Source organism: Eggerthella timonensis, assembly GCF_900184265.1.
Lineage (GTDB): Bacteria > Actinomycetota > Coriobacteriia > Coriobacteriales > Eggerthellaceae > Eggerthella > Eggerthella timonensis.
In genome coordinates this window covers 1896477-2011819 of the sequence record NZ_FXXA01000002.1, presented here as the reverse complement: position 1 = coordinate 2011819, position 115343 = coordinate 1896477, and the positions used below count along the sequence as shown (strand labels likewise).

The window sequence follows — 115343 nt, the reverse complement described above, 5'->3', positions numbered from 1 at the left end:
GAGATCGACGGCACGGCCTACGTGCTCGACCACGACAAGAGCGGCGCGCAGCTGCTGTACCTGCAAAACGACGACAGCAACAAGGCGTTCTCCATCGCGTTCAAGACGCCGCCCGCCGACGACACGGGCGTGTTCCACATCCTCGAGCACTCGGTGCTGTGCGGCTCGGACAAGTTCCCCGTCAAGGAGCCGTTCGTCGATCTGCTGAAAAGCTCGATGCAGACGTTCCTGAACGCCATGACGTTCCCCGACAAGACCATGTACCCCGTTGCCAGCACGAACGACCAGGACCTGCTCAACCTCACCGACGTGTACCTCGACGCGGTGCTGCATCCGGCCATCTACAAGAAGCGCGCCATCTTCGAGCAGGAGGGCTGGCACTACGAGCTTGCCGGCGACGTGGAGGCCGAAGCGGGCGACTCCGTGGTCGGCGACGCCGTGGCCGCAACCGAGGCGGCGGACGGATCGGCGCGCCTCGTGCTGAACGGCGTGGTGTACAACGAGATGAAGGGCGCGCTGTCCGACCCGAACTCGGTGCTGTACGACGAGCTGCAGGCGGCGCTCTTCCCCGACACGGCCTACCGCTTCGAGTCGGGCGGCACCCCGCGCGCCATCCCCGACCTCACCTACGAGCAGTTCCTCGAAGAGCACCGCCGCCACTACCGCCTGGACAACAGCTACCTCACGCTGTACGGCGACCTCGACCTGGACGCCATGCTGGCCTTCCTCGACGATCGCTACCTGTCCCCCGTCGCCGACGAGCAGGCGGCCGCGGCAGGCATCGGCGCGGAGGGCGCGCCGATCGGCCCCCACGAGCTGCGCGAGCAGGCGCCCGTGCGCGCGCTCGGCGTGAAGAGGAACATGGCGACCGCGCCCGAGAACGCGTGCGCGGGGCTGGGCTACGTCATCGGCAACGCCCGCGAGCGCACGCGCATGGTGGCCGTGGACATCCTCATCGACGCCATCGCGGGCTCGAACGAGGCGCCGCTCAAGCGCGCCCTGCTCGATGCGGGGCTGGCGGCCGACGCGCTGGCGTTCTTCGCCGACTCGTTGCTGCAGCCCTTCGCCGTCATCCAGCTGCGCGGGCTCGAGGAAGGCGGCGCCGAGCGCTTCCGCGCGCAGGTGGAGGAAACGCTGCGCGGCTTGGCCGACGGCGGGCTCGACCGCACGCTCGTGGAGGCCTCGCTGTCGCGCGCCGAGTTCGTCATGCGCGAGCGCGACTTCGGTATGGCCGACGGGGTGGCGCTGTCCATGAGCGCGCTTGCCGGCTGGCTCTACGATGACGGAGAGGCCACATCCTACCTCAAGTACGAGGACGACTTCGCGTTTCTGCGCAAGGCGCTCGACGAGGGCTACTTCGAGCAGCTCATCCGCGAGGTTTTCCTGGACAACGACCATATGGCCGAAGTCGAGATCGTCCCGGTGGACGGCGACGAGGACGCCTACGAGGAAGCGCGCCTCGCCGCCGCCGAGGCCGCCATGGAACCGGAGGACTTCGTGCGCGTGGCCGACGAGGAGGCGGCGCTGCGCCGCCTGCAGGAGGAGCCCGACGCGCCCGAGGCGCTGGCCACGCTGCCGCGCCTGTCGGTGTCCGACATCGGGGAAGCTCCCGTGGAGCCCGCGTACGGCCTCGTGGACGGCGCGGACGTCCCTACGCTGCGCCACGACGTTCCCACGCGCGGCATCGCCTACGCCTACCGCTACTTCGACCTCGACAGCGTGGCGTTCGACGAGCTGCCCTACGTGGCCGTGCTGGGGCTCGTGCTGGGCAAACTGGGAACCGCGCGCCACACGGCCTCCGAGCTGGACACCCTCATCAACGGCAAGCTGGGCAACCTCTCGTTCTTCGCCGAGATCTACGAGGACGAGACCGACCCCTCCGCGCTCGCGCCGAAGTTCGTCGTGAGCTCGAGCGCGCTGACCGAGAACGTGCAGGAGCTGGCGGAGCTGCCGCGCGAGATCATGCTGGAGACGGACTTCTCCGACACGGGCAAGATCAAAGACGTGCTGCAGCAGCGCCGCATCGGCATGGAGCAGGGCTTCGCGAACGCGGGCCATGCCAGCGCCATGGCGCATCTGGCCTCGTACTACCTGCCCGCCGGCGTGGTGCGCGAGCAGCTGGGCGGCGTCGGGTTCTACCGCTTCCTCAAAGAGCTGCTGGCCTCGTTCGACGAGCGCGCCGAAGACGTTTCCGCGCGCCTCGCCGACCTCGCCTCGCGCCTGTTCGCAGACAACGCCATGGTGCTGAGCTTCACCGGCTCCGACGACGACTACGCGCGCTTCGCGGCCGCGGGCGCGACGCTCGGCCGCAACCGCGAGGGCGGCGCGCGCCTCATCGCGCCCGACCCCGTCGTGCTCAACGAGGCGTTCATCGTGCCCACCGACGTGTGCTACGCAGCGCAGGGCTTCGACCGCCGCGCCTTCGACGCGGGCTACACGGGCGCCTGGCAGGTGGCGGCGCGCGCGCTGTCCTACGACTACCTGTGGAACGAGGTGCGCGTGAAGGGCGGCGCGTACGGCGCGGGCTTCCAGGCGGCGCGCACCGGCAACCTGCGCTTCTACTCCTACCGCGACCCGCACCTCGACGACACGCTGGCCCGCTTCGCCGGGGCGTCGGCGTGGCTCGCCGCGTTCGACCCCGCCGCCGACGCGATGGAGGGCTACGTGGTGAGCACCGTGGCCGGATTCGACACGCCGCTCAAGGCGCGCGCCCTGGTGCGGCGCCAGGACGGCGACTTCTTCGGGGGGCGCACGCCCGAGAGCCGCCTGCAGACGCGCGCCCAGATGATCGACGCGGACGCGCCTGCGCTGCGCGCGCTCGCCGAGCCCATCGCCAAAGCCGTCGCGCTGAACGCCGTGTGCGTGTTCGGCAACCGCGACATCATCGAATCCTCCGACGCCGGCCTCACCGTGGTGGACCTGCTGAACGAATAAGCCCGACGCTTCCCGTCGATGCCGCGGCCCCGAGCGCTCCTGCGCCGGGGCCGCGGCGCGTTCGGGGCCGTGCATGCGCTCGCCCTCCCCTCCAGACGGATCGCGCTGTTTCACGTGAAACATTCGTTCGCCCCCTTTTCGCCGCGGATCGGGGCGGGATCGGGACGAAAGCGCACTTTCGGGACGCATCCGCGCACGGTTGAGCTAGAATAAGCGGTTGGAACCGAGTGCGTGCTCGGAGGGTGGAACCGGGGGACGCCCCAGCCGTTGACGGCCGAGGCGGACGCGCCTCCCGCCGAGCGCGCGGCCGCGCTTGACTGAGCGCCGCACTAATGATAGTTATATAGTATCAATTAGACGAGAAGAGACGGAGAAGGCGCATCATGCTGGAACTGAAGAACCTCACCTTCGAGGTGCCGCTCGCGGACGGATCGAAGGACACGAAGCGCATCATCGACGATTTGTCCCTCACCATCCCCGACGGACGCTTCACGGTCATCACGGGCCCCAACGGCGGCGGCAAGTCGACCCTGGCCAAGCTCATCATGGGCGTCGAGCGCGCGACGAGCGGCCAGATCCTGTTCGACGGCGAGGACATCACCGGCCTTTCCATTTCCGAGCGCGCCAAGAAGGGCATCGGCTACGGCTTCCAGCAGCCCGCGCGCTTCAAAGGCATGAAGGTGAAGAAGCTGCTCGACATCGCGGCCGGCAAGAAGCTGCCGATGCTCGCCTGCAACGAGTACCTGGCCAAGGTGGGCCTGTGCTCGGCGAGCTACCTCACGCGCGAGGTGGACAAGAACCTGTCCGGCGGCGAGGTGAAGCGCATCGAGATCGCCACGATCCTCGCGCGCGACCCGAAGCTGGCCATCTACGACGAGCCCGAGGCCGGCATCGACCTGTGGAGCTTCGACCGCCTCACCGAGACGTTCCGCGACATCCACGAGGCGCGCGACGGCCGCTCCATCGTGATCATCTCGCACCAGGAGCGCATCATCCAGCTGGCCGACGAGATCGTGCTTTTGCGCGACGGCAAGGTTGCCGAGACGGGCACGCCCGACGAGCTCATGCCGAAGCTGGGCTTCGTGGCGAAGGGCATCCCCGGCTGCCAGCTGAGCACCCCCACCGAGCTGCACATCACCGAGATCCCCACCACCTGCTAACCCCGAGGCCGCACCGCGCCCGCCGCGCCGGATGTTTCACGTGAAACATCCGTTCGCATGCAACCGAGGAGCGCGATGCGACGACGACCCCATGAAGGAGATTGACCATGGCAGTTGATTTGTCCCCCATCGACGAGAGCCTGCTCGCCGAGATCGCGAACATACACGGCATGCCGAAAGGCGCGTTCAACATCCGCAAGGACGGGCAGCTCGTCGAGCGCCATTCGTCGGCGAACATCGAGATCGCCACGAAGACGGACAACCCCGGCATCGACATCCGCATCAAGGCCGGCACGAAGGGCGAGACGGTGTACATCCCCGTCATCGTGACGCAAGCGGGCCTCAAGGACGTCGTGTACAACACGTTCTACATCGAAGACGACTGCGACGTGACCATCATCGCCGGCTGCGGCATCCACAACGAGAGCCACCAGGCCTCCGAGCACGACGGCATCCACACGTTCTACTGCGGCAAGAACAGCCACGTGAAGTACGTGGAGAAGCACTACGGCGAGGGCACGGGCACCGGCGAGCGCATCCTCAACCCCGTGACGAACGTGGTGATGGAGGAGAACGCGAGCTGCGAGATGGAGCTCACGCAGCTGCGCGGCGTGTCGTCCACCGTGCGCGACACGAACGCCGAGCTGGGCGCGGGCGCGAAGCTCGTGCTGACCGAGAAGCTGCTGACGCACGACGACCAGGTGGCCACCTCGAACATGAAGGTGGAGCTCAAGGGCGACGACTCCAGCGTGCAGGTGATCTCGCGCTCGGTGGCGCAGGACAACTCCAAGCAGATCTTCAACCCGCTGGTAATCGGCGAGGCGCAGTGCCGCGGGCACGTGCAGTGCGACGCCATCATCATGGGCAAGGCGAAGGTGACCGCCATCCCCGGCATCGAGGCGGCCAGCGAAGACGCGCTTCTGGTGCACGAGGCCGCCATCGGCAAGATCGCCGGCGACCAGATCACGAAGCTCATGACGCTGGGACTGACCGAGGAGGAAGCCGAGCAGGAGATCCTCGAGGACTTCCTGAACTAGCGCCGGTTCGGTACGAGCGAGATGAGAGAAAGGGCCGCGAGGCCCTTTCTCTTTGGGCGGGCGCCGGGCATGCGACGGCCGTTTCGCGTCCCGTACGGGCTCGCCGGGCAGCAATCTCCCCTATTGGAAAGCGCTCGGCCGATGGGCTTGCGAACGGCTTACGGCCACCTGGGCTTTCTTCCGGCAGCCGAAGCCGTGGACGTCGCTGCGGGGCGCCAGGGCTTCCAACAAGGGAAATTCCTGCCGGAAACGGGCGACGGGGACGGCATTCGCGATCAGGCGTTACCCCTCGAAGCGCTCCACGAAGTGCAGGATGACCGCGGCGCTCGTCGGAGTGCAGCGCTCGCCCTCCAAAAGGCGCTCGCAGGTGGGGATGCCGCGGGCGATGATGGCGGCGGTTGCCGGCGCGGGGATGGGCAGCTCGCCATGCGCGCACACGACGGTGCCGCGGCCCGTCTGCACGGGAGTGGCGACGATCTCGTCGGGATCGAGGGCCTCCACGGCCAGGCAGATGGCAGCCACGTTGCGCAGCGCCTCGCCGTTGCCCACCTCGTGGAAGTGCGTCTCCTCAACCGTGCAGCCGTGCGCCGTCGCCTCGGCCTCGGCCAGGATGCGGTAGATCGCGCGCATGTCGCCCTTCGCGCGCTCGCTCATGTCGAGCGCGTCGATAGTGGCGTTCACCGCGCCCAGGTCGTGGTGATGCCCCTCGGGCACGCCGGCGTTCGCCGCAGCCGTGCGCACCTGCGCCCGTCGATCCTCGGGCAGCTGCAGCAGCGCCTCCGCCAGCAGGTGGCGCCGGGTGGCGTTCTCCTCCAGGTTCCAAACCAACGTCGTCATGCCGTCCTCGCTTTCACGTGGTTGATCATATGGGCCTGGTAGCCCGCGCCGAAGCCGTTGTCGATGTTCACGACGGACACGCCCGACGCGCACGAGTTCAGCATGGCCAGCAGCGCCGCCACGCCGCCGAAGCTGGCGCCGTAGCCCACGCTCGTGGGCACCGCGATCACCGGGCACGACGCGAGGCCGCCCACCACGCTGGCCAGCGCGCCCTCCATGCCCGCCACCGCCACCACGACGCTCGCCCGTGCGATGTCGTCGGCGTGCGCGAGCAGACGGTGGATGCCGGCCACGCCCACGTCGTAGAGCCGCGCCACGTCGTTTCCCAGCATCTCGGCCGTCACGGCGGCTTCCTCGGCAACGGGCAGGTCACTCGTGCCCGCGGCGGCGACCACGATGGGGCCGTTGCCGTCGGGCGCAGGGGGCTCGCCCACGATGCCGAGGCGCGGCATCTCGCGGTACGCGAACGGCAGCGTACATGCGCCCTCCAAGCCGCGTTCGACCGCAGCGGCCTTGTCGGCGTCGAGCCGCGTGACCAGCACGCGCTCCTGCCCGTTCTCCACAAGCGCCCGGCACACGCCCGCGATCTGCTCGGCCGTCTTGCCCGCGCCGTACACCACTTCCGACACGCCCTGGCGCATGCCGCGATGGTTGTCCACCGTCGCGTAGCCCAGCTCCGTGAACGGGGCGATGCGCAGCATCCGCTCGGCCTCGTCGATGGCGGTCTCCCCCGCCGCGACGCGCTCGAGCAGCGCGCGCAGGTCTCGTTGCTCCATGTCCAGCCTTTCCGTCGTCTCGTCGCTCGCCGACCATTGAACCACTTGGAGCGCACTCCAAGTCAAGCGTTTCATCGACCCCTCATGAAGAAAGCCCCGGATGCGGGTTCCGCGATCCAGGGCTTTCGCACGTTCGACGCAACGCCGTCGCTAGGCGGCGATGTCCTCGGGCTGCACGGCGTTGCCGCCGGCGTCGACCTCGTCGCCGGTGCCCGCGCCCTCGTCGGCGGGAGCGGCGTTGCCCTCGTCGGCGGGCGCGGCGTTGTCGTCGGCGTTCTCGCCTTCGCCTTCCTCAACCTGGGGCTCGTCCGTCTTGTCCGCAGTGCTCGCGTCCGTCGACTTCGTGGCCCCTTCCGTAAGCGGCGTGGAAGACAGGTCGAGCGCGGTGCCCAGCCACTTCGTCTCGATGACGCCGATGGTGCCGTTGCTGGTCAGCGTGGCGAGCGCCTCGGAAACGGCCTGCTTGAGATCGGTGTTCGCGTCGGACACGCCCACGCCGTAGCCGCCCGCCTGCTGCATGAGCGCCACGATGTGCACGTCGATGTCCGCGCTGTGCGCCGCGTACGTCCCGATGATGGCGTCGGCCGCCACGTACTGCACCTGGCCCGAAGACAGCTCGGAGAAGGCGCTCTTGAGGTCGTCGGTCGTGGAGAAGGTGGCCTTGTCGAACTCGTTCGTCACCGCCCACGCGCTCTTCGACGACACCTGCGCGGCGATCTTCGTCTCGACGGCGTTCGTGGGAACCTGCGAGTTGGACGGCGTGGAGAACAGCGCCACGGCCGTGGGCAGGTAGGCGTCCGACTTCCAGAACGAGGTGCTGGTGTCGGACTTGTCGATGCCCATCACGATGTCGACGGTACCTTCCTTGAGCGCCGATTCGGCATCGGAGCCCACGTCGACGACCTCGAGCTTCAGCCCGAAGCTGTCGGCCAGGGCCGCCGCCACGTCCACGTCGATGCCGACGATCTTGGACGAGGGGGAAGGCTGTCCCGCCAAGGGCTGGTTGTTGGTGTTCACGCCCACGCGCAACGTGCCGTCCTTGCCGATGGTCGGCGACGACAGGGTGGGCGTTTTCTCGGGGGGAGTGTAGCTCTGCTGCGATGAGCAGCCCGTCAAAACAGCGAGCAGGGCCGCCATGCACGCGACCGCCATGCAGCAGGACGCGAGCGTTTTATAACGCTTCATAACCGGTGAGCCTCCATCTAGCTTGATCTTCATGCTGCCTCTTCCGACTGACCTAGTCTTTGCCCCCACACTCGCGCACTGGAGCTCAGCTTGCGCCTTGCCCTCTCGCCCGTCGCGACCGGATGTCGCGATACGCGGGCGGTGCGGCTTACCTCTAGGATACGCCATGATCGTCGCGCGGAAACCGCGCGGCTTACGTGGGTCCTTTCGACCGCATCTGCCGTGGACTGAGGTTGAAAAACCCGCAACTACAGACTCGAAAGAAGCATCGCTAGTGTATCAGATGATGAATTGGGTCGGAAGCGCACCGGCAGAATCTGCGGAATAGCGCAACGCCGCCATCGCGGCGGACCGTCGTCGCGCCGACCGCGCGACGACGGTGCCGGGGCGTGGGATGCTCGCGGGATGCTCGCGAGATGCGCGCGGAAGCGGCGCAAGATGCGCGTGGGAACCGGCGGCAGGGAACGTGGAATCCGCGTAGGATGCGCGTGGAATCCGCGCTGGATCGGCGGGTGCGAAACGCAAGAGCGCGGTGTGCGGCGCGTGGAACGCCCCGTGCTATCCTCGAAGGATGAAGAACGCAGACGCAGCAACCGCCCTCGCATCCGCGCCACGCTCCCGCGGCGGCGGCGCCGCGCGCCCGCCCGCCCCGCGCCGAAGCCGCATGGCCCAGGCCACGCGCCGATACGGGAGGGGCGCAGCCGAGGCCATCGCCGAGACGCTGTGGCCCACCCGCTGCGCCGCGTGCGACACGCCCGGCGAGGTGCTGTGCGCGCCGTGCAGCCTCAACCTCCAGCATATCGACTGGTGGCGCGCCTGCCCGCGCTGCGGCGCTCCTTTCGGTCGTGTGCAGTGCAGCGAGTGCAACGACGTGATGCTGGCCTCCTCCGGGCGCGAAGAGCCGCCCTTCGACGCCTGCGCGAGCGCGGTCGCCTTCGACGACGCCGCTGCGCGCATCGTGCGCACCTGGAAGGATGCCGGGGAAAGGCGGCTCGCCGGGGCCATGGCCGCGCTCATGGCCCCGATGGTGCTGCCGTCGTGGCGGGCCGAGCAACCCGTCGTCGTGCCCGTGCCCGCCACCGCCGCCGCCGTGCGGCGGCGCGGCTTCGACCACGGGGCGGAGCTGGCGGCCGCCGTGGCCTCCTGCCTCGGCCTCGATGCGGCGCCCCTGCTGGCCCCGCCGCGCGCCCGCGACCAGCGCGCCCTCGCCCGTCGCGGCCGCTTGGCGAACATGGAGGGCCGCTTCATCCCCCTGCCGGGCGCGAGCGCGCCGCCTTCGGCGATCGTGATCGACGACGTGTACACTACCGGCGCCACCCTGTTCGCCGCTGCCGACGCCGTCCGCGCGGCCGGAGCCCGAACCGTCCGCTGCCTCACCTTCGCCCGCGTCTGGTAAGGGGCCCGACGCTCCGAGGGGAGCGTCGCGCATCCTACGGGTCGTGCGCCGCCGTCCATCGCCGCACGACGACTGCACGGCCGCTGCCTCTTCCCGCCTCCCCCGATCGCGCGTTCGAGCCGCAGGATACGCACGTCGGACTTCTTCGGCAAGGCGCTTCTGGCAAGCGAGCAGCACCCACGGCGCCGAAACCAAACGATCTTCGCTCCCAAAACACGCCTCACGCGCTGTAGCGTGTTTTGGGAGCGAAGATGCAACAAAAAAGCGGCGAGCCGAGGCCCGCCGCTTTCGCATGCCGATCGCAGGTCGGAGGCGCTAGATGATGCGCTCGCGCTGCTTCTGGGGGGCGGCGCTGGCGGCGTCGGAGAGCTCGGCCACGTCCACCGAGATGCTGTGCTTGATGGGCTTCCAGTTGCACTTCTTCACGAGGGCGACGAGCGCGATGGGGATGTAGGTCATCATGAACACGGGGAACGTGAACATGTACAGCACCTTTTTGCCCGTGGTGGAACGGATGGAATCCCATTCCACGAACGTGGTGAGCACGCCGAACATGAACATGAAGATGAAGTAGTTCATCAGGCAGAACAGGATGGACGACAGCGACGAGGCCACCATGATGCCCGTGGACATGGCGCCGGTGAGGCTGAGGAACACGATGATGGCGTTGAACAGCACCGACACGATGGTCAGCAGCATGCCCGGCGCGATGGTCATGAGCATGTCGTAGCAGGCGAAGCGCGCGCCCTTCGGGTTCACGGCGATGCCCTTCGCCAGGCGGGCGCCGTAGTGCCAGAACACCTGGTAGAAGCCCTTGGCCCAGCGGAAGCGCTGGTTCCACGAGTCGCGGAACGTGATGGGCTGCTCGTCGTAGAGGATGGCCGTGGGCGTGTAGCTGATGCGCGTGCCCTCGAGGATGCTGTTCGCCGAGAACTCGATGTCCTCGGTGAGCAGATGCCACTTCCAGCCGCCGTTCCTCTCGATGATGTCGGCGGCGATGAAGAAGCCCGTGCCCGATACGGCGCAGCTCGTGTTGAGCGTGAGGCGCGCCTGGTTCAGGAACTTGGCCTCGCGCAGAAACCACACGGCGTATCCGGCGGAGATCCAGTTGGAGTCGTAGTTCTTGGAGTTGCGGTAGCTGGTGGAGGCCTTCGCGCCGTTGTCGAAGGTCTTGTTCATCTCGCGGAAGTAGTTCACGTCGAGCACGTTGTCGGCGTCGAACACGAAGAACGCCTCGTAGCCCTTGTCGGCGTAGCGCTCGCGGATGCACTGGAAGCCGTAATCGAGCGCGTAGCCCTTGCCCACTTCCTTGTCGTTCGTGCGGGGGAACACGATGGCGCCGGCCTCGCGGGCCACTTCGGCGGTGTCGTCCGTGCAGTTGTCGGCGATGACGAACACGTCGATGAGCTCGGAGGGGTAGTTCTGCACCTTGATGGAATGGATGAGGTCGCCGATGACGGCGCTCTCGTTTCGCGCGGAGATGACCGCGGCGAACTTGTGGTTCTTCTTCGCCGTGAGAACCTTGGGCTTGCGCGTCAGCACCACGAACACGTAGTACAGCTGATACGTGTAGCAGATCGTGAACGTGAGAAACACGCAGAAGTTGAATATATCAACGAACGAGATCTGCGAAAAAAACTGGTCCAGCACCTTTGCTCCTTTGTCGGGCCGCGAACCTTCCTGCGACCGTGCCATCGCGCACCCGTCTTGCACGGGTCGCGCTCCGCCCCCTTGGTGTTGTTCGGTTTCGTCTGAGGGTTGTGCGGAACGCCGACGAGCCCGGCCGATGACGCGCAGGCTGCTTATGCGTTCCAAGCTGGACAGATTATAGCGGGTGGGCGGCCGTTCGGGGCAACAACGAGTCCGTTCGTTACCGTTTCTTCCGAATTTGAGGCGATAAAACACCGGTATTCACAAAGGTTCTGCATACGAACTTCATAAATGGGTCGGCTCGGCTATGATAATCTGAGAGATCGAGAATCCCACGTCCCCTTATGTCAACGGAGGCAAACCCTTGAACTACGACATCAAAGACATCGCGCTGGCCGACGAGGGCCTCGCCCGCATCGAGTGGGCCGACCGCGACATGCCCGTGCTCGCGTCCATCCGCGAGCGCTTCGAGCGCGAGAAGCCCCTCGAGGGCGTGCGCATCGGCGCCTGCATGCACGTGACCACCGAGACGGCGAACCTCATGCGCGCGCTCACGGCCTCCGGCGCGCACGTCACGCTGTGCGCTTCGAACCCGCTGTCCACCCAGGACGACACCGCCGCCTCGCTCGTGCGCGACTTCGGCATCGACGTGTTCGCCGTCGCCGGCGAGGACGCCGACACCTACAACCGCCACATCGAGGCCGTCATCGCCACCGACCCGCAGATCATCATGGACGACGGCGCCGACCTCGACACGGCGCTGCACACGAAGTTCACCGACAAGCTGGCGCACGTGGTGGGCGGCACCGAGGAGACCACGACGGGCGTCGTGCGCCTCATGTCCATGGCGGCCGAGGGGACGCTCGCCTACCCCGTATTCAACATCAACGATGCCAACACGAAGCACTGCTTCGACAACCACTACGGCACCGGCCAGTCCACCCTCGACGGCATCGTGCGCGCCACGAACCGCCTGCTGTGCGGCCGCACCATCGTGATCTCGGGCTACGGCTACTGCGGCAGCGGATTGGCCCTGCGCGCGAAGGGCATGGGCATGCGCGTCGTCGTGTGCGAGGTCGACCCGCTCAAGGCGCTCGAGGCGCACATGGAGGGCTACGAGGTGATGCCCGCGGCCGAGGCGGCGCGTCTCGCCGACGTGTGGGTGACCGTGACGGGCAACTGCAAGGTGGTGGACGGCCCGGCCTTCGAGAACATGAAGGACGGCGCGATCATCTGCAACTCGGGGCACTTCGACTCCGAGATCAACCTCGAGTGGCTCGAGGCCAACGCCGTGAAGAAAGAGGAGATCAAGCCGCTCGTCGAGGAGTACACGCTCGCCGACGGCCGCACGGTCATCGTGCTGGCGCAAGGACGCCTCGTGAACCTGTCGTGCGCCGAGGGGCACCCCGCATCCGTCATGGACATGAGCTTCGCGAACCAGGCGCTGGCCGCCGAGTACCTGTTCCAGCACGCGAGCGAGTTGGAGAACAAGGTGTACGACGTGCCGTCCGCCATCGACGACGGCGTGGCCCGCGTGAAGCTCGCGACCCTCGGCATCGAGATCGACGAGCTCACCGAGGAGCAGATCGCGTACATGAACTCCTGGAACTTCGAGACGCTGTAGGCTTTTCGCCTCGAACTCGTTCCGCTCGATCCCAAGCCCGGCCGCTCGCAGCGCCGGGCTTTTTTCGCGCCGAAGAACTTTCCCCTTGACTTGGAGCGCGCTCCAGGGTTCATGATAGGCGTCGAAGCAACGACGAACGATCGTGATTCGCGATAGGAGATGCACATGTTAGGAACGTTCAGTTATGCGAACCCCACCAAGCTGTACTTCGGCGAGGACGCGCTCGACTCCCTGCCCGGGGAGCTGGCCCGCTACGGCGACCGCGTGCTGCTGGCGTACGGCGGCGGCTCCATCAAGAAGACCGGCCTCTACGACGAGGTGCGCGGCATCCTCGAAGCCGCCGGCAAGGAGGTGTTCGAGGTGCCGGGCGTCATGCCGAACCCCACCGTGGAGAAGCTCTACGAGGGCTGCGCGGTCGCGCGCGACAACGACGTCGACCTGATCCTGGCCGTGGGCGGCGGCTCGGTGGTGGACTACGCGAAGGCCGTGAGCGTGTCGGCCTGGTGCGACGAGGACCCGTGGGAGAAGTACTTCGCGCGCCTCGAGGAGCCGGACAACCGCATCATCCCCGTAGGCAGCGTGCTGACTATGGTGGGGACCGGTTCCGAGATGAACGGCGGCTCGGTGATCACGAACCGCGCGACGAAGCAGAAAATCGGCCACGTGTTCGGCGAGGAGGTGTTCCCGAAGTTCGCCATCCTGAACCCGCGCCTCACGTTCACCGTGCCGCGCTACCAGATGGTCGCCGGCATCTTCGACGTGATGTCGCACATCCTGGAGCAGTACTTCTCAGGCGACGACGACAACACGTCGGATTACCTTGCCGAGGGCCTCATGCGCTCGCTCGTGCACTCGTCGCGCATCGCCGCGGTCGACCCGCAGGACTACGAGGCGCGCAGCAACATCATGTGGACGTCCGCCTGGGCGCTGAACACGCTCATCGCGAAGGGCAAGTCCACCGACTGGATGGTGCACATGATCGGCCAGTCCATCGGCGCGTACACCGACGCCACGCACGGCATGACGCTGTCGGCGATCTCGCCGGCGTACTACCGACTCGTCATGCCCTACGGCCTGCCGAAGTTCGCCCGGTTCGCCACCGCGGTGTGGGACGTGGACGCCTCCGGCAAGACCGACGAAGAGACGGCCGCCGAGGGCCTCGAGCGCATGGAGGACTGGATGCGCGAGCTGGGGCTCGTGATGAGCATCTCCGAGCTGGGCGTGACCGACGATATGATCGACGGCATCGCCGACGGCTCCTTCGTCATGGACGGCGGCTACCACGTGCTCGACCGCGACGAGATCGTGGCCGTGCTCGAAGCCAGCAAGTAACAGGGGCAACGTGCGCGAACGGGCGCCGCAAGCATTCGCGCCGCCCGTTCGCCTATCGAGGCTCGAAAGGGTTCTCCATCTCGATGCCGAGGTAATCGAAATCATGTACGTTGCGCGTTGCGAGGATCGCCTCGTTGCGTTGGCATATCGCAGCGATCATCAAGTCTTCGATGGTGGGCACACGACCGCTCGAAAGGGCACGGTCGTGCAGGCGCGCGCAGAGAAACGCACTGAACGCGTCGAATGGGAACGTCTTGTCGGAACAATCCATAACGATTGCCGAGATCGCCTCCTCCAAGAGCCGACGGCGCTTTCCTTCAGGCAGGCGCAGCATGCCGAAGTACAGCTCCTTGACGGTTACCGAAGTCAGGTACACCTCTCCCTCATGATCGAAGAACCAGTCGATGACGTCGGGCGAAGGGAGGGGTTTCATCAGCTCCGAAACCACGTTCGTGTCGACAACGTATCTCATAGCCAGCCCGCCCCGTCGAACGGGCGAGCGGGATGGCGCTCGGGAGCTTCGATCTCGATGCCGTCCGCCGACGCAGCGGCCCTCCGGAGCATCAACACCCAGTCGCGCGGTTCGGACTGCAGAGCGGATTCGAGGATCGCCCGCGCTTCAGCTTGCTGGGAGCGACCGTTCTTCGCCGCGCGCGCGACAAGCGCATCTTTGGCGCGACGATCGAGATTTCGAATGAGCAGGTCCGTCATGACGATCCTTCCTCTTGAGGAGCAACCAGATGATATCATCGATATCATCTGGTTGCAAACGAGGAGGGGAACAGCTGGGCGGCGGCGCTGCCCGCACGTCAGCGCTTCGCGGGCAGGCGCCTCACGGCCTTCGATATGTCCTTGTACCTGCGTTCCTTTTGGGCGAGGTAGCCGGCCTTGTCCTCGGCGAACGCGGCCTCGGCCTTCAGCTTGCGGTACGCCTGCCAGCGGCGCTCGGACAGCTCGCCGTCCGCGATGGCCTCGTAGACGGCGCACCCCGGCTCGGAGGTGTGGGTGCAGTTCGAGAACCGGCACGAGGCGAACAGGCGCTCCACGTCGGCGAACCCCTGCTCGAGGCCCTCGGCAACGTCCCTCAGCCCCAGCTCCCGCATGCCGGGCGTGTCCATCACGAGGCCGCCTCCCGGTAGCAGCACGAGCTGGCGGCGCGTGGTGGCATGACGGCCGCGGCCGTCGGCGCGCACGTCGCGCGTTTCGAGGACGTCCTCCCCCAGCAAGCGGTTGACCAGCGTCGACTTGCCCACGCCCGACGAACCCAGAAGCGCGACGGTCCTGCCGGGCTGCAGGTAGGGGCGCACGGCCTCGAAGCCGCCCTCCTCCATCGACGACACGGCCAGCACGTCGACGCCGAAGGCCACCGACTGCACGGCGCGCAGCCGTCGCTCCAGGCTGTCGCACGCATCGGCCTTCGTCAGCACCACGACGGGCACCGCCCCGCCCTCCCACGCGAGCGCGAGGTAGCGCTCGAGCCGCCGCAGGTTGAAGTCCCCGACGAGCGACATGCACAGAAACGCGGTGTCGATATTGGCCGCCACCACCTGCTGCTCGAACGACGCGCCGGCCGCCTTGCGCATGAAGGCGCTCGTGCGCGGAAGCACCTGCGAGACGATGGCGCGCCCGCCCGCGTCGTCCGCACGGTCCAACAGGACGAAATCGCCAACCGCCGGAAAGTCGGCGGCCGAACGGGCGGCATGGCGCAGCTTGCCCGCCGTTTCGGCGAAGAGCTCGCCCTGCTCGCCGACGACGCGGTACAGCTCGTGGGCCTGGGACAGGACGCGCCCCACGACGGGGTCCTCCAAGCCGGACGCCTCGCGCGCCCGCTGCATGATCGCGTCGGTCACGCCGTAGGCGCGCAGGTCGACGGCCGCCATCACGCCTCGCCTCCCTCGCGCGCCTGCGCGCCGGGCGCGTCCGCCCGCAGGCTCTCGAGGGGAAACGGCGGCTCTGCCAGCGGCTTCACGGCGATGGACATGAGCTTGACGGGGTTGTCGTCGGCGGCGATGCGGTTCGAGCTCAGGTGACCGCAGCGCTTGCAGCGGTGCACGATGGCCCATTCCCCGCCTTTGCGCACCCACACGCTGATGGGCTCCATGATGCTTTCGCACACGGACGCCCGGTCGCCGGGCCGCTCGTCAACGTGCAGGCTGTGCAGGCATTGAGGACAGTGGTTGCGATGGCGGCTCCCCGCCTCGTCGGGCGTGACGAGCTGGCCGCACTGTTTGCAGATGAAGCTGTCCATGCAGGCATGCGCCTGGTAGAAGGCGGTGCCTCTCTTGATTTTTTCCACGGTGGTTCTCCCAAAACGTTGATGGTCGTTGCCCTGTTTGGGAGGTTCCAGCGGAGACTAGCGCTCGCAAACCTCCCGGCTTGCGACAATCTCCACGCTACATCCTTGTGACAAAAGTCATGCTCCTCAAGTAGTGTTGACGCCGTCGTTTATACCACAGGAGCGTCGGGTTTTGCAAACAGCCGACCTCTTTGCGGCAGCTTCTCACCGCTTCTCACTCTTTGATCGACGAGGAAGGCCTGACTTCGCACATTCCGCCTTTCTCGAACGTATTGCGTACCCACTTGTTCATTCCATTAAGAAGAAATGCCATGAGCACAATCGAACCGCATAACCCTGCAATGAGCACCATCGATACCTCGACTCGGGCTTGTATCAAAATCATGCTTGCCGGAAATGGCGCCACTCCGATACCCGCATAGACAACTGCTGTAAAAGCGATATAGCAAACAGGGAAAACGATGCTGGTAAGCAGGAGTTTCCGGTTCGCGATCTCCCTGCAATCGCAAAACAGAAGAAAATGCACCGTCACCAAGACTGGGTTTATCACATGAAGAAACCAGTATGCGCCGTCAAGGTTAAGTTGCATCGCTATCGTGGCGATCAATATCAAGTCGAGCGCCAGGGTGCTGTCCAAAAAGACAACCGGATGCATCCCTTTCCCGTTCAGCCGTCGATGGAAATACGAAAAAATGTAGAGAACCCCTCCAACGACTCCGGAAACACAGCACCATTCACTCAAATGCACATATTCCTCATTCGGGATAGCAGAATAATATCCCCAGGCGGTTGTCGCGATATACAGCACGCCGATCAGCAAGGCGCTTGCGTTTCCCAATGACTTGTTATCGATAATCCCCATGCTCGTTCCCCTTGCTTATCATGTTTGCGCGTCTTCGGCTCTGCGTCTTCATGCTGGCTCGCGGAATCGCTCGTTGCCTTTCTCTCGAAACGCCGCCGAAGGGCGCTCTCCCGCCCTCAGCCCTCGTAGCGCTTCAACATGCGCAGCCACGTGGCCATGACGAGGCGCTGCGGCACCGCCTTCGCGGCTACGTGCAGGTACTTCGCGTACAGCGGGAACACCGAGAGCTCCCGTCCCCGCCGTGCGTCGCGCAGCGCGCGGGCGACCACCTTGCCGGGAGGCACGAGCCCGGGAAAGGCGACGCGCCGCCCGTTGACCTCGCGCAGGAGCAGATCGGTGTCCACCCAGCTCGGGCATACCGCGCATGCCGTTATTCCGGTGCCCGCCAGCTCGGCGTTGAGCGCTCGCGAATAGCTGAGCTCGAACGCCTTCGTCGCCGCGTACAGGCCGAGGTAGGGCGTGGGCTGGAACGCCGACGCGGACGACACGTTCAGGATGCGGCTTCCCCGTTGCATGCTGGGCAGGCAGATCCGGCAGAGCGCGGCGAGGGCAGAGCAGTTCAGGGCGATCGTGCGCTCGATCTCGCCGACGGAGAAGTCGTCCCAGGCGCCCATCTTGGCCGTCCCCGCGTTGTTCACCAGGTAGGCCACCGAGGGATGCGCCTCTTCGAGCGCGCGCTCGACGACCCGCAGCCCCGATGCATCCGCCAAATCGGCCGCCAACGGCACCACGCGCGCGCCCAGCTCGTCGCGCAAGCGCTCGAGCTTCCGCTCGGTGCGAGCCACCGCCCACAGCTCGTCGAGATCCCCTTCCTCGAGCAGCTGCTCCGCGAACGCGCGCCCGAGGCCGCCGGTCGCGCCCGTCACCAACGCGATGCGCGCGCCCATGCTAGCGCCCGCCCTTCAGCAGCGTGCGCTCCATGTCGGCCGCGTCGATCATGTCGAAGCCCGTGGCGAACAGCCGCTTCAACGCGTACAGGTACGCGACGCCCCAGAAGAAGTCGGCCAGCTTGAGCGGGTCGCCCGCCGCAACGCTGCCCTCGCGCTGGCCCTGCTCGACGATGCGCGCCGTGTGCGCGTACAGCTCGGAGCGGTACGGTGCCGGAAGTCCGTCCCGCAGGCCCTCCTCGAGCATGAGCTGCGTGTTCAGCACCACGGAGGCCGCGAACAGCTCGTCGTCGGCGAGACGGTCGAGGACGGAGGCGGCGAGGCGGCGGATCTTCGCCTTAGCCGTCAACGGCAGCCGCGCGAGCAGCTTGAGCTCGCGGACGTCCTCGTCGTTCGCCACCAGCGTGCGCAGCGCGCTGAACAGGTCCTCCTTCGAGTCGAAGTAACGGTAGATCGTCCCCTGCGCGATGCCGATGCCGCGCGCCAAATCGGCGATCTTCGTTCCCGCGAAGCCGTTGCGCGCGAAGTAGCGCAGCGACTCCCGCAGTATCCGCTCCCGCATCTCGTCGCGCATGGCCGCGCATTGCTCCGCCGATTTCGGCATAGGTTTCCCGTTCTTTTGGATGAATATTTTCTCATTCATAAAATACGCCCCCTATGGCGCGATGTCAAGGAAGGGCTGATATGAAGCGCCTGCTCGAAGGAACGACGCATCGAGGAGGGTTGCGCTGCGGCCGCTATGCGGAGGTACACGAAAGCGTTCGGGCGCAAAACGGGAGCCATGGCAATCGAAAGGCCGTTCTTCTCCCCCATAAGGAAATTCCCACAAAAGAAATCCCAGGTGGCGAGAATTCTCCTCTTCGGGGAACCGGTCGAATCCGCATGCAAAAATGTCACGGGTGCCGTTTTGCGCCCAGGCGAGGCATGCCGCACCGGCGTTTTCCCGATCATGCGCTTGACTTAGAGCGGACTCCAAGGGCTACGATGTCCGGCAGACCAGCAATCGACGAAAGGCAGAGCATGGCCATGGAATACCGCACCTTCCCGCGCGGGGGCGAGCGCGCGAGCGTCATCGGCTTCGGGATGGGATCGATCCACGAGGCCGCCGACGACCGCGAGATCGAATCCGCGCTCGCGTTGGCGCTCGACGCAGGCGTGAACTTCTTCGATCTGGCGCCCTCCGAAGCGTCGCCCTACGCGTCGTACGGGCGCGCGCTGGCTCCACGGCGTGCGGACGTCCTGACGCAGATGCACCTGGGCGCGGTGTACGGCGCGAACGGCCAGTACGGATGGAGCCGCGACCTCGACGTCATCAAGCGTCAGTTCGCACGCGTGCTGGACACGCTGCAAACCGGTTACACCGACTTCGGCATCATCCACTGCATGGACGAGGACGAGGACTTCGACGCCATGCGAGAAAACGGCAACTGGGACTTTGCGCTGTCATTGAAGGAGCAGGGCGTGATCCGCCATCTGGGCTTCTCGTCGCACAACCCCGCCATCGCGCGGCGCTTCCTGGACACGGGCCTCGTGGACGAATGCATGTTCAGCATCAACCCGGCCTACGACTACTCGAAAGGCTCTTACGGTTTGGGCAGGGCCAACGAGCGCATGGACCTGTACCGTGCCTGCGAGCGCGACGGCGTGGGGATCGCCGTCATGAAGGCGTTCGCCGGCGGCCAGCTGCTCGATGCGAAGGCGTCGCCGTTCGGCCGCGCGCTCACGAAGGCGCAGTGCATCGCTTACGCGCTGGACAAGCCGGGCGTGATCTGCGTGCTGCCGGGCTTCCGCACGCCCGACGACGTGGCCGCGGTGCTCGCATTCTGCGATGCATCCGAGGAGGAGCGCGATTACAGCGCGATCGGCACGTTCGCGCCGCAGGAGGCCGAAGGGCGCTGCGTGTACTGCCACCACTGCCAGCCCTGCCCCGTCGGCATCGACATCGGCATGGTGAACAAGTACTACGACCTGGCGCGCGTCGGCGACGAGATGGCCGCCGGCCACTACCGCAAGCTCGCGCTAAGCGCCGGCGACTGCATAGCGTGCGGCCGCTGCGACGACCGCTGCCCCTTCGGTGTGGCGCAACGCGACCGCATGCAGGAGATCGCGACGTACTTCGGGAAGTAGCGGCGGCGCGCCTCCGACGCGGCACGTCGCGAACGGGAGCATTGTCGCCCGAAAAGTACGGAATCGCAGCCAAAACCGTACTTTTCGGGCGACAATGCGCTTGCCGACGGGCTGAACGCGAAGCGTGCGCGGCGTGCGGGAATCCGGTAGGATGGCACCAGGTTGTTTTCCTCGAGAGAATCGACGCCGCCATGCATGCAGAAAAGACCTCCTCGCCCCGCCCCGGCCTGACGAGGAGAACATGGACGCTCATCATCCTGCTGTCGTTCTTCGGGCAGGTGGCCTGGGCGCTCGAGAACAACTTCTTCAACCTGTTCATCCAGGACGTGTTCAATGCGTCGCTCGCCGACGTGGCGCTCATGGTGTCGGCCTCGGCGCTGACCGCGGCGGCCACCACGCTGTTCGTGGGCGCGTGGTCGGACCGCGTGGGCAGGCGCAAGGCGTTCATCGGCGCAGGCACCATCCTCTGGGGCGCGTCCATCATCGTGTTCGCGTATCTGCAGACCATCTCGCTCGCGCTGGCCGGCACCGCGGCGGCGGCCATGGCGTTCGGCGTGACGCTGACCATCGTGTTCGACTGCGTCATGACGTTCTTCGGCAGCCTGGCGAACGACTCGTGCTTCAACGCATGGGTCACCGACATCACCACCGAGAAGAACCGCGGCAAGGTGGAGGGCGTGAACTCGGCCATGCCGCTGCTGGCGATGCTGGCCGTGTTCGGCGGCGCGATGTTCCTCATGATCGTGCGGCCCGACGGCACGGTGACCTACGACTACCCGCTGTTCTTCACCATCGTGGGCGTCGCCGTGGTGGCGCTCGGCATCGTGGTGGTACTGCTCATGCAGGACTCCCGGCCCGAGCGCGCGCAGGCGGGCGGCTACCTGGACAACGTGCGCTACGGCTTCCGCCCGCGCGCGGTGTCCGAGCACCGGATGCTCTACCTCGTGCTGCTGGCCTACCTCGTGTTCGCCACCGCGCTGCAGGTGTTCATGCCCTACTACGTGCTGTACCTGCGGCTTCCCTACATCCTGGGCGAGAACTACGTGTTCGTGATGGCCCCGGGCATCGTCATCGCAGCCGTGTTCACCATCCTGTACGGCAAGCGGGTCGATCGCCGCGGCTTCCTGCGCGCGGTCGTCGTTCCGCTCGCGCTGTTCGTGGCGGGATGCCTCGTGCTCACCCTGCTCACGAGCGCGGCGGGCGTGTTCGTCGGCTCGGCGCTCATGCTGTGCGGGTACCTGGGCGCGGTGGCGTGCTTCGGCGCCGAGGTGCGCAACAACACGCCCGCCGGCTACGTGGGGGCCTTCCAGGGCGTCCGCATCTTCATGGCGGTGCTCATCCCCATGCTCGTGGGGCCGTGGATCGGCTCGACCCTGAGCGCCACGTCGGGCGCCATCGGGTTCGGCGTGGTGGGAGACGGGTTCACGCCGTCGTCGCTGATCTTTTTAGGAGGCGCCGTCGTGGCGCTGTTAACGTTCGCCGTGCTGCCGTTCATCCGCGCGCAGCGGCGACGCAACGACTAGGGACGAGAATGTCCCCATTGGGGCCTGTCCCCAATGGGGACATTCTAACGAAAAGGAGCCAGCCATGCTCGACCTCAAGCGCGTCATCGCGAGCGCGCCGCGCAAGCCGGAGCACGCCGCGCTGCGACCGCTAACCACGCCGTGGAGCGACCTCGCCGCAGCGGGCGGCGACCGCGCGGCGCACCACCCGCGACCGCAGTTCGCGCGGGCGGCCTTCGAGGTGCTCGACGGGCGCTGGGATTATGCGATCGCGCCCGTCGCCGACGCGGCGAGCGCGTGGCGCGACGCCGAGCCGCCCGCCGCATGGGAGGGGGACATCCTCGTGCCGTTCTCGCCGGAAGCGCCCCTGTCGGGCGTCGGGCGACAGCTGCAGCCGGGCGAGCTCCTGTGGTACCGGCGGCGCTTCGGCGCGCCGGAAGGGTTCGACGCATCCCGCCAGCGCTGCATCCTGCACTTCGAGGCCGTGGACTACGCGTGCTCGTGCTCCGTGAACGGCGCGCGCGTGGGCGCGCATGCGGGCGGGTACCTGCCGTTCGCCTTCGACGTCACCGACGCGCTGACGGGCGACGACAACGAGCTGGTCGTATGCGTGCACGACCCGAGCGACGCCGGCGTGCAGCTGCGCGGCAAGCAGCGGCTTGCGCGCGGGGGCATCTGGTACACCGCGCAGAGCGGCATCTGGCAGAGCGTATGGCTGGAGGCGGTGCCGAACGCGCACCTGGAGTCGCTCGCCATCGACGCGCGAGCCGACGAGGGGAAGCTCGTGCTGCGGGCGAACGTGCGCGCGGACGGCGGCGCGGATGCGGCGGCCGGGACGGCGCCGGCGGTGAGCGTGCGGCTGCTGGACGGCGGCGCGGAGGTCGGGCGCGCGTCCGCGGCGCCGGAGGACGGCGCCTGCACGATCGCCATCGACGTCGCCGACCCGCACCGGTGGAGTCCCGACGACCCGCACCTCTACGACCTCGAAGTATCGTACGGCAGCGACCGGGTGGACAGCTACTGCGCGTTTCGCACCGTGACCGTGGAGCCCGACGAGCACGGCATCCCCCGCTTCTGCCTCAACCACGAGCCCGTCTTCCTGCGCGGCGTGCTCGACCAGGGGTATTGGCCCGACGGCCTCATGACCGCGCCGTCGGACGAGGCGCTGGCCTTCGACGCGCGCGCGATGCGCGAGGCCGGCTTCAACCTGCTGCGCAAGCACATCAAGGTGGAGAGCGACCGCTGGTACTACCACTGCGACAAGCTGGGGATGCTGGTGTGGCAGGACATGGTGAGCGGCGGCGCGGCGCCCGATCCGTGGCACTCCAGCTACAAGCCCACGTTCTTCCGCGGGTCGTGGGGCCGTTACGCCGACGACGATCCGCGCCACTACCCCGGGCTCGCGTCCGACAGCGCGGCGTTCCGCGCCGAGTGGACCGACGCGTGCGCCGCCACGGTGCGCCATCTGGGGAACCACCCGTCCATCGTGACCTGGGTGCTGTTCAACGAGGCCTGGGGGCAGTTCGACGCGCGCGCGGCGGTGGAGCTGGTGCGCGGGCTCGACCCGACGCGTCCCATCGACGCCGTCAGCGGCTGGTACGACCAGGCTTGCGGGGACTTCCTGAGCGTGCACAACTACTTCCGCCCGCTCGAGGTGTACAACGATGCGGCGCGGCCGCGGCGCGCGTTCGTGATCTCGGAGTTCGGCGGGCTGTCGTGCCACCTGGCCGCGCACAGCTCGCTGGCCTCGTCCTACGGCTACGCGGCCTGCCCCGACCTCGCGTCGTTGCGCTCGGAGGTGCGCGAGGCGCTCGCGCAGGCCGACGCGCTGGAGAAGGAGGGCCTCGCGGGCTACGTGTACACGCAGCTGTCCGACGTCGAGGAGGAGACGAACGGCCTGTTGACCTACGACAGGCGCGTGAACAAGCTGGCGGAAGGGGGCGCTCGATGACGGGCGTGTGCGCGGCGGCGGTGCGCGCTTCGGCCCCCGGGCGGGTGGAGCTGGCGGGCAACCACACCGACCATCAGGGAGGATGCACGATCTCGGCCGCCATCGACCGGCGCATCCACGCGTTCGCGACGCCGAATGGCACCGACGAGATCCGCGTGAGCATGGAGGGCTTCGGCGACGCGGCGATGCGCTGCGACGAGCTGGACCCGCGCGACGCCGAGCGCGGCACGTCGCTCGCGCTCGTGCGCGGCATGGCCGCCGCGTACACGCGCGCGGGCGGAACGCTCGTCGGGTTCGACGCGACCGTGCGCTCCGACCTCCCCTCCGGAGGCGGGCTCTCGTCGTCGGCCGCGTTCGAGATGCTGTTCGGCGTGCTGCTGCGCGCGCTCGGCGGCCCCGCCGACGCCGCGCCGCCCGATCCCGTCGCCCTCGCGCTCGAGGGCGCGCAGGCCGAGCGCGCCTACTTCGGAAAGCCCTGCGGCGTGCAGGACCAGCTGGCGAGCGCGTGCGGCGGCATCGCGGCGCTCGACTTCTCGGGCGACGTGCCGCGCGTCGATCCCATCGACTTCAACTGGGAGGACTCCGGATACGCGCTGTGCCTCGTGGACAGCCGCTGCGACCATGCCGCCTACGCGGACGAGTACGCCGCCGTCCCCGCCGACATGCGCGCCGTCGCCGAGCGATTCGGGCACGACCGGCTGGAGGACGTCCCCTATCCCGCCTTCCTCGACGGGCTCGGAGACGTGCGCGGCCGGCTGGGCGATCGCGCGGCGCTGCGCGCGCTCCACTACTTCGAGGAGACCCGGCGCGTGCGCGCACAGCGCGAGGCGCTCGCGGCCGGCGACGTCGAGGCGTTCCTCGAGGGCGTGCGGCGCTCGGGCGCGTCGTCGGCCCAGTTCCTGCAGAACGTGTCGCCCCGCGGCGACGGCTCGGGCGACGAGCAGCCGGCCATGGTGATCCTCGCGCTGTGCGAACACTTGCTGGGCGGGCGCGGAGCGTGGCGCATCCACGGCGGCGGGTTCGGCGGAAGCGTGCTGGCCTTCGTGCCGTCCGACGAGGCGGACGCGTTTCGCGCGTCGATGGACGCGCTGCTGGGCTACGAGGCCTGCCTTCCCGTGACGGTCGGGGCGCCGGGAGCGCGTGCCGAGAGGATCGACCGATGAGCGCGCCGCTGCCGCCGCCGAGCGAAGTGCGCGCCGCCTTCGGCCGCCTGCTCGGGCGCGATGCCGAACAGGCGGTTGCATACCTGCACGACCTGGGCGTTTCGTCCGGCTACCTCGCGAGCGCGGCCGGCGCGCGATCCATCCGCTGGACGAGCGAAAGCGCGTACGGGCCGCTCGAATGCACGATCAACCTCGCAAAACCCGAAAAGGACCCGCGCGCCATCGCGGCGGCGGCGAGCGCGGCGGGTGGCGCAGGGGGCGCGGGCGCGGCATCCCGCCCGGCGGCGGGTGGCGCAGGGACGGCGTCCCGCCCGGCGGCCGGCGGCGGCGTCGGCGTACCGCAGTGCGACCTCTGCTGGGAGAACGAGGGGTTCCCCGGCACGCCCGAGCACCCCGCCAAGCCGGGCCTGCGCATCGCCGCCATCGAGCTGGGCGGCGAGCGCTGGGGGCTGCAGTTCTCGCCGTACGCGTACTTCGACGAGCACTGCATAGCGCTGTCCGCGGAGCATCGGCCCATGAAGATCGACGAGGCAGGCTTCGAGCGGCTGCTCGACTTCATCGACCTGTTCCCGTTCTACTTCGTCGGCTCGAACGCCGACCTGCCCATCGTGGGCGGCTCCATCCTCTCCCACGACCACTTCCAGGGCGGGCGCCATACGTTCCCCCTCATGAACGCGCCCGTCGAGCGCGCCGTCGAGCTGCCGGGGCTGCCGGAGGTGCGCGTCGGCGTCGTGACGTGGCCCGCGTCGGTGCTGCGCCTCGCCTCGCGCGACCGCGCCGCCCTCGTGCGGGCGGCGGCGCGCGTGCTGGACGCGTGGCGGGACTTCTCGTTCGAGCCGGCCGGCGTGCGCGCATGCAGCCGCAGCGCCGACGGCGCGACCGTGCGCCACAACACGCTCAACCCCATCGTGCGGCGCGTCGGCCCCGCCTACGTCATGGACCTCGTGCTGCGCAACAACCGAACCGACGGCGCGCGCCCATGGGGCGTCTTCCATCCCGGCGAGGAGCTGCACCACATCAAGAAGGAGAACATCGGCCTCATCGAGATCATGGGGCTTGCCGTGCTGCCGCCCCGCCTCGCCCGCGAGCTGCCGATCGTGCAGCGCGAGCTGATCGCGGCTGCGCGCGAAGGACGCTCCCCGCGCGAGCTGGAGGCGCGCCTGTTGACCTGCGCGGACACCGCGCCCCACGCCCCCTGGGCGGCCGACGTGCTGGCCCGGCGAGGCGCGGAGCTCGCTGCGGATGGCGCGGACGGCCCGCACGCCGGCGCCGAGGGCGGCGCGCCCGGCCCCGTCGTGCGCGAGGAGGTCGCCCGGGTGTTCGCCGCCGTCCTCGAGTCAACCGGCGTCTTCAAACGCGACGAAACCGGCACCGCAGGCTGGGACGCGTTCCTCGAGGAGCTGGGCTAGCCTCACGGGGCTACCGCAACCTGCGCGCGACCGGACGCTACAGCCCGAGGCCCTCCACCCAGCGGGCCACCTCGGCTTCGCTTGCATGGCTCGAGAGGCGCTTGCCGGGCTTCCACGTCGTCGCCGGCGAGCAGCAGGCGCGTAGGATGGACTCGGTGCCGCCCAAGCCGCTTCCGCCTGACGTGGCGAAGGGCACGACCGTCTTGCCCGAGAAGTCGTAGGCTTCCAGAAACGTGCTGACGATCGTCGGCGCCACGTACCACCAGATGGGGAAGCCGACGAACACGACGTCATAGGCGTCCATGTTGCCTACGCGGCCTGCGACGGCTGGGCGCGAGGAGGGATCGTTCATCTCGACGCTGCTGCGGCTGCGCTTGTCGTTCCAATCGAGGTCGGCCGCCGTGTAGCGCACGGCGGGCTCGATTTCGTGCAGGTCGCCGCCCGTCGTCTGCGCGATCGTCCGCGCGAGCCGCTCCGTCTCGCCGCTTGCGGAAAAGTACGCCACGAGGATTTTCTTGTCGTTCGTCATGAGAGGGTCTCCTTTTGCTCGAATCGGTTGCGATCCCATCGTAGTACCTGGAGCGAACTCGAAGTCAACGGGGTATTTCACGGAAGCGCAGAAAGGCCCCACCGGCACGCGCTCCCTCATCCGGAACGGCGCGGCTGCTCGAAAATTCGCGCTTGATTTTTCGCGAAATCGACCTACCTCGACGGCCTCGCACCGGAGGCGTCGTAGCGCTTCGGGCAAGGCGGGGCCTGCATGAATCCACACGCAAGCCCCGCCCGCGCTCAAACCCAAGGCTCTCGTAGTACCTGAAGCGAACTTGAAGTCAAGAGAGGAATCCGTCGGCATCAGCTCAAGGCCAGCCGGCGCTCCAGCCAATCCATGAGCTCGCCCAGCGAATGGTCCGACCGATCGCGCATGGCCAGGTAAAACGTCACGTGCACGTCGGCGTCTTCGAGCGGAACGGACACGCGGTCGAGGCCGGCACGCTTCAGCTCGGACTCGTTGGTGACGAAGCTCGGCAGCGGCGAGGTGCGCGCCAGCTGGCTGAACACCAGGTAGTCACCCTGCGTGACATAGTGGGCGCGCGGCATGAGGCGCTCGCAGATGCCGCGCCAGAACCCGACCCCGGCGTACAGCAGGAACGTCTCGCCGTCCAGCTCCGCAAGCGAGAGGGAGGAGCGGCCCGCCAGCGGATGCGAGCGCGGCAGGAACGCACACAGGTCCTCGCGCATGATGGGTGCCACCCGCACGCCCTCCCCCTCCGGGCGATGCGGCAGTATGGCGAAATCGAGGCTGCCGTCCAGCAGCCTGCGTTCGAGCTCGGCCACAGGCATCGTCTCGGGGTTGGCCACAAGCTCGGGGCGGCGCTCGGCGATGGCGGGCATGAGCCGCCACAGCGGCGCGGGCGCGCACGTGCCGACGCGCAGCATGCTGCGGCGAGCATGCAGGCCGTCGAGGTCCTCCTGCATGCGGGCGACGTCGCGCAGGATGCCCTGGGCATGCTCGAGCGCCAGCCGGCCGGCCTCGTTGAGCTCCGCGCTGTTCCTGGTGCGCTCGAACAGGCTCGCGCCCAGCTCCGCCTCGAGGCGGCGCATCGAGCGGCTCAGCGCCGGCTGCGAGATGTTCGTGCGTTCCGCAGCAGCCGAAAACGTCCCGCACGATGCCACCGCATCGAGCTGCCTCAGCTGCTCCAATTCCATCGCTCAACCTCCAGTATGCGTTTCATGCATTCAATATCTGCTATTTGCATTGTACTTCTTTCATTTCGCTCTGCATACTATGCATAGAGGATATATCACGACGAAAGGAAGCGACATGGAATACCTCACTTTGAGCAATGGTGTGCAAATGCCCTTTTTGGGCTATGGCGTGTACCAGGTGGACGCAAACGATGCAGAACGCTGCGTGAGCGACGCCCTGGAGGTCGGCTACCGTCACATCGACACCGCCCAGACGTATTACAACGAGGAAGGCGTCGGGCGCGCCGTCGCGAAAAGCGGCGTGGCGCGCGACGAGCTGTTCCTCACCACCAAGGTGTGGATCTACCACGCCGGCGAGGAGAACGCGGCGGCCTCCATCGACGGCTCCCTGCGCAAGTTGGGGTGCGACTACGTCGACCTGCTGTTGATCCACCAGCCCTTCGGCGATTACTACGGAACATGGAGGGCCCTGGAGGCCGCCTACCGCTCCGGCAAGGCGCGCGCCATCGGCGTGTCGAACTTCTACCCGGACCGTCTGGTCGACCTCTGTCGATTCAGCGAGATCAAGCCCATGGTGAACCAGGTGGAGACGCACGTGTTCCAGCAACAGCGCACCGCACGCGAGGTTATGGACCGCTACGGCGTGGCACACGAATCCTGGGGACCCTTCGCCGAGGGGCGCAACGGCTTCTTCTCAAACCCGGTGCTCGCGGCCGTGGGCGCGAAGCACGGCAAGACGGTTGCGCAGACGGCGCTGCGCTTCCTCGTGCAAAGCGGCGTGGCAGCCATTCCCAAGTCGTCGCGCAAGGAGCGCATGCAGGAGAACCTCGAGGTATTCGACTTCAAGCTGGACGGCGAGGACATGGACGCCCTGCGCGCGCTCGATACGGGGGAAAGCCTCTTCTTCAGCCATTACGACCCTGAGTTCGTCGAGTCCATGGCCGACTTCGGCCAGCGCGTGATGTAGCGCCGGAAAGGAGACGCGCTATACTGGGTTCGACAAGGCCCTCATCCTCCGAAAGAGACCCATGCGCCCTCATGCCCTCTCGTTCACTCAGCGCGCCGCCGCCGTCGGATTGGCGGCGGCGCTCGCATGCGGCACCGTCCCCGCCGCGCACGCCGCCGAGGCGCCCGCCCACGACGACGCTCTCGCCGGATCGACGGTTGCGGCGATCGACCCGATGCCCATCGGAAGCGACGAGGAGCTCGAAGCGCGCACGCCGACCTGCCTCCTTCCAACCGACGAGGCGGCATCGGTTGCCGAGGATGGCGCCGCAGCCGCCGAACTTGCCGACGGAGCAGCCGCATCCCCCGTCTGCGCCGCGCCCTATCTGCAAACACCGTCGAAAGGACACGCGCTTGCAAGCAATTCTGCCCGATCGCGCACCCTTGCCGCCTCGGAGCCGCAGGTGGGCGACACGCGCGCGTTCTACAGCGACTACCGCGCCGGGAAGGCCGACTTCGCCATCGAATGCGTGGCCGTCGGCGAGAACTATACGTTCTGGATGGATACCGAGCATCCGGACGCCGTCCTGCCGCAAGACCTCGACCTGCTGGCGGAGAACCTGCACGAGTTCATCGATCGCGAGGTGAAGCTGTTCGGGGACTGGCGCGACGAAGGCGGAGCCGACGTCGACGGCGACGGGCGCGCCGCGTTCGTGTTCTACCCTTTCCTCGAGGGATACGAGAACGTGATGGGCTTCTTCCAGGGCGGTGATCTGTTCGAAGCAGGCGCAGACGACTACGCGACAGGGAACGTCATGGATGCGCTGCACGTGAACGCGGCCAGCCTCTACGAAGGCTCCCCCGCATCCGACGCCTTCGACGCCGACCTGGCCCTCTCGACGCTCGTCCACGAGTTTCAGCACCTCATCAACTACGCCCGTACCGGAGGATACAGCGACTCCTGGTTGAACGAGGCGTTCTCTCAGGCGGCCATCGGCCTCATGGGCATCGAGACGGACGACCCCACGGCGCTCGCTATGATTACGGGCAATCAGGGCTACCTGCCGCCGTTCGTTTACGAGGAAGACTACGTGCCCGGCGTCGACCGTCCCGAATCCGCCTCGTCGTACGGCGCGTGGTTCCTGTTCGGACTCTATCTGGCCTCGCAGACCGAAGGGCTCGCGAGCGCCGACGGCACGATGCGCGGAGGCGAGGGCATCTACCGCGCCGTGATGGAAGCGCAGAGCGCGACCGACGACGAGGGAACGTACGAGACCTGCACGCGCGACGCGCTGACCGCAGCGCTGGAAAAGATCGGGTACCTGGGCGAGGGGCAAGACTGCGTTGTGCGCACCTTCGACGAACTCGTGGAGAACTTCGGGATGGCCGTCTTGCTGCGCGAGAAGACGGGGCCGCGCAGCCTGTCCAATGACCCGGCCGCACGATCCACCGTGTTCGGCTCCGACGTGCCGCTCCTCTACATCGCCGAACCTGCAGCGGCCATACCGGGCGGCGGCTCGTTCACGGCCGTCGACGTTGAAGGCGGCTCATTCGCGGTCGACGCCCAAGCCGATCCGCGCATCGCCTATGCAAGCGGCGACGCGCCGTTGCCGGTGGCCGTTCGCGTGCAGGCGGACCCCGACGGCGGGGAGCTGAGCGAAGGCGATCCCATCGTGCTGTCCTTCGCACACGACGCGCCCGGCGGGCAGCTGTTCTGCTTCGAGGCGACCGACGATAGCTACGTCGACCCTCTCAGATTCGTGCCCTACGAAGGGCCGCTATCGGCGAAGACCGACCTGCATGAAGTGGTAGGGGCGTACCGCTGCACGGCAGGCTCCACCCTGTCGTTCGCCAGCCGCACGTTCACGGTGACGGCTCGCGATCAGAGCGAAGACACGCCCGGGGAGCCGACCGCCCCTCCCACGAGCGAGGGCGCGCCCACCGAGACCGCAGCGCTCCCAGCACCCGGCAAGCTCGCCCCTACCGGCGATGCGGCGGCCTCTGCGGTCGCCGACACCGCCGCCCTCGCCTGTTTCGCTGCCGCCGCATTCGCCGTCGCCTCCCGACGCCGTATCACACGCGCCGGAAAGCCTGCGGAACGCTAGGCGCGCGCCAGCCCCCCGATCCACGGCTCCACCTCGTCAAGCGCGCCGGGAAGGCTGCCGCGCGTGAGATGCAGGGCTTCGCGCACATCGGCTTCGGGGCACAGCTCGCGCAGGGCGTCGAGGGCGGCTGCGTTGCCGCTCGAGCTGCTCGTGGAGAACGGGGCCGCCGTCTTGCCCGCCAGGTCGTGCTGCGCGAGGAACGACCGCACGACGTGCGGCAGCTGCCCCCACCAGATGGGATGGCCCAGGTATACGGTATCGTAAGCATCCCAGTCCTCTACGGCGGCGGCCAACGGCGGCAGATAACCCTCGTCCTGCTCGCGCTGCACCTGCGCCGTCATGGCGTCGTAGTCGTCGGGCCACGCGTCGGTCGTCTCGATGCGGAAGAGATCGGCCCCCGTCGCCTCGGCGATGCGCTCGGCCACCGTGAGCGTGGTGCCCGAGTACGAGAACACCGCCACGAGGGCGCGTCCGCCGCCGGCTTTCGGCTCGGGGGCCGCCGCAGGCTCGGGCGTTTCAGGTGCCGCTACGGGTTCGGGCGCTTCGGGTGCCGCGGACTCGTCGCCCGCCGCGCACCCGGCCAGCATCCCGCCGCCGAGCACTGCCATGCCGAAACCGAACGACCCCATCACGAAGGTCCGCCGATCCATGTCTCGCTTCTTCATACGTGTCTCCCATCGCTTGCGATCGTCTGATTCGCCTTGAACTCTACGCCTTGGAGCTGGCTCCAGGTCAAATGGAGATTGCATGTGCGCAGGCTCATCGCAGTATGCGGACGAGCTCGATGCCCTCCGCTTCGCCACGGTCGCGGCTGTAGAGACGCTCGACCGCGTTGTTCCAATGCTCGTGCACGCCGAGGTTTCCCACCGGGCCGTCCACGCCGTCGCGGTAAGCCGCGCCCGACGGCGGCGCGGCGACGAGGGCGGCCTCGTGCAGGTAGTTCTCCACGCCCAGGTTGCCGTCGAGCGCGGCGTTGCGCGACGTGACCGCCGGCTGGTTGATGAGGAAGTCGGCGCCCACCGAGTCGAGCGCCACCGGATCCTGGGACAGCAGCAGGCTGGCAGCGAAGCCGCCGTCGAAGGGCTCGCCCTCCCATCGGGCGGCTTCGGCCGTGACCGATGCGCCCTCGGACGTGGCGGGCACGAGGCCGTCGAGCATCCACAGCACCGTCTTGCCGCCGAGGCTCGCGTTCGCCAGCAGGTCGACGAGCACCGTGTACATGCCCATGGCCTGGCCGGACACGTAGCGATGGATGCCCGCGGCCTCGGGCGGGCGCAGGCGGCTGGAATTGACGAGCGAGCCGAAGTGGTTCTTCGCGCTGAGCGTGAGCCCGTAGGAATGGCCCTTGAGGCTGGCGAGGCTGATGAGGTAGTCGGCTTCCGAAACGCACGCGGGCGCGACGTTGGCGTCGCCGGCCACGTCAGCGGACCACCTGATCGGCGCGCCCTCGTCGCCGACGGCGTCGTTCGGCCCGCCCTCGTCGTTGTAGCGGAAGCGCACGCCGGCGAGCGCGCCCTCCGAGCACAGCGCGCGCACGTGCTCGGGGACGATGCGGCACACGTCGTACACTGTGATGTCGGACGCCGCCGCGCCCGCATCCTCCACGAGCGAGAGCAGCAGCGCCCTCAGCAGCACGGGCGTCGTATAGCTCATGGCGCTGTCGACGTCCGAGCCGTTCGTGCCCGCGCCGTTCATGTTTGCCTTGACGGCGATCTTCTGACCCGCCCGGTAGCCGCCGTTGCGCCCGACCCGGGCGTTGTGCGCCTCGAACAGCGCCCGCCACCCGGACGCCGCGTCGTCCGCACCCGCCGTGGCGGCGATCCCGTCGTCCACCATGCGCCGCACCGCGTCCTCGTCGAAGTGCTCGCGCTGCCACCAGTAGCCCGACCCGTCCCAGGTCACGGCCGCCGCGTCGCGCACCCAGGCGACGCGCCCCGGCAGGGCGCCCACGCCGCGCCCGAGGGGCTCGTGCGGCGGGAACGCCGAATCGTAGGGAAGCTGCGCGGCGCGCGGCGCATCGGGTGCGGACGCCGGCGTTTCGGGGGCGGCTGGTTCGGGCGTCGCCGCCGACTCCTTAGCTCCGTTTGCGCAGCCGACCAGCGCCCCGCCCGAAAGCGCCGCCGCCCCGAGCGCAGCCGCGCCCATGACGAACGTGCGCCGATCCATGCAGGCGGCCTTGCAGGCACTCTTCGTCTCGTTCATCGCGACCCCTTTCGTCGTCGGCTTCCCGCCACCATAGCGGCTGGAGCGCACTTCAGGTCAAGCGGAACCATGTCCCAAATGGGGGCTGCCCCCATTTGGGACACCCGCTACAATATGCTGGCGGCGTAGAAGGCGTAGCGGGCGGTTGCCACGCCGGCCAGCACGAGGGCGAACGCCGCCGCCTGGCCGACTGCGGCCGGGAGCTTGCCCTTCCAGGCAAGCAGGCCGAACGCGACGCCCGCCGCCACCAGTACGACGGCCGCGGCGAACGGCAGCGCGTCGTAGCCGAGCGAGGCGAAGTGCGCGGCTGTCAGCGCGATCGAAGCGATCGAGAGCGCACCGACGACCGTGAAGGCCGCGGCGAACGCGCCCGAGCGGTACGCGCCCTCGCCCCGGAACAGCGCCCACAGCGCCGCGCCCATGGCCAGGTCGCCCGCCACGAACAGCGGCAGCGTCTGCCACATCGCCCAGGCAGGGTTGCCGTAGCTCGTGAAGTAGGCCCACCCCATGACGCCCATGAGCCCGAGCGCGGCCACCGCGGCCGCGACGCGCACGGCGCGCGGGCTCGCGCCACGGCGCAGAAGCAGCACGAAATCGACCAGCACCAGCACCCCGAACGCGATGGACCAGTACGCCTCCTCCGCGATCATCGACGCGGGGTTGCTCATCGCCAGCAGGAACCGCTCGGGGCGCCCGAGGTGCCCGAGCACGCCCAAGAGCCCGACGCCCAACAGCGCGAGGCACACGAGCGGGAACAACCAGGGGCGCTTCGCCTCTCGCCCGTCGTCCGCAAAGCACGCGGCGGCCGCGTACGCCCCGGCAGCCATGCCGCCCAGGATCGTGAACGCGAACAGGGGGAATTCGGTAATCAATGCCATCACCATCCTCATCGCGTTCCCGCGCACGAACGCGCGGGAACAAGCTCGTAATCCTCGATGCCGTACGGGCGCAGCGCTTCGAGCGCCGCAAGCGCCTCGCGCGCAGCCTCGAGCGCGCGGGCCTCGACGCTCCCCCGCCGCACGCCCGGCGCACCGACGGGCGCCCCTTCGGCGGCCAGGCCCTCGGCCCAGTACGCCGCCTCGGCCAGGAACACGGCATCCACCCGAGCGAACGCCGCAAGCGCCTCGATCAGCTGCGGGTACAGCACCGCCGTCTTCGACCGCCGCGCCGCTTTCGCGAACGCGTCCAGCCAGCTCGTCAGATGCGCCGCCGCGAACGCCTCCTCGTCGCGCAGCTCGACGGCGAGCCCGTTCGCGTCGCCCGAACACAGCGCCGCCAGCGCCACACCCGAACGCCGTGCCAGGAACGCGCACAGCAGGGCCGCATGGTCGTCGGGCACGCGCGCAAGCCGCTTCGGCTCGAGCCCGTGCGCACGGTAGGCGGCGCGCACGGCCAGCGTGCTCTCCTGGAACAGCGACGGCTCGTGCGAGCGGTAGGGCGACTCCCAGGAGAACGCCGGCAGCGGCCCGGGGCCGACGAACAGCCGCACGTGCTCGTCGCGCGCCTCGTCGAGCAGGGCCGCGCGGTCCTCGCGCGCGGCAAGGCCCTCCAGGAAGCGTGCGAACCCGCGCATCGTCGCGTCGTCTTCAGCGTAGGCGCCCACCACCTCGGCGGTCTCCCGCCCCAGCAGCGCGTCGAGCGCCGCCGCGTCCGGCGCGGCGCCGAGCAGCTTGTGGAACAGCGTGTACAGATAGGCGCGGAACAGCAGCAGCTCCTCGAGCGCGAACGCCTCCTCCGCGGTCCCGGCCGCCGTCGCCGCCTCGGCCGCGCTCACAGGGTCACCTCGCGGAAATCCTCGCGCAGCGCTCCCGCGCTCGGGCGCAGCAGCAGGTTCGGGCGCGTGACGTCGGCGCTCGGCAGCACGGGCAGTTCGCTCGTCAGATCGTCCCCGTGCGCAGCGCGCAGCTCGTCCAGCTCGCCGAACTCGATGGCCCGCATGGGGCACGCGTCCACGCATACGGGGTTGCGGCCCGCGTCGCGCAGCGCCTTGCAGGCGTCGCACTTCGCGATGAGGTTCGCGTCCTCGTCGTGCTGCGGCGCGCCGTAGGGGCACACCGTCATGCAGTTGCGGCAGACCACGCAGCGATCGGCATCGTATTGCACGGTGCCGTCGTCGGCCTTATGCAGGGCGGCCGTGGGGCAGCCCGCCACGCACGCCGGCTCGTCGCAGTGGTTGCACGACAGCGCGAGGTGGAACAGGCTCACGTCCGGATACGTCCCGCACTCGAACGAGTCCACCCTGCGCGGGCGCGGGCCGGCCGATTGCAGGTCGCGACGGTCCTTGCACGCCACCTGACAGGTGCGGCAGCCGATGCAGCGTTGCAGGTCAACGTAGAATCCCAAGCTCATGGTTTACGCCTCCTCGTTCTCGTAGATGCCCCGGACGGTGTACGCGGACGTGTCCTCGGCATCGATGCCGGGCGCCAGGAACGGGCCGCGATCGCAGTCAGCAGGCAGGGGCTCGCCGTCGTATTTCTCGATTTCGATGAGCAGGCTGTTGTACCCGTCCACTTGGGGGAAGTAGTTCGATTGCTGCCCGTCGGAGAGCATCTGCTCGCTTCCGCCGCGATCGACGATGCGTTCGGGATCGCTCTCGTCGAGCAGCGTCCGAACGCCGTGAGGGATAGCCACCGTGCCCGGCATCATGCCGTGCAAGGGCTGGGCACGGCGAAGCATGCGGCCGAACTCGTTGTAGCATGCCACCGTGTCGCCGGCCGCGATGCCGCGTTCCTCGGCATCCTGGGCGTTCATGAACACCGGGTTGGCGAACGCTTCCTGCGTCCACGTCATGTTGTCATAGCATGTGTGCGCACGGCGCATATAGTGGGGCGTGTACGCCTGCAGCGGATAGGGGCCCTTCGCCTTGGCGCCCCAGTCGGAAAACGTCTCCTGGTAGCCGCGGTTCGGCACGAAGTAGTTCGCATAGGGCTTGATGGGCTCGGGGTTGAGGCCCACTCGGTTCACGTTGTCGGCTTTGAACTGGCAGTATATTTCCAGCTTGCCCGAGCGGGACGGACGCGGCCATGCGGGGTCGGCAACCGTCACCGACGTGCCGTCCCCGCCGATGCCCAGCTTGTCGTCGCGGTAGCCCACGTAGTTGCGCCGGTCGTCGGCGGAGCGCTCGACCACGTAGGAGCCTTGCGCCATGAACTCGTCGAAGCCCACCTTGCCCTCCTGCTCCGGGTAGTTTGCCCCGTGTTTCTCGTTGTCGGCGGCCGTCCAGGCGATCACCGGTTCCCAGCGCGACAGGTCGCTCGAGAGCTCGCGCATCCCCAGGAAGTAGCCGAGCCACTGGTCGTAGTTGCTCTTGGGATACGCCTCGTCGGGGTCGAAACCCATGCGCTCGATGATGTCGCGGCAGATGCGCTTCTCCTCACGCGCTTCGTACATCGGCTTCACGAGCGGGCGCCACGCCAGAAGCGCGTCCTTGCGCTGCTTCTGACCGTTGCCGTCGCCGAAGGGGCTCGGCCAGCACAGCTCGCCCCAGGCCTCGTCGTCGTTGCCCTCCCAGTGCGTGGCCACCGGCAGAATGATGTCGGCGAACTGCGCGGTCAGCGAGAACTTGATCTCGAGCGAGATGCACGTGTCCGCAGCGCGCATCACCTCGATGGCCGTGGGCAGGTTGCCGCGCGTCTGCATGAAGTTGGAGTTCGTCTGGAACAAGAGACGCGGGTTGACGGGCATCTCGCGCGCCTCGTGGTAGGTGGGCGTGTTAGCGCGCAGCTTGGCGGGATCGTCGCCCGATCCCAGATCGTAGGGCCCGGCCGACGTGGAGAGGTAACGGCCTTCCGCAAGCGAGCTCCACCACGAGTTGCCCTCGATGCAGCGGTTCGGCCCGGTGGCGCCCGGCGAGCCCACGAGGTTGTCGATATAGCCGTAGTCGCCGCCCGCATGCTGGATGAGACGGTAACCCGAATCGCCTGCGTCCCACGTGTAGATGGCGGCCGAGCCGTGCCCCGACTTGCCGTAGTGGCCGCCCAGGGCCGACACGGTCATGAACGCCTGCGGCAGGTTCTCCGCACCCAGGTAGCGCGACGCCGCATAGCTGTGGAAGAAGACCACCTTGTTGTTCTTGCCGGCCAGCTCCGCGTACCACGCGATGTCCTCCACCGGCGTGCCGCATATCTCGCTCGCCCACTCCGGCGTCTTCGGCTGGCCGTCGTAGGCGCCCAGAACGTAGTCGCGGAAGTTCTCGTCGTCGGCCGCATCGTCGGGCATGGTCTCGGGCGTGAAGCCCACCGTGCGCTCGTTCACGAAGTCCCAGTCGATGACGTCGCCGCGCTCGTCGTCCAAGCGGATCATCTCGTAGATCACGGCCAACAAAAACGCCGTGTCGGTGCCGGGGCGCACGCGGATCCAGCGCGCGCCCAGCTGCGCGGCGCTCACGTTGTAGCTGGGGCCCACGTACACGAACTCGGTGCCCGCTTCTTTGGCGTTGTTCAGCCAGTACATGCTGGAGTGCTGCGCCCACGCGGGGTTGCAGCCGTACAGCACGATGGTGTCGGCGTTCGGCAGGTCGTACTTGTCGGGGCCCATCATGAGGTCGGGATGGTCGCCGTGCGAGTACAGGCCCAGCGCCTCGGTTTGAAACGCCCAGCAGCCGAACGACTCGGTCTCGGTGTTGTACACCGCCCCGCCGATGACGGGGAACATGGCCGAAGCGGGGGCCCAGCGCCAGCCGTTGCAGATGACGGCGTCCTGGCCGTATTCCGCATACACGCGCTTGAGCTCGTCGGTCACGTAGTCGAGCGCCTCGTCCCAGCCGATGCGCTCCCACTCGTCCTTGCCGCGCAGCTCGCCGTGGGCGCCCTCGCCGCCGCCGGGCTGCCAATGCTTGCGCTTCATGGGATACTTGATGCGATCAGCGTTGTACACCTGCTGGCGCAGGCTGCGGCCGCGCAGGCATCCGCGCTGCTGCGGGCAGTCGAAGCGGTCCTCGCGAGCGTCGTCCGTCTTCTGGCGAACCACCACGCCATCCACCACGTAGCCCATGTTCAGGCACATCTGGTTGCAGTTCTGATGGCAGTGGATGGGGACCCATTCCCCCTCCCCGCCGATGACGCTCGTATCCGACGCGATGACCAGCGCGCCGTCGTCGTCCGCTCGGCGTGCCGGCGCCTCCGCGCCCGAGCAACCGGCGAGGCCGAGCGCCGCCGCGGCGGCCGTGGCCCCCGCACTCGCTCGCAGAAAGCTGCGGCGGCTCATGGTGCTGTGCAACAAACTCATCTTCGTCTCTCCTTTCCCCCTGCCGGCACCTCGTGCCGATCCGGTGCCTCCATTGTGCGTCCGGGAAAAGGACAAAGCTAATACCTATAATGAGTAGTTGAGTATGCTTTATAGGCATCCATAAGTGATCGACCGGCTCCGACGGAAACCCGCGTCGAGAAACTTCGGGCGGGCGAGAGGCCCTTACGCGAGATGGTCGTCGAGCGCGTGCAGGAAGGCCTCCGCCGCCGGAGAGAACATACGGTGCTTCTTCCACACGATGTCCGATTCAACTTCCATCCTCGGTTCCAACGGGCGGAAGCACAGCACACCGGCCTCGTCGACGCGCACCTGCTTCTCAAGCGATAGAACGCTCCCGAACCCCTCGGCCGCGAACAGGGTGGCGTTGAAGATGAGGTTGTACGTGGCCACGATGTTGAGCTTCTCGAAGCCCTCGCCGAACCAATCGATGAACGTGTTGTGCGACAGCGTGCGCACGATGGTCTGGTCGGAGCAGATGAGCGGCTCGTGGGCGAGGTCGCCGGGGCTGACGGATGCCTTTTCCGCCAGAGGGTTGTCACGTCTCATCAGCAGGCCCCACGAGTCCTTCTCGGGGATGCGCACGTGGTGGTACTTCGAGAGGTCGGCGGGCTGGATGAGCACGCAGAAGTCGAGCAGCCCGCCGTCGAGCCGATCCGCGAGATCGTCCGCGTTGCCGTCGTAGAGCCGATAGCGGATGCCGGGATGCCGATCCTGCAGCTCCCGAGCGACGCGCGCGAGGAACCGCGACGTGTAGGACTCGCCCACCCCGATGTGCACGTCGCCTGCTATCGCGTCGGCGGGAGCGGCGAACTCGGCAACGGTTTTGTCGGCGAGCTGCACTATCTCCTCGGAACGCTGCTTGAGCAGGCTCCCCTGCTCGGTGAGGGTGACGCTGTGGCTTCCCCGCACGAGCAGTTTCGCCCCCAGCTCCTCCTCCAACGACTTGAGCTGACGCGAAAGGGCAGGCTGTGTCACGTACAGCACGTTCGCCGCCCGGGTGAGGCTGCCCTCGCGAGCGACGGTCAAGAAATACCGAAGGGTTCGCAGCTCCATGCGCATGCTCCCGTCTCTAGCCGAACGAAGGATGACGCCATGGTACCATGGGAGCGTCGAGCGCCCAGGGCGCCTCACACATCGCTATCGAAGTCGAACGTCTCCAAAACGACGTGATCGAGACGCACTTCCCGCTGCACCCATTCGCCTTCGCGCCGTTCTATCACACGATAGCCGAGGCCGACCTCGACGAGCGGGAGCGCTTCTGCCAGGAGCGTGATGAGCTCAGGGTCGAATTCAAGATGGTCGTTCTCGTAGCGATAGTGCTTCTTCGGGACCTTGCGATCGGCGAAAACCCCATGTACGCGAAACGCATCTTCTCCGAAAACCAGCGCTGTTTTCAGAAAGTGGTCCTTCCGAGACATGACGCACCATGGGTACCGTGCGTCATGCGGGGCGTTTTGCTGATAAATCTGCCCGGTGAACTTGTTCTCCATCGAGCAGTAATGCACGCCCATGCGCAGCCCCTCGTCGAGCGCGAATCGCAGGAGGAGCAGGCAATCCTCTTCGCTGCCCGCCACCGGCAAGCCGCCTGCGTATTGATAGTCGTACAACACCCGAAGCGGATCGGCTTTGATCTTGAGCCCTCGATGCGCAAAAGCTTCGGCATTCGCGAAAGGGTAGCCCAATTCCAGCAAATTGATGCCTTTCGCCCCGATGCCGTCGAGTCGAACTAAGAGCCGTTTCATCAAATCAAGCTCTCCCGGCACTACGGGCATTTCCACCATCACGTCCGGCAGGTACGCCATCGAGCAGGCGATGGTATCCAGAACACGTTCGATGGCGGCGGAGTCGTCCTCGGTTTTGACGCTGAAACGGATCTCGCGCAGGCCCGCGTCTCCCAACGCCTCCATCAACGGCTCATCGAGGAACAGGCCGCTCGTGTAGAGGCGCGTATGGGCATCGGGGTACAGCTCGCGCGCTCGACGGAAGAAGCGCACGGTCTCCTCTGCATGGAGCAGAGGCTCGCCGCCCGTTAGAGCCAAGTGCGTGAAGATCGCACCGCGCTCGGCGCACTCTTCAAGCTCGCGCACCGCGTCGTGCAGGTTCGCCTCGAGACCCTCCTGGTTCGGGTTGAAGCAGAAGAAGCACCGACGGGGGCACTGCGTTGAGAAGAGGAACGTCTTCGCATGAACGCCGAGCCGGCAGTTTGCGCAGGCATCGGAACGCCAACGAGCGAAAAGGCTCTTGCCATCGTTCGCAACGGTCAGCCCTCGCCCTCTATAAGAGGCCAAGCCTTCGGGAAGCACCGGCGCGGCTTCGCGAGGGCATCCCACGCATCCGCATTTCCTCGCCTCCTCGCGAGGGGCGCGATCCTCAGAATCCTCGAACGGCAGCCCCAGCGCGGCGACGCTTTCGCGAAACCGTCGCTCGATGCGCACGTACCGGGCGGCGTACTCCCGAAAGGACGGATTGACGATAGCGCCAAGATTCGTCTCGTCGATGCGTTCGATCATACCCTCCCCTTTCCGTAACGAACCGCACGCCCATCGTCAATCGAGCGGCGACACCTCGTTGTCCCCGATACCTTTGAGCTCCAACGCTGAAAGCCGTCCAAGAGCCCCTTCAACCTGGCTGAAGTACTCAGAGGAATCGTATTCGACGACATCCGGAGACAGCGTACCGCAGGCCGAATTATCGTTCACCCAGCCCAACGCTTTAGGAAGAAACGCGGATTCCACCTGCGCGAATGCGGCGATTCCTTGTGCGAACTGGGGATACAGGTGCGCGATCCGCACATGACACGCGTTTGCGGCATACGCGGGCAGCCAGTTCGCCATGTGGTCGTCCACGAACGCGCGCTGGGCTGCCAGGAGCGCGCGCATCGCCTCGCCGTCCCGCGAACGCAATGCATCGAGCGTGCGCAGCGCGAGGAGGCTCATGAACGAGCACATGATGGACACGTGGTCGTCAGGCATGCGCTTGAAGCACGTCGCCCGCAGCCCCTGCGCCCGGTACGCCTCGCGGACGGCGAGCGTGCTTGCCTGGAACACGGTCGATTCGTTGCCCACATAGGTGGATTCCCAGGGAAGAGCCGGCAGGTCGGCCGGCCCCTCGAAAAAGCGCGCGAACTCGTCGCGCACCTCATCGAGGAACCCCTCGCCGCCCACCTTCTTCTCAAGTCCGCGCGCGAACGCCTTCAGGTTCGCCAGCGTCTCGCTCTCGGCGGCGTACTCGTCCAGCACGTCCTCGGTTTCCGGCGAGGAGATAACCGCGAGCAGCGCTTCGGTCGGCTCGCCGCCGAACGTTTTGTGGAACAGCTCGTAGGCGTAGGCGCGGGCAACCAAAAGCGCTTCCAAAGAAAGCAGCTCGTCGCGAGCCGCCGTCCCCGCCTCCGACGAGGCGGGGACGAAAGCGGCCGCGCTCACAGCACGATCTCCGCAAAGTCGTCTCGCGCGGCAGCTGCAGACGGCTTGATCAGCAGGTTCGGGTTCGTCTTGTCGGCAGAGGGGATCGCCGGCACGTCGCTTACCGCGTCGCTCCCGTGCTTCTCCCTCAGCTCGTCGAGATCGCCGAAATCCAAAGCGCGCATCATGCAGGCATCGACGCACACCGGGTTCATGCCGGCATCCCGAAGCGCTTTGCAGCTGTCGCACTTCACGATAAGCTGCAACTCCTCATCGAACTGCGGAGCACCGTAGGGGCACGACGCCATGCACGAGCGGCAGCCGATGCACACGTCGTCGTCGTGCAGGACGACGCCCGACTTCGCATCCTTGAACATGGCCCCCGTCGGGCAGTTCGCCACGCAGGCAGGCTTCTCGCAATGGTTGCAGCCGATGCTCATGTGGAACATCGTCGCCTCGGGATACGATCCCGCCTCGTACGAGGTCACGCGGCGCGGCACCGCGCCGGCGGTTTGCAAGTCCATACGATCTTTGCAGGCGATTTGGCATACATGGCACCCGGCGCAGCGGGTCGCATCGAAGAAGAATCCCAACGTCATCTCTTACCCCTCCGTCCACAGAACCGGCTCGAACGTGCAATCGAGCTCGAGCGGCTCGCCGTCGTACTTCTCGAAATCCACCAGGCAGCTGTTGTAGCCGTCGGTCTGAGGGCAGAACTCATCTTGCGTCTTATGGTCGACGAGCATGTTCTCGTTGCCTCCTCGATCGATCCCCGTTTCCGGATCGATGTACGTGCGCGCGCCGTGCGGCACGGAGATATGGCCGGGCATCATCGTGTTGAGCACGCTCGCGATACGGAGGATCTTCCCCGCGTCGTTGAACACGAGCACCGTGTCGCCGGTCTTGATCCCCTTGGCTTCGGCATCTTCCACGCTGATGTACACCGGATTCGGCCATGCCTCGCGAAGCCAGGTCGCCTCGTCGTAAGCGGTGTGCGATCGGCGCAGATAGTGCGGCTGCAGCATCAGGAACGGGTACGATCCCTTCTCCCCCGCCTCCCAGTCGGCAAAGCTTTCCTGGTACGTCGTCGTATGGAACGTCGCATACGGCTTGAGGGGCTCTTCGTTGAACTTCATGAGATTGACCGCATCGGCCTTGCTTTGGCAGTAGATCTCGATCTTCCCGCTTTCCGATCGGCGCGCGTTGTTGTCGGGGTCGTCCACGAATGCGCTGTACCCGTAGTAGCTGAATTTGTCGCTCGTCGAGCGAGGAACCTGGTAGTAGCCCTTTTCAAGGATTTCGGCCATGGTCACGATACCCTCCTGAGGCTCGCCCTCGACCCCCCAAGCATCGATGTCCTCCTGCGTGATGGTGATGAGACGCTTGTACGTCGCGCCATCCTCGGGATCGAGGTACTCGGCAGTCTGGAACTTGTCGAAATAGGCCTGCATGTTGCTGATGGGGAACATGACGGATGGATCAAGGTCGAGGCGTTCGGCGATCTGGGAGTAGATCCAGTCCTCGTTGCGACTCTCGAACAACGGCATCGTCACCGGGCGGGGGAAGATCGCCAGATCGCGGTTGCACTGAGCACGCGACATGCGCATGGGCCCGTTCGTCGCTACGTCAAGTTCTCCCTGCTCGGCGTCGAGGTTGCCCTCCCATGCCGTGAAGCACGGAAGCAGGATATCGGCGTACTGACCGGTCAGCGTGTAACGGTAATCGAGATTCACCACCATGTCCATCTTCTTGAACACCTTGATGCCCGTGTTGATGTCCTCGGTCGCCTGCAGCGAGTTGTGGAAGTCGTTGACGATGATCTTGGGATCGAAATCGAATTCCTTGGGCTCGCTGTACCCGTTGTCCACGGGGCCGTTGCGGTAGTCGCCGTACCCGATGTAGTGTCCGGCGTCCATGTCCCTCCAAATGGTGGGTTTGGGCAGCTGAGAGTATTCGAGCGTGTTCTTCGCCGAGCCGCCCTTGGACGCGGCGCCCACCTTCACCAGCTTCGTGCCGCTGTTCGCAGACTCGATGGAGAACGTCGCGCCCACGGCGTTGCCGGAGCGACCGAGGTGACCTCCCATGCAGGCAACCGTGAGGAACAGCTGGGCGAGATCGACCGTGCCGCGATAGCGGGAGGGCGCGTAGTTGTGCAGAAGCATCACGTTGCGCGACTTGCGCATCTCGTTCGCATACCAGGAGATATCCTCAACGGGCGTGCCGCAGATCTCGCTTGCCCACTCCGGGGTCTTCGGCGTCGCGTCGTACTCGCCCAGAACGTAGGATTGGAAGTTCTCGTCGACCGAAGCGTTTTCCGGCATCGACTCCGCATCGTAGCCCACGCAGTACCGATGGAGGAAATCCCAGTCGATCACGTCTCCCTGCTCTTTGTCGAGACGGATCATCTCGTAGGCGACCGCGAAAAAGAACGCCGTGTCCGTGCCTGGTCGCACGCGGATCCAACGCGCTTCGAGGGCGCTTGCCGAGACGTTGTACTCGGGTCCGACGATGACGAACTCGACCCCCGCCTCCTTGGCGAGGCGGTAATAGTACATAGGATTGCCGGCGCTGTGCCATGCGGGGTTCATGCCGAGGAACACGATGGTGTCGGCGTTCTGCAAGTCGAGCCGATCGTTGGTGAGCATGCAGTCCGGCAACCCGTTGCCCAACTCGCCGCCCATGCGAACCGGCGCGTTGTACCAGTTGCCGTACGATTCCGTTCCGTTCCACTGCAAACGGCCGCCCAGCATGTTGAGCACCGGCCAATCGGTGCCCATGCACACGACCGAGCGGGGGCCGTACCCATCGTACACGCGGCGAAGCTCCGATGCCACGTAGTCGAGCGCCTCGTCCCATGAGATGCGCTCCCAACCCTCTTCCCCGCGGAGCTCCCCGTGCGCGTTCTCGCCGCCACCGGGCTGCCAGCTCTTGCGTTTCAGGGGGTATTTCACGCGATTGGCGTTGAATACGTGCTGCCGCAGCGAATGGCCGCGCGGGCAGCTGCGCTGCTGCGGCTTCTCGACGGTATCGTCGGGCGCATCGTCGGTCTTCTGACGCAGCACTACGCCGTCCTGCACGAACACCCGGTTGATGCAGCGCCCTCCGCAGTTGCCCCAGCAATCGACCGTCACCCATTCGCCGTTCGACTCTACGACCTGGGTATCCGATGCGACCACATGCGGTTTCGCATCGCCGTTCGACGCCGCGGGATCGCCGTCGTTGCTCTTCGGCGCGCAGCCGGCGAGCCCGGTCGCCGCAACCGCCGCAGCTGCCGCGGCGCTTCCTTTCAGGAAGTTGCGGCGAGCGATTGTCTTGTCAAGCAAAGCCATACGTCACTCCTCGTCCATCGTGCATCATCTTATCGGACGATGCGCTTATCCGCCCTGAGCCGATGCGAAAAGATCGTTTCATCGGCCTCCCCCGCAGCGCGGCCCGCTCGTGCGCTGCTCGAATCCGAACGAGATAACGGGTCCCACGGTGTGCCTAGGATGTCCGAACGACTCCCCCTCATTCGTTGGTGTCATACTATTGCGATTCACCGGTTCAGTCAATAGGTATTCCAGTTTTCTTGGTTTTGTAGGATAATGAGCCCAATGAACGGCAACGACGTGAGGAAGCATGTACGGAAACCTTGTCATAGCGTACCTGTTCCTGGGAGGGGCAGCCGCCGGCGGCTTCTTCGCGATGGCCGCATGGAGCCTTCTCGCCCGACGCTCCGAGCATTCTCCTCGCCACAATCGGGCGTTCGAGTCGTTGCGCAGCCGCATGTACGTAGTCTGCCTCGTTATGCTGGTGTTCGCCCTGTTCATGCTCCTGTGGGATCTCGAATATCCCCAGAAGGCGCTGCTTGTGTTCCTAAGGCCGCATGCAACCGCGATCACGTTCGGAGCGTACTCGCTGGCTGCGCTCGCCATTCTCGGCACCTTGCTGGTCCTCGGCTCGCTGTTCCGCTTTCGCCTGGGCGGAGCACGCAGCCGCCGCGCGTTCGAAACGCTCTGCTGCGTCCTTTCCATCGCCGTGATGGCGTACACGGGCATCTTCTTGGCAGGCAACCCGGCCGTCGCTTTCTGGAACACCGCATGGCTCGTCGCCCTGTTCGTCTGCTCGTCCCTCTCGTGCGGCATATCGCTGCTTTTGCTCGTCGACTACTTCATCAAGGATCAAACGCTCCTTTTGCGCGCGGCGCGGCCGATGCAAGCCTGCCATCTCACGTGCCTTGCGGCCGAAGCCGCGTCACTCGCGCTGTTCGTAAGCGCCGCCTTTCGCAATCCCGATGCGAACGATGCATGGGCGCTGCTGCTCTCACCTGACATGCTCCCGATCGCGGTCGTGGGCGCTATCGGTTTCGGCATCGTCGTGCCCGCAGTCTTGGAAACCTACGCCATCACCCGAAAAGAATGCCGCACGATACCCGTTTCCGATACGATCTGCCTCTGCGGAGGACTCTGCCTCCGGTACTGCGTCATCGTCTGCGGGATCCAATGAACATCGAAGCCGAGCACCTACCGGAACAGGAAGAAATGAACAACGCCGAAACCGTGATATTCAGAGTGGACGAGACCTCCGACCTGCCCATTTGGGCGCAGTTGCGCAACCGCATCGCCTATCTCATCAGAACGGGCCACTTCAAAGCGGGCGAGCAGCTGCCCAGCGTGCGCAGCCTCGCCGCCGACGCCCGGATCAACTACAACACCGTGACGAAGGCCTACCGCGATCTGGAGCTGGGAGGGCTCATCATCTCGGTGCGAGGTCGCGGGATGTACGTGCAGAAGGATGCGAAACCCGGAGGATCCGAGGAGGACGCCATCGATGCTCTTTTGGACAGTTGCATAGCTCAATATCGGTCGAAAGGCCTGACGTATCGGGATGTGCGAGAGCGCATGCTTGCGAAAGTGGATGCTCTTGAGCAGAAAGCGCGTGAAGCAGAAGAGGAGAAGCGGGACTATGGGATCGTTAGCTAGCAAATCGAAAGCGTCCGGCTCGGGCAGAGCCATCGGAAGCTCAAGGAGCTCGGAGATCGAGGCGATCAACTCGCCTCGCACCCGGCACGTCGACGACAACGCGCCCAACGTGTTCTCGGCATTCGTGTTCGTCGTCGTCTTCCTAGCGGTTGCCGCGATCGGTTTCGCCATCGCGGGCGAAATGAACATCTGGGTGCTGTGCATCGGATTCGCCGCCGCCGTCGTCGCCATCTTCACGGTGCGCATCGCTTCGCAATGGGAGCGCGTGGTGGTTCTCAGGTTCGGCACGTTCAACCGCATGGCCGGACCGGGCGTGTACTTCACTGTCCCCTTCCTCGAGCATATCGCCCTGCGCGCCGACCTGCGCGTCATGCTCACCGGCTTCGGGGCCGAGGAAACCCTCACTTCCGACCTGGTTCCCGTCAACGTGGACGCCGCCGTGTTCTGGATGGTGTGGGACGCCGAAAAGGCCTGCCTGGAAGTGGAGAATTACTACGATGCCGTGTCCATGGCTTCGCAAACCGCGCTGCGCGACGCCATCGGACGGAAGAGCATCTCCGATATGACTATCCATCGCGACAAGCTCGACGAGGAGCTGCGCGAGAAGATCGAAGAAAAGGCCAGCTCGTGGGGCGTATCGATCATCTCGGTAGAAATCCGCGACATCGTGATACCGAAAGAGCTGCAGCGGGATATGGCCGCCGCCGCCAAAGCAGAACGCGAGAAGGATGCACGCATCGTCCTCGCCGAGGTGGAGAAGGACGTCGCCGCCATGCTCTTGGAAGCGACGGAGATATACCGCAAAGACGAGATGGCCTTCGAACTGCGTTCGATGCACCTGCTGAGCGAGGGCGTGAAGGAGTCGAACGGCACGCTGGTAATTCCCAGTGCCTATTCGGAAGGGTTCAAACGCGAGAAGAAGTAGTCCGCTCTCGGCGGTGTTCCAACACGATCCGATGCGCGAGCAGGCGCACGATGCGCTCGCCCGCTCGCGCATCGAAAAGGCCCCGCGATCGCGGGGCCTTCGGGGAGGGACGCCGCACGCTCGGCAAGCTAGAGCCGAGCGGGGCGGGCGGCAGGAAGCTAGGAAGCTTGCTCGAGGCAATCGGCGACGCCGGCGAGGATGGCGTCGCTCGTCAACGTGGCTCCCGAGACGGCGTCGACGTCGGCGCCGTTCGCAGCCACGACGAGCTCGGGGAGTGCCTCGATGGCCAGGGTGCCGATACCCTCGGTCTCCTCGTTCTCGCCGACCTCCACCGAGACGATCTTGCCTCCCGAAACCGTGACGGTCACGGGAACAGGACCGTCCTTGCCGTCGTGCGCGGCCTCGTACGTACCATCCGCGTAGGTCGCGTCGGAGACGGCCGCAACAGCGGGAGCCTTCGTTACTCCGCCTTCAGGCGCGGCCTCCATGGCGGCGTTGGCGGGATCGAACGCCGCGGCCTTGCTCCCAGCCTGCTTGCCCCAGGCCAGCGCCTGGTTGAATCCGCCGTAGTACACAAGACCCTCCTGCTCGGCGTACGACCCGCATACCACGCCGGCGGCGTACAGGCCGGGGATCACGCGATCGTCTTCGGTCAGCACTTCGCTTTCGACGTTGGTCTTCACGCCGCCGAACGTCACGTAGTACTGGGGCGTGATGGGAAACGCGTAGAACGGACCCTGCTCGATTTTGCTGACGACCGTCATGTCGCGTCCCCAGTCCTCGTCGACGCCGTCGTCCACGAAGCCGTTGTAGCGCTCGATCTCGTCGAGGAACCCCTGCGCGTCGCAGTTCATGCGCACCGCGAGGTCCTCCAGCGTATCGGCTTCATAATACACGGTGCCGTCCTTCGTCATGACCTCGCTGCCCTCGTAGATGACATGGCAATCGAAACGAGAGTCGAACACGTAGAAGGCGGTCTGGGCGGTCTGAACGCCCGTCTCGCGGCCGATGCCGTAGTTGACCTGGTCTTCGTTCATGAAGCGCTTGCCTTCGAGGTTGACCGCGATGGCGGGATCGGCCGGGGCCAGGGCGCCGTCGTAGTAGCCGAACAGGTACAGGCGCCCCTCGATGGTGTCCCAGTTGCGTGAGCCGGTGCCGCACGGCTGCCAATTCAGACCCAGATCCATGCCCGTGAAGGCCGCGCCGACGTTGCGCGCCATGCGATGGCCGTCGCCCGTCAGGTTCATGGTGCCCGTCGTGGAGAGCTGGGCGACGTTGCGGCCGTAGTATTGGCCGACCATGTCGCGCGAGGCGCAGAACGTGCCCGTGGCCAGCACCACGCCGTGGTTGGCGTGCAGCGTGACGGTTTCGCCCGTGGCGTACTGGTACGCGCGAACGCCGGTCACCACGCCCTTGTCGTTCTGAACGAGCTCGAAGGCTTCTGTTTCGAGCAGCGTTTCGACGTCGTCCCATCCTTGGATCACGCGGTAGAGCGAGACCATGACCGGCTCGTTCTCGGCATGCCAGGTGCGGTACGTAGGCGTGTATTCGGTCGCAAGCGCGCGCCCCAGCGACACGCCCGTCCACTCGACGCCCGCCTCGTCTTCGAGCCACTGGCCCGCCGGCGCCCACAGATCCATGAAACGACGGGCGAACGGGAACTCGGTCGTCGGGAAATCGCGCCCGAGCTGACCCATGTAGGAAACCCAGTGGGTCGCCTTCCAATCCTCCAAGTAGGCGTCGAAGTCGTCGCCGTTCTCGCCCGCGTGCTCGTCGGGCCAGTACGCCAGCAGGTCGTTATGGCTCGTAATGGAGTCGCCACCGGTCATCGCCGCTTTTTCAAGCAGGATGGAGGAGCAGCCGGCCTCGTGCGCCGAAACAGCGGCCATCTGGCCGGCACCGCCCGCACCAATGATGATGACGTCGGCGGTGTAGTCGTATTCCAGTTGCGCCTCCTCGACCGCATCGGCCGACGCGTTGTTCGGCGAGCAACCGAACATCGGCAGCGCAGCGCCCGCCGCCGCCAACGTCCCCGTGGCGAACGCGCCCTTCAAGAAATTCCTGCGTGATACGGTTTCCATAACGATCCCCTTTCCTCGACGGTTCCTTTCGACCGCCTCTGCCGCCAAGGATAGTCGCAGCGATTTCTCATTACCAATGCCTATGTTTTATACGATGATATGATTATTTCTCATATCATAGGAGCGCATCGGCACCCTTTCCCGTTTTGCCGACGATGCGCGCATCACGAAACCTCCATTTGACTTGGAGCGCGCTCCAGGGGGCACACTAGGATGCGACACGACGCACGACCGCACATGACGGGAGGAAGCACCGTGGGAAAGAACGTCTTGATCGTATCGTCCAGCTTGAGGCCCTCCAGCAACTCGCACATCCTCGCGCTCGCCTTCGCCGAAGGGGCGCGCGAGGCGGGGCACGACGTGGAGACGGTGAGCCTGCGCGGCAAGCGCATCGGCTTCTGCCGCGGATGCCTCGCCTGCCAGGCGGGCGCGGCGTGCCTGCTCGACGACGACGCGCCGGCCATCGTGGAGCGCATCGTCGCGGCCGACGCCATCGCGCTGGCCACGCCCATCTACTTCTTCGAGATGGCGGGCCAACTGAAGACCCTGCTCGACCGCAGCAACCCGGCCTATGCCGCCAGTCCCGCGTTCCGCGACGTGTACCTGCTGGCCGCGGCGGCCGACGAGGACGAGCACGCCTTCGACGGCGCGGTCAAGGGCGTGCAGGGTTGGGTCGACTGCTTCGAGCAGGCGCGGCTCGTGGGGGTGGTGACCGCCGCAGGCGTCGATGCGCCGGGCGCGGTCGAGAGCCGGCTGCACGTCGTCAACCGCGCGCGACTCATGGGATGCGGCGTGTAGGGGCCGGGTGCCCCTCGCCCACCCTTTCGCCCCTCGACCCCGCCATGCTTTCGGGGCATGACGAACCTTCCACTGTAAGCATTGGCTCTTTTCCCGCCGTTCGGGTACCGTAGTGCCAGGACGAACGGGCTCGCTCACGACAAACAGGAGGCTCACCATGCAGATCGCTGAAGTCGCAAAACGCTACGACGTCTCGGTCGACACCATCCGCTACTACGAGCGCATCGGGCTCATCCCCCACGTCACGCGCCTGCCGAACGGCATCCGCGACTTCGCCGAATACGATTGCGGTTGGGTGGAGTTCATCCGCTGCATGCGCGAGTCGGGCGTGCAGATCGAAGCCCTCGTCGAGTACGTTGCGCTGTTCCAGGAAGGCGAGCACACCGCCGCCGCGCGCCTCGAGATACTCGTCGAGCAGCGCGACAAGCTTGCCGCGAAGCTCGAGGAGATGAAGGCCACCGTGCAGCGCCTCGACGGCAAGATCGCCAGCTACCGAACCGGCGGGAAATGCGCCGAAACCGGCGACGAATGGCTGCGCAGGGAATAGCCCGCGCGGCACGCTCGGCGAGATTCGCTCGTCGGGTTCGTTCGACGAGCGCGTGAGCGGCGACATGGCAAGACCCGCACACTCGCCGCGAGAGGCGGGCGACGACTGGCGGCCGTGGAGTCGTGCAGGCTTCCCCTTCCCGCAAGAATCCCCACGCCTCCCGCAGCCGACGGCCTTGGACAAAAACGGCACTTTTCGCTAGATTTTCGCGACGATATCCGTCGTCCGCGCGCGGCGCTCTACGTAACCCCTGATGTAAAGGCCGTTATTCTTATTATGCTCGTGTCAAGATAAAGAATACTGGCTGTTTTGTCCATGATGATTTAACTCATGTTTATCGAGCATTGCAGGTTAGGCGGGAACGCAAGGCGGCGGCGCGCGGGGCGGATGCAACGGGAGCATCGGGGTCGCAGAGGCGCCCCCCTCAACGGGAGCATTGGGATCGCCGCGCCCTTCCCCGCAACGGGCCTGCGCGCAGACTCCGCCTACCGCATCTCCGGTTCGCCGCATTCCACCTGCAAGCAGCCAAGAAACGCCTCGGCGGCCTTCGAGAGGCGGCGGTGCTTCTTCCAAACCACGTCGATGTTCGAGGAGAGCGGCGGATCGAGCGGCCGGAAGCACACCGGGCCGCCCTCAACCGTCTTCACCAGCCCGTCGTAACAGATGGCCGATCCGAGGCCCTCCTCCACCATGAGCGCCCCGTTGAACACGAGGTTGTACGTGGCCACCACGTCCCAGGAATCGAACGCCTCGCCCGCCCACGCCTGCATGACGCCCGCCTTGAGCGCCTGGCGCGAGCAGATGACGGGATGCGCGGCCAGGTCGTCGGCGCGCACGGCGGGAAGATCCACCAAGGGGGAATCCGCGCGCATGAGCACGCCCCAGGTGTCGAGCATGGGCAACGGGCATGACAGGCAGTCGGGACGGCTCACGGCCTCGAATTCCACCATGAAGTCGAACAGCCCCTCGTTGAAGCGGTCCATCAAATCGGCGCTCGTGCCGCTGAACAGATGGAAATGCACGCCGGGGTGCTCGTCGCGCGCCCGTTTCGCAGCGCGCAGGATGATGCGCATGGCGTCCGACTCGCCGCATCCGATGTACACGTCGCCGGCCACGGCGCGCTCGGGCTGGGCCAGCTCGGCCTCGGCCTTGTCGGCCAGCTCCACGATAGCCTCGGCGTACTCGCGCAGGCGCACTCCCTCGTCGGTGAGCACGATGCGCTTGGCCCCGCGCTCGAACAGCTGCTTGCCGAACCCCTTCTCCAAGTCGGCCAGCTGGCGCGACAGCGTAGGCTGCGTCACATGCAGCGCCTTCGCCGCGTTCGAGACGGTACCCTCCTGCGCGAGAGCGAGGAAATACCTGAGCGTCCGAAGCTCCACGACGGCCTCCGTTTCGGTATACCCAATAGGCATATAAAGGCTTTCATTATAAGCATTAGCTATTTTACCACGAGAGCGGTACGGTGGATAAGGAAAACAAGGACCATTCGTTGGAGGCCTCTATGAACACCGGAAACCACACGAGACCCCGGCGCGCCACGTTCGCGGCGGCGCTGCTGATCGCGCTCGCGTTCGCGCTCGGCTTCGCCGAGTTCGTGCTGATCGGCATCACGCCCGCCGTGGCCGAGGGGCTGGGCGAGCCGCTCACGCTCGTCGGCGATCTCGTGGGTTACTACGCGCTCGCCTGCGCCGTCGCCACGCCCGTCGTCGCGCTCGCCACGGCGCGCGCCGACCGCTTCAAGGTGATGGCGGCGCTGCTGGCGGTGTTCAGCGCCGGCAACCTGCTCACCCTGTTCGCCGGCGATTACGCGCTGCTGCTCGTCTCGCGCATGCTGCCCGCCGCCACATCGGGCACGCTTTTGGCCCTCGCGCTCACCTACGTGCCCGACATCGTGGCGAAGGAGCGCGTGGCCGCCGTGCTGGGCCTCGTGCTGGCCGGGTTCTCGGTGTCGAGCGTCATCGGCGTGCCCATCGGCACGGCGCTGGCCGGCCCGTTCGGCTGGAAGGCCGCCTACGCCTGCGTGTTCGCGCTCGGCCTGGCCGAGAGCGCCGCCTTGCTGCCGACGCTCCCCCGCGGCTCCTCCGCGCGCGCTGCGAGCGCGACGCCCACTTTGCGCACGCAGCTGCGCCTGCTCGGCGATGCCCGTGTGCTGGGCGCCATCGCCATGATCCTCGCCGGCGCGGCGTCCACCTACGTGTTCTACACCTACCTCACCCCCGTCCTCGCCGACGTCGTCGGCCTCGACGCGGCGGGCGCGAGCCTCGTGCTGCTGCTGTTCGGCGCCGCATGCGTGGGCTCGAACCTGCTGTCAGGCTGGGTGGCGGGCCATTTCGGGCTGCGCGCGCTGCCCGTCGTCTTCGCGGTGCACGCGGCCTTGCTGGCGCTTTTGGCCGCGAGCCTTCCCGCTGGGGCCGTAGGCATCGCGAACATCCTCGCGGTGGGCCTGCTCATGTACGTGATGAACTCCACCGTGCAGATGCTGTTCCAGGACGTCGCCCGCACCGACTACCCCAGCGCCCTCACGTTCTCCGCCTCGCTGCACCCTATGGCGTTCAACGCCGGCATCGCGCTGGGATCGTTCGCGGGCGGCCTCGTGGTGAACGCGGGAGGCCTGCTGGCCACCGGCCCCGTCGGAGCGCTGTTCGCCCTCGCGGCCGCCGCGTTGGCATTGGCGCTCGTGCGGACGACCGCGCGCCGCAGCGCCGAAACTGCCGCCGAGACCGCCCGCACCGCGGCGACCGCCCGCGAGTCGAAGTAGCCAGGGTCCTCTCCCGCCGACAAACGCTGCGAAAAAGCTCCCTGTTGCACGATAATCGCGATCCCGCCCGAGACCTGCGAACAAGACGGCGAAGATCTGCTCATGCACGCTTTTGTCAACCAAAACAGCCTCAAATGCCTGGAAATGGTTGACAAAAGCGTGCATGAACGAGAAAAACTCGTATATCCCAGAAACGAGCAAGCCGAGGCACCCACCCCCTGCTCCGTCCGGCGCGTCGGCAACGCCTCCGGTTGCGGCGTATTCGCGCAGACGACCCGCATGCGCCCCCAATGCGCTATCATAGACGCAGGTGATCGGCGCGCACCCTGTTTCCGCGCCGCACGCGACGCGCGCCGACCCGGCCGCACCGCGCGAATCCTGCAATGACGCTTGGAGATACGCTTTGAGTTCGACGTTTCAAGACCTCGGCCTGTCCGAGACGACCCTGTCCGCCGTCGAGCGGATGGGATTCACCGTGCCCACCCCCGTGCAAGAGCAGGCGATACCGCTGGCCCTCGAAGGTCGCGACGTCGTGGCCGCCGCGACAACCGGCACCGGCAAGACGGCGGCGTTCGCGCTGCCTTTGTTCGAGCGCATTGGACGCGCCAAACGCCCCGGGTCGCCGCGGGCGCTCGTCGTAAGCCCCACGCGCGAGCTCGCGCAGCAGATCGACGCCGCCTGCCTGCAGCTGGCGAAGGCATCGGGGCGCCGCATGCTCACCGTGGTGGGCGGCATGCCGTACAAGGGCCAGATCGCGAAGCTCGGCCGCGGCATCGACGTTCTCGTCGCCACGCCGGGGCGCCTCTACGACCTCATGGAGCGCGGTGACGTGAAGCTGCGCGACGTGGAGATACTCGTGCTGGACGAGGCCGACCGCATGCTCGACATGGGCTTTTGGCCCACCATGAAGAAGATCGTGGCCGCCACGCCCTCCTCGCGCCAAACGCTGCTGTTCTCGGCCACGCTCGACCGCAAGGTCATGCAGAGCGTGTCCTCCATCCTGAAGGATCCCGCGTTCGTCGAGGTGTCCCACAAAGGCGAGACGGCCGACACCATCGACCAGTTCATCGTCCCCGTCGGCCCGATGAAGAAGCCGGAGCTTTTGCGCCTCGTGCTCCAGCAGCGCGGCAGCAAACGCGTCATCGTGTTCACCGACACGAAGACGCGCGCCGAGATCTGCACGGGCCAGCTGAAGCGAGCGGGCTTCCGCGCCGACTCCATCCATTCCGACAAGACGCAGGTGCAGCGCAAGCGCGCGCTCGAGGGCTTCAGCAAGGGCGATATCGACGTCCTCGTGGCAACCGACGTGCTGGCCCGCGGCATCGACGTGTCGAACATCGAGTACGTGGTGAACTACGACCTGCCCGAGAGCCCCGAGGACTACGTGCACCGCATCGGCCGCACGGGACGCGCCGGCGAGACCGGCTACGCCATCTCGTTCGTCAGCCCGGAGGCCAAGGCGCAACTGCTCGACATCGAGAAGCTGCTGGGCGAGCACATCCCCCGGCTCGACATCGACGGCTACGATCCGACGGAGGCGGAGAAGGCGCTCGCGGGCCAGTTCGTGCCCAAGTCCACCGTGGGAAGCGCGGCTTTCTCGCGCTCCCTGCGCCGCAACGGAGCGAGCGGCTTCGGCAGAAGGCGCTAGCAGTACGTCAGAACTCGACCAGCTCGTACTCCATGTCTGCAGGCTTGTAGGCGCGCACGAACTCCTCGGGCGTGAGCGCCGGCACCGGCGATTTCGCGAAATCGCGCTTGTTGCGGGTGACGATCACGTCGACGCCAGTGCGCTTCGCCGAGCAGGCGATGAGGTCGTTTTCGTAATCGCCCTGGAACGCCTCGTGCGCATGCAGGCAATCGGAAGCCGTCACGTCGAGGATCTCGACCAAGCTCGCCAGGTTCCCGAACGCCTCGCGCGCGCTTTTTCGCGACATGAGCTTCCGCGCGGATAGCAGGTACACGATGCTGGGCGTCATGCTCGCCGTGATGCACATCTCGAACTCGCGCACGATGGCAACGTCCATGGCCTCGAACGAAAAAGCGAAGTCATCGGTTTTGCCCCAAACGTCGATGATGACGTTGACGTCGAACAGCACTTTCATGCGCGAACGCCCGGGCGGGTTTTCCATTCGAGATGATCGTGCCACGAGGTCGAGGCTTCGACGCATGGCGATGCGGGCAAGATGCCCACCATGTCGCGCAGGGTGGATCGCTTGCGCCCCACCGCCGCACGGCGGGCGTCCTCGTTCGCCGGCTTGATGAATTCCGGAAGGCGCTGCTCCTTCTCCATGTACTCGTACAGTCCGCGAACCGCATCGGACACGGACACGCCTTCGCGCTTGAGCACCTGAGCGCCGCGATCCTTCAAGTCTTCGGGCAGACGCACGTTCAAAGTGGCCGTCGCCGCCATTACCTCACCGCCTTCGCCACATCGGATTTCCCCGAGTCTACCACAATGCATTACGTAATGCAATTGGTTAGCGGGGGAACTCCCGTTCCGGGCGGCGGGGGCCCAGCGGCGCGTCGGGGTTCGGGATTTCGGGCAGGTACCCCTCGTGCACGAACCCCTGGGGCAGGTCTCCGGGGTCGGTCGCGATCTCGCGCCCCAACGCCGCCTCGATCGCCTCGGCGAACGCGTCGTCCCCGAGACCGCCGGGATTCTCCGCCACCACCTCGTTGACGATGGCCGGTAGCGGCATCTCGCACGCCAGGGATGCCGCCGTCGCCGCTGCGACGACCTTGCCGATGCTGCCGTTCATAGGTCCTCCCGTTCCGCGCCGATGCGCTTGGTCGGATCGCGAGCCCGAAGGCTCGCCGCCTCGGAGTCGATCATAGCAAACGGGCATCCCCGCCACAAGCGCGCCGAATGTCCCAAACGGGGACTGTCCCCCTTTAGGACATTCACGCCATGGTCGCAAGGCGCTTGGCGTGCCAGGCGCCAAACACGTTGAACAGCACGTGGAACAGGCCGGTCACGCCGATGGCCAGGATGGTGAACAGCACGGTCATGCCGAACGTGAACGGCTCGATGCCGAACAGAGCGTGCAGCACCGTGGCCCCGAGCACCGTACCGCCCACCACCGCGACGAGCAGCGCGGCGCGGATGGGCGTGAACGGGATGGACAGCCGCACGATCAGAAGCGCGCCCACCCATGCCGTGAGCAGCACGCACAGCGTGGACACGTGCGCGTAGTCGAGGTGCAGGAACTCGTAGCCCACCACGTTCACGACGAGGATCGTGAGCACCGCGCAGATGGCGCCGGGGATCGACTTCACGACGACGTTCTCCAGGAAGCGCCCTTTGATGCGATCCTTGTTGGGCTCGAGCGCCAGCACGAACGACGGCAGCCCGATGGTGAACGCGCTGATGAGCGTCATCTGGATGGGCTGGAACGGGTACTGCCACGGCAGCAGGATGAACAGCACGGCCAGCGCCATGGACAAGAGCGTCTTCACGAGGAACAGCGACGCCGAGCGCTGCAGGTTGTTGATGGAGCGCCGCCCCTCGGCCACCACCTTCGGCATGGCGGCGAAGTCGTTGTCCACGAGCACGAGCTGCGCCACGTTGCGCGCCGCGTCCGAGCCGGCCGCCATGGCCACGCTGCAGTCGGCCTGCTTGAGCGCGAGCGTGTCGTTCACGCCGTCGCCCGTCATGGCCACGATGTGCTTCTTGGCCTGGAGGGCCACGACGAACGCCTTCTTCTGCTCAGGCTTCACGCGGCCGAACACGCTGTAGCGCTCGATGGCGTCGGCGATGGCGGCGTCGTCGGCCAGCGTGGTGGCGTCGACGTAGGCCTCGGCATGCGGCACGCCCACCTTGAGCGCGATGCCCGACACGGTGCGCGGGTCGTCGCCCGAGATCACCTTGAGATCGACGCCCTGCTCCTTGAAGAAGCGAATAGTCTGGGCGGCCGTCGCGCGGATCTGGTCGTGGATGGCGACGAACCCGAGCGGCTCGGGCGCGCCCACGATGGCGCCGTCCGCGTCGAAGCCGTCCACCCGTGCCAGCAGCAGCACGCGCGCATCGGCGGCCAACTCGTTCTGCCGGTCGGCCACCGTGGCGAACCCGTCACCCAGCACGAACTGCCCCGCGCCCATCACGTAGCACGCGCCGCCCTCGAACGCAGCGCCCGACCACTTCTTATCGGACGAGAACGGCACCATGCGCGCAGGCTGCAGCGTCTCGACGCCGCCGCCCGCGTAATGCTCGACGATGGCGAGCGCCGTGTCGTTCGGGTCCTCGTCGGCACGCGCGATGGACGCGAGCGCCGTGTCCACGACCGCCCGCTCGACGCCCGGAAGAGGCTCGACGGCCGCCACCTCCATCTTGCCCGTGGTGATGGTTCCCGTCTTGTCGAGGCACAGCGTGTCCACGCGCGCGAGCGTCTCGATGCAGTACAGCTGCTGCACGAGCACCTTCGACTTCGCCAGGCGCACCACGGCCACGGCCAGCACCGTGGACGTGAGCAGGATGAGCCCCTCGGGGATCATGCCCACGAGCGCGGCCACCGTCGAGAGGATGGCGTCGTTCAGCGCCACGTGCTCGCCGCTGAAGAACTGGCGCGCGAACAGCAAGGCCCCCAGCGGGAAGATGATGACGCTGACGAACCTGATGATGCCGTTCAGGCTGTTCATGATCTCGGAGTTGACCGCCTTGTGCTGCTTGGCCTCGGCGCTGATCTTGGCCGCGTAGTTCTCGGCCCCGACGTGCCGCACGCGCGCCAGCACCGTGCCCGCGTTCACGAACGAGCCGCTCATCAGCTCGTCGCCCGCCACCTTCTTCACGAGTTTGCTCTCGCCCGTGAGCAGGCTCTCGTTGACGTCGCACGCGCCCGACACCACGGTGGCGTCGGCGGGGATCTGGTCGCCCCGTCCCAGCTCGATGACGTCGTCGCGCACGAGCTGGTCGAGCGGCAGCTCCGTTCGCGCGCCGTCGCGCAGCACGGCAGCCTTCGAGCTGGCCACAATGGACAGGCGGTCGGTCGTGCGCTTCGAACGGATCTCCTGCACGATGCCGATAGCCGCGTTGCACACGATGACCACCATGAACAGCATGTTCTTGTACGAGCCGGTGAACAGCACGAACACCGCGAGAACGGCGTTGATGGCGTTGAACAGCGTCAGCACGTTCTCCCGCACGATCTGGCGCACGGAGCGCGTCTTCACGCCCGCGTCGACGTTCACCTCGCCGCGGGCCACGCGCTCGGCGACCTCCGCCGCGCTCAGCCCGCGCGCCTGCTGCTCTTCGGTCATGCTCGCTCCTCGTCACGTCGCGGCGGACGGTCGGCGCCGCCGCGTCTCGCCTGCTCAGTCTTTGATGTTCACGCCCAGCCGGCGCGCGATGCCGGCCGCCTGGAACAGGTCCATCGAGCATCCGCGCAGCTCTCCCATCGCGTCCGACAGCACGATGTCGGCCAGCTGGCACGTGGACAGGTCCACGCCGTCCAAGCTGCACCGGAAGAAGCTCGTGCCCAGGAAGCGCACGTCGTCGAACTCGACGCGCTTCTGGCGCAGCTCGGCCAGGTCGGCGTGGGAGAAGTCGGTGGTGCTCACGCGCACGTCCGCGAGCTTCCCCTTCGCGAGCGACGCGTAAGCGAACGTGGAATCGCGCACCTCCACGCGCGAGAGCACGGCTTCCAGGAAGTCGGCGCCCGTGAACTTGCACGAGGCGAACGTGCAGCGCGTGAAGTTCGCCTGCGAGAACACGGAGTTGGAGAAGTCGCAGTTCGCGAACGCCACGTCGGATACCATTGCCCGGTCGAAGTCGCAGCCGACGAACGAGCATCCTTCCACGCGCGACTCGCTCAGCTCGAGGAGCGCGAAGTCGGCCTCCTCGGCTGCGTCGCCGCGCACGCAGACATGGGACACGCGCAGGTCGCCGCCTGCACGCTCGATCCAGCGGGCGAGGTCGTCCACGTCCACCAGTTCGCCGGGGATGTCGGGACGGGCCGGCTGCGGGAGCCCACGGGAGCTTGCGCGACGATCCACGGCCGTCATGCGAGCCCCCGAACCTGCGGGGCGACGGGCAGCATGCGCTCGCGCTTGCGGCCGTAGGCGAACAGCACGACGGCGCACGCCACGTCTGCGACGAAGAACAGCGACAGGACGCAGGAGGCCACGCACGCGGCGGAGGACAGCAGCCCCGCGCGCCACAGCCCCGCGGCGTAGACGAACGTCCACGCCGAGCAGCACGCCAGGACCGCCCAGCCGAACGTCACGAGCGGCCCGATGGCCACGAACGGCAGCATGATGCCGAACGGCAGGATCGACATCACGCCGAGCGCTGCGATGAGCACGGCGCCCGCGAGGTAGAACGGCACGAGCCCCAGCTTCACCAGCAGCATCGCGCGCCGGGAGAACGCGAGGAGCCCGGCCCGCTTCGACACCGCCATGACCACGGCCTGCACGACGTTCGCCACGGCCAGCACGAGGCCGCCGCCGAACGCCACCGCAGCCAGGACGCCGACCGCGACGTCGCCCTCGGCGAAGGGCACGAGCACGAACACCGCCGTCGTGCCGCTCATGGCGAGCACCGTCAGCACGGGGACGATCCACCGGGAGATGCCCGGCTTGCGTGCGGGTTCGGTCATTGAGGCTCCTTTCTGTCGCGAACCAGTATAGCGAAGCGGTCGGCGAACCGGCGTGCGGCCGCGGCACTTCCATCGTTTGCGAAGGATCGCTCGCCCCGCAAGCGCGAGAGCGCCCCCTTCGCCCTATCGTGCCAGCAGGCCTGCGGCCGCCAGCGCGTCCTCGATGCTGTCGTCCTCGGTGATGGCGCGCACTGCCCGGCAGGGGTTGCCGAACGCGATGGTGCGCGGCGGCACGTCTTTCGTCACCACGCTGCCCGACCCGATGACCGCGCCCTCGCCGATGGTCACGCCCGGGTTCACGGTGACGTTGCTGGCGATCCACACGTCGCTGCCCACAGTGATGGGCAGGTCGCGCTCCCACACGTGGGACGCGCCGTCCTCGTCGATGCGCATCGCGCGCTCGCGGCCCACGAGGGGGTGCAGCGGCGTGACGAACGTGCAGTTCGGCCCCACCCACACGTCGTCGCCGAACGTGATGGGCGCGCCGTCCAGGAACACGCAGTTGTAGTTGAAGAAGCAGCGCTTGCCCACGCGGATGTTGTACCCGTAGTCGACCTGGGCGCCCGTGGTGACAGACGAGTGCTCGCCGAACGCGCCGAACAGCTCGCGCAGCAGCGCCTCGCGCGCCGCGTCGTCGAGATCCGGATCGGTGTTGTAGCGCCGCATGACGGCCACGGCGCGCTCATGGTCGCGCATGAGCGAGGCATCGGCGGCGTCGGTCCATGCGCCCGACGCCAGCTGCGCGCGCATGCGCTCGTTGCGGGAGGTGCGCCCATCGTGCTCGGGAGTGCTCATGAGGATCACCGGCCCTTCGTCTTCGCAGCCGCGGAGGCCGCGCGTTTGCGGGGCTTCGGGGCGGGCAGCTCGGGCAGCATGGCCTCCACGAGACGCGCGATCTCGCCCGGGTTCTCGCCGTCCACGAGCAGCATGGGCTTGGCGCCCTCGTAGGGGATCGCCTCGACGCACAGTAGGCTGCGCGCCGTCGGCACGTCCTTCACGAGCAGACGCTCGTCGTAGATGCCGCCGAACAGCTTGCCGTCGGCGTACAGCAGGTACTCGCCCATCATGGCGCGATGGGACACGCCCGGTACCTCTGCCAGCAGGTCGAGGACGTAAGCGAGGTACTCTTTACTCGTAGTCATGCGGATCCTTTCATCGGACGGGGTGAGACGGAGGGACGGGGTAATTGTCTCATTTTGCGGGCAAAATGAGACAATTACCCCGTCCCTCCGTCTCATTCAGGCGCCGAGGCGCATATGCAGCAGCGGAAACGGCCGACCGGCGGCGTCGAGGGGCGAGCGGCCCTCCACGCGGAAGCCGGCATGCTCGTAGAAGCCGAGCGCCTGCGGGTTCTGCTCGTTCACGTCGAGCGTCGTCGCACCCTCGCATTCGACGGCGTGCGCCAAGAGCGCGCGCCCCGCCCCGCGCCCGCGCGCCTCCGGGGCCACGAACAGCATCTCCAGCTTGCCGTCCTGCACGCCCGCGAACCCGCACGGCGCGCCGTCGGCGTACGCCACCGCCAGCGCGGCGACGCCTTCGATGGCCGGGCCCACCTCGGGGCGCAGTTCTGCGACGTCGTCTTCGGAGAGGAAGTCGTGCGTGGCGCGCACCGACCGCTCCCACACGTCGGTCAGAGCCGCCACCAGCTCGGGCGTCCGCTCGGCAGGCGTTTCGATATGCACAGGCGCTCCTTCCTTCTTCTTCCGGGCCGTTCTGAAACGTCCCCATTCTACCCGACCGAGGGCGGATACTAATGGGGCCTTTGAGCAGGCATGCTAGAAACACGCTGGATCAGCATCGGTTACCTGTAAGACCCAGCAGACAAAACACCAGTTCAAACATGATATACTTCCATTTTTACCCTATTCGTTCCGTCTCCCCTTGTCGTTACATCCGTTTTGCAGTAGCATTCTGTTTTACAGAAGTGTAGGAGCCACTTATGAGATTCAAGGAACGCGACATCGAATCGTTTTGGATCGATTGCGAGAGGTTCAAGCCCCGACGCGTGCCGCCCGAGCTTCGCAAAGCGCTTTTCCGTAAAGCTCCAGATGCTCGACGCCGCCGAGGCGTCAGGCTCCCTCAACGATTTGCGGATTCCCCCGAGCAACAGGCTCGAACGCCTCGAGGGCGATCGAGCCGGCCGGTACAGCATCAGGGTGAATCGGCAGTGGCGACTGCGCTTCACCTGGACCGAGTACGGGATCGAAGGAGTTGAGTTCGTTGACTACCACTGACGGGTGCATTTCCACTCCGGGAGAAATACTCAAAGAAGAGTTCCTCGACCCATTGGGCATATCGCAGTACCGCCTTGCCAAAGCCATCGGGAAGCCGCAATCGGCCGTCTCCGACATCGTTCACGGAAAACGCGCCATCACGCCCGAAATGGCCTGCCTCATCGGCAAAGCGCTGGGTACCACGCCCGACTTCTGGCTGCGCCTCCAGACGACGTACCAGATCAAAGCACTCGAGGGACGGGAATTTCCCGATGTCGAGGTGCTGGTGCGCTAAACCGTCACGCGCCCCAGGCGCCGCTGGCGTCGTCGGGAGGCGGGTCGGCGGGCTCGGGAACGATCTCCTCGACGAACCAGCGCGGGTCCTCGTGGAACAGAAACGTGTGCGCATGGCCCACCAGCACGTCGTAGCGCACGCCCGAACCGCCCACCTTGAGCGACGCGCACCGTCGCACGCCCAGGATGGCGCGCACGGGGAACCGCCGCCCGTCGTGCCACACCACGGCGCGCGGAAGGATGCGCCCGTCCTCGAGGAACGTCGCCTCCACCTCCACGTACCGCTTCCGCCGCGCCGCGATCCCCCGCACCATGCCCGTTCGCCCCCATCTTCCTCGTCTTCTCGATTCGCGCTCTTCACCCCACGCCTCGTCGGCGCCCGGCTCCATTGGGCGCACATCGAGAGCCCTGACAATCTCCCGACCGAAAAACCGTCGCACGACCCCCCTGCCGCCCGCAAAAACGCCTGGTGGACGAAAACGGCTCGCCCGTTCGATGCCGACGAGTCCTCGAAAAATCGTCAGGGCTCCTCTTTTGCGCCCGCGCTGGCCCGTCGCAGGACGACGTCGAGGGGGGCATGCCGCCGTTTCGAACGGAGGCCGCAGGCTCGCTTCGCTCGCCCAGGACGTCAGGCAGGGCACGGCCTCCGCGCAGGACGACGTCCTCGCGAGCCCTCGCCCTAGAAATACCCCACGGGATGCACGACGTTGTCCTTCTTGACGTCGAGATCGAGCAGGCTCTCGTCCAGCAGCTCGGCGCCGCGCTGGATGCAGGTGTTGCCGAAGCGGCGGCGCAGGCCGTCGATCGTCTCGTCGAGGTCCTCCAGCACGCGGCGGCGCGCGTCGAAGGGCAGCTCGAGCTGCTGGGGCGCGTCCATCGGCTCGAGGTTCGACGCGCGCACGTGCAGCCCGCGCAGGGGCCGCGATTCGTCGAGCGGCTCGTTGGCCGCGAGCAGGTCCCAGGCCGTGCGCGCAACGGTGCCGGTCACGTTCGTGGCGCGGGAGAGCGTCGTCTGGCGCGAGTAGCTGGCCAAATCCTCCGCGCTGCGCACGCCGATGGACACCGTGGACGCGCGAAAGCGCGCCTCCCGCAACCGCTGCGCCACCGACTCGGACAGCAGGTAGATGAGCGCCTTCGCATCGGACGCGCTCGCGATGTCGTGCGGCGCGGTCAAGCCGTTGCCGAAGCTCTTCACCGTGCGGTCCACCTCGTTTCTCGCCGCGTCGTAAGGCTTCACGGGCGTCGCGTCCTCGCCGCGCGCGAACGCGCGCAGCACGAGGCCGACCTTGCCCAGGCGGCGGCGCAGCAGCTCGGGCGAGGCGCACGCCAAGTCGCCGATGCGGTCGATGCCCGACGAGTGCAGCTTGGCGCGCGTGGCGGCGCCGACGTACAGAAGCTCGCTCACCGGGGCGCCCCACACCAGGCGACGGTAGTTCTCCGGCGTGACGAACGTGACCGCGTCGGGCTTCTTGTAGTCGCTGCCGAACTTCGCGAATATCTTGTTCCACGACACGCCGACGGACACCGTGCAGCCCAGCTCCGCTTTCACGCGTCCGCTGATCTCGCAGGCCAGGCGCGCCGCGTCGCCGCCGGCCAGCGCGAGGGAGCCCGTGAGGTCGAGCCACGCCTCGTCGAGGCCGAAGGGCTCCACGAGGTCGGTGTACTGGTAGTAGATGCGGCGCGCCATGGCCGAGTACGCCTGGTACACCTCGTAGCGCGGCGGCACCACCACGAGCCCCGGGCACTTCGCGCGCGCCTCCCACAGCGCCTCGCCCGTCTTGACGCCCGCCGCCTTCGCGAGCGCGCTCTTCGCCAGCACGATGCCGTGGCGCAGCTCCTCGTGACCGCCCACCACGAGCGGCACGCCGCGCAGCTCCGGGCGCTCGGCCTGCTCGACGCTCGCGTAGAACGCGTTCATGTCCGAATGAAAGATCACGCGGTGCTCGTCGACGCCCTCCGGCGAGCCGATCGTGCGCCCGCCGAACGTCTCGGGGACGCCTCTCTCGCCCCGCTCGCTTGCTGCCGCCATGCGCCTCGCCGCCTTCCGCACCCGTGCTCCAGTTTTGTACGAGAACGCATGTTCGCACACTATCGCGAGGCGCGCAAGCGAACAGACCGTGGAGTTTCAGCGAGAGAATACGTGCATTCATCAGGTGATATATAAGTTACCTACCCCATGAGCGAACCGATGCGAGGACCGGGGCGCGGACATAGGACGGCCGGGCGGCCCACCGCTCGACGGCGCCGCTCGCCGCCCGGGCGGACGAGCTTGGCAGAACCTGGCAAGATCGCGCCGATATGCGAGGGTTTTGAAACCGCTGGACGGAGCCTTCGCCGCCTGCTCGCGAGAACCCCCTGGTCACACGGACGCATGCTCGCTTTATAGCCGCACGAGGATAGCCATATCGACGCGAAATCGCCGAAAATCCGCGATGCCTCCGCAGCCGCCCTCGTCCGCCGGCGGCGCAGGGTGCGCGCCCCGCGCCCGATCGGCCCCGCCATGCGCTAGAATGGCCCCATGCAGAAGGACACCTTGAAATACTCCGGGATCGTCTTCCTCGCCGGCGCCAGCTACGGCGCTCAAGCCACCACGGTCAAGATCACCTACGCCGCCGGCTTCACCTGGACCCAGACGGTGGCAAGCCAGGCGCTGTTCGCCACGCTGCTGTTCGCGGCGGCGCTGCTCGTGCAACGCTCGCGCGGCAGGCGCCTCGTTCCGCTCTCGCCGAAACAGGTGCTCGCCCTTCTGGCCCTCGGGCTGAACACGTGCATCGGAACCGTGCTCTACAACTACGCGCTCACCCTGCTGCCAGTGTCGGTGGCCATCACGCTGCTGTTCCAGTTCACGTGGATGAGCATCGTCCTCCAGCTGGTCGTCGTGCGCCGCCGCCCGCGCGCGGCCGAGGTCGTCGCCGTCGCCGTCATCCTGGGAGGGACGCTATTGGCCAGCAGGGCGTTCTCGAGCGACGTGGGGGCGCTCGATCCCGTCGGCGTGGCGTGCGGGCTGCTCTCGGCCGCGAGCTGCACCTTCTTCATGTTCTTCTCGAGCCGCGTCGGGCGCGGCCTGCCGCCCATCCAGCGCGGGCTCGTCGTGTGCCTGGGCGCGTGCGCGCTCGGCTTCGCGCTGTGCCCCGACTACTTCGCCAGCGGCGCGCTGCAGGACGGCATCTGGAAGTTCGGCCTGGTCCTGGGGCTGTGCGCCCTGTTCGTCCCCGTGGTGCTGTTCGGCATCGCCACGCCGCGCCTGACGCCGGGACTCTCGGCCATCATGGCGTCCTCCGAGCTTCCCTGCGGCATCGCCCTGTCCGCGCTCGTCATCGGCGAGCCGGTGGAGGCGCTCCAGGCCGTCGGCATCGTCGCCATCCTCGCCGGCATCGCCATCTCGCAGCTTCCCCACATGAAGGCGCGGGCCGAGCCTGCGGAGGAAGCCGCGGAGCATCCCGCCTAGCGCGTGAGCTCGTAGCTTTCCAGCAGCATGCTGCGCACGTCCTCGTCGGGAACCGTGCCGTCGAGGATGATCGAGTTCCAATGGGTCTTGTTCAGATGGTACGCCGGCACCACGGAGGCGAACCGCTGCCGCAGCGCGTCGCGCCATTCGGGGTCGCACTTCGCGTTCACCCACACGCACCCGTCGCGCTCGAACACCCACGCGAACACCTTGGCGCTGCCGCAATGGCGCGCCACCGTCCAGTTCTTGTCGCGAAACGGCTGGTCGGCGTAGGTGCCGGGCATGTCCAGGCAGTACGCCAACACCTCGTCTTTCGTCTTCATTCCATCATCCCCTCCCGTTACAGGTACGCAGCCGTCGCGCCGCGGCCCGAGGCGCGCAGGTCGGCGGGCGTGCCGGCGAACACGACTTCGCCGCCCGCGTCGCCGCCGTCGGGACCCAGGTCGATCACCCAGTCCGCGCGGTTGATCACCTGCGGGTTGTGCTCTACTGCCACGACGGTGTTGCCCGCGTCCACGAGACGGTCCACGAGCGCCAGGAAATGGTCCACATCCTGCGGGTGCAGACCCGTCGTGGGCTCATCCAGCAGGTAGAGGTTCGTGCGGCCCTTGCCCCCGATCAGCTCCTTCGCCAGCTTGAGGCGCTGAGCCTCGCCGCCCGACAGCGTCGTGAGCGTCTGGCCCAGCATGAGGTAGCCCAGCCCCACGTCCTCCAGCAGGCCGAGCGTGCGCACGAGCCGCCGTCCCGCCGCGCCGTCGGCCTGTGCGCCGAAGAACGCCGCGGCCTCTTCCACCGACAGGCGCATGACCTCGTCGATGGACTTCCCCGCATAGGAGACGGCCAGCACCTCGTCGGAGAACCGCCGTCCGCCGCACGCCGGGCAGACGGCCTCGACGTCGGTGAAGAACAGCATGTTGCTGGTCACCGTGCCCAAGCCCTCGCAGCGTTCGCAGCGGCCGCCCGGCGCGTTGAACGAGAAATGCTTCGGCGCGAACCCGGCGCGCGCCGCGCCCTCGGTGGCGGCGAACAGCGTGCGGATGTCGGCCGCCACGCCCGCGTACGTGGCCACGTTCGAGCGCTTCATCTTCACGAGGGGCGCTTGTCCCACGTCCACCACCTGGTCGAACGCGGCGCAGCCGCGCACCTCGCCGCCCGCGGACGCGCCGTCGCCGCGCGCGATGAGCTCGAAGGCGAGCGTGGACTTGCCCGAGCCCGACGGGCCCGTGACGGCGGTCAGGCAGCCGGCGGGGATGCGCACGTCGATGCCCTTGAGGTTGTGCAGGCGCGCGCCGCGCACGTCCACGGCGGTGCGGCCGGCGGGACGGAACGCCTTTTCGGGCGCGGGCGGCGCGTTGAGGTAGCGCCCCGTGGCCGACGCGGGCTCGGCGGCGATCTGGGCGAGCGTGCCGGAGGCGACGATGCGCCCGCCGTGCGCGCCCGAGCCGGGCCCCATGTCGACGATGACGTCGGCCGCGCGCATGACGTCGGGGTCGTGCTCGATGACGAGCACCGTGTTGCCCAGGTCGCGCAGCTTCTTCAGCACCGCCACGAGGCCCTCGGTGTCGCGCGGGTGGAGGCCCTGGGTAGGCTCGTCGAGGATGTAGATCACGCCGGACAGCTCCGAGTCGAGCACGCTGGCCAGGCGCATGCGCTGCAGCTCGCCGCCCGACAACGTGATGGTCTGGCGGTCGAGCGTGAGGTAGCCGAGCCCCACCTGCAGGTAGCGCGAGAGCTTCGTCTGCACGTCGCGCAGGTAATCGGCCACGAGCGCGCGGCGCGTCGGCGCGAGCGACGCGTCGAGGGCGCGCGCCCACGCGAGGATGCGCTCGAGCGACGCGACGGCCAGCTCCGGCAGCCGCGTGCCGTCCACCGTGGCCGCGCGCCCGAGTTCGCCCAGGCGCTCGCCGCCGCACGACGCGCACGTTTCGGCCGTGAAGTAACGCTCGAGGCTCTTCGAAGCGCCCTCGCGCTCGGCGTAGCGTCGCCACAAGAGCGGCAGGACGCCCTCGAACTTCCCTTCCGCCGTCGTCTTCGGAGGGGCGATGCGCGGGCGCGCCTCGACGAGCGCCGGGCTGGCCGTGCCGTTGAGCAGGATCTCCCGTTGCAGCGCGTCGAACCGCTCCACCGGCACGCCCGCAGGCACGTCCAGGCCGTAGCGCCGGCACGCCGCGTGCAGCGTCTCGATCAGGTAGTCCCGGTAGCGGCCCGTCCAAAAGTCCACCGCGCCGTCCTCGAGCGAACGGGCCTCGTCGAGCACCGCCGCCAGGTCGATGGCGAGCGTCGTGCCCAGCCCCTCGCACGCGGGGCACGCGCCCTCCTTCGTGTTGAACGAGAACTGCGTGCGCGTGAGCTTGGGCATCCGCCGGCCGCACGCGCTGCAGCGCATGTACACGAAGAAGTCGCTCCCCCGCTTCTCGGTCTCCTCCTCGCACGCGTCCGAGCCGATGGTCGCGCCGCAATGCGGGCACGTGCGCACGTGCAGCTTCTCGAACACCATGCGCAGGTCGGTGTACACGTCGGTCATGGTGCCCACCGTGGAGCGCGGGTTGCGGTTGGCGTCGGTCTGCGAGACGAGGATGGCGGGGGACGCGCCTGCGATGCGGTCGACCTGGGGCTTGCGGATGCCCTCGAGCCCGAGCGCCTCGAGGTACTGGCGCTGGCACTCGTTGAACAGCACGTCGATGACGAGCGTCGACTTGCCCGACCCCGACAGCCCCGTGAACACCGCGAGCTTACCCTTCGGGATGTCGAGCGAGACGCCCTTGAGGTTCCCCTCGTGCGCGTTCCGTATGGCGATGCTCGGCATAGGGCGTCCTTTCTACCGACGGCGTTGAGAGAGATCGCCATTGTACCCGAAGCACGGGCGAGGCGCACGGGCGCGGAGCGGCGGGCAAGGGCCGAGCGCGGAGGGCGGGACGGGACGAGGAGGGCGGAGCACGGGGTGTCGCCTGCAGGGCGGGACGCGGAAATCTGGCACAAATTTCGAGGTAGGCGAATCCCAACAAGGATTCAGGCGCCCTTTCGGACCCCCTTCGCGCAACCTGCAAAGCGTTTCCCCAGGTCGGGATCTATCGCATCGAACAATCCCCCATGTTCTCCCTGGATAACATTCCCCTACCTCGAAATTCGTGCCAGATTCAGAAGGCTCGGACGACAAAACCGGGCTCTCCTCTGGAAGCGCCGAAGCTTCGCATCGCTCGGCGTCCGCGCGCACCCGCCCGTCCTCAGCGCGCGCACTCCACCCCGTTGCGCACGAGGAGGGCGACCGCGGCGGCGAAGAGCGCCACGCCGGCCGCCACGCCGGCCGTCGGCGCGAACAGCGAGAGCGCGAAGCCCACGCCGACAAGCGCGATCGCGCCGTACTCGTAGCACAGGCGGGGGCCGCCCGGGAACAGGCGCACCGCGTCGAGGCCGCAGCAGAGCAGCGAAGCCGCGCTCACCAGCGCCGCGAGCGCGGCGGCGGCAACCGGGGAGGCTCCTGCTGGGGCCGCCACTGCGGCGACCGCGCAGGCGATGGCTGTGGTCAGGACGAACGCGGGCAGCGTGTCGAGCACGAGCAGCTCGAGTGCGCCGAACGGCAGACGGTCGCGCACGAGCCGGATGCGCAGGTCGTCGCGAAACGCCCGCGTGGCCTCGCGCACGCCCTGCGGCATGAGGACGGCCGCCGGCAGCCAGAACACGAACAGCGCGGGCCCGCCCGCGCCGAGGAGCGCGAGCACGCCGAGCGGCACGACGAACGCCCCCTGCATCACGAGGCTCGAAAGGCCGTCGTACTGGCGCGCGTGCGAAAGCGCCGCGCGTTGCACGAAGGCGAGACGGCCCTCCCCCGACGGCAGGGAGAACCGCACCGGGCGGTCGGCCAGCTTGCGGCGCCGTCGGTACGCGGCGACGTCGTTGGGGTCGAGAGGCGACAGCGCGCCGAACTGGCAGAGGTCGGCGTGCAGGGAGTTCTCGTCGATGATGCGCGTCATGTCCGCGCGCGGGGCGAGCAGGGCAAGGACGAACGCGGCGGCACCGAGGGAGAGGGCCCCGCCCGCGGCGAGCGCGGCGAACGTCGCGGGAGCCAGCAGCGCGGAGGTGTGCGCGCTCAGCACGAGGCTGCACCACGCGGCGGCGACGGCGGCCTGCGCCAGCGCCGCAGCGGCCGTGCTCCACCCGGTCCAGCGCGGGCGTGCCAGCCGAACGAGTCCCGCGATCCACCCGAGCGCCGCTGCGGCAGCCGCCAGCGCCGCGCCCGCGAGCGCCACCGCGCCCGGCGGGGCCGCGAGCACGGCCGCGCTCTCAAGCCCCACGCCCAGCAGGAACCCGGCCGCGCCCCCGGCGGCCGCAGCCGCGAGCGCCTGCGCTCCTGCGGTCACGCCCACAAGCGCCCGCGCGCTCACCGCGCTGGCAGCCAGATAGGCGATGTCGGGATGCGACAGCTTCAACGGCGCCGTCCGCACGCCCGCGATGCCGCCGCACAGCAGGACGAGCACCGGCACCAGCAACGCTCCCTGCACCGCGAGCGCGCAAACGGCGATGCCGACGCCCGCGAACGACCCTTGGATCGCGTCGATAAGCGCAGCGGCCATGAGCGCGAACCATACGGCCATGACGCCTGCCACGTACAGCTGGTAGGCGCGCTCGCCCCGACCGCCGCCGTCGACGCCCGCGCCCGCGAGGTGCAGGGCGCGGTCGAGCGTCGAGCGCGCATGCCGCGCGCGCAGCCACAGCAGCAGGCGGACGTCACGCATCGTCGCCGCCATCGTCGCCGTCCTGCGCGGCGCCCACGTCGCCCACGTCGCGCACGTCCAAGCGACCGCCCTCGAGGCGCGCCAGCTTGTCGGGCCTCAGGTTCGGCACGTCGTGATGGCAGCTCGCCAGAACGGCGGCGCCGGCGTCGCGCGCCTCCTCGATGAGCGCGCTCAGCACCTCCGCCGCGCCCGGATCGAGCGGCCCGTAGGGTTCGTCGAGCAGCAGCAGGCGCGGAGCGCGGGCAAACGCCAGCACGAGCGCGAGCTTCTGGCGCATGCCGCGCGAGTACGAGGAGGGCAGCTGATCGCGCTGGCCGTCGAGGCCGAAGCGGGCCATAAGCCCGTCCGACGGGTCGGCGGCGACGTCGAGGCGGTTCGCCTGCCGCACGAAGCGGATGTGCTCGCCCGCCGTGAGGTCGTCGTAGAACGAGGGCACGTCGGGCACGAACGCCAGCAGGCTGCGCTGCGCGCGGTCCGAGCCGTCGAAGCGCGCGCCGCACAGCTCGACGAGTCCCTCGGCAGGCGCGTCCCATCCGGCAAGACAGCGCAGCAACGTCGACTTCCCCGCGCCGTTCGGCCCGGTCAGAAACGCCGCCTCGCCCGCTCGCAGCACGAAGGACGCCCCGTCGAACACGTCGGTTTTCCCGTAGCGGTACGCAAGGCCCTCCACGCGCAGCACTGTCTCGCCCGCCCCGCTCATCATAGCGCCTCCAAACGGTCGAGCAGCGGCCGGAACCGCGCGTCGTCGGCATGCTCGACCCATGCCGGCCGAGCCGTGATCAGCTGCTTGCCCAGCTGCTTGGGATCGAGCGCCGCGACCTGGACGTCCTTCTCCTGCTCCTGGCCGGGATCGGACGCCGTCAGCTCGGGCACGAGATCGTAGAGCACGCCTTGGCGCGCGCCGTACAGCAGGCTGCGCGCATCGAGGCTTCCCAAAAGCGCGATGAAGCGCTCCAGATAGGCCTTCGTGCGCTCCTCGTCGTCCGCGAGCAGGTACGCGGCGGAAGCGCTCGCCAGAAACGCGAGCGCCGACATAGGGTTCTCCGCTTCCAGATCGAACCCTCGCAGCATGCCTTCCCCGGCCTGCGCGAGCGCATCGCGATGCGCGGCGTCGTCGGCATACAGCGGCAGCTGGGCGTTCAAGCAGCTCATGACGCTTATCACACCCCAGCCCATCGACTCCTGGTACAGCTTCAGGCAGGCCTCGCGGTCGCCTTTCTGCTCGTACGTGGCGGCCAGAAGCAGTTCGACGCCGATGGATCTTTCGGGTTTCAGGCTCTCGAACAGCGCGATGCAGCCGTCGACGTCTCCCAGGATGTTCATCGTGGACGCGCGCATCATGCGGGCGGTGCGCACCAGCTCCACGTCGTCCGCATGCTCCTCGACGCGCTCGAACAGCCCGATGGCGCGCTTGCACAGCTCGTCCGGATGCTCCGTGTCGAACACGGCGCGCTGCACGTAGAGCCCGCCCATCTGCTGCAGCAACGGCCAGCAGGAGTAGTATTCCGCAACCAGCCGGTCGGCGCTCTCGAGGGCCGCGTCCGGATCTTCGCTCATCTGCGCGAACAGGCGCAGGTAGACGTCGCGCACCTCTTCGGCCGTCAGCTGCGGCCGGTAATCGAACAGCTCGTCGAGCGTGAGGTCGAAGTAGGCGGCGATGCGCGGCAGCAGGGCCACGTCGGGCATGCTCTGGCCGAGCTCCCACTTCGACACGGCCGCCTTTGTCACGCCCAGGTGAGCCGCTAGCTCGCCCTGCGTGACGTCGGCCGCGCGCCGCTCGCGCGCGATAGTGGCTCCCAAGTTGATGTCGTGCATGCGCGTTCCCTTCCGTTGCCGCGCCCGTTTCGTGCTTCCAGTATGAGGGAACACGAACGGTTGACGCAAGCGAGCAACGGTTGACTTTACCCGCCGCCCGTCAACCGTCCGAGCGCACGGGCGAACCGCGCATGCGCGTGCGACTGACGCCTTCGGCACCGACGACGACGCCGACAGCGGACGAGCCATGCGTGCGCGTGCCCGTGCGACCGCGGCGCGCTGCCTGACAACCAATCCCTGGCTATGCGTGGCAAAATCGGGTTTTTGGCAGCTATTCCCCGTCTCTTACGGGTACGAGAGCCGTTCGGCGAGACGCTCGTCGACGAAACGCCTGGTCGCAGTTTTTGCTCTGCCGCAAAAGGTGCAGACCTCCTGCCAAAACTCCGATTCTGCAACATATAGGAGCGCAATCCGGTGCGCACTGCAGGAGCGCGATCTGATACACACTGCAGGAGCGCAATCCAGCGCGCACCGAGCACTCGATCCCCCCTTAACGAACGAAGCCGGGAAAGCCTCGTCTCCAAAAACGTCCGGACGCGCGGATGCGGTATCGCGGCGGCCGAGCGCCATGCGGAGCACGATCCTCCTGCACGGCGCACCCGGCGTGCATCTTCCGAATCCGACGGATTCCCGCCATGCGAGCCCCTGCAAGGCTCGGGAAGGAGGCGCAGGCGATCCATCGGGCAGTATGCGCCAAGCAGGAAGTCAGAACATTTGTTTCACGTGAAACATCCTGTCGCGTCGCGGGCATGGTAAGCTGGAAGCGCATGCACTAGGCGCGATCGAAAGGACGGGGCGGATATGGACAAGGCGCTTTGGGAGCGGTTCGCCTCCCCGCACGACTTCGCGGCGAAGCCGCGCGGCTGTGCGACCGACGAGGCCGTCGCATGGGCCGCCTCGCGCGCGGCGAGGCGGGGCTGACCCGTGCGGATGGAACGGCTCATCGGGATCATGTGCGTGCTGGCGGATGCGCAGCGCACGACCATCGGGGCGCTGGCCGAGCGGTTCGAGGTGTCGACGCGCACGATCGCGCGCGACCTCGACACGCTGGGACAGGCGGGCGTGCCCCTCGTCACGTTCCCGGGCGCAGGCGGCGGCGTGGGCGTCGTCGAGGGCTTCAAGGTGCGCCGCGACCTGCTGAGCACGCACGACGCGGCAGCGCTGTACGCGGCGCTCGACGGGCTGCGCAGCGTCGACGGCGACCAGGCCGTCACGCAGCTCATCGCCCGGCTCGTCCCCGGCGCCGACGCGAACGCGCAGGTCGCCGCCGGCGGCCCCATCGCCCTCGACCTCTCGTCCTGGTTCGCCGACGGCATCGCGCAAGAGAAGCTCGCCCTTCTGCTCGACGCCGTGCGCGAGCGGCGCTGCGCGCGGATCGAGTACATCGCGCGGTCGGGGCGCAGCGCGCGCACCGTGGAGCCGGCGCGGCTCGTCTACAAGCAATCGAGCTGGTACCTCCACGCCTTCTGCCGAGAACGCGAGGCGTTTCGCCTGTTCAAGCTCAAACGAATCGCCGCTCTCGAGGTGCTGGGCGAAACGTTCGAACCGCGCGACACCCCGGCGCTCGCTCTTTCCGCCCCGCACGCCCCGCTGCTGCTGCCGCCCGACGAGGACGTTCCGGGCACCTTCCTCGTGGAGCTCGACTACGAGGCGGCCGACGAGTTCGCCCTCGTCGAAACCATCGACGCGCGCTTCCTCGAACGCGGAGCGGACGAAGCCGCCGGCGTCGCGCGCTTCCGCACCGACGACGCCGCCTGGGTGCAAAGGCTCTGCGGATTCCTGGGCGATCTCGCACATATTCGAAAACCATGACATACAGCTGTCATGGTTGCTCCCGTACTATGGGTTTCGTCCCCTAAGGAAAGGATCCACCATGCAGCATCCGAAGAAAACCGTGCTCGTCTACGTGTTCGACGGCTTCGCCGACTGGGAAAGCTCGTACGTGTGCGCCGAGCTCAACCAAACCGACTCCTTCGAGGTGAAAACCGTCGCGCCCGACCATGCCCCGAAACGCTCGATGGGCGGCATCGCCGTGGTGCCCGACTACGCGCTGGACGACGTCCCCGAGGAATTCGCCGCCCTGCTGCTCATCGGAGGCAACCCCTGGCTCGACCCGACGAGCGGCATCGACGCCGTTGAGCCCCTCGTCCGCCGTGCGCGGGAGCAGGGGGCGCTCGTGGGAGGCATCTGCAACGCGGCCGCGTTTCTGGCCGAGCGCGGCTTCCTCGACGACTGCTCCCACACGGGCAACACGCTCGAGTACGTGCAGCAGTGCGCACCCCATTACCGCGGCGCCGAGCACTTCGTGGAAGCGCAGGCGGTGGCCGACCGCGGCGTGGTCACGGCGAACGGCAGCGCCGCGCTCGAGTTCGCGCGCGAGGTGCTGCGCGAGCTGGGCGCGAAGGACGACCCCGATGCCTGGTTCAAGCTCCACAAGGACGGCTTCTACCCCGGGTAGCGCCGGACGCGGCGCCCCTGCCGCGAAGGGGCGCTCGACCGCCCAGGGCGCCCGCTCCGCACGTGGGAGCGGGCGCCCCTAGCCCAGCGGAAACCGCAGCGTCACGCAAGCGCCGCCGTCCGCGTCCTCGCGGTTCGCCAGCTCCACCGAGCCGCCGTGGCGGGCGGCGGCCTGAGCTGCCACGTGCAGCCCCAGCCCGCGGTGCCCGCGCGCGGTGCGAGCGGGATCGCCCTGGTAGAAGCGCTCGCAGGCGCGCTCCAGCGCCTCGGGAGAGAAGCCGGGCCCCGCATCGGCCACGCTCACCGCGAGCATGCCGCCCGCGCCCGCCGCCTCGTCCGCCCGCACGCGCACCTCCACCGTCGAGCCGGCGGGCGCGTGCTCCACGGCGTTCGCCACCACGTTCATCGCGGCGCGCTCCACGAGCGCGTCGTCCATCCGCAGCGCCTCGGGCAGCCCCGCGCCCTCGCTCCACGCCACCTGCGCGCCGCCGCACGCCGCAAGCGCCTCGGCCTGCGCGCGCAACCGCTCGAGCAAGGGACGCAGCGGACGTTCGACCGGCGCGAACGCCGCGGCGTCGCCGAGCGTCGCGTCGATGAGCGCGGCCAGGTACGTGCCCATCTGACGCGCGCCCTCGGCCGCATCGGCCGCGCACGGGCGCGCCTCGTCCGACAGCTCGCCTTCCAGCAGCAGGTCGACGTTGCCGCGCACCACGGTGAGCGGCGTCTTGAGGTCGTGCGCGAGCGCGGCGATCTGCTCGCGCTGCGCCTGCTCGCTTCTCCATTGCGCCTCGAGCGAGCGCTTGAGCGAGGCGCGCATCTCGTCCATCGCGCCCAGCACGTCGTCGATCTCGCGCACGCCCGACGCCCCCACCTCGAAGTCGAGGTCGCGCTCCTCGATGCGGCGCGCAGCGTCCGCAAGCGGGGCCATCTTGCGCGACAGCACGCGCGCCGCGCGCACGGCTATGGACACGAGCACGAGCACCGCCAGCACGGCGAACCCTCCCAGCAGCAGGTTCTGCGGGTTCGGAAGCGCGTCGCGCAGCCCCTTCGACGCGAACTGCGGCATGTAGTCGTACGTCAGCACGCACACCGAGCCGTCGGCCAGCTCCACCGGCTCGTAGCGCGTGGTGCTCAACCCTCCGTAGGCGATGGCGAGCCCGTCGAAGGCGGCCGCCTTGAGATCGTCCCGCGCACGTTCGGGCGCATCGCCGGCCACGTAGGCGCCGTCCTGCGCGAACAGGGCCCAGCGAAAGCTCGACGGCACGGCGTCGTCGACGGCTTCCGCATCGTCGCTCGGCAGCTCAGCCAGGCGCGCCGACGTCTCCGCGAGCGCCGTGTCGCCGTAGTTCGCCGGATACACCGTGCCCGTGCCGACGAGGATGCCGAACACGAGGTACGTCCCCAGCGCCAACGCGACGGCCGCCGCCAGCACGTAGGCGAAGTAGCGCAGGATGACCAGGCTCAACGGCAGACCGCACCTGCGGCCGCGCCGGGTTCCGCTTCCGCTCACGCGATCCATTTGTACCCCACCCCCCATACGGTCTGCACGGGTTCCGCGCCCGCCGCCTTCAGCTTCGCGCGCGCGTTGCTCACGTGCACCGAGATCGTGGCCGCGTCGCTTTCGGCGCCCCAACCCAGCACGCCTTCGACGATCTGGTCGCGCGAGAACACCTGGCCGGGGTGGCGCGCCAAGAACTCGCACACGTCGAACTCGGTCTTCGTCAGCGCCACGCGCGCCTCGCCCACGTACAGCTCCCGCGCCGCGAGGTCGAGCCGCACGTCGCCGAACGCGAGGGCGTACACGCGCTCCCGCTTCTCGCGCCGCAGGTGGGCGGCTACCTTCGCGCGCAGCTCGGCCGCGCCGAAGGGCTTGCGCACGTAGTCGTCCGCGCCCACGCCGAGGCCGAACACGGCGTCCTCCTCCGCGGCTTTCGCCGTGAGGAACACGATGGGCGCGTCCGTGCGCTCGCGGACGATGCGGCACAGCTCGAAGCCGTCCATGCCGGGCATCATCACGTCGAGCAGCACGAGGTCGTAGCGCTCGGGATGCGCGGCGAGCGCCTCCTCGGCGCATGCCGCGCAGCGCACGTCGTGACCGTCCTTGCCGAGCGTGCGCTCAAGCAGGCTCCTGATCGCCGGCTCGTCGTCCACCGCCAGTATCCGCGCCATCTTCGCTCCTTTCCTTCGTCGTCGAGTGTAGCATGAGGCGACAAACCCGTCCCGCCGCCCCGCGTCTCACTGCCCGCTTCCCGCCGCCCCCGATCCGCATAGTCGCCCCGAACACACGCTTGGAGGCCGTTTTGCGTGTGTTTCGGGCGACTATGCGGATCGGCGGGGCGCCGGTCGGGCACGGAAGACGGAACCGAGGCGCGAGGGGCGATGCCTCATTCCCCGCCGCGGCGGCCTTCGAAACGGTTCGCGCAGGCCAGCACCGCGGCTGCCACGACGGCCGTCAGGACGACGCACGCGAGCGCCACCGTCGCCCAGGCCGACGCGAGCGCCTGGGCCTGGCCGGCCGCGCCCATCGCCGAGGCGATGGACGCCTCGAGGGGCAGCGTCGCTAGGCGGGACGGCCATGCGAACGGCACGAGCGCGGCCGCCTCGACGCCCAGCACCCCGGAAAACGTTCCCGTCACCAGCCCGTTCGCCAGCCCGCCGAGCAGCGCCATCGCAGCGATGAACCCGAGCGCGCCCAGGCCGATGGACGCGTTGCGCCCCCACTTCAGCGCCACGATCAGGAAGACCGCGTACGAGCACGCGCTTCCCAGCGCGATGCCCAGCACGGCCAGCGCGAGGGCCGGAAGCTCCGGCATCGGGCGCCCGGCCAGCGCGAGGGCCGCGCAGAACAGCATCGCCGCCCAGGCAGCCGCCGCGAGGCCGAGCCCCAAAAGCGCGACGATCTTCGCCGCGAGCGCGCTTCTGCGCGACGACACGCCCAAGAGGTTCGCCGCCTCGCCCGCCCGCTGCTCCGCGTCGGCCGCCAGCCCGCACGAGATGCCCGCCAAAAGCGGCGCGCCGGCGCCGAGCAGCTGGAAGAACGCGTCGGTCCCCATGAACGAATCCCAGGCCGAGAACGCGAAGTACGCGCCCGCCAGCCCGCCGAGCACCGTCGCCAACACCGCATGGAGCCACACGAGGGGCGAGCGGCGCAGCCGCGCAGCCTCCGAGCGCAGCGCGTGCGCGAACGTCACCCGCGCCATCATGCGGCCTCGCGCTTCGAGAACCACGCCGCCCCGGCGATGGCGAGCGCCGCGAACAGGGCAAGGGCCACCGCGATGCCGAGCACGGCGTCCCCGCCGAAGGTGCCGAGCGCGTCTCCCGCCTCGAGCGGCACGCCCGAGGGCGCCACGCCCAAGAGCGGCGCTACCGCGCACAGCGTCGTGGCCGGGGGGAACGCGAACCATGCGCCCGACGTCCACAGCGCGATGCCCACGCCCACCTGCGCCAAAGCCGGAATCGCGATGCCGGCGAGCGTGCCGAAGCGCAGGGTCAGCGCGAGCGCGGCGGGAACCATCCACGAGCTGGCGAGGGTCAGCAGGACCGCCGCGGCCAGCCCCTCGGCGAAGCTCGGCCCCTCGGCGCCGAGCGCCGTGAGCACCGTCGAGCAAGCGAGCACGACGAGGTTCGCCCCCAGCACGAGCGCGAGCGCATAGGCCACCTTGGCCCACCACGTGCGCGCCGGCGGCAGCGGAAGCCCGAGCACCGGGCGCAGCTTCTGCCGCGCGTCGAGGTTCGCGATGGACGCGCAGATGAGCGCGATGGCCACCGGCATCATGAGCGCGTACCAGTAGTTCCACAAGCACGTCGCGATGCCGCCGATGGCGCCCGTGCCCGGGATCACGCCCGAGGACAGCACGCCCAGCGCGCAGAACGGCAGCGGCGCGATGAGCGCCACCTTGCGCGGGGCGCCGCGGCGGCCCTTGAGCACCTCCGCCTTGAACACGGTCGGAAACGATCCTGCTGCAGCTCCCATCATGCCACCGCCTTCCCCATGCACACGTCCATGAACAGCCTCTCCAGATCGACGCCCGCGTCGAGCGGCGCTTCAAAGGCCAGCCGGCCCTCCACGATGATGCCGACGAGGTCGGCCACGTGCTCCACTTCGTTCAAGATATGGCTCGACAGCACCACGGTGATGCCGCGCTCCGGGAACGACCGGATGAGCGCGCGCAGCTCCTGGATGCCCACCGGGTCGAGGCCGTTCGTCGGCTCGTCGAGGATGAGCAGGCACGGGCTGCCCACGAGCGCGAGCGCGATGCCGAGGCGCTGCTTCATGCCGAGCGAGAACTGCCCCGCGCGCTTCGAGCCCGTGCCGACGAGGTCCACCGTGGCCAGCGCCTCGTCGATGCGGCTCTCGGGCACGCCTAAGAGCGTCGTGCGCACGCGCAGGTTCTCGCGCGCGGTGAGGTTGTCGTAGAGCGGCGGCGTCTCGATAAGCGCGCCGATGCCGTCGAGGTCGGCGCGCGTCCACGGGCGCCCCGCGAAGGCGATGCTGCCCGACGTGGGGCGCAGCATGCCGCACACCATTTTAAGCAGCGTCGACTTCCCCGCGCCGTTCGGCCCCAAAAGGCCGTACACCGAGCCCTCCGGCACGTGCAGCGACACGTGATCGACCGCCGTCTGTCCCTTGAACGTCTTCGTGAGCGCGTTCGTTTCCAGCATGCATCCCATAGATCTTTCCTTTCTCTTGCCTGAACCCAGGATGCGCCCGGTTCTTAAAGATTCTTTAAAGGCCGCGGCGCTTTTTCCCGCGCCCTCTCGGCGCGCTATACTGAATCCGTCCGCAACCTCGCACGAAAGGACCCGCATGGGCTTGTTGCGCCCCGATTTCGCCTTGACGGAGAAGCTGCTCGCCATCGGCGGCCTCGTCGCGCTGTTCGGCGGGTTCGGCGCGCTCATGGTCGGGGAGTTCGCCCCTTCCGTCGGATTCCAAGGGCTCGTCGACCGAGGCATCGGGGGCGGCGGGCTCTTGGCCATGGGGATCGGCGTGCTCTGCTTCGTGCCGCTGATCCTGCGCGACCCGTGGCGCGCTCGACCGCGCACCGCGGAAGGCAGGCGCGCGCTGGCGCGGGAAGCGGCGCTCGAGGCGGCCGTCGTCGCCCTCAACCTCGTCTGCTACGCGGGAACGACGATCTTCGCCCTCGGCGCCCTCACCGCGCTCGATCGCGCGCCTTTCGCCGCGGGGGCCGCCATCGCGCTCTGCATCGCCGCGTTCGCGTTGTACCGGCGGCACCGGAAGAAGCATCGCCGCTCGTACGTGCTCGTCAAGCCGCTCGGCATCGTGGCGTTCATGCTCGCGTTCGCCGCGTTCGCGGGAGCGTTCGGAGCGCTGCGGGCATCCGACGCCGTGGCCGACGCGATCGAGGGGCCCCGCGAGCAGCGCTGCCTCCTGAGCGACTTCGAGGAGCAGCGTCCCTCCGGCCGCTACGCCTCTGCGCGCTCGGCCGACCTCGTAGTCGAGTTCGTCGCCGAGAACGGCGAGACCGTGCGCGTGTCCATCAAGGAGCAGGATCGGGAAGCGCTCCGGCAGATCGTCGATGCCGGCGGCGTCGCGCGCCTCGCCTATTACCCCCGCACCGAGGTGTTCGTGAGCGCGCGGCCCGCCGATGCCGCTGGCGGATCCTCATTGACCCCGACGCAGCGTCAGGGTTTACCATAGGAAGCGCAAACCGCCGCGTACCCGTCAGGAGGCCCTCATGACCCCTATGCCCGCCGCCTCGCCGCGCGCCCGCCGTGCGCCTTCGCGCCTAGCGCTCGGGCTGCTCGTCTGCCTGCTGCTGTACGGCATCGACCTCGCCTGCATGGCCGCCGTGCCTGCCGCCGGCCTCTCCTTCGCGTCCAACTTCGCGCTGCCGTTCGACCTCATGGTGTGCGTGCCCGCGGCGTTCTACCTGCTCGTGGTTCGTCGCGCAGGGCTCTCGCCGCTCCTTGCGCTGCCAGTCGTCTGGCTGGGCGGCCTCGCGTCGGCGCGGTTCGTCGTCCCGGGGCAGCCCTCGATCCTGCCGCTGCTGGGCGTCGCGGTTCTCGCCGTGGAGGCCGCCGTCGCCGTGCGCGAGATCCGACGCTTCGTCGGCGGCTACCGCGCAGCAAGAGCCGCGTCGGACAATCCGCTCGACTGGTTCTCGGCAGCGTTCAGCGTGCTCGTGCGCAACGAGCGGGTCGCGCGCATGGCGGGCCTCGAATGCACGATGTGGTACTACGCCGCAGCCTCATGGCGACGCGCGCCGCACGTTCCCGCAGGCTACCGGGCATTCTCGTCGCATCGGAAAAGCGGGTACGTCGCGGTGGTGGGCGTCCTGCTCTGCCTCGTGGCCGTGGAGACGCTCGCCGTGCATATGCTGGCAGCGCGGTTCAGCGTGCCCGCAGCATGCGCGCTCACGGCGCTGTCGGCCTACGCGATCGTTTGGATGGTCGCCGAGTCGCGCGCCGTCGTGCTGAACCCGCTGCTCGTCGGCGATGCCGAGCTCGTGGCGCGCTGGGGCATGCTCTTCTGCGAACGCGTGCCGTTGAGCCTGATCGCACGCGTAGGATCAGACGAGCCCGCCATCCCGAAGCGGGAGCGCCTCGACCTCGCCGCCATGGGAGGCCGTGCCGTCTGGATCGAGCTCGAGCAGCCACTCGAGGTGCGCGGCGCGCTCGGCAAGCCGCGTCTCGTGCGCGCGCTCAAGGTGAGCCCTGACGAAGCCGCAGCGTTTACGAGCGCGCTTCGTCCGCGAAGCTGACGCGATCCTTGCCGGCGCGCTTCGCCTCGTACAGCGCGCGGTCGGCAGCTCCGAACAGGGCCTCGTAGGTCGCGCCGTCCACGCCTGCCAGCGCCACGCCCACGCTCAGCGTCACCGGCACGCATGCCGCGCCCTCCTCGCGCGACCGCCCGTTCACCTGCAACGCCGCCTCGCGGGCCCGGACGCGGTCGGCGTGCGGCAGGAACGCGACGAACTCGTCGCCGCCCACGCGCGCGATGACGGCCTCGTCGTCGGCGAGCGCTTCTTCGAGCCCTCGGGCGACGCTCACGAGCAGCTCGTCGCCCGCGAGGTGGCCGAGCGTGTCGTTCACGCCCTTGAAGTCGTCCACGTCGACGACGAGCAGCGCGCCCGTTCGACGCTCCGCGCCCGCGCTCAGCAGCGGCTCGATGAACTCGGATGTGGCGCCCTGGTTGAGCAACCTGGTCAGCGGGTCGCGCCGCGCCTGGTCGGCGAGGTCCTCGAGCCGGCGGCGCTCGTCGGTGACGTCCTTCCAGCTGCCGATGGTGCGCACGGCCGCGCCGCTGCGATCGTACAGGACCATCGCGTGCATGCGCGTCCAGCGCCACGTCCCCTCGGGCGCGTCTCCGAACCGGCGACGCACGTCCATCGTCACCGACTCCTCGCGCTGCAGCGCCTCGGACAGCCGCGCGTAGTCGTCGAGGTGCATGCGCGCGCCGTCGCCCAGCGTCTCGGTGTAGCGCTCGAAGCGACGCTCGTCGGGCAGCGCGTTCTCGCCCGTGCCGGGCATGCGCTCGTACTCCACGAGCACGTCCTGCTCGATATCGTACTCGAAGAGCACGTCGGTGACGCTGCGCAGCGCGATGCGGTAGCGCTCCTGCTCCACGGCCAACGCGATCTCGGCCTCCTTGCGCGAGGTGATGTCCATGAGCACGCTGCCGATCTTCACCGTTCCGTCCGCGGTTCGCACCTTGCGCCCCGAATCGAGCACCCACGCCAGCGAGCCGTCCTTGCGGCGCACCCGGTACTCCGTCTCGTAGGTGGGGCCTTCGGCGAAGCAGCGTTCCACGTCGGCGAGCGCCTGGTCCACGTCGGGCCCGTACACCATGCCCCGCGCGGTGCCGCCGCTCATCTCCTCCAGCTCCTCGATGGTGTAGCCCAGCATGCGCGCCAGCCCCTCGTTGACGTAGGCCAGCGTGTACGCCTCGTCGTCCTCGCTCATCTTGAGGCCGCCCGTGATGTTGTCGGTGAGCAGCTCGATCGTGGCGGTCTTCTCGCGCACGAGCTGTTGGAGGTATTCGTAGTTCTGCATGCCGCCCTCGAACGGGAAGTACCGCTCGTCCTTCATGGCCTGGTAGGGGTTCGATGCGTGCACGTGGCGGATCTTCAGCGCGCCGCCCTCGTCCACCAGCTCGTAGCTGCACCGCTGGCGCTCCTCCAGCACCAGGCCCGACGTCTCGCGCGTCCGCACGCGGTAGCGCCCCATGACGGTGCACGTGCGCTCCGTGACGTTCACGAGGTACAGCTCCTCGTCGAACACGTCGCAGGGCGGGGCCAGCGGGGCGCGTTCGAGGAAGTACGCAACGATCTCCTCGGTATCCGCCGAGAACTCCACCTCGCCGGCGCCCACCCATGAGAAGTCGTCGGTGAAGCGCTCGACCACCTGCTCGATGCCGTCCCCCGCCGCGTAGAACCGGTGGATCGTATCGAGCACGAACGCCTTTGCCTCGTCGAACAGCGGGTTCATCGCATTCCTCTCGCCTGCCGAGGCGTGCGGCAACCGCCGCGCCCCCCTGTGCATTACCTGAGAGGAGTATACCGCTTCAACCGGGATTTGAACGAAGGAAAGGGCGCGTTCGCCGAACAACGAAAAAGGCCGGGCGCACGATGAGCCCGGCCTGGTGTTCCGTGGAGCCAGTGACAGGACTCGAACCTGCAACCCACAGTTTACAAAACTGTTGCGCTACCATTGCGCCACACTGGCGTGCGCGTGAAACGCGCGCGTGCGTATTGTACGACATCGCGCGCGATTCGCAAAGCGGCAATCCCGAGCGCGGCCCCTCGCCTACGCGCCCGGCTCGTCGATCCTCAGGGCGCGGTACAGGCGGTCGGGCACGAGGCTCACGAGGTCGTCGGTCCACCGCACGAGGTCGGTGGGCGCATCCGAGCGGAACCAGTCGTTCAGCACCTCGCACTCCAGCTTCGAGAACACCTCCACGATGAAGCGCATGTTCTCGTCGATCGGTACGTGGCGGTAGTGCTCCAGCGTGTCGAGCAGCACGGTCTTGCGGTTCTCGGGCATTACCGTCTGGCCGAACGGCGTGTTGATGCTGTACTGGATGGACTTGCGGTAGAAATCGCGCTCCTGCGAGATGAGGCGCAGGTGATGGTAGTACCCCGTCTTCCAGTCGATGGTGCGCCCGATCTCGTTCAAGTAGAACTGCCGGCAGAAGATGGAATGCCACCAGGGTATGTCGTACTTGCTCTCGAAGTGGCGGTAGAACGTCTGGCGCGAGATGCCGGCGTTCTCGCATATCTCGGCGATGGTGATGCGGTCGAGCGACTTGTCCACGGCGTGCAGTATCTTCATCTTCGTGCGGATCTCCGGCGAACCGAAGACGTCCTCCCCCTGTGCTAAATTCGGCAGCATGCGAACCCCTTTCTCTTGGAATCGGCGCTCGCGTGGCACGAACGCCCTGACGCGACCTTTCCATAAAAACATACCCGCCGCCCGCGCCAACTTGTACGTGACGTTCTCCATCGAACGTCACGTGAAAGCAGACGGTATTTCACAAACGTCACTTCGAGCGGACGCGAGCGCCCCGCCGTGCAAACCACGTGCGACACCTCCCCGCGTGCGACCTTTGAATCCATCGTTACCGCACATCACAATGCGTTTATGGAGAGGTGGACATTCCACCCTGCAACCCTTGAGAGGCAACGCCGGAAGCGCTGCCGGAGAAAGGAGACTGTCATGGCGAAGATAGTCAGCTCTTGGAACGACTGGGACCCGCTGAAGCGCGTGATCGTGGGCCGCTGCGACTACTCGATGATCCCGCCCGAGGAGCCCGCGACCTCCGAGAAGGTGCCCGTCGACTCCGAGATGCGCGGCATGTGGGGCCCCCGTCCCACGGCCACCGTCGAGCGCGGCAACGAGTGCCTCGACAACCTCGTCAAGATCCTCGAGGACCGCGGCGTGGTCGTCGACCGCCCGACGCCCCTGCAGTGGAACCAGGCCATCGGCACGCCCGACTTCCGCAACGACTCCATGATGACCTGCATGCCGCCCCGCGACATCCTGCTCACCGTCGGCAACGAGATCATGGCGTCCGCGAACTCCTTCCGCTGCCGCTACTTCGAGTACCTGGCCTACTGGCCGCTCATGAAGCAGTACTTCGACGAGGACCCCGAGTTCAAGTGGACCCAGGCCCCCCGCCCCCGCTTGACGGACGCCTCCTACAAGCACAACTACTACGACGAGAAGATCACCCTCGAGGAGCGCCTCGTGCGCACGGCCAACAAGGACTTCGTCACGACCGAGGTCGAGCCGATGTGGGACGCCGCCGACGTGATGCGCATGGGCAAGGACCTGTTCATCCAGCACGGCCTGACCACCAACCGCACCGCCATGGAGTGGTTCCAGCGCTACTACCCCGAGCTGCGCGTCCACGCCGTGAACTTCCCCGGCGACCCCTACCCGATCCACATCGACGCGACCTTCGTGCCGCTGCGCCCGGGCCTGATCATCAACAACCCGCACCGCCACCTGCCCGACGAGCAGCGCGCGATCTTCGAGGCCAACGACTGGCAGATCGTCGACGCCGCCCAGCCGGCCCACGACGAGCCGCCGGCGCTGTGCTACAGCTCGGTGTGGCTGTCCATGAACTGCCTGGTCCTCGACCCGAAGACCGTCATCGTGGAGGCCTCCGAGGTCTACCAGCAGGAGCAGATGGACAAGCTCGGCATGAACGTCATCCCCTGCGACCTGCGCGACGCCTACCCGTTCGGCGGCGGCCTGCACTGCTCCACGGCCGACGTGTTCCGCGAGGGCGAGTGCCTCGACTACTTCCCGAACCGCGTCGCCGACCCGACCCTCATCCATCCCGAGATGTGGAACGACTAAGCGCGTAACCGCTCGAAGCCTGCGCGCCAGGGGACACCGCGCGCAGGCGACCCGTCAACGTCCCGCTCCGGAGAACCCCGTCCGCCGCGCACACGGCGCTCCTTGCTCGAGGTTTTCCGGAGTCGGGCCCCTTTTCCCGATACGATCATATCAATAGCCTGCGGCGCCGTTGCGCCCGCGTGATTCGTTGCACCCTCGAGCACGTCCGCAATCCCGGACCAATAAGGGTTGACGTGTATCCAGGACCCGGACGACACGACGCCGCGTCAAGGAGGGATACATGAACGAGCAAGCGAAATACAAGCTCAAGGGCTTCATCTTTATGTTCCTCTCGTCGTCCGCGATGGGCGGCATCGGAGCATTCGGACGCTACATCAACGCGCCGGGCGACTTCATCTCGTTCGGCCGCAACTTCATCGGCTTCATCGCGCTCACCGTCATCTTCGCCGTCATCGCGCGCGGCAACTTCAAGAAGGTGCGCTCCACGAAGCTCTCGCCCGCCATGGTGCTCTCGGGCGTGTTCCTGGGCCTGCTGTCGGGCCTCTACGTCATCTCGACGCAGTACACGACGCTCGCGAACGCGTCGTTCCTCATCTACACTGGGCCCATCTACTCCACCATCCTGGCCGCCATCTTCCTCAAGGAGAAGATCAACGGCAAGGGCATCCTCTGCATCGTCGCCGTGGTCGTGGGCATGCTGTTCATCGTGGGCATCATCACGCCGACGGGCCTCACGCTCGACCTCGACCCGAAGTGGATGTTCGGCAACATGATCGGCCTTCTGTCCGGCGTCGCCTACGGCCTGTACCTGTTCATCGGGCGCTACCGCCAAGACTGCGACTCCAACGTGCGCTCCTGGTGGAACTTCCTGTTCGCCTCCATCACCATCCTCGGCCTCATGGCCGTGGACAGCTTCCTGTCGGGCGGCCTCAAGTACACGGTGAAGGTCAACGGCGTGCAGCAGGTCGACGCGGCCGGCCAGATCATGACCGCCCCGTGGGACATCTTCACCATGGATCCCACGTCCTGGCTCGTATGGATCGCCGCGGCGCTGATCACCGGCTTCGTCGCCTTCCACCTGCTGGCCTACGCCACCAAGATGCTCAAGGCCGGCGAGCTGGCCGCCATCTCCTACCAGGAGACCATCATGGCGTCGGTGCTCGGCTTCTTCATGTTCGGCGAGATCCTCACCCCGCTGCAGCTGGTGGGCGGCGCCCTGATCATCGCCGGCGGCGTCTCGCAGATCTTCTTCTCCACGAAGGCCGCGGCGAAGGAGGGCGACAAGGTGCTGAAGGAGGCCGAGATCCGGGAGACCCTCGAAGCGCATATCGACGAGGAATCGGCCAAGGAATCGCTGAACTAGCCTGTACGCCACCGACCCGAGGAGGGCGCGAACCATGAAGATCACATCCAACCTGACCCATATCGCCACCGAGGTGGAGTTCGAGGCCGCCAAGAACGCCGACGAGCTGCAAGCCGCGTTCGCCGCGCAGGGCCTGCCCGGCTTCCCGGCCGAGCTCGACATCGCCGAGCGCACCGAGGAGCACGTGCAGATGCTGTCGCTGGACTCCCTGCTGCGGTTCGCGCAGGCGGCGGGCGCCGGCGCGGTCACCTACGACGTCACCTACTTCCCGCACGCCGACGAGGCCGAAGTCGACTACCAGCTGAACCAACTGGCCCGCGACCTGGAGATAAACGCCGAGGTCATCCGCGATTTATGCGCCTCCGAGATCGAGGAGTACCTGGCGCTCGACGCGAAGCGCGACGCGAGCGTCCCGGTGCACAGCATCGTGGAGGCCTACGTCGGCGGCACGGCCGTGGCCTGGTACGGCATGAACGACTACCCGCGCCTCAAGCGCGTCATCCTGCGCAAGCTGGCCCAGGGCGGCGCCCAGGCCCGGCGCAACTTCATCCTGCGCGCGAGCAAGGCGCAGGTGGACCTGCTCGAAGACTACTGATCCACGCGCTGATCTGACACGGCGCCCGCCGCGCGCGCGGCGGGCGCTTTTCGATTCAAGGAGGAACCCTGTATGAAACCCACTGTGTACATGGAGGAAATGGACGCGTTCACCTACCGCGAGAAGCTGGCGAAGGACGCCGTGGTGTTCATCCCCGTCGGCGCGCTCGAGCAGCACGGCTCGCACATGGCCATGTGCGTGGACGCCGCGCTGACCAAGGCCATGGCAGGCGCCACGGCCGAGGCGCTCGTCGCCGACACGGACGGCGCGCTCGAGGGCATCGTGGCGGCGCCCATCAACTACGGCTTCCGTTCCCAGCAGCGCTCGGGCGGCGGCTTCCACCTCTCCGGCACCACGTCGCTGTCCGGCACGACGCTCATCGCGCTGGCGAAGGACGTCGTGTTCGGCCTCATCCTGCACGGCGCGCGCAAGATCGTGCTCATGAACGGCCACTACGAGAACTACCAGTTCATCTTCGAGGGCGCCGAGCTGGCGCTGGAGAAGGCGCGCGAGAACGGCATCGACGACGTGAAGATCCAGCTGCTGTCGTACTGGGACTTCGTCGACGACGAGACCATCGAGGCCCTCTACCCCGACGGCTTCACCGGATGGGACCTCGAGCACGCCGGCGTCATGGAGACCTCGCTCATGCTGCTGTTCCACCCCGACCTCGTCGACATGGACAAGACGGGCGGCGCGCTGTACGACGGCCTGCCGGCCGAGCTGCCGAACTACGATGTGCTGCCCATCGTCCCCGGCTACACGCCGCCGTCGGGCTGCCTGTCCTCGCCCGTGGAATCGTCGCGCGAGAAGGGGGCGATCCTTCGCAACGTGGCGGTGAAGCACATGGTGGAAGCCGTGAAGCACGAGTTCTCAGGGCAAGGAGACTACCATGAAGTCTAAGAGATCGGACGACGACGCGCGCAAGCGCCTCCACCCCATGGAGGTGGAGGACGAGTCGGGCGAGGTGGATCCCGAGCCGAAGGAAGCCCAGGCCAAGCGCCTCGGGCGCACGGTCAAGCACGACTACGTGATCCGCGCCGTGTCGGTGGCCATCGTGGCCGTCGTGCTGGGCATCGCGCTCGTCAGCGCCGACACGTTCATCAACGCGGTGAACGGGTTGCGCACGTTCGTCACGCAGTACTGCAGCTGGTGGATCGTGCTGTGCGCGTTTCTGTGCTTCGCCGTGTGCGTGTTCGTGGCGGTGACGAAGTTCGGCACCATCAGGCTGGGCGGCAAGGACGCGAAGCCCGCGTTCTCGTACTTCTCCTGGTTCGCGATGCTGTTCGCCACCGGGCAGGGCGTGGGCCTCGTGTTCTGGGCCGTTGCCGAGCCCATCATGATGTACGGAGGGACGCCGTTCAACAGCCCCGACCCCCTGTTCGCGGGCGACACGGCGCTCGCGTGGACGTACTTCCACTGGGCCATCCCCGCATGGGCCATCTACGCCATCGTGTCGCTGTTCATGTCCTACGCCCGTTACAACATGCACAAGGACACCACGTTCCGCGGCACGGTGGAGGACCTGTTCCCCGCTCGCGCGAAGCGGCCCGCAGGGCTCGTCGTGGAGATCCTCGTGGTCATCGCCACCATCTTCGGCCTGACCACGTCGCTGGGGTTGGCGTCCTACCAGTTCAACACCGGCATCCAGCAGATCTTCCACATCCAGACGGGGCAGACCCTGCAGGTGGCGTTCGTCATCCTGTTCGGCGCCATCGCCACGATGTCGGTATGGTTCGGCGTGGTGAAGGGCATCAAGAACATCTCGAACGCGAACGCCGTCATCTCCATCGTGTTCGTGGCGGCCGTGTTCATCTTCGGGCCGACGCTGTACGTCCTCGGCGTGCTGCCCGAGTCGCTCAGCGTGTTCGTGGACCAGTTCATGCTGATGAGCGGGTTCACCGAGGCGACGAACCTCGCTGCGGGCATCGCCTCGTACGGCGATTCCTGGCAGGCGTTCTGGTCGTTCTTCATCTTCTGCTGGTGCTTCGCGTTCGCCACGTTCACGGCGGGCTTCGTGTCCACCATCTCCCGCGGACGAACGCTGCGCGAGTTCGTGGGCGGCGTGGTGTTCGTGCCCGCGGCCGTGTGCATCGTGTGGACGTGCGTGGTGGGCGGCACCGGCGTGTGGGCGGCGATGTCCGACCCCGGCATCGTGGCGCAGACCACGGCCGACTCCTCGATGGGCCTGTTCCTCACCATCGACAGCATTCCGCTCGTCGGCGGCGTGCTGACCGTGGTGGCCACCATCCTCATCGGGGGCTACATCGTGACCTCGGTCGACTCGGGCGTCATGGCGCTGTCGAACTTCGTGTCGCCCGCCGCGCGCCAGAGCCGCGGGTTCAAGGTGGTGCTGGCGCTGTGCATCACGGCGCTCGCCGTGCTGTTCATGGTGACGGCCGGCCAGGACTTCCTCAACACCATCCAGTTCGCCACCATCGCCGGCGGCATCCCGTTCAGCATCGTCGTGCTGCTCATGGGCGTCCAGTTCTTCAAGTGGGTGAAGCACGACGAGCAGCTGGTGGAGCGGGGGCTGGCCGAGCCGTTCCCCGAAGGCTCGCTCGCGGCCGAGCAGCTACGGCAGTGGCATGAGGAGAGGGCAGCGCGCGAGGCGGAAGAGGCGTGGCGGGCGCGGCACGAGGCGCCCGACGTCCCCGACGGGTCCGGCCTCGACGAGCCGGCGGCGGAGGGAGCGCGATGAACGCCGAAGCGACCCAGCCGAAGGTGCCGTTCAAGGTGGCCGCCTCCTCGTTTCTGGGCAACTTCATCGAATGGTTCGACTACGCCACCTACACGTACTTCGCCATCACCATCGGCATCGTGTTCTTCCCCGAGTCCGAGGTGAACTCCACGCTGCTCGCGTTCGCGGTGTTCGCGCTGTCGTTCGTGTTCCGCCCGCTCGGGGCAGCGTTCTGGGGCAGCATGGGCGACAAGAAGGGCCGCAAGTGGTCGCTGTCGCTGTCCATCTTCATGATGACGGGCGCGGCGTTCCTCATCGGCTGCTTGCCGTCGTACGAGACGGTGGGCCTGCTGTCCCCCATCCTGCTTCTGTGCCTGCGCAGCATCCAGGGGTTCTCGGCGGCCGGCGAGTACTCGGGCGCGGCGGTGTTCCTGGCCGAGTACGCGCCGGCGAACCACCGCGGCAAGTACTGCTCGCTCGTGCCGGCATCCACCGCGGCCGGTCTTTTGGCGGGCTCCACCGCGGCGCTCGTCATCAAGCTGCTGCTGCCCGAGGCCGACGTGATCGCCTGGGGCTGGCGCATCCCGTTCCTGTTGGCGGGACCCCTCGGGCTCGTGGCGCACTACATCCGCACGAAGCTCGAGGACTCGCCCACCTACCAGGAGATGACCCTGGCGGCCGACCCGGCCAAGGAGGCGCCGCACCCCACGCGCCTCGTGTTCAAGAAGTACAAGAAGCGCCTCGCGGCCAGCATCGCGGCCACCATGGTGAACTCGGTGGGCTTCTACCTCGTGCTCACCTACCTGCCCACGTACCTGACCAGCTACACGTCAATGGAGGCGTCGGCGGCGCAGCTGGCCACCGACATCGCGCTCGTCACGTACATCTTCATCATCTTCGGCGCCGGGAAGGTTTCGGACATCGTGGGCCGCAAGAAGATGCTGCTGGGCTCGTGCGCGGCGTTCATCGTGCTCAGCATCCCCGCGTTCATGATGCTGGGGACGGCCCAGCTGCCCGTCGTCATCGCGGCCGAGCTCGTCATGTGCGTGACGCTGTCGTTCAACGACGCGAACATCGCCTGCTACCAGGCCGAGATGTTCCCCACCGAGGTGCGCTACACCGGCGCGGCGCTCGGCTCGAACATCGCCTACGTGGTATTCGGCGGCACGGCCTCGATGGTGGCCACCGCGCTCATCGACGCCACGGGCAACGGCCTCATGCCCGCGTACTACATGATGGGCATCTGCCTCGTGGCGGGCATCGTGCTGCTGTTCACGGCGCACGAATACGCCGGCATGAAGCTGAACGACATCGAGTAGGAATGCGGAAGGGGCGCGCGGCGGCGAGCCGAGCGCCCCTTCCCTAACGCGCCGCCATCCCTTGCGCTACAACTCGGAGCGGGCTCTGGCGCGCGGCGCTCCCGCATGGTTTCCTGCGGTCATGGCTTTTCGGAAGACATACGTGGAAGTGACGGCGCGCATCGACGTGGACGGGCGCCTGACGCCGCTCGCCATCGTGTGGCGCGACGGCCGCACCTTCGCCATCGACCGCGTGCATGAGGCCATTCGGCGCGCATCGCAGCGCGTGGGCGGCACGGGCATCCGCTACCTCGTGTCGGTGAACGGCCACGAGAAGTACCTCTTCTACGAAGGCCCGCGCTGGTTCGTCGAGGAGATCGCGCCCGACGGGAACCCTTCGTCGTAGTCGCCGCCGAACGCGCGCCCGCTTCCGGTATACTGGTGTGCAATTGACGAAGAGCCTACGAGGAGAGCATCGCATGAGCAAGCACGACCGCGTCGAGAACGGCCTCGACCTCGACGAGGGCACGCCCGCGTCCCGCCGCAAGATCCCCCTTCCGCTGAAAGTGTTCGGCATCCTGTGCATCGTCAGCGGCGCGGCCATCGTGCCGGTGCTCGCGCTGCTCATCGTCGGGATGGTCTTCGCCCTGCAGCAGGGCATGATCGCCGGCGAGATGTCCACGGCCACGCTCGTCATCTTCATCGCCGACGTCGTGCTCATGACGGCGCTTTCCACCATGTTCGTCATCCTCGGCATCCGCCTGTTGCGCGACAAGCGCCGACGCACGGCGCAGATCGCCGAGGTCATGATCGTGATCCTCATCCTCGTCATCCTGTGCGACATGATGCTGGCGGGCCTCACGCCCGACCTCATCCCCTACGGCGTGGTGCTCGTCGTGCTCATCGCCCTGTCGAGCTACGTGGACCCGTCGCTGGCCGACGAGCGCGAGCTGCAGCGCAAGCTGCGCGACATGGAGACGCGCGAGGCTGCCGAAGACGGCACGCTCGGCCGCGACGAGACCGGCAAGGGCTTCATCGCGCTCAACTTCTTCAACCTGTTCTGGATCTTCGTCGTGTGCTGCGTGCTGGGGCTCATGCTCGAGACGGTGTACCACTTCCTCGTGGTGAACCCGGGGCACTATCAGGATCGCGCCGGGCTTCTGTTCGGGCCGTTCTCGCCCATCTACGGCTTCGGCGCCGTGCTCATGACCGTGGCGCTCAACCGCTTCCACGACAAGAACGTCATCCTCATCTTCCTCGTGAGCGCGGTCATCGGCGGGGCGTTCGAGTACCTCACCAGCTGGTTCATGCAGTTCGCCTTCGGCATCGTGGCCTGGGACTACTCGGGCACGTTCCTGTCCATCGACGGGCGCACGAACGGCATGTTCATGGCCATGTGGGGCGTGCTCGGCGTGGTATGGATCAAGCTCTTGCTGCCGTGGATGCTCAAGCTGGTGAACCTCATCCCCTGGAACTGGCGCTACGCGGTGACCACCGTGTGCGCCGTGCTCATGATCGTCGACGGCGCCATGACGCTGCTCGCGCTCGACTGCTGGTACCAGCGCGAGGCGGGCAACCGGCCCGAAACGGCTGTCGGCGAGTTCTTCGACCGGCACTTCGACAACCAGTACATGGAAGAACGGTTCCAAAGCATGTCGATCGACCCGAGCAACGCAACCCGCGCGAACTAGCGCTCACGCGCCGGCGGGCGAGGCTCCTTACGCCTCCGCCCCGCCCGTGAGCGCCGCGCGCACGCCCCGTACCGCCAGGCGCCCGAGCGCGACGCCGATGAGGCACACGACGACGCTGCCGCAGGCGTACAGCGCGCCCGTGGCGTACTTGCCGCGCTCGAGCAGCGTGAGAGTTTCGAGCGAGAACGCCGAGAACGTGGTGAATCCGCCGCACACGCCCGTCTTGAGGAACAGCACCGCGTTGTCCGACATGCCCGGCCACGCCGTGGCGGCCTCGAACACCGCGCCGATGAGCACCGCACCCGCGAAGTTGATGATGAACGTCATGAGCGGGAAATCGCCCTCGACCGGCACGAGGCCCAAAAGATAGCGCCCTACCGACCCGATGAAACCGCCCATCCCCACGCACAGCACCGCCAACATCGCCCGCTCCTTCGCTCGCCCTCCCACGTCATGAGGGCATCAGTATACTCCAGGCGAGCGGGGCGCGGGAGGATGCGGACGCGAGGACGGCGCGGGGAGAGGAGCAGGACGCAGAGGACGGGGGCTCCCGTGGGGATCGTCGAACGCCGCGCCTCGCGGGACGGGGCCTTTTGCCGCACGCTGCCCGGCCCTCCTGCCTCGCGGGACAGAGCCTTTCGCCGCACGTCTTTCGCGACGCCGCCCGGCCGTCCTGCCTCGCAGGACGCGGCGAAGCCTTGGCAGAGATTGCACGATATGAACGATTTTGAGAGCCGATTCGCGAAGCGGAATCGGGAAACCCCAGGTCACGAAAAGTTAGCCGTGTCTATTCTCGTTCATATCGTGCGATCTCTGCCAGGAGCGGGGAAAAGAAACGGCTCCCCGGCCCTTTCGAACCCGAGGAGCCTTGACGCCGTACGGCGGGACGCGGTTTCAGAAGTCTCTCACGCCTGCTTCCTGATCTTCGCTGCCAGGAACGTGCACACCGCGATGATCGCCAAGCTCACGAGCGACGTCCACTGGAACGCGCCCTGCATGACGCTCATGACGACGCTCACGACGCCCAGCACGAGGCCGATGACGCACAGCGCGAAGAACAGCCCGATCTTGTGCGGATTCTTGGCGCCGCGCAGGCCCAAGAAACCGATGATCAGGTTGACGACGCCGCCGACGACGGTGCCGACGCCGAAGGCGAGCGCGGCGCTCGCCATGTCCATAGTGCTGCCGTTCATGTCAATGGACTGAGCCGACATGCCGGGCACCGCCGACCCCGCCGCCATGAACGCGCCCAGCAGGATGACGACGATCGCCCAAACGACGAGAATGATGGAGATGACTTTCAACGCTTTCTGGGAACCGGACACGGTCGACCCCTCTCTGTTGATGATGCGAAGCCTGCCGCGCCGTCCCGATCTACGGGAGCAAGAGCGCGGCAGGCCTCCCACCGCTCGAAGCGCGCACCCCTGCGCGCTGCGCGGAACGCTCCGCGCAGCTGAAAGTGTAGCGCGACGCACGGCGAGCCCCCGCCTCCGGCGAGCGATTCAACCGCATTTTGAAGCGCAGGAGGGGGGCTCTGCGCGACTGCGACGCCTCGAAGGCGCGGCAAAACGCTCGCCAACCAACGAGTCTTATACAGATGTGGAACATATTCTCCAAAGATGGGGGATATATCCATCTTGGGTTTCCGGGACTCCCATATGATGATCGCTATGAATGCAATCGCGAAAAGAAAACGGCTCGGCAGCCGCGTCAGGCAGCTGCGGTACGAGCATCAGATCAACCGGAAGCAGTTCGCGCTCATGATCGGCATGGATCGCGGCTATCTGGCCGGGATCGAGACGGGCAAGTACAACGCCACGTTCGACAAGCTGGTCGACATCGCGGACGGCTTCGGCATCACGCTTTCGGAGCTGCTTGCAGGCGTTGACGATCAGGATTCGCAGGGGAACTAGCGGAAACGACCGGCCCCTGCGCTTCGTTGCGCTCGCGAGCGAGCTCGATAGCCCTTCTGTACCCCTTGACGAACTCGCGTCCCTGACGAGTGAGCGCGTAGGCGTTCGCCCGCTGCCCGCCGTCCTCGTCGAAGCATGACGAGCTTTCCAGCAATCCCTCGTCCACAAGATGCCTGCAGGCCCAGCGCACGCGCGCCGACGAATACCCTAACGCCCGCTCCATCTCTCGATACGACACGCTCACGCTTTTTCTGCCGTTGCGCTTGCGCCGCTCGATGTACACGAGCACGTTGTAGCGCACAGCTCGAACCTGTTCCCTGCTCGTCCTGGCCATAGCCTCGTCTCTTCCCCTTTTATTCCTCGTTGCCTGGACTTCGTACGCTATGCATCTTAGCAGATTATCCGCATAATGTGGAATATATTCATCATTTCTCAAAGCGCATCCGGATATGCTTGCGCCTCGCCTATAATCGCTTTTCAGCGTCACATGTATACAAGGAAAAGGAGCTTTCATGGCAAACGAGAACCTGCCCAGTTTGGACAACCTGTCCAACCTGCTGATCACGTCCGACGACTTGGGGAAGTCGAAGGAAGCGGAATTCGTCCGCAGCATCAAGAGCGACAAGGTGAAGATGCTTGTCTCCGACAACCAGATCTCTTGCGTCATGCTGGCGCCTGAGGTGTACAACGCGCTGCGCGAAGCCGCCGAGCGCGTCGTGAAGGCGAGCGCCGCGCAGTAGCCTCGCTTGCTCTTCCCTCCCCTGCGGCCCGGTGCGCTCCTCATGCGCACCGGGCCGCAGTCGTTTTCCGGGAGAAAGCGGGCCGAGCCGCTACCGTTCGACCATCTCGCAGTCGACGGTGTCGCGGCGCAAAAGCTGGGTGTACGTGGGACGATCGACGGGCTCGCCCTGCGCGTCCACCGTGAACACGGCTGCCGAGCCCTCGACCGAACCCTCCACCAGCGCATCCCCGAACGCCGACCGAGCCTCCTCGAGGAACGAGAGGGCTTGGTCGGCATCCGGGAACTCCACCTTGATCTCGCTGCGGACGAGGAAGCCGTCGTCGCCGAACGTGGCGCGCTCGACGGCCTTCCCCTCCCCGTCGCCGGCACCCTTCACCTTGTAGCGGTACTCGACCGTGCCTGCCGACGCCTGGTCGGGGCCTACGGCTAATGCGGCGAGCGGCGTCGACTCGCCGCGCGTTGCGGCGGATCCGCCGTCGAGGGCGACCGCAAGCGCAAGGGCTCCTGCGAGCGCAGCGACGGCCGTCAGCGCGACGCCCGCGAACACGAGCTTGCGGGAGCGGCCCTCGTCCTTGCCGGCCTCGAGCCCTTCGCGCTGCCCCGCAGCTTGCGAGGCCTGACGCGATGGAAGCGTAACCGGCTTGGCAGCCTTCGTCTCAGGCACCGGGGCCTTCGTCGGCTCGGAGCCGCGCGCGGAGGGTCGGGGCGTCGACGCGGCGGACGCGGGTTTCGGCGCGGCGGGAGCGGCGGGCTCCTTCGAAGCGGAAGGGGACTCGTCGGCGGCTGCGCGAGCAGGCTGCGAAGACCCGGCCTCCCGCTCGGGGCGGCTTGCCGGCTCAGGCTGCGCAGCGGCGCCGACGACGCTCGCCGGCAGGCGCTTGCGCGCCACCTTCCGATCGAATTCGGCCCGCACGGCGGACGCGTCCCGCATCGGCTCGCCAGTCGCCTGTCGAGGCTCGCTCGGAGCTTCTTGTGCGCGCTCGGCCTCGCCGCGCGCCGCAGCGTCCGCGGATCGGCTGGCGGGCGCGGGACGGGCCTCCCGCGGGGCTTTCCCGATCGGCACGGGCTCGGCGACCCGGGCCGCCCCTTCGGTCTGCGTCCGCGCGACGGGCTTTCCCGCGAGCGCGGGATGCTTGGCCGGCACCTGGGAAGCAGCCTTCGACGCGGCCGTAGGCGCGGGCTTCGCCGCCGCGGCCCGCTTCGGCTCGGCTTGCGCGACCGGCGCGGGCTTCGGCACGGTCTCCGGCTCGGGCTTCCGCGCATCCGGCTCGGTTCTCGAGGCGGCGGCAGGCTCGGGTTTCGGCGCCGCGGCCGGCTGGGGACGCGACGCGGCGACCGGCTCGGGCTTCGGCGGGCGGGAGCCGAGGTTGGCGAACCGTCCGCGCACGGGCCGCGGCTCTTCCCGGGCAGGTTCCCCAACCTCGACCCGGCCGTCGCTGGACGGCTCGACGCCCAAAGCGCTGGCCAGGTCGAACGACGCGGCAGGCTCGGGAGCGGGAGGCTCGGGGGCCCTCCGCGCGCCCGACGAGGCTTCCGCCTGCTCCTCCGCCGGCGCTCCGAACGCGGCGAACAGGTCGAAGGCGGGAGCATCGTCGGCGACAGAGGGTTCGGTCTCGGGAGCCTCTTCCACACCGAAGAGCGATGCGAGGGTGGCGGCCGGCGTCGCATGCGGAGCGGGCTCGGGTTCGGGCGCGCGAGTCTCGACGGCCTCCGCGGGCCTCCCGCCTCCGAACAGCTGCCGCAGAACGTCTTCGGGATCTTCTTCTGCACGCTCCCCGCCCGCGTCCGGGCCTCGCCCGGCGCCGTCGTCGGACAGACCCAGCAGCTCGTCGAGGGTCAAAACGGGGGTGCGTTCGGGTTCTACCATCAAACTTCCTTACGTCTCGTCACTACCGGTCTTCTTTCGGGCATCGTCGCATACGCCGGCTTCCTCGCACGCGCGTCCCGCGATATCGCCGAAGCGCCTTGCAGGCACGTGCGCGCCACGATGAGGCAGGCCGCCCCGGCCGCGGCGCACATGGTCCCCACGGCGGCGAGCAAGCTGGCGGAGAGCCCCGCCCGCAGGGAGGCTCCCTGGGCGAAGGCGTCGGCCGCAGCCGCCTGCGCGCGGTCGACGGCGCCGGCGTCGAAGCGCGCGAACCACGGTCCCACGGCCACTTTCGCCGCAGGCTCCTCGACGCCTTCGGCAGGGTCTGCTGCGGGCTCGCCTGCGGTCCCGTCCGCTTCGCCCTCGCCGTCGGGCTCGGCCCCGTCCCCCGACGCAGCAAGGCCGCCTTCGCCGTCGGCCGCCTCGGAGTCTTGGGACGCGGAAAGCGGCGCGGCCTCATCCGAAGCCGCGCCGCCGGACGATGCGAGATCCATCTCGCCTGATCCCGATGCGCCCTCTACTCCCGGATCCGCAGGCGCGGCGTATCCTTGCGCCGCGCCTGCCGCATCCCCCGAGGCGACGGGCCCCGGGTCGGGCGCCGATGCCTGGGCACCGGCGGCGCCCCAGCATGCAAGCGCCACCGCGCACGCTGCGAGGGCTCCTACCCCCGCAGCGAACCTGCCCGTCCTCATGCGCGCGCTTCTCATCGGCGGCCGCCTCGCCCGCCGCGCGTGCGCGGTGCGTTGAGCGCTTCCGTACGGCGCCGCGCGGTCAGCGCCGCGACTCCGGCGACGGCCGCCAGCACCACGAAGCTCACCGCCAACGCGCCGTTCGCGTCGCCCGTCTTCACGAACCCGACGGCCTTCTGCGCCGCGCGCGACACCGTGTCGATGGGGGTGACGGGCGCCGGGGCCGTCACGGGTGAGAACGTCACCTCGATGGCGTGGTTCGCCTGCACGTCCACGAAGCGGTAGCCCGTGCCGTTGAACGGCTGCTCGTCGCCGTCGATGGACAGCGCGCTGACCCGGTACCCCGCATCGGGCAGGAACTGGAACGTGCGCGCCTTGCCGCGCTCGACCGGAATGGCGCCCTCAGGCGAGATGCGGCCATGGCCGCCGGCGACGCTTGCCGTGATGGTGAAGTAGTCGGGCTTGTCGGGCACAGGATCGCTGCCCTCGGCGCGGAACGTCACGTGGATGGCGTGATCGCCCGCGACCTCCTTGAACAGGTAGCTCGTTTGCGGATCGGCGACGCGCGCGCCGTCGACCTCGACCGCGTCCACCACGTAGCCTTCGTCAGGCTGGAAGTCGAACAGCTGGTCGTCGCCATGCACCACGGTCTGCGCGCCCGACGGGACGATGGAGCCGTGCAGCCCCGCCGTCGCGGTGATGGTGTGGGTGACGATCGGCGGCTCGCCGCCCTGCTCCCTGAACTCGACGCGCACCGTCGTGGCCTCGCTCACGTTGAACAGCTTGAACGACGTGCCCGCGAACGACGTCTCGACGCCGTTCACCAGCACCCTGTCGACCACGTAGCCCTCGTCGGGAAGCAGCGTGAAGTCGATGGTCGAGCCCTCGGTCACCTCGAAGGTGCCGTTCGGGTCGATGGAGCCGTTCGGGCCCGCCTCGGCCGTGACGCTCACCTTGCCCGGCACCGGGGTCGGAATCTTCGAGAACGCCACTTCCACGCGCCTTTCACCGGTCACGTCCGACAGCACGAAGGTGCCGCTTTCCCATTCGCTCTTGGGCGCTTTCACGCCGTCCACCTTCACGCTGGACACCTCGTAGCCCGCATTGGGCGTGAGCAGCAGGGAGAGGGACTTGCCGTCCTCGACCTGCACGATGCCGCTCGGAGAGACGGAGCCGTTCGCGTCCGAGACGATGCTGACGTCATGGAACGTCGGGACCGTCGGATCCCCTCCGCCGACGGGCTTGAACGTCGCGCGCAGCACGGTGTCGGCCTGGAGGTTTTCCAGCTTGAGGGAGAAGCCCGTCATCGTCTGCTTGTTCCCGTCCACGAACACCTCGTCCAGCGTGTAGCCCGAATCGGGGATGAACCAGAACTCCTGGCTTCCGACCTTGGCGACGCGCACGTCGCCCGACGGGGATATCTTGCCGTTCTGGCCGGCCGAGGTATGCACGGTCACGTACGTGGGCTCGACCGGGCCTTGCGGCTCGAACGTGGCGCTGATCGACACGTCGCCGCGCACGTCGGGCAGCACGAGCAAGCCGTTCGCCACCTCGTTCTTGGCCTCGCGCTCGACGGCGCCCTCCTTCACCTTGAGCGACGAGAGCTTGAAGCCGGCATCGGGGCGCACGCCGAACGTGGCTTGGCCCCCGTCGTGCACGTAGGAGGTGCCGTCCGGGGCGATCATGCCGCCCACCGAGGCCCTCGCCTCGATGCGGTGCAGCGTCACCGGCTCGGGCTGCTGCTCGTCGGCGGCCAGCTCGCGGAAGAGCACCTCGATGGAGAGGTCCTCGTTGGCCTCGTTCACCATGAACTGGTAGGCGCTGGCCGGAGCGGGCGCGCTTGCGGCGAACACCGACGCGCGGCTGGCCAGCGACAGCAGCGCGGGGGCCGTCACGGGATAGAAGTCCACCGGGGCGTCGTTGACGCTGACCATCTCCAGCGTGTAGCCCGCCTCGGGATACACGTAGAACGGCAGGTTCTGCGCACCGCGCGGCACCGAGATGAAGTCGGGCTGCACCATGCCGCCGCCGTTCGTGGTCGACTCGGCGGTGACCTTGACCTTCACTTGGACATCGACGTTCGCGTACGGGGGCTCCTCAGGGGCGGGGCCGTCCGGGACGGGTTCGAACACGGCGCGCACGGAGCTGTCCGCATGCACGCCCTTCAGGGTGAACACGCCGTTCACGACCTGGCTGGCCGGCACGTCGACGTCGTCCACGATGAGCTTCGCCACCTGGTAGTTCGCATCGGGCGTCACCATGAAGGAGACATCATCGCCCTCGACCACCTTGACGTTGCGCGGCGAGATGCTGCCGCCCGCGGTGCTGGAAGCGTGCACCGTGTGCATCGTGGGCAGAACCGGCGGGACGTCGCCCTCGAGCGGCGCGAAGGTGGCCGTCACCGTCGTCTCGGCGTCGATGCCGTCGAGGACCAGGCGGTAGCCGTCCTGCACGCGGCCCATGACGCTCGTGTCGTCGACCGTGACGTCCTGGAGCTTGTAGCCTTCATCCGGCAGCATGACGAACGTGCAGCCCGCGCCCTTGATCACGCGGACGTCGCCGCCCGGCGAGATGGTGCCGTTCCCGTTCGAGAGCGCGTGCACCACGGTGTACGCCGGCTCGATCGGCTCGGTGCCGACGGGCTCGAACACCGCCTTGATCGTATGGTTCTTCTGCACGTTCGCGAACGTGTAGGTGCCGTTCGACACTGCGGAAGCTTCGACGCGCGCGTCGTCGATCAGCAGGTACGCCAGCTCGAAGCCCTCGTCGGGCTCGACGGCGAACGACTTCGAACCGCCTTCGTCGACCCACACGGTTCCGGACGGGTCGATGCGGCCGCCCGAACTGGCCGACGCCTCGATGGAGTACACCGTGGGCACGGGGGTCTCGGCCTGCTTGAACGACGCCACGATGCTGGCGGCCGCGCGCACGTTCTGGAACGTGTACGTGAGGCCGGTCACGTTCACCGGCTCGCCGTCCACCAGCACCTGATCGAGTTCGAAGCCCTCGTTCGGCACGAACCTGAAGGTTTTGTCGTCGCCCAACGTCACCTTCACCTCGCCGACCGGGTCGATGGAGCCGCCCTGACCGTCCACCGACGCCTTGATCACCGCGTAGCCCGTGGGCTTGTCGGGATCCTCGGGGTCGACCGGATCGGTGCCCGCAGGCGCGAAGTACGCGCGAACGGCGTGATCCTGTGTCACGTTGGCGAAGCGGTAGTAGCCCTTCGCCATCTCTTCGGGCGAAAGATCTTTGCCGCCATCTTTGCCGGCATCCACCGTCACGCGGTACAGCTTGTAGCCGTCGTACGGCGCGAAGGACAGCGACAGCGCCCCGCCCTTGACGACCGCAGTATCCCCATCGGGGACGATCTCGCCGCCCGCCGTGGCGCTTGCGGACACCGTGAACGTATCCGGCGCCGGCGCGCCCTGCTCTTCCTTGAACGTCACGTGCACCTTCGTGTCGTGCACGACGTTGAACAGCGTGTAGGTGGAGCCGGAGAACGCGAACGGCGCGCCGTCGTCGACGGAGACGGTGTCCACCGCGTAGCCGGCCTCGGGGATGAGCGAGAACGTCTGGGACGCGCCGCTCTTGACGCGCAGCTGGCCCGCGGGCGAGATGGAGCCGTGATCGCCCGCCGTGGACGTGATCACCGGATCGGCCGGCGCGGGCTCGGGAGCCGTCGTGCGCTCGAACTCCACCGCAACCGTCACGTCGGCGGTCAGCGGGGCCAGGCGCAGCGCGCCGTCCGTCACGGACGTTTTCTTGTCCTCGCCGTTGACGAGCACGCTCTTCAGCTGGTAGCCGGCCTCGGGCGTGATGGTGATCAGCGGGGAGGTGCCCTTCGCCGCCTGGAAGGTTCCCAGAGGCGACACGCTGCCGCCCGCGCCGGCCGTCGTCGTGACGTTGACGGGCTCGGGAACCACCGGATCGGGGTCGACGTCCGGGTTCTGCTGACGGAACGAGACCTTGACCTCGGCATCCTGCTGCACATTGACGAGCGTGTAGGTGTACCCGTCGGTCGCGACCGGCTGGCCGTCGACCGTCACCCGATCCAGCACGTAGCCGTCGGCGGGCGTGAACAGGAAGGTCTGGCTCGCGCCGGCCTTCACGCGCGTCGCGCCGGCCGGGGACACCGAGCCGTTGCCGCCCTCGACCGAGGCCGTCACCGTACGGTAGGCCGGCTGCGGATCGACCGGCTGCGGGTCGAACGTCGCATACACTTCCATGTTATCGGTCACGTCCAGGACGTACACGCCGTTCTCGACCGTGACCGGGCTGTCGTTCACCTTCACCTCGCCCAGCTGATAGCCGGCATCGGGCGTGAACGTGAGCGTGAGCTTCTCGTTGGCGGCAACCGTCGTGACGCCGGAGGGCGACACGGTGCCGCCCGTGGAGCCGAACGCCTTCACCGTGTAGGTTCGCACAGGAGGCTGGGGGTCGCCAGAATCGGGTTCGCCGTCGGCGAACTCGGCGCGCAGCGTGCAGTCGCCCTGCCCGCCGGCCAAAACGTAAGCGCCGTTCTGCACCGCAGTCGTCACGTCGTCGCCGTCCAGCTCAAGCGAAGCCAGATGCTTGCCCTCGTCGGGCACGATGGTGAACGTTTGGTCGGCACCGCACGCCACGCGCACGTCGCCCGCAGGCGAGATGGTGCCGCCCCCGCCCGCCGACACGTTGACCGTGCGGTAGTCGTCGCCGCTGGGGCCCTCGTCGGCCTTCGGCTCGAACGCAGCCTCCACCGTCGTGTCCTCCGCGATGCGGTCGAGGCGCAGCGTGCCGTTGGCCGAGACGCGGCTCAGCGCGTTCTCGTCGTCGCCCACCTTCACGGATGCCAGACGGTAATCCGGCTCCGGCGTGAACGTCAGGGTGAGCGAGCCGTTGAGCGCGACCGTCGTGTCGCCAGAAGGCGAGACGGTGCCGCCCGTTCCGTTCACCGAAGCCGTCACCGTGCGCGTCTCCGGCTTGACGGGGTCCTTGCCTCCGTCGGGCACGTCGGCGAACGCGACTTCGAGGGTCGTGTCCTTCGAGATGTCGGTCAGCGTGTAGGACAGGCCCGACCAGTCGAACTTCGTGCCGTCCACCGTGACGGACGCGACCTGCTTGCCCGCTTCGGGCGCGAAGTAGAACGTCTGGGACGAGCCCTCGGCCACGACGGTCGGACCGCTCGGCGAGATCGTGCCGCCGACGTTGCCCGCGACGCTCGCCGTCACCGTGTGGCGCTCGGTCACGTCGGGATCGGGCGTCGGCGCAGGCACGCGCTCGAACACGGCGCGCACCGCATGGTCGGCCACCACGCCCGAGAAGCGCAGCGTGCCGTCGGCAACCTTGTCGATCGACTCGGTCTCGCCCACGAGCACGCTCTTCAGATAGTAGCCCTCGTCGGGCGTGAACGTGAGCAGCAAATCGCCGCCCTCGGCCACGCGCGTGACGCCCGCGGGAGACACCGTGCCGCCCGTGGACGCGCTGGCCGTCACCGTGTAGGTGATCGGCATCGGAGGCTGCTCGCCGCCGCCGATCTCGCTGAAACGGGCCTCGATGGAGGCGTCCGCGTCAACCGACGCGAACGTGTAGGAGTTCGCCGTGGTCGGCTCGACCTTCTTGCCGTCGACGTACACGCCTTCGAGCTCGTGCTGGCTGTCGGGATAGAAGTAGAACGTCTGGGCCTTGCCCGCCGCGACGCGCACCGCGCCGGCCGGCGAGATGGTACCGCCCTCGCCCGCCGTGGCGGAGACGGTGTGGTACGTCGGCTCCTCGGGAGCCGTCGGCTCGGCCTTGAACTCGGCGCGCACTTGCATGTCCTCGGTCGCGTGGGACACCGTGTAGCCGCCGTTCTCGGCCGCGAGCTCCTTGCCGTCGACGGTGACCTTGTCGAGGACGTAGCCCTCCTCGGCCGCCACCGTGTAGGTCAGCGATCCGCCCTTGGCGACCTCGACCGCGCCCAAGGGCGAAATGGAGCCGCCCGCGGAGGCCGACGAGGTGAGCGTGACCTTGTCGACGCTGGGCGTCTGGCCGGCCTTGAACGTCACCATCACCTGCGTGTCGGCCGTCATCGTCAGCTCGAACGAGGTGCCGTCGGCCATCTCCGGCGTGGTGACTGCACCGTCCTGCGTCACCGTCACCTTGTCCACCACGAAGCCCGGGTTGGGATACGCGTACACCGTCTGCTTGGCGCCGGCCGCGACGCGCGTCGTGCCGGAGGGCGCAGCGGTGCCGTCGGCGCCCGTCTCGACCGTCAGGTTGTAGTAGTCGGGCTCGGCCGGCTCGGCGGCCTTCGCCTTGAAGGTGGCGTGGATCGTGTTCCCCTCGTCGACCACGTTGTCGAAGCGATGGACGCCCTTCGCCACGGCCTCGTCGTCGAGCGGCACGCCGTTCACGTGCACCTCGTCGACTTCGTAGCCTGCGTACGGAATGAACGCGAAGCTCATGGAGCCGCCGTGCAGCACCTTCTGGATTCCGGACGGCGACACCGTGCCGCCGGCTCCGGACGTGGCCTTGATATCGTGCGTCGTGGGAACGTCCGGCTGCGGGCCATCGCCGACGAGCTCGAACGTCGCCTTGATGGTCGCGTTGGCCGCGACGCCCTGCATCGTGTAGGACAGCCCCGACACGGCGACCGGCTGGCCGTCCACTTCCACCTTCGAGAGCTTGTAGCCCGCATCGGACAGGAAGTGGAACGTCTGGCTGCCGCCCGCCTTCACGCGCACGGACCCCGCAGGCGATATGGCTCCGCCGTCGCCGGCCGAAGCGTTGATGGCGTAGAACGTGTCGTCGGGCACCACGATGCCCGAATCTTCGAAGGAAGCCGTCAGCACGGTATCGGCGCGGATGTTGTCCAGAACGAACACGCCGCCGATCACGCGGTCGGCAACGTTCTGGGCGGCGCCGCCGTTCTCCGAGAGCATGAGCGATTCGAGGACGTAGCCCTCGTCGGGATGCACGTAGAACGTGAGCGACGAGCCCGCGGCGACCGTCTGCTCGCCAGCCGGCGAGATGGCGCCGCCGTCGCCGGCAACGCTCGCCTCCACCGTGTGGTTTGCAGCGGGAACCAGCTCGAAGGTCGCATGGACCGCGCTGTCCTTGATGACGTTGGGCACTTTGAGCGTCGTGCCGTCGAGCTTGTCCATCGCGTCATCGCCGTCGATGGTGAGCGTCTTCAGCTGATAGCCCGGGTCGGCCTTCACGACGAAGGACGTGGAGCTGCCATGAGGAACCTCGGCGCTGCCCGGTTGGATGGTGCCGCCCTCTCCCGCCGTGGCCGTCACCGTGTGCATCTGCACAGGCGGCTGGCTGCCGGACTTGTAGGAGACGGTCACCTCGGTCGGCCCCGTCACCGCGGAGATCGAAAGCTCGTTCAGGCTGGTGGGCTGGACGGTCGTCGCTTCGCCGTCGCCCACCTTCATGGTGACGGTATCCACGATCCATCCGTTGTCGGGCAGGAACGAGACGACGGCCGGGCTGCCTTCCTGAACCTGCGCCTGCGCGGTAGCGCCGGACGCGCTGTCCTCCACTTTCACCGTGCCCTTGCCGCTCACGACGCTCGCCGACACCGTGTGCTGCGTCGGCTTGGGCTCGACCTTCTTGAACGAAACGGAAATGGATTGGCTCTTGACGACGTTCTCGAACTTGTAGGAGTTCCCGACGATCTCGCTCGCATCGACCGGGTTGCCGTCGATTTTCACCGTGTCGACGACGTAGGTGTCGTCGGGGCGGAACGTGAACGTGGCGGAATCGCCCTCGGACACTTCGACGGACTCGAACGGATCGATCTTGCCGCCGATGCCCTCGACGGACGGCGTGATAGTATACGTGGGCTTCTCGGGAACCTTGTACGCCACGGCGAACGCGCCGAGAGCGGACGTGTCGAACGTGGCTTTACCGTCTGCGACGGTGGGCTGGTAGATGGTCGTCTTGCCCGTGCCGTCGAGCCCCACGACGAAGATCTCGGCTCCCTCGGGGATGTCCGCTGCCGGCAGCGTCACGGACGCCTTGCCGACGAACGGCTCAGGACCCGGGTCGGTGGTTCCGAGCTCCACCGTCCAAGCGCCCGAGATAGAGGCGCCGGAAGACTTTTCGGAAGCGGCCTGCTGCAACGCGGAGAACGTTTCGGTGCCGTTCGCCACGATGCCCGTGGACAGCTGGGCGTCGTAGTGGGCGCTCGCCGTGACTGAGATGCCCTTCTCGTCATCTTTGAACGTCTTCTCGGCGTACGCGCTGGAGACGGTCACCTTGATGGAGGCGGACACCTCTTCGCCCGACTTGTCCTTGACGACGACCGTGTAGACGTAGGTCTTGCCGTCCTGGAGCGTGTCGGTGTGCTGCGACAGCGGGTATGTGGCACTGTTCTCGCTGATCGAGAGGCCGTCGTCGCGCGACCAGGCGTAGGTGAACGGCTCTTGGCCCGTTACCGCGACCTTGAGGTCGTACTTGTCGGCGTCGGCCTTGATCTCGTCGATCTTGGCAGCATAGTCCTCGGTTTGGCTCGTGATGGCGAGCGCGGGGATGGTGAGCACGCTGACCGTGGTGCTCATCTGCGCTTTTCCGTCGCCGATAGAGGTCGCCCCGCCCAGCTCGTCCGACACCGACGGAGAGTAGTCCCCTTCGGCGGCGGAAGCAGGAAGCGGTGTGTACGATATCAGCAGGCACATGCACAGCAGTGCCGCCAAGAAGTTGTGAGCGTGCCTTCTCATAGCATGCATTTCGCTTCCTTCTTCCTAATTCTGAACGAGCACGGTGAGCTTGGCGGCAGCTTGCCCCACCAGCTCCTCGCTTTGCTTGTCGTACGCATAGAACACGGCCGTGCACGGGTACTCGCCCGCGTCCAGGTCGACGTCCAGCTTCGCCTTCTGGATGTGATGGTTCGGCTCGATCATCCCCGACGTGTAGACGGTCTCGCCCGTGTCGTCGCGGTTGAGCTCCACCTTCATGAGATAGGGGTTGTTCGGCACGTTCTCGATGCGCAGCTCGGCCTCGGAGGCGCCGTCCTCGAGCTGCACCGTGGAGGCGATGGAGATGTTGAACATGCCCTCCTCGACGATGCGGTCGAGCTCGGCCTGTATCTCCTCGGGCGTCTTGCCTTCGAGCTGGCCCACCGCGGCGTTCGGGTCGCGCCCGGCGCCGTTGTTCGAGAACAGGGCGAACGCCAGCGCCAGCGCTGCCAGCAAGGCGAGGATGGCCACGATGACGGCCACGTAGAAGCTCTTCGGCTTGCCGGCGGGCTGGTGCACAGCGGTGGCAGACTCCCGACCAGCGTTTCTACGCTGAGGCGCAGAAACGCGGTCGCGCTGCGGGATGGTGCTGTTGGTGTTACGGTCGGGAGTCTGCATGGTTATCGTAGGTCCTTAATCTTGAGTGGGCTTTGGTTCTTTAGACGACCGGGGCTTTTTCAGGCTGGGCCGAGATGGTGTAGGTGATCTTCACAGCCTCGGTGGCCGTATCCGAAACGGACTTCACCTTCGTGGTCGTGCCGGAGACATCCAGACCGAGAATATGAGTGGTGGTGCCTGCATCGGCGGCCGGAGCCGACGTCATCTTCATCGTATCGCCAGTGATCTTCTGCTCGCTGCCAACGACAACCTTCGTCGCGTCATCAGCGCCATCCTTCTTGACGCCAAGCGCGATATCGCCAATAGAACCCTTTGGCGTGTTGTTGATATCGTTGATCGCGTTCTCCAAAGTCCATTTCGAGGCATCCACAGCAGCACCCGAGATCTTCGTCACGTAGATGTCGAAAGAAGACTTGTTAGTGATCTTGTATGCGTCAGCCGTCGGCGACGTAATGGCACCACCAGCAGCATTCGCAACGATCTGCACCTTCATAGGAATTTCGGCGCTGATCTGGCTCGCATCGGTCTTAATGCTCACCGTCGTTGTCGCTGCATTCCCGGTAAATCCACCAGCGTCGGTAGCGCCCGTATCCGCAGGCTCTGCCGCGAACGCGGGGGCGGCTCCCATCGCCAGCGTGGCCGAAAGGGCCAGTGCTGCAAACATCTTTCTCTTCATGGCTGTTCCTCCTTTTGTCGTAGCCATTATTCTTGTCCCTAGGTTTCTCGAGGTCATCTGCCCATCAACCACCTCGATCCCGCATATCAAGAGCGTTCATCTATGCATCACCCCATCACGTTCAACGTCACTTTGGCGGCGGCCTTGCCCACTTCTTCGCGGGACTCCTGGTCGAACGCCGTGAACGTGGCGGTGGCGGGGTATGTGCCTTGGTCGAGATCCTTCGTCAGCGTGATCTCCTCTATGTACTGGCCGGGCTTGATGGCCTTCGTCTCGTAGACGGTCTCTCCCCCGTCGTCGAGCGCGATGGTCACCTGCATGAGGTAGCGGTTGCCGGGCACGTTCTCGATGTAGGCCTTGCCGGGCTGCGTGCCCTCGTCGAACTGGATGACGCTGGCGATGGAGATGTTGAACATCCCCTCCTCGACGATACGGTCGAGTTCCGCCTGCATCTCCTCGGGCGTCTTGTAGGGCGCCTGGCCTTCTTGGGCGTTGAGGTCGAAGAAGTCGTCCCCGCTGCCCGCGAACCACCACACGCCGAAAGCCGCGGCCACGAGCACGACCACAACTCCGGCGATGATCGCGATGCGCTTCGTGCGCGACCCACCTTGCGAGGCGGCGCGGCTCGACGTCCGCGCGTCACTCTCGCGGGCGGTCGGCCGTGCGTTGTCGTTTTCGTGCTCTCTTTGGTCCATCATCGGTTGCTTTCCCTTTCCTTGTCCTTTTATGCTGCTTCTATCGTCCACGTCAGTTTCGCGAGCGACGTGATGTCGTCGCCGGGCTGGTAGTCGATCTGCGCGCCGTTGAGCTCAAGTCCGATCGAGCCTCCCAGCACGGTTGGCCTTCCCGGCGAGGCGGCGTCCAAGAAGCCGACGTAGGCGCTGCTCCCGCTCACGGGAAGGCTCGTGGTTTTGTCGCCGAGCGCAATGCCAATTCGCACCTTCTCAAGGTCGCCCGCACGCGGGATCAGCTTCGATGCGCCGCCTGCTTTCTCGCTGACGACCTGCCTGATCACGAGCGGCTTCGGCGTGTTCGAAACCATATCGAAACCCGCCGCGACCACGTCGCCCGACGCCCCGACGGTCACCTTCGCCGCCAGTGGAACGTCCGCGCTGAGGCGCAGCGTGTAGGAGCCGTAGAGCGTCACCACACCATCCCCGTCCCCGTCAAGCGAAACCAGCGATTCCGAGAACAGAGCCGGGATTCGGCAAGCCTCGTCCGTGCACCATCCGCCGAACCGATAGCCATAGCGGGCGTCCGCCGGCAACTCGGTTACCTTGCCTTCGGCATCGCTTACGAGCGTCCGCTGCGTCGTCCAAGCGTTTTCTCCTTCCGCCTTGGCCTTGAACTCGACGAGCAGCACACCCGGATCGAGAGCGGATGCGTCGTTCACGAGCGTGCGGCGATACTTGTCGTTCCAGTACGCCGTCGCGTCAACTCCCTCGGGAGCGAGCTTCGACAGGTCGGATCCGTCGTAATAAACCGTTGTCAAAGGAGCGGATCCCGGATAGAACAGGTCGAACAAACTCGCATCCGTCCGCAGCTCCGGAACAAGCGTTGACAGGTCGAAGCTTGCCGGAAGGTATTGCAAGCTCGAGCATTTGGCGAACATCGATTTGATGGTGGAAGACGACGTCGGCAAAGCGAAGCCTTCCGGCAGCGCGCGCAGCGACGAGCATTCGGAGAACGTCCAGCACGTCTTCGTGACGCTGCCCTCGAACGTGAAGCCTTCGGGAAGCAGCGCGAGGCTCTCGCACCTGTTGAACATCTCCTGCGCGTCCAAGACGCTCGCGGGAACCTTGAAGCCCGCCGGCAACGTCTCAAGCTTCTTGTTCGAGAAGAACAGGTAGCTTGCATCCTCCAACCCGTATTGCAGCAAGAAGCTCGAAGGAAGCGACGTCAACCCGCATTCCGAGAACATATGCGCAGCAGTCCTCACCGACCCAGGAAGGCTGAACCCGTCGGGTAACGTCGCGAGGTTCTTGCAGCCGGTGAACATCCACGATGCGTCGGTCGTGCCTTCAGGGATGGTGAAACCCGCAGGCAACGCGGTTAACGGGGCATACGCGAGGAATCCCGACGCATTGAGCACCCCTGCAGGCAGAGCGAACCCGGCGGGAAGCGCTTCGATGCTCGTGCAATTCCTGAACATCTGCACCACGTTCTCGAGCCCTTCGGGCAACGTAAAGCCAGCCGGGACGACCGCCAGCTTCGAGCAGCCGTCGAACAGCTGTTGCGCGGACTTCGTTCCCGCAGGAACGGTCGCACGCGAGATGTCGGTCAGGCTCGGCATGTTCCTGAACCAGCCGTCCATGTTCGCTGTCTTCACCGACGCGTCCACGACGACGGCCGTCACTTCGCCGCGTAAGAAGTTCCAGTAACCGGGTTCGGCATCGTTCTTCAAAAGTCCCAGATCGGCGATCTCCGCCTCCGGAACGTCGCATTTGACGGTGAGCGTGCCGTCCTCGAACGACCACGAGGCGTTCTGCCCGCTGTCGGTCGTGGGCAGCGTCCCGCTGTTCGCTTGATAGCGCGCGTACAACGTGAGGCCCTCGACGGGCACCGTGCCCGTCGCGAAGTCGTACGGCTCGGTCAGCTTGTCGTCGACGTACCAACCCGTGAAAGTACTGCCTTCGCGCACGAACGCATTCGGCTCGGCCAGCGTAGCGCCCACCTCTGCAGGCTGCCGCATCCACAGCTCATAGGCGCCCGTGTCCTTGCTGGGCACCATCAGGTTGACGTACGCCGTACCGGACGGAACCGAGGAGACGATCTTTCTGTTCTGGCTGGACCAGTAGTTTGCATCCGGGCCCTGGAAATCCGCGAGGTTTCCCGCGTAATGCGTTTCGAGCGGGACGCTTCCCGGCACCTTGAACGAGCTTCCCATCGTCGCCTTCGCCGCAGCGGTGAGGCCCGTCGTCTTGAACGACGCGGGGATGTACGTCAGCTTCGTGCAGCCGTTGAACATGAACTCGACGTTCACGACGTTCGCAGGCTCTCCGAACCCGAAGCCCTCCGGAAGCGAGGTCAGCGACGTGCAGTTCTGGAACATGAAATTGAAGCGGCTCGTGACCTTCGGCAGCGTGAAGCCGTGGGGAAGCGACCGCAAGGCACGGCAGTTGTTGAACATCCAGTTCGCGTATACGAGGTTGGGAGTGAGCACGAAGCTTTCGGGCAGCGTCTCGAGGCTCGTGCATTCGGCGAATATGCCCGTCGCCATTATCATGCTGTCGGGCATATGGAAGCCCTCGGGCAGGCGCGCGAGCGAAGTGCACGTCTGGAACAGGTCCTGCACGTTCTCCGTTCCTTCGGGGATCGCGAAATCGGAGATATCCGTGAGATTCGGCATCTGCGCGAACCAGGCTTCCATATCGCGAGCACGGACGCCTGCGCCCATCTCGATCTTCTTAACCTGCTTGCGGTACGGCCCCCAGTAGCCCTTCGTGCAGGTGGCAGCTCCTATTTGCAGATCCGCCACCTGGCCGGCACCTTCTATCGACAGCGTGCCGTCGGCGGCGACGCGCCACCACACATCGCCCTTCGTTCCCGTTTCGAGCGGTAGGCGCTCGTCGATTCCGCCCGCGATGATCCACTTGCCGTACAGCTCGGTCACGCCTTCGGGCACCGGCTTCGAGAAATCGAACGGAACCAGGCACGCCTCGTCGGCGCACCAGCCGCTGAACGTGTAGCCCTCCAGCTGCAGGTTGCCGGGGTCGGCGAGGATGCCCCGCTTGTCCGTCCATGCCGTCGTGCGCGTCTCCCACGGGAAGCCCGCGGCCTCGTCGGGGCTCTGCACCTGGTATTTCACCTGGCGCATGCCCCACTCGCCCATGTCGGCATCGCTTGTGACAAGCGTGCGGTTCTGGCTCTCCCAGTCGTAGGAGAGGATGGCGGCGTCACTTCCCGCGTAGCGCAGCGGCACACGCCCTCCGTCGACGGTCGGAGCGCAGTAGAACACCTTCAGCTCAGGATCGACCGGGGCGTTCGCCGGGAAGGCGAACGCGTCCGGGAGCGCGGTCAGCGAGACGCATTCCAAGAACATGCCCTCGGCAGATGTCACCGAGTCGGGTATCGAGAACCCGCTCGGCAACGAGGCCAACGAGGAGCATCCACTGAACATGTAGCTTGTGCTGCTAGCCTTTGGGGATATGGTGAAGCCGTCAGGGAGCGCCGTCAAGGAGGAGCAGCCTTCGAACATGTTGAAGCAGTGCAGCGTCGAATTGGTCGTGAACCCGTCGGACAAGGTCTCCAGCGACGAGCAGCCGTTGAACATCTCGGCGCAGTTCAGGATAGATGCGGGCATCTTGAATCCGTCGGGCAGGCGCTTGAGCGACGAGCAGCCCTGGAACATCTCCATGGCAGTCTCGGTCGATGCGGGCAGCCTGAAATCGTCGGGCAAGGCCTCCAAAGACGAGCAGCCGTTGAACAGGTTGTGCATCTGCTTGGCGCCTTCGGGAAGGCTGAAGCCGTCGGGCAGGCTGCGCAGCGACGAGCACCCGTCGAACGTGTTGTAGAGCTGTGCATTGTCCAGCTTGCTTCGCAGTTTGAAACCCTGCGGAAGGCCCTCGAGCGACGAGCAGTACTGGAACATGCCCGAGAAGCTGTTCACCTGCGTGTTCTCGGGAATCTCGAAACCCTCCGGGAGACGCTTGAGCGACGAGCATCCTTGGAACATCACGCTGAAACCGTTGAGGTTGTCGTAGATATTGTTCGAAATCCTGAAAGTGTCGGGCAGCTCGGCAAGCGAAGAGCAGTATTGGAACATATGGCTGCACGTCTGCACCGTGTCGGGCATGGTGAACCCGCTCGGCAACTCCCTCAGGGAGTAGCATTCGGAGAACAGCGCGCTCACGCTTGTAGTGCTGGGGGGAATGGTCAGGCTGTCAACCGCCTCGAGGTTGGTCATCTTCACGAACCATTTGACCATGCTCACCGCATCCACGCCCGGATCGACGCTCACGCGCTTGACGAACCCGCGAACGGGATCCCAGTACTTGCCCGTAGCGTCCCCGCCTATCTTCCACCCCAAATCCTGGATTACCGCGCCGGGCTGCGTGCATTCGATGCGCAGCGTGCCGTCGGCGTCGAGCGACCAACGGGCGTTATCGGCGCCATCCGTAGTGGGCAGCGTGCCTTGCGCAGGTGCAACATTCGCGAAGCCATACCCCATCCAGGCGGTCTTCATCGTCTCGTAATCGTCGCCGTCATCGCCAACTGCTGGAAGGTATACGGTCGCAGCCTCCCTCACGCTTTTCTCGAATGCCGTTTCAACCTGGCCAGCTACTTGAGACATCGAGCTGTACGCCATCACATGCGAAAGCTTCGGGCAGGCGAAGAATGTCTGGTCAAGCGTCGTCGTGTTCGACGGCAAACTCACCGAAGTCAAGCCGGTGCAATTAGCGAAGGCTTTCTGACCGATATATGTCGTTGAGGACGGAATACCCACATCCACAAGCGAGCCGCAATTTGCAAAAGACTCCGAGCCCAAGCTCTCAACGAAAGGCATGTGGACGAAACGCAGCTTCGAACAAGCCTGAAAACCCTTGACGCCAATGGATCGCACAGCGGGTAGGCTCACCGTATCAAACGTACGACAATCGTAGAACGCCCAGTCGCCAATCGACGCAATTGAGGACATATCGAAAGACCTCAAAGATCGATTCGAAAGGAACGTGTAATCCCTGATCTCGGTGACCGATTCAGGAAGAACCACGGATTCCAGCATGAGACAGTTCTGGAAAGCGTGCCCTCCTACGCTCGCTACGGACTGCGGAATGTCGACCGAAACGAGACTTCGGCAATCGTAGAACAAGAAGGGTTCGATCGAGCGGATGGACGACGGCAGCTTGACCCTCTCAAGCTTCATGCAGCCATGGAACGTGCTCGTCTCAAGAATTTCCACACTATCAGGTATATCGATAGCCGTAAGCGCAACGCACTTGGAGAAAGCCGATGTTTTGACGATGCGCAGTCTGCTCCCCTCTTGAAACGTCACCGATTTCAGCTGCGGGCACTCCGTAACAGCTTGATTGCCGATCTCTACAATGGAGTTAGGAATAACCACTGATTCCGCTTGGGAGCGATACAACGCAAAGGGCGCAACCTCGACCACCGGATACGAGGAGTCTCCAAGACGATACTCCGACGGGATGGAAACATGGCCGGTCAGCGAAGAAGGGCTGATCGCAGCCACGGAGAGGCTCTCGCCATCAGGCCGCATTTTATAAACGAACGTTCCGTCGGTTCCGTCCTCCGTCCATTGAGCGTACAAATCGACATCGCTTTCCACCGGAAGCGAGAAATCCCAGCGAGCACCATCTGAAGTCA

96 protein-coding genes and 1 tRNA gene (2 of these 97 cut by a window edge) are annotated in these 115343 nt (G+C 67.1%); 37 read left to right on the top strand and 60 right to left on the bottom strand.

All coding sequences use genetic code 11. The features are described 5' to 3' along the window. From C1A15_RS08220 to C1A15_RS08210, 3 genes are all read left to right on the top strand, one after another. Window positions 1–2934, top strand: the 3' portion of a protein-coding gene (locus C1A15_RS08220; RefSeq protein ID WP_101722110.1) for an insulinase family protein. It extends 63 nt beyond the left edge of the window; only the last 2934 of its 2997 coding nucleotides appear in the window; its start codon lies beyond the left edge, outside the window; its stop codon occupies window positions 2932–2934. A gap of 383 nt (window positions 2935–3317) precedes the next feature. Continuing rightward, complete coding sequence (locus C1A15_RS08215) at window positions 3318–4094, top strand: ABC transporter ATP-binding protein (protein ID WP_101722109.1); 777 nt, start codon at window positions 3318–3320, stop codon at window positions 4092–4094. 107 nt (window positions 4095–4201) lie between these two features. Further along, on the top strand, window positions 4202–5131 hold the full coding sequence (locus C1A15_RS08210; RefSeq protein ID WP_101722108.1) for a SufB/SufD family protein: 930 nt from the start codon (window positions 4202–4204) through the stop codon (window positions 5129–5131). A 282-nt stretch (window positions 5132–5413) separates the two neighbouring features. Here C1A15_RS08210 and larC read toward each other — a convergent pair whose 3' ends face one another. The 3 genes from larC to C1A15_RS08195 form a co-directional block, all read right to left on the bottom strand. Then, window positions 5414–5968 (bottom strand): nickel pincer cofactor biosynthesis protein LarC, encoded by a 555-nt coding sequence (larC, locus tag C1A15_RS08205; RefSeq protein WP_101722107.1) that lies wholly within the window; start codon window positions 5966–5968, stop codon window positions 5414–5416. After that, on the bottom strand, window positions 5965–6744 hold the full coding sequence (gene larB / locus C1A15_RS08200) for a nickel pincer cofactor biosynthesis protein LarB (protein WP_101722106.1): 780 nt from the start codon (window positions 6742–6744) through the stop codon (window positions 5965–5967). The genes larC and larB overlap by 4 nt, the downstream gene beginning before the upstream one ends. Window positions 6745–6894: 150 nt before the next feature. Beyond that, window positions 6895–7929 (bottom strand): substrate-binding periplasmic protein, encoded by a 1035-nt coding sequence (locus C1A15_RS08195; protein WP_101722105.1) that lies wholly within the window; start codon window positions 7927–7929, stop codon window positions 6895–6897. A 664-nt stretch (window positions 7930–8593) separates the two neighbouring features. Between C1A15_RS08195 and C1A15_RS08190 the strand changes: the two genes are divergently transcribed. After that, window positions 8594–9325, top strand: coding sequence for a ComF family protein (locus C1A15_RS08190; RefSeq protein ID WP_245864975.1), 732 nt, complete (start codon window positions 8594–8596; stop codon window positions 9323–9325). A gap of 315 nt (window positions 9326–9640) precedes the next feature. On the opposite strand, the gene C1A15_RS08185 is transcribed toward C1A15_RS08190, so the two are convergent. Continuing rightward, the gene (locus tag C1A15_RS08185; protein ID WP_101722103.1) at window positions 9641–10975 is read right to left on the bottom strand and encodes a glycosyltransferase family 2 protein; all 1335 of its coding nucleotides are present in this window, start codon (window positions 10973–10975) and stop codon (window positions 9641–9643) included. Between the two features lie 364 nt (window positions 10976–11339). Between C1A15_RS08185 and ahcY the strand changes: the two genes are divergently transcribed. Beyond that, window positions 11340–12599 carry an adenosylhomocysteinase gene (gene ahcY, locus C1A15_RS08180; protein ID WP_101722102.1) on the top strand — a complete coding sequence of 420 codons (1260 nt, stop codon included), beginning with the start codon at window positions 11340–11342 and terminating at the stop codon, window positions 12597–12599. 165 nt (window positions 12600–12764) lie between these two features. Further along, the gene (locus C1A15_RS08175; protein WP_101722101.1) at window positions 12765–13931 is read left to right on the top strand and encodes an iron-containing alcohol dehydrogenase; all 1167 of its coding nucleotides are present in this window, start codon (window positions 12765–12767) and stop codon (window positions 13929–13931) included. Window positions 13932–13983: 52 nt separating this feature from the next. Here C1A15_RS08175 and C1A15_RS08170 read toward each other — a convergent pair whose 3' ends face one another. The 7 genes from C1A15_RS08170 to C1A15_RS08140 all read right to left on the bottom strand — a co-directional run bounded on the left by C1A15_RS08170 (window position 13984) and on the right by C1A15_RS08140 (window position 18580). Beyond that, window positions 13984–14403, bottom strand: a complete 420-nt coding sequence (locus C1A15_RS08170) for a type II toxin-antitoxin system VapC family toxin (protein WP_101722100.1) — start codon at window positions 14401–14403, stop codon at window positions 13984–13986. Continuing rightward, window positions 14400–14642 (bottom strand): FitA-like ribbon-helix-helix domain-containing protein, encoded by a 243-nt coding sequence (locus tag C1A15_RS08165; RefSeq protein WP_101722099.1) that lies wholly within the window; start codon window positions 14640–14642, stop codon window positions 14400–14402. Before C1A15_RS08165 ends, C1A15_RS08170 begins: the two co-directional genes overlap by 4 nt. A 98-nt stretch (window positions 14643–14740) precedes the next feature. Further along, window positions 14741–15811: a ribosome small subunit-dependent GTPase A gene (gene rsgA / locus C1A15_RS08160; protein WP_101722098.1), complete on the bottom strand. Its 1071-nt coding sequence runs from the start codon at window positions 15809–15811 to the stop codon at window positions 14741–14743. Then, window positions 15811–16227, bottom strand: a complete 417-nt coding sequence (locus C1A15_RS08155; RefSeq protein ID WP_219618186.1) for an RNHCP domain-containing protein — start codon at window positions 16225–16227, stop codon at window positions 15811–15813. The genes rsgA and C1A15_RS08155 overlap by 1 nt, the downstream gene beginning before the upstream one ends. A 214-nt stretch (window positions 16228–16441) precedes the next feature. Further along, window positions 16442–17089: a hypothetical protein gene (locus C1A15_RS08150; protein ID WP_101722097.1), complete on the bottom strand. Its 648-nt coding sequence runs from the start codon at window positions 17087–17089 to the stop codon at window positions 16442–16444. A 116-nt stretch (window positions 17090–17205) separates the two neighbouring features. Continuing rightward, window positions 17206–17976 (bottom strand): SDR family NAD(P)-dependent oxidoreductase, encoded by a 771-nt coding sequence (locus C1A15_RS08145; RefSeq protein WP_101722096.1) that lies wholly within the window; start codon window positions 17974–17976, stop codon window positions 17206–17208. A 1-nt stretch (window position 17977) separates the two neighbouring features. After that, on the bottom strand, window positions 17978–18580 hold the full coding sequence (locus C1A15_RS08140; RefSeq protein ID WP_101722095.1) for a TetR/AcrR family transcriptional regulator: 603 nt from the start codon (window positions 18578–18580) through the stop codon (window positions 17978–17980). 416 nt (window positions 18581–18996) lie between these two features. Here C1A15_RS08140 and C1A15_RS08130 point away from each other — a divergent pair, with 416 nt between their 5' ends. From C1A15_RS08130 to C1A15_RS08110, 5 genes are all read left to right on the top strand, one after another. Further along, the gene (locus C1A15_RS08130) at window positions 18997–20103 is read left to right on the top strand and encodes an aldo/keto reductase (protein ID WP_219618185.1); all 1107 of its coding nucleotides are present in this window, start codon (window positions 18997–18999) and stop codon (window positions 20101–20103) included. A 191-nt stretch (window positions 20104–20294) separates the two neighbouring features. Continuing rightward, the gene (locus C1A15_RS08125) at window positions 20295–21626 is read left to right on the top strand and encodes an MFS transporter (RefSeq protein ID WP_101722093.1); all 1332 of its coding nucleotides are present in this window, start codon (window positions 20295–20297) and stop codon (window positions 21624–21626) included. 64 nt (window positions 21627–21690) lie between these two features. Next, window positions 21691–23556, top strand: coding sequence for a glycoside hydrolase family 2 protein (locus tag C1A15_RS08120; protein ID WP_101722092.1), 1866 nt, complete (start codon window positions 21691–21693; stop codon window positions 23554–23556). After that, window positions 23553–24719 carry a galactokinase gene (locus tag C1A15_RS08115; protein ID WP_101722091.1) on the top strand — a complete coding sequence of 389 codons (1167 nt, stop codon included), beginning with the start codon at window positions 23553–23555 and terminating at the stop codon, window positions 24717–24719. The genes C1A15_RS08120 and C1A15_RS08115 overlap by 4 nt, the downstream gene beginning before the upstream one ends. Further along, a complete protein-coding gene (locus C1A15_RS08110; protein ID WP_101722090.1) occupies window positions 24716–26128 on the top strand; it encodes a UDP-glucose--hexose-1-phosphate uridylyltransferase in 1413 nt (470 codons plus the stop codon). The genes C1A15_RS08115 and C1A15_RS08110 overlap by 4 nt, the downstream gene beginning before the upstream one ends. A 37-nt stretch (window positions 26129–26165) precedes the next feature. On the opposite strand, the gene C1A15_RS08105 is transcribed toward C1A15_RS08110, so the two are convergent. Together C1A15_RS08105 and C1A15_RS08100 are read right to left on the bottom strand one after the other, a co-directional pair. Further along, window positions 26166–26657 (bottom strand): flavodoxin, encoded by a 492-nt coding sequence (locus C1A15_RS08105; protein ID WP_101722089.1) that lies wholly within the window; start codon window positions 26655–26657, stop codon window positions 26166–26168. A gap of 323 nt (window positions 26658–26980) precedes the next feature. Next, window positions 26981–27835 (bottom strand): LysR family transcriptional regulator, encoded by an 855-nt coding sequence (locus C1A15_RS08100; protein WP_101722088.1) that lies wholly within the window; start codon window positions 27833–27835, stop codon window positions 26981–26983. Between the two features lie 115 nt (window positions 27836–27950). On the opposite strand from C1A15_RS08100, the gene C1A15_RS08095 reads away from it, so the two are divergent. Next, on the top strand, window positions 27951–28802 hold the full coding sequence (locus C1A15_RS08095; protein WP_101722087.1) for an aldo/keto reductase: 852 nt from the start codon (window positions 27951–27953) through the stop codon (window positions 28800–28802). Window positions 28803–28863: 61 nt separating this feature from the next. Continuing rightward, window positions 28864–30885, top strand: coding sequence for a hypothetical protein (locus C1A15_RS08090; protein WP_101722086.1), 2022 nt, complete (start codon window positions 28864–28866; stop codon window positions 30883–30885). Here the strand turns inward: C1A15_RS08090 and C1A15_RS08085 are convergent. The 11 genes from C1A15_RS08085 to C1A15_RS08035 all read right to left on the bottom strand — a co-directional run bounded on the left by C1A15_RS08085 (window position 30882) and on the right by C1A15_RS08035 (window position 45064). Then, window positions 30882–31535 (bottom strand): flavodoxin, encoded by a 654-nt coding sequence (locus C1A15_RS08085; protein ID WP_245864974.1) that lies wholly within the window; start codon window positions 31533–31535, stop codon window positions 30882–30884. The two genes, C1A15_RS08090 and C1A15_RS08085, sit on opposite strands and share 4 nt — an antisense overlap. A 109-nt stretch (window positions 31536–31644) precedes the next feature. Beyond that, complete coding sequence (locus tag C1A15_RS08080; protein ID WP_101722084.1) at window positions 31645–33087, bottom strand: DUF362 domain-containing protein; 1443 nt, start codon at window positions 33085–33087, stop codon at window positions 31645–31647. A gap of 107 nt (window positions 33088–33194) precedes the next feature. Further along, window positions 33195–33965: a DmsC/YnfH family molybdoenzyme membrane anchor subunit gene (locus C1A15_RS08075; RefSeq protein ID WP_101723745.1), complete on the bottom strand. Its 771-nt coding sequence runs from the start codon at window positions 33963–33965 to the stop codon at window positions 33195–33197. A gap of 8 nt (window positions 33966–33973) precedes the next feature. Further along, window positions 33974–34861, bottom strand: a complete 888-nt coding sequence (locus tag C1A15_RS08070; RefSeq protein WP_101722083.1) for a TorD/DmsD family molecular chaperone — start codon at window positions 34859–34861, stop codon at window positions 33974–33976. Continuing rightward, a complete protein-coding gene (locus tag C1A15_RS08065) occupies window positions 34858–35436 on the bottom strand; it encodes a 4Fe-4S dicluster domain-containing protein (RefSeq protein ID WP_101722082.1) in 579 nt (192 codons plus the stop codon). Before C1A15_RS08065 ends, C1A15_RS08070 begins: the two co-directional genes overlap by 4 nt. Before the next feature lie 3 nt (window positions 35437–35439). After that, entirely contained in the window at window positions 35440–38313 is a 2874-nt protein-coding gene (locus C1A15_RS08060) for a molybdopterin-containing oxidoreductase family protein (RefSeq protein WP_101722081.1), read from the bottom strand. A 183-nt stretch (window positions 38314–38496) separates the two neighbouring features. Further along, a complete protein-coding gene (locus tag C1A15_RS08055; protein ID WP_101722080.1) occupies window positions 38497–39387 on the bottom strand; it encodes a LysR family transcriptional regulator in 891 nt (296 codons plus the stop codon). A gap of 74 nt (window positions 39388–39461) precedes the next feature. Then, a complete protein-coding gene (locus C1A15_RS08050; protein WP_180953038.1) occupies window positions 39462–40637 on the bottom strand; it encodes a radical SAM protein in 1176 nt (391 codons plus the stop codon). Window positions 40638–40880: 243 nt separating this feature from the next. Further along, window positions 40881–41756, bottom strand: a complete 876-nt coding sequence (locus tag C1A15_RS08045; protein ID WP_101722078.1) for a TorD/DmsD family molecular chaperone — start codon at window positions 41754–41756, stop codon at window positions 40881–40883. Then, complete coding sequence (locus tag C1A15_RS08040; protein WP_342746816.1) at window positions 41753–42259, bottom strand: 4Fe-4S dicluster domain-containing protein; 507 nt, start codon at window positions 42257–42259, stop codon at window positions 41753–41755. Before C1A15_RS08040 ends, C1A15_RS08045 begins: the two co-directional genes overlap by 4 nt. Before the next feature lie 78 nt (window positions 42260–42337). Beyond that, complete coding sequence (locus tag C1A15_RS08035) at window positions 42338–45064, bottom strand: molybdopterin-dependent oxidoreductase (protein WP_101722076.1); 2727 nt, start codon at window positions 45062–45064, stop codon at window positions 42338–42340. A 289-nt stretch (window positions 45065–45353) separates the two neighbouring features. Between C1A15_RS08035 and nrfD the strand changes: the two genes are divergently transcribed. The 3 genes from nrfD to C1A15_RS08020 are packed head-to-tail and all read left to right on the top strand — an operon-like array spanning window position 45354 to window position 47621. Next, a complete protein-coding gene (gene nrfD / locus C1A15_RS08030) occupies window positions 45354–46220 on the top strand; it encodes an NrfD/PsrC family molybdoenzyme membrane anchor subunit (protein WP_101722075.1) in 867 nt (288 codons plus the stop codon). Further along, window positions 46217–46696 carry a GntR family transcriptional regulator gene (locus tag C1A15_RS08025; RefSeq protein ID WP_245864973.1) on the top strand — a complete coding sequence of 160 codons (480 nt, stop codon included), beginning with the start codon at window positions 46217–46219 and terminating at the stop codon, window positions 46694–46696. Before nrfD ends, C1A15_RS08025 begins: the two co-directional genes overlap by 4 nt. Beyond that, complete coding sequence (locus C1A15_RS08020; RefSeq protein WP_101722074.1) at window positions 46680–47621, top strand: slipin family protein; 942 nt, start codon at window positions 46680–46682, stop codon at window positions 47619–47621. The genes C1A15_RS08025 and C1A15_RS08020 overlap by 17 nt, the downstream gene beginning before the upstream one ends. A 158-nt stretch (window positions 47622–47779) precedes the next feature. On the opposite strand, the gene C1A15_RS08015 is transcribed toward C1A15_RS08020, so the two are convergent. Continuing rightward, a complete protein-coding gene (locus C1A15_RS08015; protein WP_101722073.1) occupies window positions 47780–49702 on the bottom strand; it encodes an FAD-binding protein in 1923 nt (640 codons plus the stop codon). A 255-nt stretch (window positions 49703–49957) separates the two neighbouring features. Here C1A15_RS08015 and C1A15_RS08010 point away from each other — a divergent pair, with 255 nt between their 5' ends. Next, window positions 49958–50500 carry a flavodoxin family protein gene (locus C1A15_RS08010; protein WP_101722072.1) on the top strand — a complete coding sequence of 181 codons (543 nt, stop codon included), beginning with the start codon at window positions 49958–49960 and terminating at the stop codon, window positions 50498–50500. 157 nt (window positions 50501–50657) lie between these two features. Beyond that, a complete protein-coding gene (locus C1A15_RS08005) occupies window positions 50658–51047 on the top strand; it encodes a MerR family transcriptional regulator (protein ID WP_101722071.1) in 390 nt (129 codons plus the stop codon). Between the two features lie 485 nt (window positions 51048–51532). Here the strand turns inward: C1A15_RS08005 and C1A15_RS08000 are convergent, their stop codons facing one another. Further along, window positions 51533–52459 (bottom strand): LysR family transcriptional regulator, encoded by a 927-nt coding sequence (locus C1A15_RS08000; protein WP_245864972.1) that lies wholly within the window; start codon window positions 52457–52459, stop codon window positions 51533–51535. A gap of 89 nt (window positions 52460–52548) precedes the next feature. On the opposite strand from C1A15_RS08000, the gene C1A15_RS07995 reads away from it, so the two are divergent. Next, complete coding sequence (locus C1A15_RS07995; RefSeq protein ID WP_101722069.1) at window positions 52549–53805, top strand: MFS transporter; 1257 nt, start codon at window positions 52549–52551, stop codon at window positions 53803–53805. A 403-nt stretch (window positions 53806–54208) separates the two neighbouring features. Next, window positions 54209–55453, top strand: a complete 1245-nt coding sequence (locus tag C1A15_RS07990; protein ID WP_180953037.1) for a DEAD/DEAH box helicase — start codon at window positions 54209–54211, stop codon at window positions 55451–55453. 7 nt (window positions 55454–55460) lie between these two features. Here the strand turns inward: C1A15_RS07990 and C1A15_RS07985 are convergent, their stop codons facing one another. The 9 genes from C1A15_RS07985 to C1A15_RS07945 all read right to left on the bottom strand — a co-directional run bounded on the left by C1A15_RS07985 (window position 55461) and on the right by C1A15_RS07945 (window position 62077). Continuing rightward, window positions 55461–55907, bottom strand: a complete 447-nt coding sequence (locus tag C1A15_RS07985; RefSeq protein WP_101722068.1) for a type II toxin-antitoxin system VapC family toxin — start codon at window positions 55905–55907, stop codon at window positions 55461–55463. Further along, window positions 55904–56215: a type II toxin-antitoxin system RelB/DinJ family antitoxin gene (locus C1A15_RS07980; RefSeq protein ID WP_180953036.1), complete on the bottom strand. Its 312-nt coding sequence runs from the start codon at window positions 56213–56215 to the stop codon at window positions 55904–55906. The genes C1A15_RS07985 and C1A15_RS07980 overlap by 4 nt, the downstream gene beginning before the upstream one ends. 67 nt (window positions 56216–56282) lie before the next feature. Beyond that, on the bottom strand, window positions 56283–56564 hold the full coding sequence (locus C1A15_RS07975; RefSeq protein ID WP_101722066.1) for a beta-ketoacyl synthase: 282 nt from the start codon (window positions 56562–56564) through the stop codon (window positions 56283–56285). A gap of 142 nt (window positions 56565–56706) precedes the next feature. Beyond that, entirely contained in the window at window positions 56707–59058 is a 2352-nt protein-coding gene (locus C1A15_RS07970) for an HAD-IC family P-type ATPase (protein ID WP_101722065.1), read from the bottom strand. A gap of 54 nt (window positions 59059–59112) precedes the next feature. Continuing rightward, window positions 59113–59802, bottom strand: coding sequence for a pentapeptide repeat-containing protein (locus tag C1A15_RS07965; RefSeq protein ID WP_101722064.1), 690 nt, complete (start codon window positions 59800–59802; stop codon window positions 59113–59115). Continuing rightward, window positions 59799–60395 carry a DUF6652 family protein gene (locus C1A15_RS07960; protein ID WP_101722063.1) on the bottom strand — a complete coding sequence of 199 codons (597 nt, stop codon included), beginning with the start codon at window positions 60393–60395 and terminating at the stop codon, window positions 59799–59801. The genes C1A15_RS07965 and C1A15_RS07960 overlap by 4 nt, the downstream gene beginning before the upstream one ends. 123 nt (window positions 60396–60518) lie before the next feature. Next, window positions 60519–61190, bottom strand: a complete 672-nt coding sequence (locus C1A15_RS07955; protein ID WP_146001834.1) for a sugar O-acetyltransferase — start codon at window positions 61188–61190, stop codon at window positions 60519–60521. A 5-nt stretch (window positions 61191–61195) separates the two neighbouring features. After that, a complete protein-coding gene (locus C1A15_RS07950) occupies window positions 61196–61537 on the bottom strand; it encodes a TfoX/Sxy family protein (protein WP_101722061.1) in 342 nt (113 codons plus the stop codon). Between the two features lie 96 nt (window positions 61538–61633). Then, window positions 61634–62077 (bottom strand): GNAT family N-acetyltransferase, encoded by a 444-nt coding sequence (locus tag C1A15_RS07945; RefSeq protein ID WP_101722060.1) that lies wholly within the window; start codon window positions 62075–62077, stop codon window positions 61634–61636. A gap of 366 nt (window positions 62078–62443) precedes the next feature. On the opposite strand from C1A15_RS07945, the gene C1A15_RS17410 reads away from it, so the two are divergent. After that, on the top strand, window positions 62444–62629 hold the full coding sequence (locus C1A15_RS17410) for a type II toxin-antitoxin system RelE/ParE family toxin (RefSeq protein WP_101722059.1): 186 nt from the start codon (window positions 62444–62446) through the stop codon (window positions 62627–62629). Then, entirely contained in the window at window positions 62616–62903 is a 288-nt protein-coding gene (locus C1A15_RS07935; protein WP_180953035.1) for a HigA family addiction module antitoxin, read from the top strand. Before C1A15_RS17410 ends, C1A15_RS07935 begins: the two co-directional genes overlap by 14 nt. A 4-nt stretch (window positions 62904–62907) precedes the next feature. On the opposite strand, the gene C1A15_RS07930 is transcribed toward C1A15_RS07935, so the two are convergent. Then, window positions 62908–63216, bottom strand: a complete 309-nt coding sequence (locus C1A15_RS07930; RefSeq protein WP_101722057.1) for an outer dense fiber protein 1 — start codon at window positions 63214–63216, stop codon at window positions 62908–62910. Between the two features lie 365 nt (window positions 63217–63581). Next, a complete protein-coding gene (locus tag C1A15_RS07925) occupies window positions 63582–64931 on the bottom strand; it encodes a DNA polymerase Y family protein (RefSeq protein WP_101722056.1) in 1350 nt (449 codons plus the stop codon). A 489-nt stretch (window positions 64932–65420) separates the two neighbouring features. Here C1A15_RS07925 and C1A15_RS07920 point away from each other — a divergent pair, with 489 nt between their 5' ends. Next, window positions 65421–66350: an EamA family transporter gene (locus C1A15_RS07920; protein WP_101722055.1), complete on the top strand. Its 930-nt coding sequence runs from the start codon at window positions 65421–65423 to the stop codon at window positions 66348–66350. Here C1A15_RS07920 and C1A15_RS07915 read toward each other — a convergent pair. The 5 genes from C1A15_RS07915 to C1A15_RS07895 form a co-directional block, all read right to left on the bottom strand. Then, window positions 66347–66673, bottom strand: a complete 327-nt coding sequence (locus C1A15_RS07915; RefSeq protein WP_101722054.1) for an MmcQ/YjbR family DNA-binding protein — start codon at window positions 66671–66673, stop codon at window positions 66347–66349. The genes C1A15_RS07920 and C1A15_RS07915 overlap by 4 nt on opposite strands. Window positions 66674–66690: 17 nt before the next feature. Further along, on the bottom strand, window positions 66691–69156 hold the full coding sequence (locus tag C1A15_RS07910; RefSeq protein ID WP_101722053.1) for an excinuclease ABC subunit UvrA: 2466 nt from the start codon (window positions 69154–69156) through the stop codon (window positions 66691–66693). Between the two features lie 418 nt (window positions 69157–69574). Continuing rightward, window positions 69575–71095, bottom strand: a complete 1521-nt coding sequence (locus C1A15_RS07905) for a hypothetical protein (protein ID WP_245864971.1) — start codon at window positions 71093–71095, stop codon at window positions 69575–69577. Beyond that, the gene (locus tag C1A15_RS07900; RefSeq protein WP_245864970.1) at window positions 71076–71786 is read right to left on the bottom strand and encodes an ABC transporter ATP-binding protein; all 711 of its coding nucleotides are present in this window, start codon (window positions 71784–71786) and stop codon (window positions 71076–71078) included. The genes C1A15_RS07905 and C1A15_RS07900 overlap by 20 nt, the downstream gene beginning before the upstream one ends. Continuing rightward, the gene (locus tag C1A15_RS07895; protein WP_101722051.1) at window positions 71783–72898 is read right to left on the bottom strand and encodes a helix-turn-helix domain-containing protein; all 1116 of its coding nucleotides are present in this window, start codon (window positions 72896–72898) and stop codon (window positions 71783–71785) included. The genes C1A15_RS07900 and C1A15_RS07895 overlap by 4 nt, the downstream gene beginning before the upstream one ends. A 930-nt stretch (window positions 72899–73828) precedes the next feature. Between C1A15_RS07895 and C1A15_RS07890 the strand changes: the two genes are divergently transcribed. After that, window positions 73829–74710 carry a helix-turn-helix transcriptional regulator gene (locus tag C1A15_RS07890; RefSeq protein ID WP_101722050.1) on the top strand — a complete coding sequence of 294 codons (882 nt, stop codon included), beginning with the start codon at window positions 73829–73831 and terminating at the stop codon, window positions 74708–74710. A gap of 61 nt (window positions 74711–74771) precedes the next feature. Further along, window positions 74772–75356 (top strand): type 1 glutamine amidotransferase family protein, encoded by a 585-nt coding sequence (locus C1A15_RS07885; RefSeq protein WP_101722049.1) that lies wholly within the window; start codon window positions 74772–74774, stop codon window positions 75354–75356. Between the two features lie 78 nt (window positions 75357–75434). Here C1A15_RS07885 and C1A15_RS07880 read toward each other — a convergent pair whose 3' ends face one another. The 5 genes from C1A15_RS07880 to C1A15_RS07860 form a co-directional block, all read right to left on the bottom strand. Continuing rightward, complete coding sequence (locus C1A15_RS07880) at window positions 75435–76874, bottom strand: HAMP domain-containing sensor histidine kinase (protein ID WP_101722048.1); 1440 nt, start codon at window positions 76872–76874, stop codon at window positions 75435–75437. Then, entirely contained in the window at window positions 76862–77524 is a 663-nt protein-coding gene (locus tag C1A15_RS07875) for a response regulator transcription factor (RefSeq protein ID WP_087191961.1), read from the bottom strand. Before C1A15_RS07875 ends, C1A15_RS07880 begins: the two co-directional genes overlap by 13 nt. A 215-nt stretch (window positions 77525–77739) precedes the next feature. Beyond that, entirely contained in the window at window positions 77740–78558 is an 819-nt protein-coding gene (locus C1A15_RS07870) for an ABC transporter permease (protein WP_245864969.1), read from the bottom strand. Beyond that, window positions 78555–79331, bottom strand: a complete 777-nt coding sequence (locus C1A15_RS07865) for a lantibiotic immunity ABC transporter MutE/EpiE family permease subunit (RefSeq protein ID WP_101722046.1) — start codon at window positions 79329–79331, stop codon at window positions 78555–78557. The genes C1A15_RS07870 and C1A15_RS07865 overlap by 4 nt, the downstream gene beginning before the upstream one ends. Then, window positions 79328–80026, bottom strand: coding sequence for a lantibiotic protection ABC transporter ATP-binding protein (locus C1A15_RS07860; RefSeq protein WP_101722045.1), 699 nt, complete (start codon window positions 80024–80026; stop codon window positions 79328–79330). Before C1A15_RS07860 ends, C1A15_RS07865 begins: the two co-directional genes overlap by 4 nt. Window positions 80027–80162: 136 nt before the next feature. Between C1A15_RS07860 and C1A15_RS07855 the strand changes: the two genes are divergently transcribed. Both C1A15_RS07855 and C1A15_RS07850 read left to right on the top strand, forming a co-directional pair. Then, window positions 80163–81014, top strand: a complete 852-nt coding sequence (locus C1A15_RS07855) for a hypothetical protein (RefSeq protein ID WP_101722044.1) — start codon at window positions 80163–80165, stop codon at window positions 81012–81014. 37 nt (window positions 81015–81051) lie between these two features. Next, window positions 81052–82077, top strand: a complete 1026-nt coding sequence (locus C1A15_RS07850) for a hypothetical protein (protein WP_101722043.1) — start codon at window positions 81052–81054, stop codon at window positions 82075–82077. On the opposite strand, the gene C1A15_RS07845 is transcribed toward C1A15_RS07850, so the two are convergent. The 3 genes from C1A15_RS07845 to C1A15_RS07835 form a co-directional block, all read right to left on the bottom strand. Next, window positions 82049–83803 carry a sensor domain-containing diguanylate cyclase gene (locus C1A15_RS07845; RefSeq protein ID WP_101722042.1) on the bottom strand — a complete coding sequence of 585 codons (1755 nt, stop codon included), beginning with the start codon at window positions 83801–83803 and terminating at the stop codon, window positions 82049–82051. The two genes, C1A15_RS07850 and C1A15_RS07845, sit on opposite strands and share 29 nt — an antisense overlap. A gap of 162 nt (window positions 83804–83965) precedes the next feature. After that, window positions 83966–84040: transfer RNA gene (locus tag C1A15_RS07840), tRNA-Thr, on the bottom strand. 81 nt (window positions 84041–84121) lie between these two features. Further along, on the bottom strand, window positions 84122–84706 hold the full coding sequence (locus C1A15_RS07835) for a TetR/AcrR family transcriptional regulator (protein ID WP_101722041.1): 585 nt from the start codon (window positions 84704–84706) through the stop codon (window positions 84122–84124). Between the two features lie 324 nt (window positions 84707–85030). Here C1A15_RS07835 and C1A15_RS07830 point away from each other — a divergent pair, with 324 nt between their 5' ends. The 8 genes from C1A15_RS07830 to C1A15_RS07795 all read left to right on the top strand — a co-directional run bounded on the left by C1A15_RS07830 (window position 85031) and on the right by C1A15_RS07795 (window position 93806). Then, window positions 85031–86179 (top strand): serine/threonine protein kinase, encoded by a 1149-nt coding sequence (locus tag C1A15_RS07830; RefSeq protein WP_101721232.1) that lies wholly within the window; start codon window positions 85031–85033, stop codon window positions 86177–86179. 280 nt (window positions 86180–86459) lie between these two features. After that, on the top strand, window positions 86460–87542 hold the full coding sequence (locus C1A15_RS07825) for a DMT family transporter (protein ID WP_101722040.1): 1083 nt from the start codon (window positions 86460–86462) through the stop codon (window positions 87540–87542). A 34-nt stretch (window positions 87543–87576) separates the two neighbouring features. Further along, entirely contained in the window at window positions 87577–88137 is a 561-nt protein-coding gene (locus tag C1A15_RS07820; protein WP_101722039.1) for a hypothetical protein, read from the top strand. Between the two features lie 72 nt (window positions 88138–88209). Next, window positions 88210–89040: a creatininase gene (locus C1A15_RS07815; RefSeq protein WP_101722038.1), complete on the top strand. Its 831-nt coding sequence runs from the start codon at window positions 88210–88212 to the stop codon at window positions 89038–89040. After that, the gene (locus C1A15_RS07810) at window positions 89030–90838 is read left to right on the top strand and encodes a BCCT family transporter (RefSeq protein WP_101722037.1); all 1809 of its coding nucleotides are present in this window, start codon (window positions 89030–89032) and stop codon (window positions 90836–90838) included. Before C1A15_RS07815 ends, C1A15_RS07810 begins: the two co-directional genes overlap by 11 nt. Then, entirely contained in the window at window positions 90835–92136 is a 1302-nt protein-coding gene (locus C1A15_RS07805; protein ID WP_101722036.1) for an MFS transporter, read from the top strand. The genes C1A15_RS07810 and C1A15_RS07805 overlap by 4 nt, the downstream gene beginning before the upstream one ends. Before the next feature lie 121 nt (window positions 92137–92257). After that, window positions 92258–92521, top strand: a complete 264-nt coding sequence (locus C1A15_RS07800; protein WP_180953034.1) for a hypothetical protein — start codon at window positions 92258–92260, stop codon at window positions 92519–92521. Window positions 92522–92594: 73 nt separating this feature from the next. Continuing rightward, entirely contained in the window at window positions 92595–93806 is a 1212-nt protein-coding gene (locus C1A15_RS07795; protein WP_101722035.1) for a putative ABC transporter permease, read from the top strand. 27 nt (window positions 93807–93833) lie between these two features. On the opposite strand, the gene crcB is transcribed toward C1A15_RS07795, so the two are convergent. Together crcB and C1A15_RS07785 are read right to left on the bottom strand one after the other, a co-directional pair. Next, on the bottom strand, window positions 93834–94229 hold the full coding sequence (gene crcB, locus C1A15_RS07790) for a fluoride efflux transporter CrcB (RefSeq protein ID WP_101722034.1): 396 nt from the start codon (window positions 94227–94229) through the stop codon (window positions 93834–93836). Window positions 94230–94711: 482 nt separating this feature from the next. Further along, window positions 94712–95131 (bottom strand): hypothetical protein, encoded by a 420-nt coding sequence (locus C1A15_RS07785; protein ID WP_101722033.1) that lies wholly within the window; start codon window positions 95129–95131, stop codon window positions 94712–94714. A gap of 345 nt (window positions 95132–95476) precedes the next feature. On the opposite strand from C1A15_RS07785, the gene C1A15_RS07780 reads away from it, so the two are divergent. After that, window positions 95477–95719: a helix-turn-helix domain-containing protein gene (locus C1A15_RS07780; RefSeq protein WP_146001832.1), complete on the top strand. Its 243-nt coding sequence runs from the start codon at window positions 95477–95479 to the stop codon at window positions 95717–95719. Here C1A15_RS07780 and C1A15_RS16825 read toward each other — a convergent pair. Continuing rightward, the gene (locus C1A15_RS16825) at window positions 95664–96053 is read right to left on the bottom strand and encodes a hypothetical protein (RefSeq protein ID WP_146001831.1); all 390 of its coding nucleotides are present in this window, start codon (window positions 96051–96053) and stop codon (window positions 95664–95666) included. The genes C1A15_RS07780 and C1A15_RS16825 overlap by 56 nt on opposite strands. Window positions 96054–96231: 178 nt before the next feature. Here C1A15_RS16825 and C1A15_RS07775 point away from each other — a divergent pair, with 178 nt between their 5' ends. Further along, the gene (locus C1A15_RS07775) at window positions 96232–96459 is read left to right on the top strand and encodes a hypothetical protein (protein WP_101722031.1); all 228 of its coding nucleotides are present in this window, start codon (window positions 96232–96234) and stop codon (window positions 96457–96459) included. Window positions 96460–96549: 90 nt separating this feature from the next. On the opposite strand, the gene C1A15_RS07770 is transcribed toward C1A15_RS07775, so the two are convergent. The 7 genes from C1A15_RS07770 to C1A15_RS07740 all read right to left on the bottom strand — a co-directional run. Next, a complete protein-coding gene (locus C1A15_RS07770) occupies window positions 96550–98328 on the bottom strand; it encodes a hypothetical protein (RefSeq protein WP_101722030.1) in 1779 nt (592 codons plus the stop codon). After that, the gene (locus C1A15_RS07765) at window positions 98328–99020 is read right to left on the bottom strand and encodes a hypothetical protein (RefSeq protein WP_146001830.1); all 693 of its coding nucleotides are present in this window, start codon (window positions 99018–99020) and stop codon (window positions 98328–98330) included. The genes C1A15_RS07770 and C1A15_RS07765 overlap by 1 nt, the downstream gene beginning before the upstream one ends. A gap of 11 nt (window positions 99021–99031) precedes the next feature. After that, on the bottom strand, window positions 99032–107704 hold the full coding sequence (locus C1A15_RS07760; protein ID WP_146001829.1) for an InlB B-repeat-containing protein: 8673 nt from the start codon (window positions 107702–107704) through the stop codon (window positions 99032–99034). 24 nt (window positions 107705–107728) lie between these two features. Continuing rightward, window positions 107729–108340, bottom strand: a complete 612-nt coding sequence (locus tag C1A15_RS07755) for a hypothetical protein (RefSeq protein WP_146001828.1) — start codon at window positions 108338–108340, stop codon at window positions 107729–107731. A gap of 40 nt (window positions 108341–108380) precedes the next feature. Beyond that, window positions 108381–109016 (bottom strand): hypothetical protein, encoded by a 636-nt coding sequence (locus C1A15_RS07750; RefSeq protein ID WP_101722026.1) that lies wholly within the window; start codon window positions 109014–109016, stop codon window positions 108381–108383. A gap of 107 nt (window positions 109017–109123) precedes the next feature. Further along, window positions 109124–109714, bottom strand: a complete 591-nt coding sequence (locus tag C1A15_RS07745; protein ID WP_101722025.1) for a hypothetical protein — start codon at window positions 109712–109714, stop codon at window positions 109124–109126. A gap of 26 nt (window positions 109715–109740) precedes the next feature. Next, window positions 109741–115343, bottom strand: the 3' portion of a protein-coding gene (locus C1A15_RS07740) for a leucine-rich repeat protein (RefSeq protein ID WP_180953033.1). The gene runs 2629 nt beyond the window's last position; only the last 5603 of its 8232 coding nucleotides appear in the window; its start codon lies off the right edge, out of view; the stop codon is at window positions 109741–109743.

Coding starts and splice junctions, on each gene's coding strand:
- C1A15_RS07930 (WP_101722057.1), bottom strand. CDS start 63,216: ATGGTGCGGGGGATCGCGGCGCGGCGGAAGCGGTACGTGGAGGTGGAG.
- C1A15_RS08020 (WP_101722074.1), top strand. CDS start 46,680: ATGGGATCGTTAGCTAGCAAATCGAAAGCGTCCGGCTCGGGCAGAGCC.
- C1A15_RS07915 (WP_101722054.1), bottom strand. CDS start 66,673: ATGAAGACGAAAGACGAGGTGTTGGCGTACTGCCTGGACATGCCCGGC.
- C1A15_RS07985 (WP_101722068.1), bottom strand. CDS start 55,907: ATGAAAGTGCTGTTCGACGTCAACGTCATCATCGACGTTTGGGGCAAA.
- C1A15_RS08025 (WP_245864973.1), top strand. CDS start 46,217: ATGAACATCGAAGCCGAGCACCTACCGGAACAGGAAGAAATGAACAAC.
- C1A15_RS07960 (WP_101722063.1), bottom strand. CDS start 60,395: ATGACCGAACCCGCACGCAAGCCGGGCATCTCCCGGTGGATCGTCCCC.
- C1A15_RS08145 (WP_101722096.1), bottom strand. CDS start 17,976: ATGGGCGCGCGCATCGCGTTGGTGACGGGCGCGACCGGCGGCCTCGGG.
- crcB (WP_101722034.1), bottom strand. CDS start 94,229: ATGTTGGCGGTGCTGTGCGTGGGGATGGGCGGTTTCATCGGGTCGGTA.
- C1A15_RS07975 (WP_101722066.1), bottom strand. CDS start 56,564: ATGAACGGCAGCATCGGCAAGGTCGTCGCAGCGGCGACGGCGGCATCC.
- C1A15_RS07835 (WP_101722041.1), bottom strand. CDS start 84,706: ATGCTGCCGAATTTAGCACAGGGGGAGGACGTCTTCGGTTCGCCGGAG.
- C1A15_RS07885 (WP_101722049.1), top strand. CDS start 74,772: ATGCAGCATCCGAAGAAAACCGTGCTCGTCTACGTGTTCGACGGCTTC.
- C1A15_RS07830 (WP_101721232.1), top strand. CDS start 85,031: ATGGCGAAGATAGTCAGCTCTTGGAACGACTGGGACCCGCTGAAGCGC.
- C1A15_RS08040 (WP_342746816.1), bottom strand. CDS start 42,259: ATGGACTTGCAAACCGCCGGCGCGGTGCCGCGCCGCGTGACCTCGTAC.
- C1A15_RS07950 (WP_101722061.1), bottom strand. CDS start 61,537: ATGACTACGAGTAAAGAGTACCTCGCTTACGTCCTCGACCTGCTGGCA.
- C1A15_RS07880 (WP_101722048.1), bottom strand. CDS start 76,874: ATGGATCGCGTGAGCGGAAGCGGAACCCGGCGCGGCCGCAGGTGCGGT.
- C1A15_RS08175 (WP_101722101.1), top strand. CDS start 12,765: ATGTTAGGAACGTTCAGTTATGCGAACCCCACCAAGCTGTACTTCGGC.
- C1A15_RS07825 (WP_101722040.1), top strand. CDS start 86,460: ATGAACGAGCAAGCGAAATACAAGCTCAAGGGCTTCATCTTTATGTTC.
- C1A15_RS07795 (WP_101722035.1), top strand. CDS start 92,595: ATGAGCAAGCACGACCGCGTCGAGAACGGCCTCGACCTCGACGAGGGC.
- C1A15_RS08005 (WP_101722071.1), top strand. CDS start 50,658: ATGCAGATCGCTGAAGTCGCAAAACGCTACGACGTCTCGGTCGACACC.
- C1A15_RS08035 (WP_101722076.1), bottom strand. CDS start 45,064: ATGGCTTTGCTTGACAAGACAATCGCTCGCCGCAACTTCCTGAAAGGA.
- C1A15_RS08210 (WP_101722108.1), top strand. CDS start 4,202: ATGGCAGTTGATTTGTCCCCCATCGACGAGAGCCTGCTCGCCGAGATC.
- C1A15_RS08060 (WP_101722081.1), bottom strand. CDS start 38,313: ATGAGTTTGTTGCACAGCACCATGAGCCGCCGCAGCTTTCTGCGAGCG.
- C1A15_RS07850 (WP_101722043.1), top strand. CDS start 81,052: ATGACCCCTATGCCCGCCGCCTCGCCGCGCGCCCGCCGTGCGCCTTCG.
- C1A15_RS08090 (WP_101722086.1), top strand. CDS start 28,864: ATGCGCCCTCATGCCCTCTCGTTCACTCAGCGCGCCGCCGCCGTCGGA.
- C1A15_RS07845 (WP_101722042.1), bottom strand. CDS start 83,803: ATGAACCCGCTGTTCGACGAGGCAAAGGCGTTCGTGCTCGATACGATC.
- C1A15_RS08125 (WP_101722093.1), top strand. CDS start 20,295: ATGCATGCAGAAAAGACCTCCTCGCCCCGCCCCGGCCTGACGAGGAGA.
- C1A15_RS08095 (WP_101722087.1), top strand. CDS start 27,951: ATGGAATACCTCACTTTGAGCAATGGTGTGCAAATGCCCTTTTTGGGC.
- C1A15_RS07750 (WP_101722026.1), bottom strand. CDS start 109,016: ATGAAGAGAAAGATGTTTGCAGCACTGGCCCTTTCGGCCACGCTGGCG.
- C1A15_RS07815 (WP_101722038.1), top strand. CDS start 88,210: ATGAAACCCACTGTGTACATGGAGGAAATGGACGCGTTCACCTACCGC.
- C1A15_RS17410 (WP_101722059.1), top strand. CDS start 62,444: ATGCTCGACGCCGCCGAGGCGTCAGGCTCCCTCAACGATTTGCGGATT.
- C1A15_RS16825 (WP_146001831.1), bottom strand. CDS start 96,053: ATGGCCAGGACGAGCAGGGAACAGGTTCGAGCTGTGCGCTACAACGTG.
- C1A15_RS07865 (WP_101722046.1), bottom strand. CDS start 79,331: ATGATGGGAGCTGCAGCAGGATCGTTTCCGACCGTGTTCAAGGCGGAG.
- C1A15_RS08215 (WP_101722109.1), top strand. CDS start 3,318: ATGCTGGAACTGAAGAACCTCACCTTCGAGGTGCCGCTCGCGGACGGA.
- C1A15_RS08100 (WP_101722088.1), bottom strand. CDS start 27,835: ATGGAATTGGAGCAGCTGAGGCAGCTCGATGCGGTGGCATCGTGCGGG.
- C1A15_RS08110 (WP_101722090.1), top strand. CDS start 24,716: ATGAGCGCGCCGCTGCCGCCGCCGAGCGAAGTGCGCGCCGCCTTCGGC.
- C1A15_RS08085 (WP_245864974.1), bottom strand. CDS start 31,535: ATGGATCGGCGGACCTTCGTGATGGGGTCGTTCGGTTTCGGCATGGCA.
- C1A15_RS08080 (WP_101722084.1), bottom strand. CDS start 33,087: ATGAACGAGACGAAGAGTGCCTGCAAGGCCGCCTGCATGGATCGGCGC.
- larC (WP_101722107.1), bottom strand. CDS start 5,968: ATGACGACGTTGGTTTGGAACCTGGAGGAGAACGCCACCCGGCGCCAC.
- C1A15_RS07905 (WP_245864971.1), bottom strand. CDS start 71,095: ATGGCGGCGACGATGCGTGACGTCCGCCTGCTGCTGTGGCTGCGCGCG.
- C1A15_RS07760 (WP_146001829.1), bottom strand. CDS start 107,704: ATGAGAAGGCACGCTCACAACTTCTTGGCGGCACTGCTGTGCATGTGC.
- C1A15_RS08130 (WP_219618185.1), top strand. CDS start 18,997: ATGGCCATGGAATACCGCACCTTCCCGCGCGGGGGCGAGCGCGCGAGC.
- C1A15_RS07890 (WP_101722050.1), top strand. CDS start 73,829: ATGGAACGGCTCATCGGGATCATGTGCGTGCTGGCGGATGCGCAGCGC.
- C1A15_RS07810 (WP_101722037.1), top strand. CDS start 89,030: ATGAAGTCTAAGAGATCGGACGACGACGCGCGCAAGCGCCTCCACCCC.
- C1A15_RS08075 (WP_101723745.1), bottom strand. CDS start 33,965: ATGGCATTGATTACCGAATTCCCCCTGTTCGCGTTCACGATCCTGGGC.
- C1A15_RS07770 (WP_101722030.1), bottom strand. CDS start 98,328: ATGGTAGAACCCGAACGCACCCCCGTTTTGACCCTCGACGAGCTGCTG.
- C1A15_RS08170 (WP_101722100.1), bottom strand. CDS start 14,403: ATGAGATACGTTGTCGACACGAACGTGGTTTCGGAGCTGATGAAACCC.
- C1A15_RS08000 (WP_245864972.1), bottom strand. CDS start 52,459: ATGCCTATTGGGTATACCGAAACGGAGGCCGTCGTGGAGCTTCGGACG.
- C1A15_RS08120 (WP_101722092.1), top strand. CDS start 21,691: ATGCTCGACCTCAAGCGCGTCATCGCGAGCGCGCCGCGCAAGCCGGAG.
- C1A15_RS08055 (WP_101722080.1), bottom strand. CDS start 39,387: ATGGAGCTGCGAACCCTTCGGTATTTCTTGACCGTCGCTCGCGAGGGC.
- C1A15_RS07855 (WP_101722044.1), top strand. CDS start 80,163: ATGGGCTTGTTGCGCCCCGATTTCGCCTTGACGGAGAAGCTGCTCGCC.
- C1A15_RS07980 (WP_180953036.1), bottom strand. CDS start 56,215: ATGGCGGCGACGGCCACTTTGAACGTGCGTCTGCCCGAAGACTTGAAG.
- C1A15_RS07745 (WP_101722025.1), bottom strand. CDS start 109,714: ATGATGGACCAAAGAGAGCACGAAAACGACAACGCACGGCCGACCGCC.
- C1A15_RS08165 (WP_101722099.1), bottom strand. CDS start 14,642: ATGACGGACCTGCTCATTCGAAATCTCGATCGTCGCGCCAAAGATGCG.
- C1A15_RS07920 (WP_101722055.1), top strand. CDS start 65,421: ATGCAGAAGGACACCTTGAAATACTCCGGGATCGTCTTCCTCGCCGGC.
- C1A15_RS08150 (WP_101722097.1), bottom strand. CDS start 17,089: ATGGGGATTATCGATAACAAGTCATTGGGAAACGCAAGCGCCTTGCTG.
- C1A15_RS08015 (WP_101722073.1), bottom strand. CDS start 49,702: ATGGAAACCGTATCACGCAGGAATTTCTTGAAGGGCGCGTTCGCCACG.
- C1A15_RS08105 (WP_101722089.1), bottom strand. CDS start 26,657: ATGACGAACGACAAGAAAATCCTCGTGGCGTACTTTTCCGCAAGCGGC.
- C1A15_RS08195 (WP_101722105.1), bottom strand. CDS start 7,929: ATGAAGCGTTATAAAACGCTCGCGTCCTGCTGCATGGCGGTCGCGTGC.
- C1A15_RS08140 (WP_101722095.1), bottom strand. CDS start 18,580: ATGCCGAAATCGGCGGAGCAATGCGCGGCCATGCGCGACGAGATGCGG.
- C1A15_RS07895 (WP_101722051.1), bottom strand. CDS start 72,898: ATGCACGACATCAACTTGGGAGCCACTATCGCGCGCGAGCGGCGCGCG.
- C1A15_RS07805 (WP_101722036.1), top strand. CDS start 90,835: ATGAACGCCGAAGCGACCCAGCCGAAGGTGCCGTTCAAGGTGGCCGCC.
- nrfD (WP_101722075.1), top strand. CDS start 45,354: ATGTACGGAAACCTTGTCATAGCGTACCTGTTCCTGGGAGGGGCAGCC.
- C1A15_RS07800 (WP_180953034.1), top strand. CDS start 92,258: ATGGCTTTTCGGAAGACATACGTGGAAGTGACGGCGCGCATCGACGTG.
- C1A15_RS07870 (WP_245864969.1), bottom strand. CDS start 78,558: ATGATGGCGCGGGTGACGTTCGCGCACGCGCTGCGCTCGGAGGCTGCG.
- C1A15_RS07860 (WP_101722045.1), bottom strand. CDS start 80,026: ATGGGATGCATGCTGGAAACGAACGCGCTCACGAAGACGTTCAAGGGA.
- C1A15_RS08065 (WP_101722082.1), bottom strand. CDS start 35,436: ATGAGCTTGGGATTCTACGTTGACCTGCAACGCTGCATCGGCTGCCGC.
- C1A15_RS07875 (WP_087191961.1), bottom strand. CDS start 77,524: ATGGCGCGGATACTGGCGGTGGACGACGAGCCGGCGATCAGGAGCCTG.
- C1A15_RS07965 (WP_101722064.1), bottom strand. CDS start 59,802: ATGACGGCCGTGGATCGTCGCGCAAGCTCCCGTGGGCTCCCGCAGCCG.
- C1A15_RS07820 (WP_101722039.1), top strand. CDS start 87,577: ATGAAGATCACATCCAACCTGACCCATATCGCCACCGAGGTGGAGTTC.
- C1A15_RS08190 (WP_245864975.1), top strand. CDS start 8,594: ATGGCCCAGGCCACGCGCCGATACGGGAGGGGCGCAGCCGAGGCCATC.
- C1A15_RS07900 (WP_245864970.1), bottom strand. CDS start 71,786: ATGATGAGCGGGGCGGGCGAGACAGTGCTGCGCGTGGAGGGCCTTGCG.
- C1A15_RS07955 (WP_146001834.1), bottom strand. CDS start 61,190: ATGAGCACTCCCGAGCACGATGGGCGCACCTCCCGCAACGAGCGCATG.
- C1A15_RS08115 (WP_101722091.1), top strand. CDS start 23,553: ATGACGGGCGTGTGCGCGGCGGCGGTGCGCGCTTCGGCCCCCGGGCGG.
- rsgA (WP_101722098.1), bottom strand. CDS start 15,811: ATGGCGGCCGTCGACCTGCGCGCCTACGGCGTGACCGACGCGATCATG.
- C1A15_RS07780 (WP_146001832.1), top strand. CDS start 95,477: ATGAATGCAATCGCGAAAAGAAAACGGCTCGGCAGCCGCGTCAGGCAG.
- C1A15_RS07765 (WP_146001830.1), bottom strand. CDS start 99,020: ATGAGGACGGGCAGGTTCGCTGCGGGGGTAGGAGCCCTCGCAGCGTGC.
- C1A15_RS07925 (WP_101722056.1), bottom strand. CDS start 64,931: ATGGCGGCAGCAAGCGAGCGGGGCGAGAGAGGCGTCCCCGAGACGTTC.
- C1A15_RS07755 (WP_146001828.1), bottom strand. CDS start 108,340: ATGCAGACTCCCGACCGTAACACCAACAGCACCATCCCGCAGCGCGAC.
- C1A15_RS07775 (WP_101722031.1), top strand. CDS start 96,232: ATGGCAAACGAGAACCTGCCCAGTTTGGACAACCTGTCCAACCTGCTG.
- larB (WP_101722106.1), bottom strand. CDS start 6,744: ATGGAGCAACGAGACCTGCGCGCGCTGCTCGAGCGCGTCGCGGCGGGG.
- C1A15_RS07970 (WP_101722065.1), bottom strand. CDS start 59,058: ATGACCGAAGAGCAGCAGGCGCGCGGGCTGAGCGCGGCGGAGGTCGCC.
- C1A15_RS07910 (WP_101722053.1), bottom strand. CDS start 69,156: ATGCCGAGCATCGCCATACGGAACGCGCACGAGGGGAACCTCAAGGGC.
- C1A15_RS07995 (WP_101722069.1), top strand. CDS start 52,549: ATGAACACCGGAAACCACACGAGACCCCGGCGCGCCACGTTCGCGGCG.